The organism is Pandoraea sp. ISTKB (assembly GCF_001721285.1).
In the GTDB taxonomy this organism is placed as follows: Bacteria; Pseudomonadota; Gammaproteobacteria; order Burkholderiales; family Burkholderiaceae; genus Pandoraea; species Pandoraea capi.
Window position 1 is genome coordinate 1 of the sequence record NZ_MAOS01000029.1, and the last position, 113,749, is coordinate 113,749.

The 113,749-nt window shown below is 63.6% G+C and carries 106 protein-coding genes and 1 pseudogene; 57 read left to right on the forward strand and 50 right to left on the reverse strand.

Translation table 11 applies throughout. The features are described from left to right. The 4 genes and pseudogenes from A9762_RS28080 to A9762_RS10130 form a co-directional block, all read right to left on the reverse strand. Positions 1-164, reverse strand: a pseudogene (locus A9762_RS28080) (branched-chain amino acid ABC transporter permease); the annotation flags it as partial. A 212-nt stretch (positions 165-376) separates the two neighbouring features. Continuing rightward, positions 377-1,585, reverse strand: coding sequence for a branched-chain amino acid ABC transporter substrate-binding protein (locus tag A9762_RS10120; RefSeq protein ID WP_069341922.1), 1,209 nt, complete (start codon positions 1,583-1,585; stop codon positions 377-379). Positions 1,586-2,426: 841 nt separating this feature from the next. Further along, a complete protein-coding gene (ispH, locus tag A9762_RS10125; RefSeq protein ID WP_069341923.1) occupies positions 2,427-3,401 on the reverse strand; it encodes a 4-hydroxy-3-methylbut-2-enyl diphosphate reductase in 975 nt (324 codons plus the stop codon). Between the two features lie 8 nt (positions 3,402-3,409). Next, positions 3,410-3,865 carry a peptidylprolyl isomerase gene (locus tag A9762_RS10130; RefSeq protein ID WP_069341924.1) on the reverse strand — a complete coding sequence of 152 codons (456 nt, stop codon included), beginning with the start codon at positions 3,863-3,865 and terminating at the stop codon, positions 3,410-3,412. A 161-nt stretch (positions 3,866-4,026) separates the two neighbouring features. On the opposite strand from A9762_RS10130, the gene radC reads away from it, so the two are divergent. The 4 genes from radC to nadB all read left to right on the forward strand — a co-directional run bounded on the left by radC (position 4,027) and on the right by nadB (position 7,247). Then, a complete protein-coding gene (radC, locus tag A9762_RS10135) occupies positions 4,027-4,701 on the forward strand; it encodes a DNA repair protein RadC (protein WP_069341925.1) in 675 nt (224 codons plus the stop codon). A gap of 281 nt (positions 4,702-4,982) precedes the next feature. Further along, a complete protein-coding gene (gene rpmB / locus A9762_RS10140) occupies positions 4,983-5,216 on the forward strand; it encodes a 50S ribosomal protein L28 (RefSeq protein ID WP_039400832.1) in 234 nt (77 codons plus the stop codon). A gap of 15 nt (positions 5,217-5,231) precedes the next feature. After that, positions 5,232-5,399: a 50S ribosomal protein L33 gene (gene rpmG, locus A9762_RS10145; protein WP_010807102.1), complete on the forward strand. Its 168-nt coding sequence runs from the start codon at positions 5,232-5,234 to the stop codon at positions 5,397-5,399. A gap of 243 nt (positions 5,400-5,642) precedes the next feature. After that, the gene (gene nadB / locus A9762_RS10150) at positions 5,643-7,247 is read left to right on the forward strand and encodes an L-aspartate oxidase (RefSeq protein ID WP_069341926.1); all 1,605 of its coding nucleotides are present in this window, start codon (positions 5,643-5,645) and stop codon (positions 7,245-7,247) included. 99 nt (positions 7,248-7,346) lie between these two features. Here nadB and nadC read toward each other — a convergent pair whose 3' ends face one another. From nadC to purN, 6 genes are all read right to left on the reverse strand, one after another. Further along, entirely contained in the window at positions 7,347-8,249 is a 903-nt protein-coding gene (nadC, locus tag A9762_RS10155) for a carboxylating nicotinate-nucleotide diphosphorylase (RefSeq protein ID WP_069341927.1), read from the reverse strand. Beyond that, positions 8,249-9,382, reverse strand: a complete 1,134-nt coding sequence (nadA, locus tag A9762_RS10160) for a quinolinate synthase NadA (protein ID WP_069341928.1) — start codon at positions 9,380-9,382, stop codon at positions 8,249-8,251. Before nadA ends, nadC begins: the two co-directional genes overlap by 1 nt. A 95-nt stretch (positions 9,383-9,477) precedes the next feature. Beyond that, positions 9,478-10,674 (reverse strand): acyl-CoA desaturase, encoded by a 1,197-nt coding sequence (locus A9762_RS10165; protein ID WP_069341929.1) that lies wholly within the window; start codon positions 10,672-10,674, stop codon positions 9,478-9,480. Between the two features lie 329 nt (positions 10,675-11,003). Continuing rightward, positions 11,004-12,440: a mechanosensitive ion channel family protein gene (locus A9762_RS10170; RefSeq protein WP_170836221.1), complete on the reverse strand. Its 1,437-nt coding sequence runs from the start codon at positions 12,438-12,440 to the stop codon at positions 11,004-11,006. A 91-nt stretch (positions 12,441-12,531) separates the two neighbouring features. Beyond that, positions 12,532-13,812 carry an RsmB/NOP family class I SAM-dependent RNA methyltransferase gene (locus A9762_RS10175; RefSeq protein ID WP_069342015.1) on the reverse strand — a complete coding sequence of 427 codons (1,281 nt, stop codon included), beginning with the start codon at positions 13,810-13,812 and terminating at the stop codon, positions 12,532-12,534. 185 nt (positions 13,813-13,997) lie between these two features. Beyond that, positions 13,998-14,657 (reverse strand): phosphoribosylglycinamide formyltransferase, encoded by a 660-nt coding sequence (gene purN, locus A9762_RS10180; protein WP_069341931.1) that lies wholly within the window; start codon positions 14,655-14,657, stop codon positions 13,998-14,000. A 218-nt stretch (positions 14,658-14,875) separates the two neighbouring features. On the opposite strand from purN, the gene A9762_RS10185 reads away from it, so the two are divergent. The 7 genes from A9762_RS10185 to dut all read left to right on the forward strand — a co-directional run bounded on the left by A9762_RS10185 (position 14,876) and on the right by dut (position 23,915). Further along, the gene (locus A9762_RS10185) at positions 14,876-15,868 is read left to right on the forward strand and encodes a bifunctional riboflavin kinase/FAD synthetase (RefSeq protein ID WP_069341932.1); all 993 of its coding nucleotides are present in this window, start codon (positions 14,876-14,878) and stop codon (positions 15,866-15,868) included. A 159-nt stretch (positions 15,869-16,027) separates the two neighbouring features. Further along, complete coding sequence (gene ileS, locus A9762_RS10190; protein ID WP_069341933.1) at positions 16,028-18,865, forward strand: isoleucine--tRNA ligase; 2,838 nt, start codon at positions 16,028-16,030, stop codon at positions 18,863-18,865. Next, the gene (gene lspA / locus A9762_RS10195) at positions 18,865-19,416 is read left to right on the forward strand and encodes a signal peptidase II (RefSeq protein WP_069341934.1); all 552 of its coding nucleotides are present in this window, start codon (positions 18,865-18,867) and stop codon (positions 19,414-19,416) included. Before ileS ends, lspA begins: the two co-directional genes overlap by 1 nt. Positions 19,417-19,535: 119 nt before the next feature. Continuing rightward, positions 19,536-20,750: a bifunctional phosphopantothenoylcysteine decarboxylase/phosphopantothenate--cysteine ligase CoaBC gene (coaBC, locus tag A9762_RS10200; RefSeq protein ID WP_069341935.1), complete on the forward strand. Its 1,215-nt coding sequence runs from the start codon at positions 19,536-19,538 to the stop codon at positions 20,748-20,750. A 311-nt stretch (positions 20,751-21,061) separates the two neighbouring features. Continuing rightward, positions 21,062-22,282, forward strand: a complete 1,221-nt coding sequence (locus A9762_RS10205) for an MFS transporter (protein WP_083253816.1) — start codon at positions 21,062-21,064, stop codon at positions 22,280-22,282. A gap of 69 nt (positions 22,283-22,351) precedes the next feature. Then, entirely contained in the window at positions 22,352-23,407 is a 1,056-nt protein-coding gene (locus tag A9762_RS10210) for an LLM class flavin-dependent oxidoreductase (protein WP_069341937.1), read from the forward strand. A gap of 61 nt (positions 23,408-23,468) precedes the next feature. Beyond that, positions 23,469-23,915, forward strand: coding sequence for a dUTP diphosphatase (dut, locus tag A9762_RS10215; protein ID WP_069341938.1), 447 nt, complete (start codon positions 23,469-23,471; stop codon positions 23,913-23,915). Between the two features lie 85 nt (positions 23,916-24,000). Here the strand turns inward: dut and clpA are convergent, their stop codons facing one another. Then, a complete protein-coding gene (clpA, locus tag A9762_RS10220) occupies positions 24,001-26,298 on the reverse strand; it encodes an ATP-dependent Clp protease ATP-binding subunit ClpA (protein ID WP_069341939.1) in 2,298 nt (765 codons plus the stop codon). Next, entirely contained in the window at positions 26,295-26,609 is a 315-nt protein-coding gene (gene clpS, locus A9762_RS10225) for an ATP-dependent Clp protease adapter ClpS (RefSeq protein ID WP_010807118.1), read from the reverse strand. The genes clpA and clpS overlap by 4 nt, the downstream gene beginning before the upstream one ends. 441 nt (positions 26,610-27,050) lie before the next feature. Here clpS and A9762_RS10230 point away from each other — a divergent pair, with 441 nt between their 5' ends. Next, positions 27,051-27,257, forward strand: a complete 207-nt coding sequence (locus tag A9762_RS10230) for a cold-shock protein (protein WP_069341940.1) — start codon at positions 27,051-27,053, stop codon at positions 27,255-27,257. Positions 27,258-27,863: 606 nt separating this feature from the next. Here the strand turns inward: A9762_RS10230 and A9762_RS10235 are convergent. The 4 genes from A9762_RS10235 to A9762_RS10250 all read right to left on the reverse strand — a co-directional run bounded on the left by A9762_RS10235 (position 27,864) and on the right by A9762_RS10250 (position 31,162). Next, positions 27,864-28,178 (reverse strand): non-heme iron oxygenase ferredoxin subunit, encoded by a 315-nt coding sequence (locus A9762_RS10235; protein WP_069341941.1) that lies wholly within the window; start codon positions 28,176-28,178, stop codon positions 27,864-27,866. Positions 28,179-28,190: 12 nt separating this feature from the next. After that, complete coding sequence (locus A9762_RS10240; protein ID WP_069341942.1) at positions 28,191-28,673, reverse strand: aromatic-ring-hydroxylating dioxygenase subunit beta; 483 nt, start codon at positions 28,671-28,673, stop codon at positions 28,191-28,193. A gap of 32 nt (positions 28,674-28,705) precedes the next feature. After that, positions 28,706-29,902: an aromatic ring-hydroxylating dioxygenase subunit alpha gene (locus A9762_RS10245; RefSeq protein ID WP_139133163.1), complete on the reverse strand. Its 1,197-nt coding sequence runs from the start codon at positions 29,900-29,902 to the stop codon at positions 28,706-28,708. A 195-nt stretch (positions 29,903-30,097) separates the two neighbouring features. Further along, complete coding sequence (locus A9762_RS10250; RefSeq protein ID WP_069341944.1) at positions 30,098-31,162, reverse strand: FAD-binding oxidoreductase; 1,065 nt, start codon at positions 31,160-31,162, stop codon at positions 30,098-30,100. Positions 31,163-31,353: 191 nt separating this feature from the next. Between A9762_RS10250 and A9762_RS10255 the strand changes: the two genes are divergently transcribed. Then, complete coding sequence (locus tag A9762_RS10255) at positions 31,354-32,289, forward strand: LysR family transcriptional regulator (RefSeq protein ID WP_069341945.1); 936 nt, start codon at positions 31,354-31,356, stop codon at positions 32,287-32,289. 13 nt (positions 32,290-32,302) lie between these two features. Here the strand turns inward: A9762_RS10255 and A9762_RS10260 are convergent, their stop codons facing one another. Both A9762_RS10260 and A9762_RS10265 read right to left on the reverse strand, forming a co-directional pair. Further along, positions 32,303-33,418 carry a hypothetical protein gene (locus A9762_RS10260; RefSeq protein ID WP_069341946.1) on the reverse strand — a complete coding sequence of 372 codons (1,116 nt, stop codon included), beginning with the start codon at positions 33,416-33,418 and terminating at the stop codon, positions 32,303-32,305. Positions 33,419-33,760: 342 nt separating this feature from the next. After that, a complete protein-coding gene (locus A9762_RS10265) occupies positions 33,761-34,504 on the reverse strand; it encodes an SDR family oxidoreductase (protein WP_069341947.1) in 744 nt (247 codons plus the stop codon). A gap of 108 nt (positions 34,505-34,612) precedes the next feature. Between A9762_RS10265 and A9762_RS10270 the strand changes: the two genes are divergently transcribed. Then, entirely contained in the window at positions 34,613-35,557 is a 945-nt protein-coding gene (locus A9762_RS10270) for a LysR family transcriptional regulator (protein ID WP_069341948.1), read from the forward strand. A 70-nt stretch (positions 35,558-35,627) separates the two neighbouring features. On the opposite strand, the gene A9762_RS10275 is transcribed toward A9762_RS10270, so the two are convergent. After that, positions 35,628-35,987 (reverse strand): VOC family protein, encoded by a 360-nt coding sequence (locus A9762_RS10275; protein ID WP_069342016.1) that lies wholly within the window; start codon positions 35,985-35,987, stop codon positions 35,628-35,630. Between the two features lie 236 nt (positions 35,988-36,223). On the opposite strand from A9762_RS10275, the gene A9762_RS10280 reads away from it, so the two are divergent. Further along, positions 36,224-36,652 carry a hypothetical protein gene (locus A9762_RS10280; protein ID WP_069341949.1) on the forward strand — a complete coding sequence of 143 codons (429 nt, stop codon included), beginning with the start codon at positions 36,224-36,226 and terminating at the stop codon, positions 36,650-36,652. Positions 36,653-37,385: 733 nt separating this feature from the next. On the opposite strand, the gene icd is transcribed toward A9762_RS10280, so the two are convergent. After that, positions 37,386-38,639 (reverse strand): NADP-dependent isocitrate dehydrogenase, encoded by a 1,254-nt coding sequence (icd, locus tag A9762_RS10290; protein WP_069341951.1) that lies wholly within the window; start codon positions 38,637-38,639, stop codon positions 37,386-37,388. A gap of 168 nt (positions 38,640-38,807) precedes the next feature. On the opposite strand from icd, the gene A9762_RS10295 reads away from it, so the two are divergent. The 4 genes from A9762_RS10295 (at position 38,808) to A9762_RS10310 (ending at position 40,702) form a co-directional block, all read left to right on the forward strand. Next, the gene (locus tag A9762_RS10295) at positions 38,808-39,398 is read left to right on the forward strand and encodes a pseudouridine synthase (RefSeq protein WP_069341952.1); all 591 of its coding nucleotides are present in this window, start codon (positions 38,808-38,810) and stop codon (positions 39,396-39,398) included. A gap of 52 nt (positions 39,399-39,450) precedes the next feature. Further along, complete coding sequence (locus tag A9762_RS10300) at positions 39,451-39,699, forward strand: hypothetical protein (protein ID WP_069341953.1); 249 nt, start codon at positions 39,451-39,453, stop codon at positions 39,697-39,699. Positions 39,700-39,826: 127 nt separating this feature from the next. Beyond that, a complete protein-coding gene (locus tag A9762_RS10305) occupies positions 39,827-40,030 on the forward strand; it encodes a hypothetical protein (protein WP_069341954.1) in 204 nt (67 codons plus the stop codon). 192 nt (positions 40,031-40,222) lie between these two features. Continuing rightward, positions 40,223-40,702: a DUF192 domain-containing protein gene (locus tag A9762_RS10310; protein ID WP_371442733.1), complete on the forward strand. Its 480-nt coding sequence runs from the start codon at positions 40,223-40,225 to the stop codon at positions 40,700-40,702. A 40-nt stretch (positions 40,703-40,742) separates the two neighbouring features. Here the strand turns inward: A9762_RS10310 and A9762_RS10315 are convergent, their stop codons facing one another. From A9762_RS10315 to xseA, 3 genes are all read right to left on the reverse strand, one after another. Continuing rightward, positions 40,743-41,336 carry an HD-GYP domain-containing protein gene (locus A9762_RS10315; protein WP_069341955.1) on the reverse strand — a complete coding sequence of 198 codons (594 nt, stop codon included), beginning with the start codon at positions 41,334-41,336 and terminating at the stop codon, positions 40,743-40,745. 393 nt (positions 41,337-41,729) lie between these two features. Further along, positions 41,730-42,308, reverse strand: a complete 579-nt coding sequence (sodB, locus tag A9762_RS10320; RefSeq protein WP_069341956.1) for a superoxide dismutase [Fe] — start codon at positions 42,306-42,308, stop codon at positions 41,730-41,732. A gap of 201 nt (positions 42,309-42,509) precedes the next feature. Further along, complete coding sequence (xseA, locus tag A9762_RS10325; protein WP_069341957.1) at positions 42,510-43,883, reverse strand: exodeoxyribonuclease VII large subunit; 1,374 nt, start codon at positions 43,881-43,883, stop codon at positions 42,510-42,512. 447 nt (positions 43,884-44,330) lie between these two features. Here xseA and A9762_RS10330 point away from each other — a divergent pair, with 447 nt between their 5' ends. The 8 genes from A9762_RS10330 (at position 44,331) to A9762_RS10365 (ending at position 50,063) form a co-directional block, all read left to right on the forward strand. Then, the gene (locus tag A9762_RS10330; RefSeq protein ID WP_069341958.1) at positions 44,331-44,945 is read left to right on the forward strand and encodes a MotA/TolQ/ExbB proton channel family protein; all 615 of its coding nucleotides are present in this window, start codon (positions 44,331-44,333) and stop codon (positions 44,943-44,945) included. A gap of 15 nt (positions 44,946-44,960) precedes the next feature. Further along, positions 44,961-45,407, forward strand: a complete 447-nt coding sequence (locus tag A9762_RS10335; RefSeq protein ID WP_069341959.1) for a biopolymer transporter ExbD — start codon at positions 44,961-44,963, stop codon at positions 45,405-45,407. A gap of 50 nt (positions 45,408-45,457) precedes the next feature. Then, on the forward strand, positions 45,458-46,474 hold the full coding sequence (lpxK, locus tag A9762_RS10340) for a tetraacyldisaccharide 4'-kinase (RefSeq protein WP_069342018.1): 1,017 nt from the start codon (positions 45,458-45,460) through the stop codon (positions 46,472-46,474). Continuing rightward, positions 46,455-46,661, forward strand: coding sequence for a Trm112 family protein (locus A9762_RS10345; protein ID WP_069341960.1), 207 nt, complete (start codon positions 46,455-46,457; stop codon positions 46,659-46,661). Before lpxK ends, A9762_RS10345 begins: the two co-directional genes overlap by 20 nt. Next, entirely contained in the window at positions 46,658-47,449 is a 792-nt protein-coding gene (kdsB, locus tag A9762_RS10350; RefSeq protein ID WP_069341961.1) for a 3-deoxy-manno-octulosonate cytidylyltransferase, read from the forward strand. The genes A9762_RS10345 and kdsB overlap by 4 nt, the downstream gene beginning before the upstream one ends. 320 nt (positions 47,450-47,769) lie before the next feature. Further along, entirely contained in the window at positions 47,770-48,435 is a 666-nt protein-coding gene (adk, locus tag A9762_RS10355) for an adenylate kinase (protein WP_069341962.1), read from the forward strand. Positions 48,436-48,605: 170 nt separating this feature from the next. After that, the gene (locus A9762_RS10360) at positions 48,606-49,364 is read left to right on the forward strand and encodes an SDR family NAD(P)-dependent oxidoreductase (RefSeq protein WP_069341963.1); all 759 of its coding nucleotides are present in this window, start codon (positions 48,606-48,608) and stop codon (positions 49,362-49,364) included. Between the two features lie 204 nt (positions 49,365-49,568). Beyond that, complete coding sequence (locus A9762_RS10365; protein ID WP_069341964.1) at positions 49,569-50,063, forward strand: DUF962 domain-containing protein; 495 nt, start codon at positions 49,569-49,571, stop codon at positions 50,061-50,063. A 149-nt stretch (positions 50,064-50,212) separates the two neighbouring features. Here the strand turns inward: A9762_RS10365 and A9762_RS10370 are convergent, their stop codons facing one another. Both A9762_RS10370 and murJ read right to left on the reverse strand, forming a co-directional pair. Continuing rightward, the gene (locus A9762_RS10370; RefSeq protein ID WP_069341965.1) at positions 50,213-51,079 is read right to left on the reverse strand and encodes a SirB1 family protein; all 867 of its coding nucleotides are present in this window, start codon (positions 51,077-51,079) and stop codon (positions 50,213-50,215) included. Positions 51,080-51,132: 53 nt separating this feature from the next. After that, the gene (murJ, locus tag A9762_RS10375) at positions 51,133-52,686 is read right to left on the reverse strand and encodes a murein biosynthesis integral membrane protein MurJ (RefSeq protein ID WP_069341966.1); all 1,554 of its coding nucleotides are present in this window, start codon (positions 52,684-52,686) and stop codon (positions 51,133-51,135) included. Between the two features lie 179 nt (positions 52,687-52,865). On the opposite strand from murJ, the gene rpsT reads away from it, so the two are divergent. After that, positions 52,866-53,138, forward strand: a complete 273-nt coding sequence (gene rpsT, locus A9762_RS10380) for a 30S ribosomal protein S20 (protein ID WP_069341967.1) — start codon at positions 52,866-52,868, stop codon at positions 53,136-53,138. A gap of 276 nt (positions 53,139-53,414) precedes the next feature. Here the strand turns inward: rpsT and A9762_RS10385 are convergent, their stop codons facing one another. Continuing rightward, the gene (locus A9762_RS10385) at positions 53,415-53,729 is read right to left on the reverse strand and encodes a DUF3579 domain-containing protein (protein WP_069341968.1); all 315 of its coding nucleotides are present in this window, start codon (positions 53,727-53,729) and stop codon (positions 53,415-53,417) included. 373 nt (positions 53,730-54,102) lie between these two features. Between A9762_RS10385 and argF the strand changes: the two genes are divergently transcribed. The 3 genes from argF (at position 54,103) to A9762_RS10400 (ending at position 57,196) form a co-directional block, all read left to right on the forward strand. Then, positions 54,103-55,029 (forward strand): ornithine carbamoyltransferase, encoded by a 927-nt coding sequence (gene argF, locus A9762_RS10390; protein ID WP_069342019.1) that lies wholly within the window; start codon positions 54,103-54,105, stop codon positions 55,027-55,029. Between the two features lie 352 nt (positions 55,030-55,381). Further along, positions 55,382-55,705, forward strand: coding sequence for a pyrimidine/purine nucleoside phosphorylase (locus A9762_RS10395; RefSeq protein WP_069341969.1), 324 nt, complete (start codon positions 55,382-55,384; stop codon positions 55,703-55,705). A gap of 87 nt (positions 55,706-55,792) precedes the next feature. After that, positions 55,793-57,196 (forward strand): patatin-like phospholipase family protein, encoded by a 1,404-nt coding sequence (locus A9762_RS10400; protein WP_240493502.1) that lies wholly within the window; start codon positions 55,793-55,795, stop codon positions 57,194-57,196. Here A9762_RS10400 and murB read toward each other — a convergent pair whose 3' ends face one another. Then, on the reverse strand, positions 57,197-58,222 hold the full coding sequence (gene murB, locus A9762_RS10405; RefSeq protein ID WP_069341970.1) for a UDP-N-acetylmuramate dehydrogenase: 1,026 nt from the start codon (positions 58,220-58,222) through the stop codon (positions 57,197-57,199). A gap of 261 nt (positions 58,223-58,483) precedes the next feature. Between murB and A9762_RS10410 the strand changes: the two genes are divergently transcribed. Then, positions 58,484-58,969 (forward strand): YajQ family cyclic di-GMP-binding protein, encoded by a 486-nt coding sequence (locus A9762_RS10410; protein WP_069341971.1) that lies wholly within the window; start codon positions 58,484-58,486, stop codon positions 58,967-58,969. A 120-nt stretch (positions 58,970-59,089) separates the two neighbouring features. Here A9762_RS10410 and plsY read toward each other — a convergent pair whose 3' ends face one another. Beyond that, entirely contained in the window at positions 59,090-59,692 is a 603-nt protein-coding gene (gene plsY, locus A9762_RS10415) for a glycerol-3-phosphate 1-O-acyltransferase PlsY (RefSeq protein ID WP_069341972.1), read from the reverse strand. A gap of 287 nt (positions 59,693-59,979) precedes the next feature. Between plsY and A9762_RS10420 the strand changes: the two genes are divergently transcribed. Further along, positions 59,980-60,669 (forward strand): response regulator transcription factor, encoded by a 690-nt coding sequence (locus tag A9762_RS10420; RefSeq protein WP_069341973.1) that lies wholly within the window; start codon positions 59,980-59,982, stop codon positions 60,667-60,669. Here the strand turns inward: A9762_RS10420 and A9762_RS10425 are convergent. The 5 genes from A9762_RS10425 to A9762_RS10445 all read right to left on the reverse strand — a co-directional run bounded on the left by A9762_RS10425 (position 60,618) and on the right by A9762_RS10445 (position 66,923). Beyond that, positions 60,618-61,769: a CfaE/CblD family pilus tip adhesin gene (locus A9762_RS10425; protein ID WP_170836222.1), complete on the reverse strand. Its 1,152-nt coding sequence runs from the start codon at positions 61,767-61,769 to the stop codon at positions 60,618-60,620. The two genes, A9762_RS10420 and A9762_RS10425, sit on opposite strands and share 52 nt — an antisense overlap. Positions 61,770-61,831: 62 nt before the next feature. Beyond that, the gene (locus tag A9762_RS10430) at positions 61,832-64,657 is read right to left on the reverse strand and encodes a TcfC E-set like domain-containing protein (RefSeq protein WP_069341975.1); all 2,826 of its coding nucleotides are present in this window, start codon (positions 64,655-64,657) and stop codon (positions 61,832-61,834) included. A gap of 85 nt (positions 64,658-64,742) precedes the next feature. Continuing rightward, entirely contained in the window at positions 64,743-65,255 is a 513-nt protein-coding gene (locus A9762_RS10435) for a CS1 type fimbrial major subunit (RefSeq protein WP_069341976.1), read from the reverse strand. An 85-nt stretch (positions 65,256-65,340) separates the two neighbouring features. After that, positions 65,341-66,039 carry a fimbrial protein TcfA gene (locus A9762_RS10440; protein ID WP_170836223.1) on the reverse strand — a complete coding sequence of 233 codons (699 nt, stop codon included), beginning with the start codon at positions 66,037-66,039 and terminating at the stop codon, positions 65,341-65,343. A 395-nt stretch (positions 66,040-66,434) separates the two neighbouring features. Further along, a complete protein-coding gene (locus A9762_RS10445; RefSeq protein WP_139133158.1) occupies positions 66,435-66,923 on the reverse strand; it encodes an aminoacyl-tRNA deacylase in 489 nt (162 codons plus the stop codon). Between the two features lie 146 nt (positions 66,924-67,069). Here A9762_RS10445 and A9762_RS10450 point away from each other — a divergent pair, with 146 nt between their 5' ends. After that, complete coding sequence (locus tag A9762_RS10450; protein ID WP_069341978.1) at positions 67,070-68,644, forward strand: class I adenylate-forming enzyme family protein; 1,575 nt, start codon at positions 67,070-67,072, stop codon at positions 68,642-68,644. A 43-nt stretch (positions 68,645-68,687) separates the two neighbouring features. On the opposite strand, the gene xerD is transcribed toward A9762_RS10450, so the two are convergent. Both xerD and queG read right to left on the reverse strand, forming a co-directional pair. After that, complete coding sequence (gene xerD, locus A9762_RS10455; RefSeq protein WP_083253821.1) at positions 68,688-69,620, reverse strand: site-specific tyrosine recombinase XerD; 933 nt, start codon at positions 69,618-69,620, stop codon at positions 68,688-68,690. Further along, positions 69,587-70,786 carry a tRNA epoxyqueuosine(34) reductase QueG gene (gene queG, locus A9762_RS10460; protein WP_240493504.1) on the reverse strand — a complete coding sequence of 400 codons (1,200 nt, stop codon included), beginning with the start codon at positions 70,784-70,786 and terminating at the stop codon, positions 69,587-69,589. Before queG ends, xerD begins: the two co-directional genes overlap by 34 nt. Positions 70,787-70,905: 119 nt before the next feature. Between queG and tsaE the strand changes: the two genes are divergently transcribed. Then, positions 70,906-71,439 (forward strand): tRNA (adenosine(37)-N6)-threonylcarbamoyltransferase complex ATPase subunit type 1 TsaE, encoded by a 534-nt coding sequence (gene tsaE, locus A9762_RS10465; RefSeq protein WP_069341980.1) that lies wholly within the window; start codon positions 70,906-70,908, stop codon positions 71,437-71,439. Further along, positions 71,421-72,908: an N-acetylmuramoyl-L-alanine amidase gene (locus A9762_RS10470; RefSeq protein ID WP_139133159.1), complete on the forward strand. Its 1,488-nt coding sequence runs from the start codon at positions 71,421-71,423 to the stop codon at positions 72,906-72,908. The genes tsaE and A9762_RS10470 overlap by 19 nt, the downstream gene beginning before the upstream one ends. 134 nt (positions 72,909-73,042) lie before the next feature. Here A9762_RS10470 and A9762_RS10475 read toward each other — a convergent pair whose 3' ends face one another. Further along, on the reverse strand, positions 73,043-73,714 hold the full coding sequence (locus A9762_RS10475; protein ID WP_069341982.1) for a VTT domain-containing protein: 672 nt from the start codon (positions 73,712-73,714) through the stop codon (positions 73,043-73,045). A gap of 246 nt (positions 73,715-73,960) precedes the next feature. Between A9762_RS10475 and mutL the strand changes: the two genes are divergently transcribed. The 9 genes from mutL to A9762_RS10520 all read left to right on the forward strand — a co-directional run bounded on the left by mutL (position 73,961) and on the right by A9762_RS10520 (position 85,025). After that, positions 73,961-76,060 carry a DNA mismatch repair endonuclease MutL gene (gene mutL, locus A9762_RS10480; RefSeq protein WP_371442746.1) on the forward strand — a complete coding sequence of 700 codons (2,100 nt, stop codon included), beginning with the start codon at positions 73,961-73,963 and terminating at the stop codon, positions 76,058-76,060. Positions 76,061-76,067: 7 nt separating this feature from the next. After that, positions 76,068-77,015 (forward strand): tRNA (adenosine(37)-N6)-dimethylallyltransferase MiaA, encoded by a 948-nt coding sequence (gene miaA / locus A9762_RS10485; RefSeq protein ID WP_069341984.1) that lies wholly within the window; start codon positions 76,068-76,070, stop codon positions 77,013-77,015. Positions 77,016-77,330: 315 nt separating this feature from the next. Further along, positions 77,331-78,191, forward strand: coding sequence for an ABC transporter permease (locus A9762_RS10490; RefSeq protein WP_069342023.1), 861 nt, complete (start codon positions 77,331-77,333; stop codon positions 78,189-78,191). A gap of 1 nt (position 78,192) precedes the next feature. After that, a complete protein-coding gene (locus A9762_RS10495; protein WP_069341985.1) occupies positions 78,193-79,254 on the forward strand; it encodes an ABC transporter ATP-binding protein in 1,062 nt (353 codons plus the stop codon). 103 nt (positions 79,255-79,357) lie between these two features. Further along, positions 79,358-80,422, forward strand: a complete 1,065-nt coding sequence (locus A9762_RS10500; protein ID WP_069341986.1) for an extracellular solute-binding protein — start codon at positions 79,358-79,360, stop codon at positions 80,420-80,422. A gap of 35 nt (positions 80,423-80,457) precedes the next feature. Next, entirely contained in the window at positions 80,458-81,390 is a 933-nt protein-coding gene (locus A9762_RS10505) for an ABC transporter permease (protein ID WP_083253823.1), read from the forward strand. Between the two features lie 58 nt (positions 81,391-81,448). Then, positions 81,449-82,645 (forward strand): Xaa-Pro peptidase family protein, encoded by a 1,197-nt coding sequence (locus A9762_RS10510; protein WP_069341987.1) that lies wholly within the window; start codon positions 81,449-81,451, stop codon positions 82,643-82,645. A 57-nt stretch (positions 82,646-82,702) separates the two neighbouring features. Further along, positions 82,703-83,944 (forward strand): amidohydrolase family protein, encoded by a 1,242-nt coding sequence (locus A9762_RS10515; RefSeq protein ID WP_069341988.1) that lies wholly within the window; start codon positions 82,703-82,705, stop codon positions 83,942-83,944. Between the two features lie 166 nt (positions 83,945-84,110). Beyond that, positions 84,111-85,025 carry a LysR substrate-binding domain-containing protein gene (locus A9762_RS10520; protein WP_069341989.1) on the forward strand — a complete coding sequence of 305 codons (915 nt, stop codon included), beginning with the start codon at positions 84,111-84,113 and terminating at the stop codon, positions 85,023-85,025. Positions 85,026-85,081: 56 nt separating this feature from the next. Here the strand turns inward: A9762_RS10520 and A9762_RS10525 are convergent, their stop codons facing one another. Next, positions 85,082-85,963: a LysR family transcriptional regulator gene (locus A9762_RS10525; protein ID WP_069342025.1), complete on the reverse strand. Its 882-nt coding sequence runs from the start codon at positions 85,961-85,963 to the stop codon at positions 85,082-85,084. A 302-nt stretch (positions 85,964-86,265) separates the two neighbouring features. Between A9762_RS10525 and A9762_RS10530 the strand changes: the two genes are divergently transcribed. Further along, positions 86,266-87,837, forward strand: coding sequence for an MFS transporter (locus tag A9762_RS10530; RefSeq protein WP_069341990.1), 1,572 nt, complete (start codon positions 86,266-86,268; stop codon positions 87,835-87,837). Between the two features lie 90 nt (positions 87,838-87,927). Here the strand turns inward: A9762_RS10530 and A9762_RS10535 are convergent, their stop codons facing one another. Further along, positions 87,928-89,283, reverse strand: a complete 1,356-nt coding sequence (locus tag A9762_RS10535) for an MFS transporter (RefSeq protein ID WP_206093570.1) — start codon at positions 89,281-89,283, stop codon at positions 87,928-87,930. 112 nt (positions 89,284-89,395) lie between these two features. Between A9762_RS10535 and A9762_RS10540 the strand changes: the two genes are divergently transcribed. After that, positions 89,396-90,283 (forward strand): LysR family transcriptional regulator, encoded by an 888-nt coding sequence (locus A9762_RS10540; protein WP_069341992.1) that lies wholly within the window; start codon positions 89,396-89,398, stop codon positions 90,281-90,283. A gap of 119 nt (positions 90,284-90,402) precedes the next feature. On the opposite strand, the gene purM is transcribed toward A9762_RS10540, so the two are convergent. Next, the gene (purM, locus tag A9762_RS10545; RefSeq protein WP_069341993.1) at positions 90,403-91,449 is read right to left on the reverse strand and encodes a phosphoribosylformylglycinamidine cyclo-ligase; all 1,047 of its coding nucleotides are present in this window, start codon (positions 91,447-91,449) and stop codon (positions 90,403-90,405) included. Between the two features lie 146 nt (positions 91,450-91,595). Here purM and hda point away from each other — a divergent pair, with 146 nt between their 5' ends. From hda to panB, 6 genes are all read left to right on the forward strand, one after another. Continuing rightward, the gene (hda, locus tag A9762_RS10550) at positions 91,596-92,315 is read left to right on the forward strand and encodes a DnaA regulatory inactivator Hda (protein WP_069341994.1); all 720 of its coding nucleotides are present in this window, start codon (positions 91,596-91,598) and stop codon (positions 92,313-92,315) included. 105 nt (positions 92,316-92,420) lie between these two features. Next, positions 92,421-93,101, forward strand: a complete 681-nt coding sequence (locus A9762_RS10555) for an HAD family phosphatase (protein WP_069341995.1) — start codon at positions 92,421-92,423, stop codon at positions 93,099-93,101. After that, positions 93,098-94,645: a polynucleotide adenylyltransferase PcnB gene (pcnB, locus tag A9762_RS10560; RefSeq protein ID WP_069341996.1), complete on the forward strand. Its 1,548-nt coding sequence runs from the start codon at positions 93,098-93,100 to the stop codon at positions 94,643-94,645. Before A9762_RS10555 ends, pcnB begins: the two co-directional genes overlap by 4 nt. After that, complete coding sequence (folK, locus tag A9762_RS10565; protein ID WP_069341997.1) at positions 94,645-95,157, forward strand: 2-amino-4-hydroxy-6-hydroxymethyldihydropteridine diphosphokinase; 513 nt, start codon at positions 94,645-94,647, stop codon at positions 95,155-95,157. Before pcnB ends, folK begins: the two co-directional genes overlap by 1 nt. Next, on the forward strand, positions 95,154-95,810 hold the full coding sequence (locus A9762_RS10570) for a deoxynucleoside kinase (protein WP_069341998.1): 657 nt from the start codon (positions 95,154-95,156) through the stop codon (positions 95,808-95,810). The genes folK and A9762_RS10570 overlap by 4 nt, the downstream gene beginning before the upstream one ends. Before the next feature lie 120 nt (positions 95,811-95,930). Further along, positions 95,931-96,749 (forward strand): 3-methyl-2-oxobutanoate hydroxymethyltransferase, encoded by an 819-nt coding sequence (gene panB, locus A9762_RS10575; RefSeq protein WP_069341999.1) that lies wholly within the window; start codon positions 95,931-95,933, stop codon positions 96,747-96,749. An 88-nt stretch (positions 96,750-96,837) separates the two neighbouring features. Here the strand turns inward: panB and A9762_RS10580 are convergent, their stop codons facing one another. From A9762_RS10580 to A9762_RS10590, 3 genes are all read right to left on the reverse strand, one after another. Beyond that, positions 96,838-98,385, reverse strand: a complete 1,548-nt coding sequence (locus A9762_RS10580; protein ID WP_139133160.1) for a type III effector — start codon at positions 98,383-98,385, stop codon at positions 96,838-96,840. A gap of 153 nt (positions 98,386-98,538) precedes the next feature. After that, positions 98,539-99,912, reverse strand: coding sequence for a sensor histidine kinase (locus A9762_RS10585; protein ID WP_069342001.1), 1,374 nt, complete (start codon positions 99,910-99,912; stop codon positions 98,539-98,541). Continuing rightward, positions 99,909-100,571 carry a response regulator transcription factor gene (locus A9762_RS10590; protein WP_069342002.1) on the reverse strand — a complete coding sequence of 221 codons (663 nt, stop codon included), beginning with the start codon at positions 100,569-100,571 and terminating at the stop codon, positions 99,909-99,911. Before A9762_RS10590 ends, A9762_RS10585 begins: the two co-directional genes overlap by 4 nt. 277 nt (positions 100,572-100,848) lie before the next feature. Between A9762_RS10590 and A9762_RS10595 the strand changes: the two genes are divergently transcribed. The 3 genes from A9762_RS10595 (at position 100,849) to A9762_RS10605 (ending at position 103,747) form a co-directional block, all read left to right on the forward strand. Further along, positions 100,849-101,661 (forward strand): ABC transporter ATP-binding protein, encoded by an 813-nt coding sequence (locus A9762_RS10595; protein WP_069342003.1) that lies wholly within the window; start codon positions 100,849-100,851, stop codon positions 101,659-101,661. Between the two features lie 11 nt (positions 101,662-101,672). Continuing rightward, on the forward strand, positions 101,673-102,614 hold the full coding sequence (locus tag A9762_RS10600; protein WP_069342026.1) for an ABC transporter permease: 942 nt from the start codon (positions 101,673-101,675) through the stop codon (positions 102,612-102,614). A gap of 104 nt (positions 102,615-102,718) precedes the next feature. Continuing rightward, the gene (locus A9762_RS10605; RefSeq protein ID WP_069342004.1) at positions 102,719-103,747 is read left to right on the forward strand and encodes an ABC transporter substrate-binding protein; all 1,029 of its coding nucleotides are present in this window, start codon (positions 102,719-102,721) and stop codon (positions 103,745-103,747) included. Positions 103,748-103,863: 116 nt separating this feature from the next. Here A9762_RS10605 and A9762_RS10610 read toward each other — a convergent pair whose 3' ends face one another. From A9762_RS10610 to grpE, 5 genes are all read right to left on the reverse strand, one after another. Next, positions 103,864-105,852, reverse strand: a complete 1,989-nt coding sequence (locus A9762_RS10610; protein ID WP_069342005.1) for a chorismate-binding protein — start codon at positions 105,850-105,852, stop codon at positions 103,864-103,866. Positions 105,853-105,856: 4 nt separating this feature from the next. Then, positions 105,857-106,999 (reverse strand): molecular chaperone DnaJ, encoded by a 1,143-nt coding sequence (gene dnaJ / locus A9762_RS10615; protein ID WP_069342006.1) that lies wholly within the window; start codon positions 106,997-106,999, stop codon positions 105,857-105,859. 126 nt (positions 107,000-107,125) lie between these two features. Continuing rightward, a complete protein-coding gene (dnaK, locus tag A9762_RS10620; RefSeq protein ID WP_069342007.1) occupies positions 107,126-109,051 on the reverse strand; it encodes a molecular chaperone DnaK in 1,926 nt (641 codons plus the stop codon). Positions 109,052-109,147: 96 nt separating this feature from the next. Then, positions 109,148-109,576 carry a thioredoxin family protein gene (locus A9762_RS10625; protein WP_069342008.1) on the reverse strand — a complete coding sequence of 143 codons (429 nt, stop codon included), beginning with the start codon at positions 109,574-109,576 and terminating at the stop codon, positions 109,148-109,150. 203 nt (positions 109,577-109,779) lie between these two features. Further along, positions 109,780-110,325 (reverse strand): nucleotide exchange factor GrpE, encoded by a 546-nt coding sequence (gene grpE / locus A9762_RS10630; protein ID WP_069342009.1) that lies wholly within the window; start codon positions 110,323-110,325, stop codon positions 109,780-109,782. Positions 110,326-110,684: 359 nt separating this feature from the next. Between grpE and A9762_RS10635 the strand changes: the two genes are divergently transcribed. After that, positions 110,685-110,879, forward strand: coding sequence for a hypothetical protein (locus A9762_RS10635; RefSeq protein WP_343031960.1), 195 nt, complete (start codon positions 110,685-110,687; stop codon positions 110,877-110,879). A 227-nt stretch (positions 110,880-111,106) separates the two neighbouring features. Here the strand turns inward: A9762_RS10635 and A9762_RS10640 are convergent, their stop codons facing one another. From A9762_RS10640 to A9762_RS10650, 3 genes are all read right to left on the reverse strand, one after another. Continuing rightward, entirely contained in the window at positions 111,107-111,508 is a 402-nt protein-coding gene (locus A9762_RS10640) for an RNA-binding S4 domain-containing protein (protein WP_069342011.1), read from the reverse strand. Then, positions 111,505-112,698 (reverse strand): ferrochelatase, encoded by a 1,194-nt coding sequence (gene hemH / locus A9762_RS10645; protein ID WP_069342012.1) that lies wholly within the window; start codon positions 112,696-112,698, stop codon positions 111,505-111,507. Before hemH ends, A9762_RS10640 begins: the two co-directional genes overlap by 4 nt. A gap of 163 nt (positions 112,699-112,861) precedes the next feature. Then, positions 112,862-113,497 (reverse strand): hypothetical protein, encoded by a 636-nt coding sequence (locus A9762_RS10650; RefSeq protein WP_139133161.1) that lies wholly within the window; start codon positions 113,495-113,497, stop codon positions 112,862-112,864. Positions 113,498-113,749 lie beyond the last annotated feature (252 nt).

The window sequence follows — 113,749 nt, forward strand, 5'->3', positions numbered from 1 at the left end:
TTGATGGTGGACAGCGCGACCATCGCGCCGATCATCATCACGTCGGCGTGGGCAAAGTTGATGATGCCCAGAATGCCGTAAACCATCGTGTAACCCAGTGCAATGATCGCGTAGACGCTACCAAGCACGAGGCCGTTCAAGATTTGTTGGATAAAAATATCCATGAAGCTAACTCCTTGTCCCGGGAACGGGCTCCCGACACGCAAGCCGGATAGGGCATGCGAGGGGGTCGAGAGAACTGCGGGTTATGAGGCGTAATCCTGTGTCAGGAGGGGGGGCCGTGCCCGTCATGCAGGCACAGCGTCTTTCCGCAGATATCGATGCGGCACCGAATGGGTAGGCAACGGTGCCGCATCATGGCGCGAGAGCCTGGGAGTTACATCTTCACCACGTCGAGCACGCTCTTCTTCTTATCCTTGTAGTTGTAGAGCGTGATCACCGGCTCCTTCATGTCGCCCTTGCTGTCGAAGGCGATGTGACCGATAACACCCTTGTAATCCGTCGTCGGCATGGCCGCCAGGATCTTGGCCGGATCGGCCGAGTTGGCACGCTTCATGGCGTCGATGATCACGTTGACGGCGTCATACGTGAACGGGGCGTAGATCTGGATCGGCTGGTTGTAACGGGCTTCGTAACGCTTGGAGAAGTCGGCACCGTTTTCCATCTTCGACAGCGCCATACCCGCTTCCGAGCAGACGATGTTGTCGATGGCGTCGCCAGCGAGTTCGGCCACCTTGTCGGTACACACGCCGTCGCCGGCCAGCACCTTGGCACCGATACCCAGTTCCTTCGATTGCTTGGCGAACGGGCCACCGGTGGCATCCATACCGCCGTACATGATGATGTCCGGCTTCTCACCCTTGATCTTGGTCAGAATGGCGCGGAAGTCCGTGGCCTTGTCGTTGGTCGCGTCGTGCGAGAGCACCTTCAGGCCGTTGGCCTTGGCGGTCTTCTCGAATTCGTCGGCCAGACCCTTGCCGTACGCCGTGGCGTCGTCGACGATGGCCACCGACTTGGCGTTGAGTGCCTTCGTCGCGTAGTTGGCCAGTGCCGGACCTTGCTGAGCGTCGGTGGCGACCACACGATAGGTCGTCTTGAAGCCCTGCTGCGTGTACGCCGGGTTGGTTGCCGACGGCGAGATCTGCACGATGCCTGCATCGCTATAGATCTTCGATGCCGGAATCGTCGTGCCCGAGTTCAAGTGACCCACCACGGCAACGACCTTCTCGTCGACCAGCTTCTGGGCAACCTGCGTTGCGGTCTTCGGATCGGCGGCGTCATCTTCTGCCACCAGTTCCAGCTTGACCGGCTTGCCGTCGATGGTCAGGCCAGCCTTGTTGGCTTCCTCAACGGCGAGGCGTGCACCGTTTTCGTTATCTTTGCCCAAGTGAGCAATTTGGCCCGTCAATGGTGCAACGTGACCAATCTTAATGACAACCGCATCGCCGCCCCCGCTGGCGGCAGTCGTCGCGGCAGGTGCAGAAGCGGCACCCGAATCGGCCTGCTTTTCTTCCTTCTGACCGCACGCCGCCAACAGCGTCACTGCGGCGACTACGGGCAGTACCTTCGCGAACTTGAGTTGCATGTGATTATCTCCTGATTGTCGGCGATTTAATAACGCCAATAACGCCAAATCGATGTTTCGTATGCGAAACGCGCGCATTGTAACTCCATTCTTTGCGGCTGCGACGCCCGCAGCCACAGGGTTTTCCATAATGGAGGACTAAGGTTTTATACCGACTTGTGCAACCCTAATTTTTCAAAAGCGCAACCCCGGAATTGTGAAAGGTTTTACGCACCCGGGCGCAGCTTCCCGAGCGGCTTCATGGTGCAACCGGTGCACCATTCATGGGCCCGGATGCCATGGCAATCTAATAAGCAATTAGCATGCCTATTGGATTTGGAATGATCTTTCTAATTAAGCAGGCATATAAATAATTAAATTCCGGAAAACCGGACGACATTCCTTATTGTTAATTCCATATCCGTTGAATTAATGAGAACGTCATTCGGTTTTGGCTGCCGAGACGTTAAAAGCTACAAAATCGGATACGCGTGAATTCTGCGAAATCTCGTTCGCCAATGCGAAAGATCCGCAGAGGCGATCCAGGAAAAGTTGGGGGGAATTCGGCGGATGATCGACGTGGACGTCAGGGCGCCTGATGGCGAAAAGGGCGTGTCGATGCCGTGCCCGAGGGCAGTGTGCCATATGTCCAGGCGCTTCGGCCCGAGGCATGAGCGTAAAAAAACCGGGGTCGTCGATGACGACACCCGGCTTTCCGGCCGTGCGGCATTACCGCCGGCCGTGGACTTTCTGCGATGCTATGCGCGACGGCGTTGCACAGTCGCTGCGGCGGCGCGGTCAATCATATGGACCACCAGCGGCCGATGGGGCCAATTTTCGCCGAGCGGCTTCGCGATATGCCTTAGCCTGCGATCGCTTGCGTAAGGCCCTTGGGCAACGGGAACGCGATGTTCTCTTCCACACCGTCGAGCACCTTGACCTGATTGACGCCCAGTTCGCGCAGTCGCGAGACGATCGATTGCGCCAGCACTTCGGGCGCCGATGCGCCCGCCGTCACCCCGATACGACGCTTGCCGTCGAACCATTCCGGCTTGAGCTGATCCGGCGAATCCACCATGTAGGCGGGTACGCCCATCTTCTCGGCGACTTCGCGCAGACGGTTCGAATTGGAGCTGTTCGGGCTACCGACCACAACCACCACGTCGCACTGCGGCGCCATGAATTTCACGGCGTCCTGACGGTTCTGCGTGGCGTAGCAGATGTCCTGCTTCTTCGGCTCGGTGATTTCGGGGAAACGCTTCTTGAGCGCGTTGATGACTTCGGCGGCATCGTCGACGGACAACGTCGTTTGCGTCACGAAGGCGAGCTTGCTCTCATCTGCCACTTGCAGCGCGAGCACGTCTTCGATCGTCTCGACGAGGAACATGCCTTCGCCCGACTGGCCCATGGTGCCCTCGACTTCCGGGTGCCCCTTGTGGCCGATCATGATGATCTCGAGCCCCTGGCCGCGCATTTTCGCGACTTCGACGTGGACCTTCGTCACGAGCGGACAGGTCGCGTCGAAAATGCGCAGACCGCGCGATTCGGCTTCGGTACGTACGGCCTGCGACACGCCGTGCGCGCTGAAAATCAGCGTGTTGCCCGGCGGGACGTCCGACAGTTCCTCGATGAAAATCGCGCCCTTCTTGCGCAGATTCTCGACGACGTACACGTTGTGGACGATTTCGTGGCGCACGTAAATCGGTGCACCGTACATCGCCAGCGCGCGCTCGACGATTTCGATTGCACGGTCGACGCCCGCGCAAAAGCCGCGCGGCTGAGCCAGCAGGATTTCCGCATCCGACAGCGTCGGTGCTACGACTTGGGTGGCGCTCATTTCGATTCCTACAGAATGCCGATAATCTGGACTTCGAACACGATCGGCTGGCCCGCCAGCGGATGGTTGAAGTCGAACAATGCCCAGCCGTCGCCCAGTTCGCGCAGGATGCCCGCATAGCGGCCACCGCTCGGCGCGTTGAACTCGACCAGATCGCCAACGCTATATTCCTCGCCGAAGTTGCTGTTCTCCTGCAACGTCTTCATCGAGACGCGTTGCAGCAGTTCCGGATTGCGCGGGCCGAAAGCCTGCTCCGGCGCCAGTTCGATCCGGCGACGCTCCCCCACGGCCATCCCCAGCATCGCCTGCTCCAGCGTCGGCGCCATCTGGCCGCCGCCGAGTTGCAACGTTGCGGGGGTGCCTTCGAAAGTGTTGACAATGTCCGCGCCGTCGGGCGCGCCGATCCGGTAGTGGAGCGTCAGATAGGAATCGTCTTGAACCACGGGGGTTGCAACAGAACTCATGGGGGTCTCACAGCAAGGTCAAGCTATTATTGTAAGCGACGACGCGTTGCGCGTCCGGCTCCCCATCAAAGCAGCCCCGAATTTTTCCCTTCGGCGGTTGTGTTTCTTATTAGTGACACCCGCGATCATGCCTGCGACCGTGTCCGCCTTCCGGAGCCGTCATGTCCATCGCTCACTGGCCACCCGCCGAGCGCCCCCGCGAAAAAATGCTCGCCCATGGGCCTAACGCCCTGTCCGACGCCGAGTTGCTCGCCATCTTGCTGCGCACCGGCTCGCATGGCCGCAATGCCGTCGATCTCGGGCGCGAGCTGCTGGCCCGCAGCGGATCGCTCGGCAGATTGCTTGCCACACCGTTCGAGACATTGCGGCAGATCCCGGGCCTCGGCCAGGCCAAATCCCTTCAGTTTCAGGCCGCGCTGGAAGTGGCACGCCGCATGTTGCGCGAAGGCCTGCAATCCGGCTGCATGCTCGATTCTCCCGCCCGGGTTCGCGATTATCTGCGTCTCACATTGCAGGACACCTCGCGCGAGCGCTTCGTCTGCCTGTTTCTGGACGCCGCGCACCGGCTGATCGGCACGCGCATCATGTTCGAGGGAACGCTCACGCAGACCTGCGTCTACCCGAGAGAAATCGTACGCGCCGCACTGGACCTTCATGCGGCTGCCATCATCGTCGCGCACAATCATCCGTCCGGCGTCCCCACGCCCAGCGCCGCCGATCTTGCGCTGACACGTCAGTTGGGCGACGCGCTGGCGCTGCTGGAAATTCGTCTGCTCGATCATTTCATCGTGGCCGGCGATACCGTCTATTCGCTGGCCGAGGGCGGCGATATGTAAGTCGAAGGCAAGCCGCAGACGCGCTGGGGCACGAGGAAATTCGTGACGCAGTGTGACGCCGAACAACACCGTGCACATAAATTCGGCACGCCGTTCGCATTTGGGCGACGTTTACGCTATGATCCGTCCCTTCCCCGAATCTCCGACAGACGTTTCCCGCCAGGGACTCACGTCCTACATCGACTAAAGCGATTGATTTGTCTGGGATTTTTGTGGTATTATCGCGGTCTGTCTTTTCGACTCACCTTTTTTTACACAGAATTCTGGGTTAGGAGTGCTTCATGGCACGCGTATGTCAAGTGACCGGGAAAGCGCCGATGGTCGGCAATAACGTTTCCCACGCCAATAACAAAACCAAGCGCCGTTTCCTCCCGAACTTGCAAAATCGCCGGTTCTGGGTTGAGAGCGAAAACCGTTTTGTGCGCCTGCGCCTTTCGAACGCCGGCCTGCGCCTGATCGATAAGGTCGGTATCGATGCCGTTCTCGCGGACCTGCGTTCGCGTAACGCCATCTAAGTTTAGGAGCTCATCATGGCAAAAGGCGCTCGCGACAAGATCAAGCTGGAATCGACCGCAGGTACGGGTCATTTCTACACGACCACGAAGAACAAGCGTACCCATCCGGAAAAGATGGAAATCAGCAAGTTCGATCCGGTGGCTCGTAAGCACGTACCGTACAAAGAAACCAAGATCAAATAAGATCAACAGGTTTCATCGCAGTGGTTCGCTACTGCGTTCAATACCCCGCCACTGGCGGGGGATTTTCATTTCAGCGTCTCGAAAATTGCAGCGCTACGCTTTGCGTAGTCCGACGACACACAATATCTCCGATCTGCGCATAGGGGCATGTGTCACGGGTGTGTTGACTCGCTATACTGGCTCATCTCTCATCACGAGGATCGCGCCACCGAAAATGCGTCGATCCCAGACAGCGCGCGTACCATGAATTTCGATGTCGTCATCGTCGGCAGCGGGCTCGCCGGCCAGTCCGTCGCCTTGCATCTGGCCAACACCTGCCGCGTGGCGCTGGTCGCCAAGCGTCCCATGCCCGAAGGTGCGAGCGATTGGGCTCAGGGCGGCATCGCCGCAGTGCTGGACTCCACCGACAGCGTCGACGAACACGTTGCCGACACGCTCGTCGCCGGTGCCGGTTTGTGTGACGAGGCGGCAACGCGCTTCATCATCGAACACAGCCGCGAAGCCATCGAGTGGCTCATCGAGCAAGGCGTGCCCTTCACGCGCGACGCACAAGCCGAACTCGGCTTTCATCTGACACGCGAAGGCGGTCACAGCCATCGGCGCATCATTCACGCGGCCGATGCCACGGGGCATGCCGTTATTACGACGCTCACCGAGCGCGTGCGCCGGCACCCGAACATCACCCTTTTCGAGAATCACTTCGCCGTCGATCTGATTACGTCCGATCGCGCCGACGCGGCACCGACCGCCGGACGTCATTGCCAGGGCCTGTACATACAGGATCTCGGCACCGGCGAAGTCCACGCGGTGACCGCCCGACATACGGTGCTGGCGACCGGCGGGGCCGGCAAGGTTTATCTGTACACGACGAACCCCGACACCGCGACGGGCGATGGCATCGCCATGGCCTGGCGCGCGGGCTGCCGGATCGCGAACATGGAGTTCATCCAGTTCCATCCGACCTGTCTCTATCATCCTTACGCCAAGTCGTTCCTGATCTCGGAAGCCGTTCGGGGGGAAGGCGGACGTCTGGTGCTCCCTGACGGCACGCGCTTCATGCCCGCGCACGATTCTCGGGCCGAACTTGCGCCGCGCGATATCGTTGCGCGCGCCATCGACTTCGAGATGAAGAAACACGGGCTTGATTGCGTGTACCTCGACATCAGCCATCAAAGTCCGGAATTCCTGCGCGAACACTTCCCCACGATTCTCGCGCGCTGCGCTGAACTGGGAATCGACATCACGAAGCAACCGATTCCCGTCGTGCCGGCGGCGCATTACACGTGCGGCGGGATCGTCACGGATATGCACGGGCGCACGGATCTGCCCGGACTCTACGCGGTGGGGGAAGCGACGTACACCGGCCTGCACGGCGCGAACCGTCTTGCCAGCAATTCGCTGCTCGAATGTATCGTGCTCGGCAAGGCAGCGGCAGAAGACATTCAGCGCGGCGAAACCACCCAGATCGCCGCCACGGACGTTCCCGCTTGGGACGAAAGCCGTGTCTCGGATGCCGATGAAGAAGTGGTCGTCGCGCACAACTGGGATGAGCTGCGCCGCATGATGTGGAACTACGTCGGCATCGTGCGCACGACCAAGCGGCTGGAACGGGCACAGCATCGCATCGCCCTGCTGCGCGAGGAAATCGCCGAGTATTACGCCAACTTCCGCGTCAGTCGCGACCTCCTGGAATTGCGCAATCTGGTCGACGTCGCTTCGCTGATCGTCGATAGCGCACTGGCGCGTCGTGAGAGCCGTGGCCTGCATTTCTCGCGCGACTTCCCGGACACGTTACCGAAAGCCTTGCCGACGGTGCTTTCGCCGGCGCTACCGCGTCGCACGCGTTGATCGCACACGTAAAAACAACAAGGCCGCAGGGTAATGCCTGCGGCCTTGTTGTTTTTACGTGCCTGAAGCGTTGGAAGCCAAGCCGTCACATCGTGACGCTTATCCCACCGTCTCCAGAATGCGCATGGAGAAGTCCGCGGCGCGAACGTCCTTGGTGAGGCCGCCGACAGAAATACGGTCGACGCCCGTCTCCGCGATCGCTCGCAGCGTTTCCAGATTGATGCCGCCGGACGCCTCCAGCACTGCGCGTCCATCGGCCACACGCGCAGCCTCGCGCATCATTTCCAGCGTGAAATTGTCGAGCAGGATCGACGTCGCGCCACATTCCAGCGCGGTCTCGAGTTCTTCGAGCGACTCCACTTCGATCTGCACCGGCGCGCCGTCCGACAGACGATCTGCGTTTGCCAGCACCTGACGAATGCCGCCTGCCGCCGCGATGTGGTTCTCTTTGATGAGAATGCCGTCGTAGAGCGCGAGGCGCTGATTCGCCCCGCCACCTACGCGAACCGCGAACTTCTGCGCGAGACGTAGCCCCGGCAGCGTCTTGCGCGTATCCAGCACGCGCGCCTTCGTCCCTTCGACGATGTCCGCGTAACGACGCACGGCCGTCGCGACACCCGAGAGCAACTGAAGGAAGTTCATCGACGTACGCTCGCCGGTCAGCAGTGCGCGCGCCGGGCCGTAAATGTCACAGACCGGCGAATCGGGCGTCATGCGCTCGCCTTCGCGGTAGTGCCATTGCACGCGCACAGAGGCATCGACGCCCAGCATGCAGCGCTCGAACCAGCGCACGCCACACAGCACCGCCGACTCACGCACGATGATTCGCGCATGCGCCATTTCGTCCGACGGCACGAGCAAACCCGTGAGGTCACCGCTGCCGATGTCTTCTGCCAGTGCGTCCTGCACGTTGCGCGAAAGCGCCGCTTCGAGCGGCTCGCCGAACGTCGTGAATTCGGGAGACAGTGCTTCGGCAGTGTTCAACGTTTTCGATTGCGTCATTATGCGGGGCCCACGCCCGAGAACAGCGCGCCGTCGCGCGCAAAGTCACCGCTGGCGCGCACGTTCTGCTTGCGCGCTTCGGCGAACGTCAACATGCGATCGATACAGGTATGCGCGCGGCGGCCAATTTCCGGATCGACGTGAATTTCATTAGCCCCCGACTCCAGCACTTCCGCCAGATTCCGCAGGCTGTTCATCGCCATCCACGGGCAATGCGCACAGCTCTTGCAAGTGGCGCTGTTGCCCGCCGTCGGCGCTTCGATGAAATGCTTGCCCGGTGCTGCAGCGCGCATCTTGTGCAAAATGCCGTTGTCGGTGGCGACGATGAACTCGGTGGCATCCATGGTCTGCGCCGCCGCAATCATCTGCGACGTGGAACCGACGACATCCGCCAGCGCGACGACTGCGGCCGGCGACTCCGGGTGCACCAGCACCTTGGCGTTCGGATGCTCGCGACGCAGCAGCTCGAGTTCGGTGCCCTTGAACTCGTCGTGCACGAGGCATGCGCCCTGCCACAGCAACATGTCGGCGCCCGTCTGCTTCTGGACGTAGCTGCCCAGATGGCGGTCCGGCGCCCACAGAATCTTTTTGCCCTGTGCATGCAGATGCGCCACGATTTCCAGGCCGATGGACGACGTCACCATCCAGTCCGCCCGCGCCTTCACGGCTGCGCTGGTATTGGCATAGACGACGACGGTACGGTCGGGATGCGCATCGCAGAATGCGGCGAATTCGTCGGCGGGGCAACCCAGATCGAGCGAGCACGTAGCGTCGAGATCGGGCATCAAAATGCGTTTTTCGGGACTGAGAATCTTCGATGTCTCGCCCATGAAGCGCACACCGGCCACCACCAGCGTCTTGGCTGAATGATTCCGGCCGAAACGCGCCATTTCGAGCGAATCGGCCACGCAGCCGCCGGTCTCCTCGGCGAGGTCCTGCAAGTCGGCGTCGACATAGTAATGGGCCACAAGCACGGCATCCTGCTCGACGAGCAAGCGCTTGATTTTGGCCTTGAGCGCCGCGCGTTCCTCCTGCGACGGCGCATCCGGGACGCGTGCCCAGGCATGGGCAACGCACGTGGCGCCGCTCGGTGCGGGGCGCTCGAATTCTACGGATTTGAGTGAGGCATTCATTTTTGCGTGGCCCGTGGGATAGGCCGGGAATGACAAAACCCCGCCGTGGCGGGGTTTCGATTATGCGTCAAAAACAGATTTCTGGCTGCGCCTGTTCACGCGTAGCGGCGCAAACGCGTCGCGAATTCCTGCAATGCGTGAATGCCGCTCTGCTCGGCACGATGGCACCAGTTCTGCAACTGACCCAGCAACTGCTCACGCGAGGCATTCGAACGATCCCAGATACCGGCCAGTTCACTGCGCAGTTCGTAGTACGTCTTCACGGCATTGCTGTGCGCGAAGATCTCGCCGAGTTGCTGCTTTTGCGGCTCTTGCAGCGAGGCTTCGTCGTGATGCAGCCACTTGCGCGCGCCGCGGAACAACTGGTATTCGCCGTGCTGACGCTTGTCCTTGAAGCGCGCCAGTTCCTCGCCATAAGCACGCTTGAAGGTCTTGGCGTAACGCGCCATCACTTCGTAGCGGTTCGAGAGCACGGCTTGCAACGTATCGTCGTCGCAGGCCGCCTTGACCTTCGCGAGCTTCGGCGTCGGCGCGATCTTCTTCACCTTGGCCAGCCCCACGAACGACAGCGTACGGATGTACAGCCAGCCGATATCGAACTCGTACCACTTGTTCGACAGCTTGGCCGACGTCGCGTAGGTGTGGTGATTGTTGTGCAGTTCTTCACCGCCGATGATGATGCCCCACGGCAGCAGGTTCGTCGACGCGTCGGCGCAGTTGAAGTTGCGGTAGCCCCAGTAGTGGCCCAGACCGTTGACGACACCGGCCGCCCAGAACGGAATCCACACCATCTGCACGGCCCACACGGTCAGACCGATGGCACCGAACAGCGCGATGTCGATGATCATCATCATGCTGATGCCGAGGATCGGGAAACGCTTGTAGATGTTGTTCTCGATCCAGTCGTTCGGCGTGCCATGGCTGAACTTGCGCAGCGTTTCTTCGTTCTTCGCTTCGGCGCGATAGAGTTCGGCGCCTTCGGCCAGCACCTTCCACAGGCCACGCGTTTGCGGGCTATGCGGATCTTCCGGCGTTTCGCACTTGGCGTGGTGCTTGCGGTGGATGGCAGCCCACTCGCTGGTGATCATGCCCGTGGTCATCCACAGCCAGAGGCGGAAGAAGTGAGCGACGATCGGATGCACATCGAGGGCGCGGTGCGCCTGGCAACGATGCAGATAGATGGTGACCGCGGCAATCGTCACATGGGTGACGGCCAGCGTGAAGAAAAAGATCTCCCAGCCGCTCCAGTCGAGCAGGCCGGTCGAGAGAAATCCAAGGAGACTGTCCAGCAAAATATCACTCCAAACTAATCAATACGGTAGCCATCACGGCAAGGTCCAGCGAAGCCGTGTCTTGTCTTGTCGGGCCGAAGCGGCCGATGTGGACATAGGCCGTCGCGTCAGGTCTCGTTCTTGCGCTCGCTTGACGCTTGGATTCGCTGGAGGTCGGCAAGTTGCGGATGCCGTGGCGATATGGGCGGAAAACGTGCCAGTGAACGTCTGGTTTTTATGGTTTGGGACGCATTTTACCCGACGCGCCGACGCCCGTGTGTAGCCTGTCAGCCACGCATTTTGTCGCAGGTCAACCCGGCGTCCGGGAAAAACGTAGAGAAATCGGTCTATCAGGCCTTCTTTCCGGTGTCATCCGCCTGTGGTGACTCCAGTTGGGGCGGCACGGCGGGCGATGACGCAGACGCGGGCAAGGCGTCCACCGGCAAATCAGGGCGGTCGACCGAGGGATGGGGGACTTCCGCAGGAATGCCGTCCGCCCAGTCGTTCAGAATGCGTATTTCGCGCTGCGCATACGGAATTTCAATACCCTGCTCACGAAATGCGCGCCAAATCCGTAAATTAATCTCCGAACGGATGGCGCCACTGCCTTGCGCCGGATCCTGCACCCAAAAGCCCATTTCCAGATCCATCCCATCGGCAGCGAAATTCAGCAGCAATGCCGAGGGCGCCGGATCGGACAGCACGCGGGGAATGCCCTCCGCGGCCTTGAGCATCAGCGACATTGCCAGTTCGACATCGGCGCTGTAGGCCACCTGAACACTCACCTTCGCCCGGCCGCGCGTCTCGGTGAACGAGTGATTCTGGACGACGTTCGTCACGAGCTGTTCGTTCGGCACCAGCGCTTCAACGCCATCCAGCCCGCGTACCACCGAATACCGCGTGTTGATTTGCGACACGGTGCCGTGATACGTCGACACCGTAATCAGGTCGCCGATCCGCACGGAGCGATCCAGCAAGATGATGAATCCCGACACGAGGTTCGACGCGATCTTCTGCAAGCCGAAGCCCAACCCCACGCCAAGCGCCCCGCCGAACACACCGAGCACGGTGATATCGATGCCCACGAACGACAGCGTTGCGAGTACGGCAACGAGCGTCAGCAAACCTTTGATCAGCCGCGAGAGCACCACTTTGAGGTTGCCGTCGAGCGTGGTCGTGCGCATGATCCGGTCTTCGATCAGCGAGCCGACCCACATCGCCAGCACCAGCGTCACGCCGATCCAGAGCACGCCCGACAGTATCGAAAGCAGCGTCAGATGGCTCGTGCCGACGGCGAACTTCACGCTGGCGAGCCACTTGAGGATGTCGTCGTGCACGCCCAGCACGTAGGCAAGCATCGACAGCCACGCAAGTGTCGTGAACACGCGCTCGAACACCTTCAGCAAGCCCGAGGCATGCGGCGACGACGCGAACAGCCGACGTGCGAAGTAGAACGCGAGATAGATGAGCGCCGTGCCGAACAGCGGGACTTCCGCGAGCATCAGCAGCGAGACGTGCATGTACTCCTGGAGCACGACACGCGTGAGCGCCACGCACATCCAGCCAAACATCGGGAAGAAGGAGCGGCGCAGGCTCGACGATCCCGCGCGGCGGGCCGGCGCGACACGTTCGAAGTGACGGTCAAGACGACCGATCATCCAGCGACGCAGCACGAACGCGACGGCAAGCGCGCCAACGAGCGCCACGATCTGCCAGATGATCTGCGTATCGCCGAAGTCACGCACGACATCCCGCACCAACCTCGCGAAAGCCGGACTTTCCTGCATCGCCATATCCCTTCTATCTTTTCTTGTCGTTCGCCGGCGCTAACCGGCGCGGCGCATCCGGGCGCCACCCGGGCACCCGTCGAAACATACCTTACGCTTTCGTTGCCGCACGACGCTCGAACACGGCAGCAAAAAAGCCGTCGGTCGCGTTGCGGTTCGGCAGCAATTCGAGGTACTTACCCGTGTCGAGTCCGATTTTCTGCGCCGCGAGCAACTCGTTTGCGGGCAGCAGCACGAAGTCCGGATGGGCGGCGGCGAAGGCCTCGGCAATCGCGCTGTTCTCTTCCGTGAGCAGACTGCACGTCGCGTACACGAGACGGCCGCCCGGCTTCACCAGACGCGCGGCGCTCGCGAGAATCGACGTTTGCTTCTGCGTCAGTTCCTCGACGGACTGCGGCGACTGGCGCCACTTCAGGTCCGGATTCCGGCGCAGCGTGCCGAGCCCACTGCACGGCGCGTCGACCAGCACACGGTCGATCTTGCCGGCGAGACGCTTGATCTTGCTATCGTTCTCGCTGTCGATCATGACCGGATAGACGTTCGACAGACCACTGCGCGCCAGACGCGGCTTGAGCTTCGCCAGACGTTTTTCCGACACGTCGAACGCATACAGGCGCCCGGTCGAGCGCATCTGCGCACCAATCGCGAGCGTCTTGCCACCGGCACCGGCGCAGAAGTCGACGATCATCTCGCCACGACGCGGCGCGACCAACTGGCACAGCAATTGGCTACCCTCGTCCTGCACCTCGATCGCACCGGACATGAACAGCGGATGCTTTTGCAGCGCCGGCTTGCCCGACAATCGGATGCCATTGGGCGCGAGCGGCGTCGGCTCGGCCGAAAAGCTGTCCTCGCGCAGCTTGGCGAGCACATCTTCCCGGGTCGCCTTGATGAGGTTCACGCGGCAGTCGAGCGGCGCGGGCTGATTCAGCGACGCAGCGAGCGCTTCGAGTTCGGTGGCGTCGAAACGCTTGGCCAGACGGTCGTACAACCATTCCGGCAAGTTAGTACGCACTCGCGGCGCAAGGCTGGCCGGGTCGATCTGACCGACGTGTTCGAGCCAGGCTGCTTCGTCCGGCGTCGCCACCAGTTCCACCGACGCGATACCCCGCGTGAAGGCGAGACCGAGCAGCGCCAGACGACGTTCCTGCGACCCCGTGCCGCTCACGGCGTGCTGACCGAATTCGAGCTTGCGACGCAGAATGGCGAACACCGTCTCCGCCAGCACACCGCGTTCCCGATGTCCGAGCTTGTCGTTGGCACGGAAGTAAGTGCTGACGAGCGTATCGGCCGGGCCGGTGAACGTCAGAACGCTGCCGAGCAGTCGTTGCGTGTGTTCGAAGAGTGCCGGCGGCAGACGCTCGCCGCGCATGCCGGTCCCGCCGACGACGGGCGGCGCGTCCTGACGGCGATCGTTGCGCGAACGGTCGTAGCGATCCGGGCGGACATAGCCGCGATCATTGCCACCTTTGGAAGGATGACGGGCATCGGACGAACGGCCGCCGGAGCGGTGACTGGATTGATTGGCGCCATCGCGGCGCTGGGTCGGGCGGGTGCTCATGCGTCCTCACCAAAAAGCCATTGCGAATCTTGCGAATCGGAAGTGCCGTCGGCACGCGGGGCGAGCGTCACGCGGCCATCGGCCACGATCAGACGATCTTCCACGAACCAGCGCACGGCGCGCGGATAAATGATGTGTTCGAGCGGCAGAATGCGCTCTGCCAGTGTCTCTGGCGTGTCGCCGTCGCGCACGGGTACGGCCGTTTGCAGCACGTACGGGCCGTGATCGAGTTCAGCGGTCACGAAATGCACGGTGGCGCCGACGATCTTGCAGCCGGCTTCCAGTGCACGGGCGTGCGTTTGCAGGCCCGGGAAAGCGGGCAGCAGCGACGGATGAATGTTGATGAGCCGCCCGGCGTAGCGCTCGGTGAACGCCGGCGTGAGAATGCGCATGAACCCGGCGAGCACGACCAGATCGGGTTGATGGCGGTCGATCTCGGCGGCGAGTTCGGCGTCGAACGCCTCGCGGGTCTTGCCGCGACTTGGCACGATGGCCGTGGCGATGCCGTTTTCCTGCGCGAACTCCAGGCCGTCGGCCTCGGGACGATTGGCGATGATGGCGGCCACGCGGGCCGGCCAGCCTTCTGCGGTACAGGCCCGGACGATGGCCTGCATGTTGCTGCCTCGTCCGGAAATCAGGATGACAATGTTCTTCATCGCCGGATTTTATCATTGGCGCGGCGCACCAGACAGCGCGATGCGCGCCGCGATGGCCCCGAAGCGTTTATAATTCAACGTTCTGCGGCGCCGCAATGTCGGATCGGCCGTCCTGCGCGGTCCGGGCCCTGCCCCGCCGTCACAGGCCGCCGGGCCTTCCCAGCCACGCCGCGCGGTTCATCCCATACATCAACGTCCTGTACTGACGCTTCCTTATCGTGCGAGTCTTCCGGGGTCTACCCAACGCGCAAAGCAAAGCGCCCTGCGTGCTGACGATCGGCAATTTCGACGGCGTGCACCTGGGCCACCAGGCACTGCTCGCGCGCGTGCGCGCGGCGGCGGCTGCGCGCGGCTTGCCGGTGTGCGTGATGACGTTCGAGCCGCATCCTCGCGAATACTTCACCCCCGACCGTGCGCCCGCCCGTATCTCGAACCTGCGCGACAAGTTCGAAGCGCTGCGCGCACACGGCGTCGACCGTCTGGTGGTTGAGCACTTCAACGCGCACTTCGCCGGTCAGTCGCCCGAAGACTTCGTGCGCAACATCATCGTCGACGGCCTGCACACCCGCTGGCTGCTCGTCGGCGACGACTTCCGCTTCGGCGCCAAGCGCGCGGGCGATATCGAGTACCTGCGCGACGCTGGCCGCCGCTTCGACTTCGTCGTCGAACAGATGCCGACCATCGCGCACGACGGCGTGCGCATCTCCAGCTCGGAAGTGCGCGCCGCGCTCACCGACGGCAACTTCGAGCGCGCGCATGCGCTGCTCGGCCGTCCGTACGCGATCACCGGCCACGTCGTGCACGGCATGAAGCTGGGGCGCAAGCTCGGCTTCCCGACGCTCAATCTGCGCATCGCCCACAAGCATCCGGCCCTCACCGGCATTTTCGTCGTGCAGGTTCACGGCCTGGCGGACAAACCGCTGCCGGCCGTGGCGAGTCTCGGCCTGCGCCCGACCGTGGACGATTCCGGTCGCGTGCTGCTCGAAGTCCATCTGCTCGATTTCTCGGGCGATTGCTACGGCAAGCTGGTGCGCGTGGAATTCCTGCAGAAGCTGCGGGACGAAGCGAAATTCGACGGACTGGCCGAACTCGAAGCTGCGATCGCGCAGGACACGCGCGAGGCGCGCGCCTATTTCGCCCATGCGCTCGACGCCAACGGCCCGAGCGCACGACGCGACTTCGCCACCTCGGCCACCGACCGAATTAGTTGATCTTCGCCCGCGTGCGCCGGCGCCCAGCGCCACGCGCGCGGCCCGCCGCCGTCTCTGGCACCCGCCCGGACGTTGCACCGTCGGCCACGAAACAGGCCCGGCAACGTCACCGGCGCGAGCGCCCCACACCCGACATCCCAAATTCGAAGCGTTGCACCCATGAGCGAAAAGAAAGCCCCGAGCAAATATCCCGTCAACCTGCTGGACACGCCGTTCCCGATGCGTGGCGACCTGCCCAAGCGCGAGCCGCTGTGGGTCAAGCAATGGCAGGAAAAGAAGATCTACGACAAGATCCGCCGCGCCAGCAAAGGCCGTCCGAAGTTCATCCTGCACGACGGCCCGCCGTATGCGAACGGTGACATCCACATCGGTCACGCGGTCAACAAGATCCTCAAGGACATGATCGTCAAGGCGCGCAGCCTCGCGGGCTTCGACGCTGCCTACGTGCCGGGCTGGGACTGCCACGGCATGCCCATCGAAATCCAGATCGAAAAGCAGTTCGGCAAGCATCTGCCCGTGCGTGAAGTGCAGGAAAAGGCGCGCGCCTACGCCGCCGTGCAGATCGAGCGCCAGAAGGCGGACTTCGAGCGTCTGGGCGTGCTGGGCGACTGGGACAATCCGTACAAGACCATGAACTTCTCCAACGAAGCGGACGAGCTTCGTGCGCTGGCGAAGATTCTGGAGAACGGTTACGTGTATCGCGGTCTGAAGCCGGTGAACTGGTGCTTCGACTGCGGCTCGGCGCTGGCCGAAGCGGAAGTCGAGTACAAGGACAAGACCGATCTGGCCATCGACGTGGGCTTCGCCTTCGCGGAACCGGAGAAGGTCGCCAAGGCGTTCGGTCTGCCGAAGCTGCCGCGTGAAGACGGCTACATCGTCATCTGGACGACGACCCCCTGGACGATCCCGTCGAACCAGGCGCTCAACGTGCATCCGGAAGTCGAGTACGCCCTCGTCTCGACCGAACGCGGCCTGCTGATCCTCGCGACCGATCGCGTCGAAGACTGCCTGAAGACGTACGGCCTGCACGGCGAGATCGTCGCCCGCACGAAGGGCGAAGCGCTCTCGCTGATCCGTTTCCGTCACCCGCTCGCGAGCGCCGATGCCGGTTATGACCGCACGTCGCCCATCTACCTCGGCGACTATGTGACGACCGATACCGGTACCGGTATCGTGCACTCGGCGCCGGCCTACGGCGTGGAAGACTTCGTGTCGTGCAAGGCGCACGACATGCCGGACTCGGAAATCCGCATGCCGGTGCTCGGCGACGGCCGCTATCAGGACAGCCTGCCGCTGTTCGGCGGTCAGTCGATCTGGGACGCCAACCCGCAGATCGTCGAAGCGCTGCGCGACGCGGGCTCGCTGTTCCACTCGTTCAAGTACACGCACAGCTACATGCACTGCTGGCGTCACAAGTCCCCGATCATCTACCGCGCGACCAACCAGTGGTTCGCCGGTATGGACGTGAAGCCGGTCGACGGCGCGCCGGGCAACGGTCAGACGCTGCGCGAAATCGCGCTCGCCGCCATCGAAGCCACGGAGTTCTTCCCGTCGTGGGGCAAGCAGCGCCTGCACAACATGATCGCGCACCGCCCGGACTGGACGCTCTCGCGCCAGCGCCAATGGGGCGTGCCGATGGCGTTCTTCGTCCACAAGGAAACCGGTGCGCTGCACCCGCGCACGCCCGAGTTGATCGAAGCCGTGGCCAAGCGCGTGGAGCTTGAAGGCATCGAAGCCTGGCAGACGCTCGACCCGGTCGAACTGCTCGGCGACGAGGCCAAGGATTACGTAAAGAACCGCGACACGCTCGACGTGTGGTTCGACTCGGGCACCACGCACTGGCACGTGCTGCGCGGCTCGCACTCCCATGAGCTGGGCTTCCCGGCCGACCTGTATCTGGAAGGCTCGGACCAGCATCGCGGCTGGTTCCACTCGTCGCTGCTCACCGCTTCGATGCTCGACGGCCGTGCGCCCTACAAGGCGCTGCTCACGCACGGCTTCACCGTCGACGGTCAGGGCCGCAAGATGTCGAAGTCGGTCGGCAACACCATCGTGCCGCAGGAAGTCGCGGGCAAGCTGGGAGCCGAAATCATCCGTCTGTGGGTGGCATCGACCGACTACTCGGGCGAGCTGTCGATCTCAGACGAAATCCTCAAGCGCGTGGTCGAAAGCTACCGTCGTATCCGCAATACGCTGCGCTTCCTGCTCTCGAACCTGGCCGATTACGACCATTCGAAGCACGCGATGCCCGCGGACCAGTGGCTGGAAATCGACCGTTATGCGGTCGCGCTGGCGCAATCGCTGCAAACCGAAGTGCTCGGCCACTATGACCGTTACGAGTTCCACCCGGTCGTGTCCAAGCTCCAGACGTTCTGCTCGGAAGATCTCGGCGGCTTCTACCTCGACATCCTGAAGGATCGTCTGTACACGAGCGCACCCGATGCCCCCGCACGTCGTGCCGCCCAGAACGCGCTGTATCACATCACGCACGGCCTGCTGAAAGTCATGGCCCCGTTCCTGTCGTTCACGGCGGAAGAAGCGTGGCAAGTGTTCCAGCCGGGCAACGACACGATTTTCACGGAGACGTTCTACGCCTACCCGGAAGTGGCGGAAGGCACGCGTCTGCTCGAAAAGTGGCATCTGCTGCGCACGGTGCGCGGCGACGTCACGAAGGCGCTCGAAGAAGCCCGCGCCGCCGAGCAGATCGGTTCGTCGTTGCAGGCGGAAGTGGACGTGCGCGTCTCGGGCCGCAAGTACGACGTGCTGGCCAGCCTCGGCGACGATCTGCGCTTCGTGCTGATCACCTCGGCCGCCAAGGTCACGCAAGTCGCTTCGGAAGCGGAAGAAGGCGTGGTGGTGACGCCGTCGACGCATCAGAAGTGCGAGCGCTGCTGGCACTATCGTGAAGACGTGGGCGCGGACGCCGCTCACCCGACCCTTTGCGGACGTTGCGTGTCGAACCTCTTCGGCAGCGGCGAACACCGGAGCGCGGCATAATGGCAAGCAAAGCAGGTGCACGTACGAGTGCAAAGCGTAGCGGATCGGGATCGGGCGGCAGCGCCCGTAGCGGCGCCACCTTCGGGCTGGCGCCGTGGCTGGGGATCGCGGTCATTGCGATCCTGCTCGATCAGGTGACCAAGCTCACGATTCTGAAAACGTTCCAGTACGGCGAATTCCGCCCGCTGACCTCGTTCTTCAATCTCGTGCTGGTGTACAACAAGGGCGCGGCGTTCAACTTCCTCGCCTCGGCCGGTGGCTGGCAGCGCTGGTTCTTTACGCTGCTCGGCGTGGTGGCGGCAACGGTCATCATCCTGCTGCTCAAGCGTCACAACGGCCAGAAGATGTTCTGCCTGTCGCTGTCGCTGATTCTCGGCGGCGCGCTGGGCAACGTGATCGATCGCGTGATCTACGGGCATGTGATCGACTTTCTGGACTTTCACGTCGGCGGCTGGCACTGGCCGGCGTTCAACGTGGCCGACTCGGCCATTTGCGTGGGCGCGGTGCTGCTGGTAATCGACGAGTTGCGACGCGTGCGGCGCGGCAAATAGCGCCGGCAGGCGTGGCGCGAACGCTCGCACGGCGTTGTCCGTGCGGCGGATCGGCAAGCAGCAAATACCGTCGCGGCGCCCTGGAGGCGCCGCGCGGCACTTTGGAGGAGGCATTTGTTATGGAACGCGGTGAACTCGCTGGCAAGACCATCGTTCTTGGCCTGACAGGCGGTATTGCCTGCTACAAGTCTGCGGAACTCACGCGGCTGTTCATCAAGGCCGGGGCGACGGTGCAGGTCGTGATGACCGAAGCCGCCACGCAATTCATCACCCCGCTCACGATGCAGGCGCTCTCGGGGCGCCCCGTCTTCACCAGTCAGTGGGACAACCGCATCGACAACAACATGGCGCACATCGACCTCTCGCGCGAGGCCGACGCCATCCTCATCGCACCCGCCTCCACCGACTTCCTCGCCAAGCTCGCCCACGGCATGGCCGACGATCTGCTCTCCACGCTGTGCGTGGCGCGCGACTGTCCGCTGCTGGTCGCCCCGGCGATGAACCGTCAGATGTGGGCCAATCCGGCCACGCAACGCAACGCCGCCACCCTGCGTGGCGACGGCGTCACGATCCTCGGGCCGGGCAGCGGCGATCAGGCCTGCGGCGAGATCGGCGACGGTCGCATGCTCGAACCGGAAGACCTCTATGAAGCCATTGCCGGGTTCTTCCAGCCGAAGCGGCTGGCGGGACGCCGCGTGCTGATCACGGCCGGCCCGACCTTCGAGCCGATCGATCCGGTGCGAGGCCTGACCAACCTGTCGAGCGGAAAGATGGGCTTTGCGCTTGCGCGCGCCGCCGCGCAAGCCGGTGCCGACGTGCACCTCGTCGCGGGGCCGACGTCGCTCGCCACGCCTTACGGCGTGATCCGCAGCAACGTGCAGACCGCGCAACAAATGTACGACGCAGTGATGGCCAACGTCGCGCAAAACGACATCTTCATCGCGGTCGCCGCCGTTGCCGACTGGCGCGTGCGCGACGTGGCGCGCGACAAGATCAAGAAGACCGGCGACGCCGACGTACCGACGCTCGAATTCGTCCAGAATCCCGACATTCTTGCGGCAGTGGCACAGTTGCCGACACCGCCGTACTGCGTGGGTTTCGCCGCCGAATCGGGCGATCTCGAAAAGCACGGCGCGCAAAAACGTCAGCGCAAACAGGTGCCGCTGCTCGTGGGCAATCTCGGCCCGGCCACGTTCGGACAGGACGAAAACGAAGTCATTCTGTTCGACGAGACGGGACAGAAGCGCCTGCCGCGCGCCGACAAGCAGTCGCTCGCCCGCAGCCTGATCGTCGAAATCGCCGCCCGGCTACCGGCTCGTCAGCCGGCACGGTAGTTCGGCGGCAGGCTCGCTGGTCGTGCCGGGGTAGACGCGGCACCTGCGCGGTTTAGTGCCGTTTAGTGCCGCCTAGCCTCGCTTGGCCGGCGAACGTTAGTTAGGCAGGGTTGGCAGCAAGGCACACCGGGATGCGGTGCAGCGCGACCTGCGCCACCGCCAATACCCCTACCGTCAGTCCGTCTGTCATTGTCGTTGTCCGGCGACACTGACAGACTGGCGGGGGTCCGCAGCTAGGCACACCGGGTGCCAGCCCCACTGCGGCCATCGGCATTCCGGCCTTCGGGCCAACGCACACGATAACAATCAAGATGACACAACCTCCTTCCGCCGCGCGCCCAGACGTCAGTGTCTACGGCACACTGAGCATGCTCGCCGCGATCATGTTCTTCGGCTTCATGACCATCGGCATGCCGTTGCCCGTGCTGCCGGTGTACGTTCACGAAACGCTCGGCTTCGGCTCGTTCGTCGTGGGTGTCACGATCGGCATTCAGTCGGTCGTCACCCTGCTGCTGCGCTCCTACGCGGGACGCACCGTCGACACCCGTGGCCCGCGTCACGCGGTACTTACCGGCCTGTGCGGCTGCGCGGCCGCAGGCATCCTGTATCTCGTCGCGTCGATCATGCCGAGCCCCTCGCTCGCGCTCGGCGTGCTCCTCGCCGGACGCGTCGTACTCGGCTTCGGCGAAAGCCTGCTGCTCACGGGCGGCATGTCGTGGGGCATCGGCCTGCTCGGCGCAGCGCACGCCAGCAAGGCCATTTCCTGGCAAGGCGTGTCGATGTACACCGCGCTGGCCGTCGGCGCGCCGTTCGGCGCCTACCTGCTGCAAGCGGCGGGCTTCACCATCGTTTCACTCGTCAACATCGGCCTGCCCGCCATCGCGTTCGCCATTGCCCTGCGACTGCCTGCGGCGGTCCCCGTGGGCGGCACGCGGCTGTCGTTCTTCAAGGTGGTCGGTCTGGTCTGGCGCCCCGGCCTGGCGATGACGCTGGGCAGCATCGGCTACGCCGTGATCGCCGCCTTCATCACGCTGTTCTATGCCAGCCACGGCTGGTCGGGCGCCGCGTTTGCGCTCACGCTCTATAGCGGCACGTTCATCGCAATGCGCGTGTTGATGTCGCATGCGGTCGACCGCTTCGGCGGACGCCGCGTCGCGATGTGCTCACTCGTCTTCAGCGCCATCGGTCAGTTTCTGCTGTGGGGCGCCGTCAATCCGCACATGGCGTTGGCAGGAGCGGGCCTCACGGGTCTCGGCTTCGCACTGGTGTTCCCGGCGCTCGGCGTAGAAGCGCTGCGTCAGGTGCCGCCGCAGAATCGCGGTGCGGCGCTCGCCGCCTACTCCGCGTTCTTCGATCTGGCGCTCGGCCTGATCGGGCCGATGGCCGGACTGGTCGCAAATTTCTTCGGTTATGCCTCGATTTTCCTTTGCGGTGCCATCGGCGGCATCGTTGCGATTCTGATGATTGCGCGCCTGCCGCATGCAGGCCCCGGCACGCCACCGGCGGATACGTCTGCCCACAGCGGTCACTGACCCGTATGACAATGCGCGTCGATGACGCTGAACCGCTTGGTTCGGTCATCGGCGATGGAGCCTAAACCCATGGATCAACCGACAAACTCAACTGCCGATCACGCCCGCCAGCGCATCAAGCTGTCGGTGCTCGATCAGACACCCGTCATTCACGGCCATAGCGTGGCAGACGCCATTGCCGCCACGGTCGAACTGGCGCAGGCGGCCGACGATCTCGGCTACACGCGCTACTGGTGCGCCGAGCACCACGGGCTGCGCGGCGTCGCCAACCCTGCGCCGGAGGTGATGATCGCGCGGCTGGCGAGCGTGACGAAGCGTCTGCGCGTCGGCTCGGGCGGCGTGATGCTGCCGTACTACAGTCCGTTCAAGCTGGCCGAGCAATTTCTGATGCTCGAAGCACTGTTTCCGAATCGGATCGACCTCGGCGTCGGCCGCGCGCCCGGGGGCGACATGCGCACCGCGCGCGCCGTCGCGAAAGGCCCGTACGATGCCGGTGAGCACTTCCCTCAGCAGGTCGCCGAGCTGGCGGGCCTGTTCGGCGACACACTGGCCGACGACCATCCGTATCGCGGCGTGCTGCTGCAACCCGCAGTGCCGACGCGCCCCGAGTTGTGGGTGCTGGGATCCAGCGAATTCGGCGGACTGCTCGCGGCACAACTCGGTCTGCGGTATTGCTTCGCGCACTTCATCAATGCGCACTACGGGCACCGCGTCACGCAGGCCTATCGCGAACGTTTCACGCCGGGGCAGATGGACAAGCCGTACTGCGCCGTGGCGCTGTTCGTCATTTGTGCCGATACCGACGCCGAGGCCGAAGCGCTGGAAGCCGGCGTAGACTTGCGTCGCGTACAGATGGCGTATGGCATGAACGAACCGATTCCCAGCCTCGAACAAGGCGCGCAGGCCAAGCCGCAATATCGGGATCGGGAACTGTCCGTGATCGCGCGGGAGAAGCCGCGTAGTATCATCGGCACCCCGGAGCGCGTGACCGAACGCGTGCAGGAGTTGCAGGCGCAGTTCGAAGCCGACGAAATCATCGTGCTGACGGTCGCCGGCAGCTATCGCGCCCGTCTGCGGTCTCACGAGTTACTCGCGCAAGCATTTTCGCTGCGCGCCGAAGACTGATTGTCCTCGGCTCAGCCATACGCCCACCGGATCCTTTGCCCCAATTCAACGCCATCACGCCATGAAACTCGACGTCAAGATTCTCGACGAACGCCTGCGCTCGCAACTCCCCGCCTACGCCACGCCGGGTAGCGCCGGGCTCGACCTGCGCGCCTGCCTCGACGCGCCGATGACCATCGCCCCGGGCCAGACCGTGCTCGTGCCGACGGGTCTGGCCATCCATCTGGCCGATCCGGGCTACGCCGCGCTGATCCTGCCGCGCTCGGGCCTCGGCCACAAGCACGGCATCGTGCTGGGCAATCTCGTCGGCCTGATCGACTCGGACTATCAGGGCCAGTTGATGGTGTCGACGTGGAATCGCGGCAACGAGCCGTTCGTGCTGAACCCGTTCGAGCGTCTCGCACAGTTGGTGATCGTGCCGGTCGTACAAGCCGAGTTCAACCTCGTCGACGAATTCCCCGAAAGCGATCGTGGGGCCGGCGGCTTCGGCAGCACGGGCAAGCACTAAGCGCGTCGCTCACCGAAACGCCATAAAAAAAAGCGCCGCAATTGCGGCGCTTTTTTTGTCTGCCTGATGGCAAGCGAGCTGTCGATCACTCGACTTCGGCAGCTTCCGGCTGAGCCTTGGTGTTGCCGTCCTCAGGGAAGGACAGTTGCACCTGATCATGCTCGTCGAGATCCACGGTCACCCGCCCGCCGCTGGTCAGTCGCCCGAACAGCAGTTCGTCTGCCAGCGCACGACGGATCGTGTCCTGAATCAGACGCTGCATCGGACGCGCGCCCATGAGCGGATCGAAGCCCTTCTTCGACAGATACGCACGCAGCTTGTCGGTGAACACCACCTCGACCTTCTTCTCGTGCAGCTGATCTTCGAGCTGGATGAGGAACTTGTCGACCACGCGCAGGATGATCTGCTCGTCGAGCGGCTTGAAGCTGATGATCGCATCCAGACGGTTACGGAACTCCGGCGTGAACATGCGCTTGATGTCGGCCATTTCATCGCCGGCCTGACGCTCGTTCGTAAAGCCGATGCTCGCCCGGTTGATCGTCTCGGCACCCGCGTTCGTCGTCATGATGATGATGACGTTGCGGAAATCCGCCTTGCGACCGTTGTTGTCCGTCAGCGTGCCGTGGTCCATCACCTGAAGCAGCACGTTGAAGATATCCGGATGCGCCTTCTCGATTTCGTCGAGCAACAGCACGCAATGCGGCTTCTTCGTGATCGCCTCGGTGAGCAGACCACCTTGATCGAAGCCCACGTAGCCCGGCGGCGCGCCGATCAGACGGCTCACTGCGTGACGCTCCATGTACTCCGACATGTCGAAACGGATCAGCTCGATGCCCAGCGTGAAGGCAAGCTGCTTGGCGACTTCGGTCTTGCCGACACCGGTCGGGCCCGAGAAGAGGAACGCGCCAATCGGCTTGTCCGTCTTGCCCAACCCGGCACGCGACATCTTGATCGCGGCGGACAGCGCGTCGATGGCCGGATCCTGTCCGAACACCACGCTCTTGAGGTCGCGGTCGAGCGTCTGCAACTTGCCGCGGTCGTCTGCCGACACGCTTTGCGCCGGGATCCGGGCGATCTTCGAGACGATCTCTTCGATTTCGCCCTTGCCGATGGTCTTCTTCTGCTTCGACTTCGGCAGGATGCGCTGTGCGGCGCCGGCCTCATCGATCACGTCGATGGCCTTGTCCGGCAGGTGACGATCGGTAATGAACTTTGCCGACAGTTCGGCGGCAGCCGAGAGCGCGCTCGACGAATACTTCACGCCGTGGTGCTCTTCGAAACGGGACTTGAGGCCGCGCAGGATCTGCACGGTCTGCTCGACGGTTGGCTCGTTCACGTCGATCTTCTGGAAACGACGCGACAGCGCTGCGTCCTTCTCGAAGATGCCGCGATACTCGGTAAAGGTCGTGGCGCCAATGCACTTGAGCTGCCCCGACGACAATGCCGGCTTGAGCAGGTTCGAGGCATCAAGCGTACCGCCCGACGCGGCACCCGCACCGATCAGCGTGTGAATCTCGTCGATGAACAGGATCGCGTTGTTGCGCTCCTTGAGTTCCTTGAGCACCGCCTTCAGGCGTTGCTCGAAGTCGCCGCGATACTTCGTACCGGCGAGCAGCGCGCCCATGTCCAGCGAGTAGACGGTGGCGTCCTGCAGAATCTCGGGGACTTCGCCGCGCGTGACGCGCCAGGCGAGGCCTTCGGCAATCGCCGTCTTGCCCACACCGGCTTCGCCGACGAGCAGCGGATTGTTCTTGCGACGGCGACACAGCACCTGCACCACGCGCTCGACTTCCGATTCGCGTCCGATGAGCGGATCGATCTTGCCGTCGCGCGCCATCTGGTTGAGGTTCTGGGTGTACTGCGCCAGCGGGCTTTCCTTGGCGTTCGCCCCTTCTTCCCCTTCCGCGCCACCTTCGCCGGCCTTGGCCGACTCGCCGGACGCGCCGGTCTTGGTGATGCCGTGGGAGATGAAGTTGACGACGTCCAGACGCGTCACGCCCTGCTGTTGCAGGTAGTAGACGGCGTGGGAGTCCTTCTCGCCGAAGATGGCGACCAGCACGTTCGCGCCCGTCACTTCCTTCTTACCGTTGGAAGTGGACTGCACGTGCATGATGGCGCGTTGAATCACGCGCTGGAAACCGAGCGTGGGCTGAGTGTCGACCTCGTCGCTGCCCGGCACCGTCGGCGTATTGTCGGCGATGAAGTTGCGCAGATTCTGGCGCAAATCGTCCAGATTCGCCGCGCAGGCGCGCAACACTTCGGCTGCGGTCGGGTTATCCAACAGGGCGAGCAACAGGTGCTCGACCGTGATGAATTCGTGTCGTGCCTGGCGCGCTTCCATAAACGCCATGTGCAGGCTGACTTCCAATTCCTGGGCAATCATGCTTCCTCCATCACGCACTGCAGCGGGTGCCCGGACTGCCTTGCATGGCTAACTACTTGCTCAACTTTGGTCGCCGCGACGTCGCGCGTAAAGACCCCACAAACTCCCCTGCCCTCGCGATGAACCTTGAGCATGATCTGCGTGGCAGATTCCCGGTCCTTATTGAAATATTCCTGAATGACCATCACCACGAACTCCATCGGGGTGAAATCGTCGTTCAACAGTACCACCTTGTACATGGACGGCGGCTTGAGCTGTTGCTCCTGCCGCTCCTGTACGGTGTCGTCATGCGTTGTCGGTAAGGTTGCCATACGTGGATTCTAAACAACTCCCGGGTGCAGGAAGCAATCGGAGCTCCTATTGCCGCCTGCCGTCCGGTTGTCCACCGGAGTGCCAACACTCGTCGATCAGCGCGTGCGTTGTCCAGCAAGGCGCTGCAACCCCGACCACCGGGGGTGCCACACCCATATGAGTCAGCTTAACCCAAATTTCAAGGCCGTGTCTCCGCACGTCTTATACCCTCCGAGATATAAGGGTAAAACCTGATCGAACGTAAGTTCTATCGTTCAAAAAGGGCTTGACACTATTGGTAGTTAGCGAAAACAATCGACGTGGCGCTTTTCCTCTATAAGTGATTTAAAAGAAAAGATGCCTGGGTGAGCCTAGGAAGCCGCCGCCAGCCGGCGGGTTTTTCAGATGTGCTCGTTGTTGCGGTGATATGTAGTAGTCGTAATTGTTTAGGGGAAGTTTGTATGGCAACCGGTACGGTCAAATGGTTTAACGATGCCAAGGGTTTTGGTTTCATCACGCCGGATGAGGGTGGCGAAGACCTGTTCGCGCACTTCTCGGCGATCCAGATGAACGGTTTCAAGACCCTGAAGGAAGGTCAGAAGGTGACGTTCGACGTCGTCCAAGGCCCGAAGGGCAAGCAGGCGTCGAACATCCAGAATCCGAGCTGATTCTGCGCAGTTCGTAGCTTTATGAACCCGGCCTCGGCCGGGTTTTTTGTTGCGTCGCAACAATGCATGTGAAAAGACGTATTATTTTTGGATCCGTTTTTGCATGCAAAAAGCAGCGCAACTTTCCACTCAGGCCGCGAATCTTTTCAGTATTAAACTGCGCTTAATACCTTATAAAACTATATTCATCGCAACATTCCACTCAGTTATTAAAATACCTCTTACCAGTCTCTGGTTGCGGAAATCAATTACGCAATTACCTGAATTGGCTAAGTAATCCTACGCAGCCAGCCGGTCGGCCAATACCATAAATACAACGCGATAAGCCACCGAAAGGAATAATCCTTTAACGATTTCGAAAGCCGTGCACGTCGCTTAAGTGCCGTTCATCCGGCGCATCACCTGTTTCATCGTTGAATTTATCGAATCGAACGGTTCATTTCCTTCCCGACGGTTCGCCTGCCGCACCACCGGGCGCGCCCGCCCCTGCCGCACAGACGCGACGGGCCGCCAAATGACGCATCATTTGGCGGCCCGTTTAGAAAAAATCCCCTAAAGTGCTGCGCCCCATCGATCGCAATGCGATTTCTGCGGCGCGCCAGCCGATCAGCCCAAATCGACGTACACCTTTTCCGCCTCGATACGGATCGGGTAGGTCCTCACCGCCTCGGTCAGCGGCGCACACATGGCCGCACCGGTCCGCACGTCGAATTTGCCCTGATGCAGCGGGCACTCGATTTCGTGGCCTTCCAGGAACCCGTCGCACAGGCGGGCGTTGCCGTGCGTGCAGACGTTGTCGGTCGCGAAGACCTCGCCGTCCACGCCATAGAGGGCGATATCCCGCCCACCGACGATCACGCCGATGACGTCGTCTTCGGGAATGGCATCGCGCGACGCCGCCTCAATCCAGTTACCGCTCATGATGTCCTCGTCTCAGATCGGGTAGATGAGCGAGTTGGGAATCATCTCGCTATCGAAAATGCATTGACGCGACGCGAACTTCCAGCCGTCGTCCGTTCGTTTGACGATGTCCAGATACCGGCCGACGGACAGGATGTCGGTCAGCTGGTCCGGCTTCGTCCGGAATACCGCGTAGTTCGCCTCGACATGCAGCGTGTTCGCATCGTCGGCATCGAGCGCCCGTATCGACGGCAACCCGATCACGTGACGCTGGTAGTACGGATCGTGAAACAGCGTGTCGCGAATCCCATAGATCCGGTCGCGCAGCATGCCTTTGCTCTCGAACGACAGCGTCGCCAACGGGAGCCCCATTTCGAAGTTCTCGCGCGGCTGAATGCGGTAGACGCAAGCGTCCAGGAAAAACTCGGGCCAGGCGTCCCAATCCTGCGTGTCGAGCGCCGCCGCGTAGGCGGCATTGAGTTCGACCACGGCCTGAAATGTTGCGAAATCCACCATCGAATCGTCTCCTCGAACGTGACTCGGCATCGTCAGACACCCATCACGCGGCGCCAGTAGGCGTACATGCCGCGAATCAGCGTTTCCGTCACCATGTGCTCGGTGTTCTCCACCCCCGTGCCGCCCAGTTCGGCCAGCACCCGGTGCCACGGCTTTTGGGCAAAGCCCTCCTGCGAGCATTCGATGGCCTCGCCGTCGTCGGCCGACACGAAGCCCGCCGGCCCGAACAGGTTGGCCTGACGCAGACGGCGCTGGGTCATTTCCTCGGTGTCGTCCTCGAAGCCGAAGTGCGTCCAGACGAAGTCGAAGGCGTTGTGACCGCGCGGCTGGATGTGACGCGTCGACACCGAGTTGACCTGCTGCTGGAGGATGACGCTGGGAAAAAGCGTCATGAGCACCGCCGTCGGCCCCTTCCACCAGTCTTCCTGCACGATGTCGAGAAAGCGCATGTCGTTGAGCGACATCGATTCCTTGAAGCTCGACACTCCCGACGTCACCTCTCCGCCACCGCCCTGCCCGCGCGTGGACACCATGGCCGCGTGGCGCCCGTGAGCGTCCATCACCAGCCGCGACTTGTTGTCCGCCCGCCAGAGCCCGAACGTGACGAACCACGTATGCAGCAGCCCCGGGTGATACGGGTCCTTGATGTTTTCCTGCATCAGCTTCCAGTTGCCCGGGATTCGCTGCTTGTTGTAGCCGAGCAGCTTGAGCTTGCGGCCATCGAAAAGACGGTCGAAATAGGTGCAGATGTCCGGTCCGAGAAACGCTTCGAGCGACTCGACATCATGGTCGAACGACGCAAAGATCACCCCGCCGCGCGTGGCGACCTTCAGTTGGGTCAGGCCATGGTCTTCGGGCTTGAAATCCTTCGGCATGCCGCCGTTGACCTTACCGTCCTGCTTCACACCACGCCGGAACGGCACGCCCTGCAGGTTGCCTTTGAGGTCGTAGTTCCACTGGTGATACGGGCAATGGAAGTCCGTGCGATTGCCGCGCTTCTCGCGGCAGAACTTCATGCCGCGATGCGCGCACACGTTCTCGACCACGTTGATCTCGCCCCCCGCATCGCGCGTCACGATGACGGAACGCTCGCCGATCACCGTGCGCTTGAAGTCGCCCGGGTTCGGGACTTCAGCCTCCAGCCCGACGTAGTTCCAGTGGTTGCGGTAGAAGCACTGCTCCAGCTCGCGCCGGTGCAGTTGCTCGTCCGTATAGACACGAAACGGAATGCGGCTCGACCCTTCGGTCGGCCAGAGGTCCGACGGCTCGAAGCCTGCGGACGGCGCCGGATCGAGTCCGGTCTGCGGTGTTGTCGTCACGATCGTCTCCTGATGGGGAATCGGAATGGCAGTGAATGCAGGGGATGGCGCGGAAGAAGACGTGAGTGCCGGGCATGAACGTTCACGCCGACCGCCCCGCTGGCGTTATGCGGCTTTGGCGTAGAACGCGTCGGCGTAGATGTGCGCGCCGTCGACACCGCGCTCGCGCAATAGCCGCGTGGCCGCATCGACCATCGGCGGTGCACCGCACAGGTAAGCGCGCCAGCCGGTCAACGCATCAGGGGCGGCGTAGTCGGCGGCAAGCGCCTCGGTGACATGACCGGTACGCACGGTACGCAGGTCCTGTCCGAGCGCGTCGAAGGTGTGGGGCGCATCGAGCGTCGTCACGACATGCAGACGAATCCCGTCGTGACGCGACGCAAGGTCACGCAACCACGTCAGGCCATAGACATCCGCCGGGGAGCGTGCACCGACGTATATCTCGATGGGATTGGGCATCCTCCGCGCCAGTGCGCCGCGCACGATCGACAGCACCGGCGCCAGCCCTGTGCCACCGGCCACGCAAAGCATCGGCCCCTCATGGCGCGTGCGCAGATACGAGGTGCCGAGCGGCCCCGACACGCGTACGGCATCGCCGACTTTGAGTTGCTCGTCGACGTACCCCGTGACCGCGCCGCCCGGCACGCGACGAATATGGAATTCGAGCGTGTCGTCGGCATCGAGGCCAGCCATCGAATACGGACGGATGTGGGCAGGGGTGAATTGCAGCGTAGCGTATTGCCCCGGCGAATAGCTGAGCGGCTTGGCCGGTTTGAGTATCAAGCGCTTGATGTCGTGCGTCAGCGGTTCGATGGCCAGCACCGTCGCCTTGAGAATCTTCGCGGGATGCACCACGACTTCGTCCACTTCGGGCAACTCGATTTCGCAATCGCTGTGGATCGTCGACTGGCATGCGAGCACGAAGCGCGTACCGTCGACGCCCTGGGCATCGATGCCGCCAATGCCACCATTCGCTTCGTCGTGATGACGGTATTCCACGCCCGACGCCTCGCGCACATCCCCGGAGACGACACGGCACCGGCACGTCCCGCAGCGTCCGGACAGGCAACTGTAGGACACCGGTACCTGGCGGTCGGTGAGCACTTTGAGCAGATTGTCGCCAGGGGCGACGTCAAGGCGCTCGCCGAGCGGCTGCACGTGAACTTGCATGGGGATCGTCTCCGTGATGTCTTCTTTGTGTCGGTGCCGTTCGGACACCGCATATGGCTTCTGACGCCGTTTGCAGGAAGCATCGCGCAACGATCGATATAAACCAATAGAATCTCGTTTATATGACCTATAAATTCCAGTGATGTCACTCGTGCGAGCCACCGTGACGGAAGGAAGACGAAGGACGTTCCATGGACCTGCACGCTGTCGATCTGAATCTGCTGGTGGTCTTCCAGCATCTCTACAACGCAAGACGCGTCTCTCGCGTCGCGGAGGCGCTCGGCGTTACGCAACCCGCCGTCAGCAACTCGCTGGCTCGCCTGCGTAAGCTATTCAACGACGAGCTGTTTATCCGAACCTCACGGGGCATGTTGCCGACGCCGATGGCGACCGAACTGGCTGAACCCGTGGCGGCTGCGCTCGACGCGTTACACGGCGTCTTCAATCGTCAGTTGGCATTCGATCCGGCCACGAGCCGACGGGCGTTTCAAATCGCCATGACGGACATCGGAGAAGTGCACTTCCTGCCGAAGTTGACGCATGCGCTGGGCGAGCGCGCGCCGGGCATCACGATCAGCACCGTACGCAACACGGCCGTGAATCTGCGTGAGGAGATGGCGGCGGGCCAGGTGGATCTCGCCGTGGGGCATCTGCCAGACCTGACAGCCGAATTTTTTCAGCGGCGTCTGTTCCGGCAGAAGTACGTGTGCATGTTCCGCCCGGGACATCCGCTCGATCGTGTCGCCAAATCCAGCCGGTCGAAAGCCGTCGCGAAATCAATGACGCGCGAGGATTTCGAGCGGTCGGAGCAGGTGATGGTGGTGGCCGCGGGCACCGGCCACGGGCAGGTGGACGAGTTCATGGCGCGCGTGCACGTGCAGCGCAACATCCGCCTGCGCGTGCCGCATTTCGTCGCCCTCGCCGACATCCTCCACACGACCGACCTCATCGCGACCGTGACGGAGAAGTTCGCGCAACGCAGCGCCCAGCACTTCGGCTTGCGCTACGTCGATCATCCCATCGATATTCCGGACGTCCAGATCAATCTGTTCTGGCACGCGCGCTATCACCGCGAACCCGCGAGTCAGTGGATGCGAACGCTGCTGTTCGAGCTGTTCTCGGAGTGACGATGTACGCCGTCTAACGACCGTGCCAGGTTTCCCAAAGGCCACGCCAGAACGCGTTGGCATTGCGACGCGCGCGCCATCGCAGGTTCGGCAGTGAGACGGCCAGCCACTGCGTCGCGTCGTCGATGCGCCGCTCGCCGAAGCGCTCGGGCGCATTGAAGAGATCGAGATACGCCTGCCGGTAGTGCTGCACCATGGCGGCGTCGTGATAGTACGTCTCCATCCATCGACGCGATGCTGCACCGATTTCCGCACGCAGCGAGGCGTTCGTGAGCAACTCGACGAGCGGCCCTTCGGCGGCTTCCAGCGGTACGTCGACCCACGGCAGCTCACACGCGCCGGTGAGACGCCGCAACTGCGACTGCACCCGGTTGTCGAGATGGCCGAGCGTCGGCTTGCCCTGCGACAGCGCTTCGAGTCCGGAGAGGTGATAGTTGCCCGTCACGCATTCGTCGAGCGCGACGGCCGCACGCTGCTTCAGACGCAGACACTCGTCATGCGGCGTGCCGGTGATCAATCGCACTTCGCATAGTCCCCGGCGTTCGAGCTTGCGCAACAGACGCAAGGTCTGCGGCGCGCCTTTCGTCTCCCAACGTTTTCGCCATCCCGACGATCGTCCGCTGGGCGAGAAAACCACGACCGGAAGGCCCGTCTCACCGACGCATTCCGGATGGGGACGATAGCGTGCGTCGTCGAGCGGCACGATGTTCGGCACGACACGTGCGAACGGATAAAAGCGCTCCGGCCCCTGGGCGATCACGAGTTGCGGTAGCGGATCGGTCACGATGCGTTCGCGCATCGCGGCATCGTCGCGAGACCAAAGCTCCGGGGCGGAATGGAACTGACGGATCAGCTTCTTGTTGCCGAAACGCTTGGGGAAGTCCGCGCCGAACGTGGTTTCCATCGGAAAAATCTGATGGATGTGAATGACGTCTGCTGCGGCAACGACATCGAGCGCTTCTTCTCGCTGGTGTTGCCAGTCGAGATCGACGGCAAACGTGCGCGACGCGTAAGCCGTCGCGTTGAAGACGATGTGCCGTGCCGCAATGTCGGTATGCCGGTTCAGCGCGGTGACGATGTTGCCCGGACTGCCCGCGACCGGCGTATGGGAGAGGTGAACGACCTTCATGCGCGCAGTCTATGCCGCCACTACCCGCGCGAGTTTACGGTCGCCGGTGCGTATGCTTACGCGCCGTTACGCCGGTAACACGTTCTCCGGGCGCTGCCACGTTGGCATGGTTCCACCGTCCCGCCGTTCCCATCCAGCAACGACGCGGCGCATCGCGCGATTTTTCCGCGTCGACCAGGATGACGACGCCTCGCCGTACCCCGGTCGCGGGGCGTCCCGATGTTGCATTTCTTACGCTTACGGTGACACGTCGAGCGCGCCGAAAATCCGACGCCTCCCAACGTGCTCCCACGCAGACCCTCGCTGTCGCGAGATCGGCGTAGGGTTCGCGCAGGGTCGCGATCAGGCGTTGAAACCGCCATCGATGGTCAGGCTCGCGCCCGTCACGAAAGCCGCTTCCTCGCTGGCGACGTACGCCACCATCGCGGCAATTTCTTCGGGACGCGCATGACGCTTGAGCGCCATCAAGTCGTGCAACGAAGCGGCGAAGTCGCTCTGCGCCGGGTTCATGTCCGTATTCGTCGGCCCCGGCTGCACGTTGTTCACGGTGATGCCGCGCGGTCCGAGATCACGGGCCATGCCCTTGACGAGACCGACCAGCGCCGACTTGCTCATGGCGTAGGCCGAACCGCCCGGAAACGGCATGCGCTCCGCGTTGCACGAGCCGATGTTGATGATGCGACCGCCTTCGCCCATATGGGCAAGCGCCGCCTGCGAGGCCACGAACACCGAACGGACGTTGACGCTCAGCAGGCGGTCGAAGTCTTCCAGCGGGAGATCCGCCACCGACGCTAGCGCCAGCACCCCTGCGTTGTTCACGAGAATGTCGATCTTGCCGAGCTGACGGGCGGCGTCGTTCACCGCGCGGGTCAGTGCGGCGGCATCTGCGGCGTCGGCTTGCAGCGCAATCGCGCGCCCCCCGGCCGACTGAATACGCGCGGCCAGCTCCTGCGCTGCGGCCTTCGAGCCGTGATACGTGAAAGCGACTGCCGCGCCGCCGTCAGCCAGTCGCTGCACGACAGCCGCGCCGATACCGCGCGAGCCGCCCGTCACGAATGCCACCTTGCCTTGAAAGTTCGTTGCCATGATGTTGCTCCACTGGGTTAGGAAGTGAGTGCAGTATCGGCGCTCGATTACGTCGCAACTAGACCATAATGTCGATCATCACTTTCAACCCACTGGAACAGATGAGCTATGGACGCCTTGCATCTGATCGAATCGTTCGTCCTGAGCGCGCGCGCCGGCAGCTTCTCGGCGGCCGCCCGGCGGCTGGGCATGACGCCCGCGGCGGTGAGCAAGAACGTCGCGCGTCTCGAAACGCAACTCGGCTTGCGGTTGTTTCACCGAAGCACGCGCAGCCTTACGCTGACGGCGGGCGGTGAGCGCTTCCTTCTCGACGTGGATGGCCCGTTCGCGGCGTTGACGGATGCGTTTTCGCGGGCGTCGGAGCGCGAAAGTGCGCCGTCGGGGACACTCAAGGTGAGCGTCGCGCACTCGTTCGGGCGTGAGTACCTCATACCGATGCTCGGCGAGTTTCTCGTGCGTTACCCGGACATCGTGCCCGACTGGCGGTTCGACAACCGCAGCGTGGACGTCGTGGGCGAAGGGTTCGACGCAGCCATCGGCGGTGGCATCGAACTCACGCAAGGGGTGATCGCGCGACGGCTCGCGCCGACCTACGCCGTGATGTGCGCCTCATCGGCCTATATGGCGGGACGCAAGATGCCTGAGCACCCCTCGGCGCTGGCGGCATTGGACGCCATCATGCGTCGCTCGGGCATGTCCGGGCGCCTGCGCGCGTGGGATCTGCGCAATGTCGAAGGCGAGCGGGTGAATGTCGAGGCGCGCACCCGCATGATCTTCGACGATCCCGAGGCGATGGCGCATGCCGTCGCGTTAGGCTACGGCGTTGCGCTGCTGCCGATGCCGCATGCCGCGCCGATGCTCGCGACAGGCCGCATTTTGCGACTGCTGCCCGATTGGTTCGACGAGTACGGCGGCGTGTCCATCTACTACTCGAACAAGAAGCAACTGCCACTGCGTACGCGCGTGTTCGTCGATCATGTGGCGCAGTCATTCGAACAGCAGCGACTCGCCGCACGCTTCGACTGGCGATGGGACGGCGCCGACGGCAAGTGACGTGACGCGATCTTGGGTATCAAGGGTACCAAGGACATCCCGGACTTCAACGTCGCCGCATGATGGGACGTTAGCGATGCGCGAGGATGTTGAGCAGACGTCCGAGCGGGTCACGCACATAGAAGCGCCGTACGCCCCACGGTTCGTCGGCGGGACCGTATTCGATGGCGATGCCGGCGTCTCGCATGCGGGTGAGCGCCTCGTCGACGTCGTCGACCTCGATGGACAGATCAGGCACCGGCGTGCCGCTGCCGCCCTCAGTCGCGACGCTCATCTGCACCGCCATCTTCGACGCATTGCCATACGTGGTGATCCAGCCGTGATCCATCAGCAAGTCGAGCCCGAGCAGTTCGCCGTAAAAGCGCTGCGCCGCTTGCATCGCTTGCGGCGACGGCGCGGCAATATTGGCAACGATGCGGTTGACCTTCATCTTCATCCTTACGCGAGTGACGGCTAAGGTGACGGATTCATAGGCCCATCCGACCGGCTGGACGGACGCACGAAAGAACCGCGGTGAGGAACGCTGGAAGCGTAGCATGCGAACGTGCGTACTCTGCTCCTTGCGTTGTGCCGATGTGTGCACTGTAATGAAAGCGTCTTGCTGACGCCGCGTGTGGGGAAGAGAACGCCCTGGCGCCGGTTGTACAGGGGGGTGGGAGATCCGTCATGGACACCACCGGAAACGCGTTGCGCGCGGCGGCATTTGCCGTCGGCGTACTTGGCGTGGGCGCGCTATACGCGGCACCCACGTTCCCGCCGCCGACCATTGAGGTCGAAGCGGCCGTCAACCAGCGAATCGCAATCTGGGAGCAGACCAATCACAGCGTGCTCTGCCGCGACCTCGGCACCCCGACGTTCGAACTCGATTCGAAGCCGTCGTTGGGAGAAGTGATACCGGAATGGATCACCTACACCGTGCCGGTCGGTCAGCGCTGCGAGGAGATGAAGTTCTCCGGCATGATCGTCTGGTATCAGGCCGGGCCGACGCCGGGCACCGACGTGGTGATCTGGACAGTCGGCTTCCCCCGCGAATTCGGCAGTCATACGCCGAACACCGGTGAGCATCGCGTCACGACGAAGATCCTGATCCGCTAGCGCCCTCCTACTCCCGGGATTTTTCGGATTTGCGAGTCGACACGCGGCAAATCGCTTGCGTCCGACGTATTGGGGCGAAATACAATTTCTCTCACGCCCCCCGCTACGTCCAATGAGTATTTCGACTTCCAATGATCCGCCTGACACCTGATACCCGTGAAAAAATTCGACACGTTGCAAACTTTGCCCTCATTGGCGCCACCCTGACTGGGGTCGTAGTCGGCCGCACGGGGCTGCCATACGACCCTCGGGACATCGTCGGTGTCATCACGGCAGTCGTTGCCGCGATATGGATTTTTCGACGACGGTGACACGGCATGTGGCCAGACCTTCAATTCGATGCCAACTGGGTGGATTGCGGCGCAGTGATCAGCGGCTTTGGTTACGCAGCCTGGCGAACGTGGCAAGCGCGCAGAGACAAGACGCGCAGCCCACTCGCGATGTCCCATGAGTTCGCGTTCGGGGTGGCCTTTTTTCCTCAATGGCTTTTGCTGCTGTGCGTGACGTCGTCGACCATCGTCGACGGGCTAGCGAATGCGAGCCGCATCAGCCTTTGTGTCGCTGGCAGTTATGCACTCGGCGCAATGTTGGAAGCACAACGCTCCGGTCGCGTGCATGGCCGGCGCAAGCGGTCCTAGCTAAGCGCGTTGTCCACATGAAAAACCCCGGCAAGCATCGCTGTACCGGGGTTTGAAGAACGCTCGAATGTCTCGTACGTCGGGCCTATGCAGCGTTACATGTTTTCGATCATCACGTCGCCGAAGCCGGAGCACGACACTTGCGTTGCGCCTTCCATCAGGCGCGCAAAGTCGTACGTCACCTTCTTCGAGAGAATCGATTTCTCCATCGACGCGATGATCAGATCCGCCGCCTCCTTCCATCCCAGATGACGCAACATCATCTCTGCCGACAGAATCTCCGAGCCCGGGTTCACGTAATCCTTGCCGGCATACTTCGGCGCCGTGCCGTGTGTCGCCTCGAACATTGCTACGGAGTCCGACAAGTTAGCACCTGGTGCAATCCCAATGCCACCGACCTGCGCCGCCAGCGCATCCGAAACATAGTCGCCATTGAGGTTCAGCGTCGCAATCACGTCGTACTCGGCCGGGCGCAACAGAATCTGCTGCAAGAAGGCATCGGCGATCGAATCCTTGATGATGATGTCCTTGCCCGTCTTCGGATGCTTCACCTTGCACCACGGACCACCGTCGATCTCCGCAGCGGCAAATTCCTTCTTCGCGAGTTCGTATCCCCAGTCGCGGAATGCGCCCTCGGTGAACTTCATGATGTTGCCCTTGTGCACGAGCGTCACCGAGTCGCGGTTGTTGTCGATCGCGTATTGGATCGCCTTGCGCACCAGACGCTCGGTCCCTTCGCGCGACACCGGCTTCACACCGATGCCCGACGTTTCGGGGAAACGAATCTTGCTCACGCCCATTTCGTTTTGCAGGAACGCGATCAACTTCTTCGCCCCCGCCGATTCGGCTTCCCACTCGATCCCGGCGTAAATGTCCTCGGAGTTCTCGCGGAAGATCACCATGTCGATCTTCTCCGGCTGACGCACCGGCGACGGCACGCCCTTGAAGTACTGCACCGGACGCAGACACACATACAGATCGAGCTGCTGACGCAACGCCACATTAAGCGAACGAATGCCGCCACCGACCGGCGTCGTCAACGGCCCTTTGATCGACACCACATAATCCTTCACGACCTGAAGCGTTTCGTCGGGCAGCCACACGTCCGGACCGTAGATACGCGTCGACTTCTCGCCGGCGTAAATCTCCATCCAGTGGATCTTGCGCTGACCGCCATAGGCCTTTTCCACGGCCGCATCGACGACCTTGAGCATCACCGGCGTAATGTCCACGCCCGTGCCGTCACCTTCGATGTACGGGATGATCGGATTGTCCGGCACGTTCAGGGAGAAATCCTTGTTGACGGTAATCTTCTCGCCTGCCGGGACCTTGATGTGCTGATACGACATGATGGGGCTCCAATGGGTGAATCAGATGGCGCTGCGCACGGTGTCGCCTATTGTAGTCACAGCATCCGGCTATGGATATGACACAACGCAAGTCTTATATAAGACACAAGACTGATGTTTTCGATTATGCATTAACATGTCGACGCTGAATAGTTTCCCTCACCCCGTATGACACTGCTCGCCCTGAACAAACCCTTCGGTACGATCTGCCAGTTCTCGCCGCATCCGACACGCCCGACGCTCGCAGAATGCATCGACCTGCCGGACGTCTATCCGGCCGGACGACTCGACGCCGACAGCGAAGGACTGTTGCTGCTCACCGATGACGGACGCCTTCAGGCACGCATCGCCGAACCGGAGCGCAAATTGCCCAAGACCTATTGGGCGCAGGTCGAAGGCGAATACGACGAAGCGGCACTCGCGCGTCTGCGTGGCGGGCTGGATCTCGGCGACTTTGTCACGCTGCCCTGCGAAGCCCGATGCATCCCTGAACCGGAGCATCTCTGGCCTCGCCATCCGCCGATCCGCTATCGCGCGAGCATCCCGACGCACTGGCTCGAAATCAAACTCGTCGAAGGCAAAAATCGTCAGGTCAGACGCATGACGGCAGCCGTCGGCAAACCGACACTTCGCCTTGTGCGCGTGGCCATCGGTCCGGTCGACGTCTTTTCGTTGAACCTCGCGCCCGGGCAGTGGGGCGAACTACCGCAACAAATACTTACACTTTCCGGTCAACGCACTCGTCGCTCACCTCGTTGAGGGAACAGGTGCGCAATATATGCACCGCTAACTGAAACGAGGAAACCAAGTCATGAACAAACTGCTGCTCGCACTGACCGCCGGCCTGATCGTGTCCGGTGCCGCGATGGCCCAACAATCGGCGCCGGCAACGGCGCCTGTCGCACCGGCAGCGCCTGCAGCAGCAGCGCCTGCTATGGCGGCACCGGCGGCTGACCATGCCGCACCGGCGAAGAAGACGGCCACCAAGCATAAGAAGCATCACCACAAGAAGACCGGCAAGAAGACCATGAGCCAGCCGCCGGCCGGTAACAAGCCGTAATACTTGCGGTCGCAAAATTCCGCGAGTGGGTTGTCAACCGATGTCCTGAATGGACGTTAAAGGAGATGACTCACTTCGCGGGTCAACGAGTACACCACCCAAACATCGAGCTTCAACGAGGAATCTCATGAAAAAACTGATCGCTGCCCTGGTCGCTGGCCTGTTCGCAACGGGCGTGTTCGCCCAAGCTTCGGCTCCGGCCGCTGACGCTGCTGCTCCGGCCGCTGCAAGCAAGCCGGCTGCAAAGAAGAAGTCGACCCACAAGAAGTCGTCGCACAAGAAGGCCAAGAAGGCCGCTGCTGCTGAAGCTCCGGCTGCTGCAAGCAAGTAAGTACCGCGTCGCGCAGCATGGCTGCGCAACGGACGGTAACAGGCAGGTTGCGCATGCAACCTGCTTTTTTTTCGTCCGGCAGCTACAATGACCCGCGACTCGCGGGACTGCCCTCCTCATGGTGTTGAGCACATTTCGGCGTCATTTCGACCGCATTCCTGACGTTCCCCCGATCTTCTCCAGGAGTCATTCGTGATCCGGATTTCACGTCAACTGGCCGCGCTTGCTGCCAGCGTCACGTTCACCAGCATTGCCGCCGTCATGGCGATCGCCCCGGTCAGCGCTACGGCACAAATCAAACAGCCGGGAGAATTCCCGACCGTCCAGCTTTCCGCCGGCATGTACCTCATCAAGGCCGAAGTCGCTGCTAATGAGCCCGACCGCGAACAAGGGCTGATGTATCGCACGAGCATGCCCGCCAACGCCGGCATGCTCTTCGTGTTCGAGCAAAGCGCCGGGCACTGCTTCTGGATGAAAAACACCAATCTGCCGTTGTCCATCGCGTTTCTCGCCGATGACGGCACGATCGTGAACATCGAAGACATGGCGCCGCAAACGGAAGACAATCACTGCCCCCGTGCCGCAGTGCGATACGCACTTGAGATGAATCTCGGCTGGTTCAAGAGCAAGAACCTGAAGCCCGGCTCGAAGATCTCAGGTCTGCCGCGCTAAGCGCAACCTCTCTCACACAGAGGCACTGCTACGAGTGGCGCTAGCGAGCGCCACTCGATATCTCCAGCGCGGCCCCCAGCGCACGCTCGAGAAATCGATCCAGCAGCCACGGGTCGAAATGACGCCCGCGCTCGGCCAGCATGGCGCCGACGATCTGCGCGGAACTCAACGCGGCACGATACGGGCGGTGACTCGCCAGCGCGTCGAAGACGTCGACCAGTGCGACGATGCGTCCGGCCAGCGGAATGCGATTGCCGGACAGCCCATAAGGATATCCGCCGCCGTCATAACGTTCGTGATGCGTGCGCGCGACCGTCGCAGCCAGTTCACATGCCGCGCCACCGATGGCGCTCAACATATCGGCACCCAGATGCGGATGCATTCGCATCATCTGCATTTCGTCCGGCGTGAGCTTTCCGGGCTTCTCCAGTATCGAATTCGGAATACACAGCTTACCGGTGTCGTGAAGCGCAGCGGCGAGCCCCAGGGCCTGCGACTCGATGGCGGGCATGCTCAACGCTTGCGCGAATCGCCAGGCGAGCGCGCCGACCCGCCACATGTGTGTTGCCGTGCCACCGCGTTTATATTCGGCGAGTCGGAACAGCGTCCAGGCGGCGGGCGGCAGGCTTCGCATGAGCCCCGGGTCGGCAAGCCAGTTTCGATGCGTTGCGCGAGGGTCTTGTGGGGCGTGGACCTCTCGCGTGACCGGTGTATGGAAGGCAAAGAGAGGTGACGGAGATGGCGCGGTGCACGTTGGCGCAGGGTCTGGCATGGGCTGTCCGGAAAGTGTGAAGCGGCTTGAGACGGTTTGAAGCGTCCACTCTAACCATGCACACTTGCGCAAACGTTGACGCGGATCAAGCAGGCCGAAGATCCTGATGACTCTGCGAGCGCTGAAAAACAAAAAGCCCACTGCACGCAGTGGGCTTTCGTTTTGCCGGTGCCGTCAGACACTCGGGTCGGGCAACTGACGTTGGGCTTCGACGGCGACGCGTCGAAGCCGACCGGCAAATTCCGGGAGTCTCGATTACGCGAAGTTCTTCGCGGCGAATTCCCAATTGACCAGATTCCAGAATGCCTCGACGAACTTCGGACGGGCATTGCGGTAGTCGATGTAGTAAGCGTGTTCCCACACGTCGATCGTGATCAGCGGCTTGTCGGCGCCGGTCAGCGGCGTGGCAGCGTTGCTGGTGTTCACGATGTCGACCGAACCGTCGGCCTTCTTCACGAGCCACGTCCAGCCCGAACCGAAGTTACCCACGGCCGACTTCGAGAACGTTTCCTTGAAAGCGTCGAACGAGCCGAACTTGGCGTCGATGGCCTTGGCCAGATCGCCGCTCGGAGCACCGCCGCCGTTCGGCGACAGGGTGTTCCAGAAGAAGGTGTGGTTCCACACCTGTGCTGCGTTGTTGAACACGCCGCCCGACGACTTCTTGATGATGTCTTCGAGGCTGGCGTTTTCGAATTCGGTGCCCTTGATCAGGTTGTTCAAGTTCGTCACATAGGCTTGGTGATGCTTGCCGTAGTGATACTCCATCGTTTCCTTGGAGATGGTCGGTGCCAGTGCATCGATGGCGTACGGCAGTTCAGGGAGCTTGTGTTCCATGGCAATTGTCCTTTGTGCTCTGAGGGGAACCCGATTTTGCGTTATCCGGAGCCATCGATTCTAGGGCAGATGCGATAACCCCGCAAACCCAACGGGTACTTGGTTTACGCAATCTGCCCGACGAATGTGACGATTGTTTGCCGATCCCGACTAATCGATGCACGATGCCTGCGATTCGCCAGCTTTGCCCAACAGGGTCGACTAAAAAGTATCGTCTAGCCTGACCTGGACATCACCAATACCGACGTCCGCCGCCCCGTCGGCCAGGTGCATCGTCACCTGCTGACCGCGCTGCAACTTCCTCGGGTCGCGTAACGGTTGGCCTTTCGCGTCGAGCACGGCGGCATAACCGCGTTGCAGCGTGCGCCGCGGGTTGAGCAACTCGAGCTGAGCGTTCGCGTCGAGCAGGCGTTGGGTCGAACGCTCCGCGCGACGCGACATCGCCGTGCGCAAGCGTTGCGAGAGCAATGCCAGCCGCTCATGCTGCGACGCCACATCGGGCACGGCACGGGCCAGTCTCAGGCGCAACATCTCGAACCGGCTGCGGCGCTGGGCCAGCGGGCGCTCCAGCGCATGGCGCATACGGTCGGCCAGATGCGCCAGTTCGCCGCGCTGACGGGCCAGGCGCTCACGCGGCGATACCAGCCCGCGCGACAGGCTGTCGAGTTGCTGGGCGCGCTGCTCCAGCGTGCGGCGCATCGCGCGGCTCAGGCGCTGGCGCTCGCGGTCCACGTCGCGCAGACACTCGTCGCGCGCAGCCGTAATCAGCTCGGCCGCCGCCGTGGGCGTGGGGGCGCGCACGTCCGCCACGAAGTCAGCAATGGTGAAATCGGTTTCGTGTCCCACGCCGGAGACCACGGGCAGCTTGCTGCGGGCAATGGCGTGCGCGAGCACTTCCTCGTTGAACGCCCACAGATCTTCGATGGAACCGCCGCCCCGACACAGGAGAATCGTGTCGACCTCGTTGCGAGTGTTGGCGGTATCGAGTGCGGCCGCCAGCCGCGACGCAGCGTCGGCACCTTGCACCGGCGCCGGGTAGACCACGATGGAGATGTGTGGGGCGCGACGCGCCAACGTCGTCAGCACGTCGCGCAAAGCCGCGGCTTGCAACGACGTGACGACTCCCACCCGGCGTGCATAACGGGGCAAGGGGCGTTTGCGTTCGGCGTCGAACAGACCGGCGGCGGCGAGTTTTTCCTTTAGCCGCAGAAACGCTTCGTACAGGTTGCCCTGCCCCGCCCGGCGAATCGCCTCGACGTTGAGCTGCACCTCGCCGCGCGGCACATACATGGAGAGCAAGGCCCGGACTTCGACCCGGTCGCCCTCTTTCGGCGAGAAGTCCGCGTGCTGCGCGCGCCCACGGAACATCACGCAGCGCATCTGCGCCTGCGCGTCCTTGATCGAGAAATACCAATGGCCGCTGGCCGCGCGCGTGAAGTTGGATATCTCACCGCTGACCCAGGCCAGAGGAAAACTCCGCTCCAGCACGCCGGCAACGGCCTTGTTCAAATCCGAAACACTTAGCACGCGATCTGCACCACCGTTGGGCCGTGCGTCGTCGAAAGATAGGTTCATGCGTATGCGCTGACGAAAAACTGTCCACAGGCCCGCTAATTTAAGGGTTTTCTCGTCCGGGCGCCCCATATTTCCTGCACCGAGACAACAAACCCTTGATTTATCAGGGTTTGCGGGGGACATCTGCTGTCTCCCGCGTCACGAATCAGGCGACGGCACCAAGATATATCTTCGCTGGACGACATGTGCACATAGTTATCCACAGGCTGATGGAAAAGTCCTGGGATTTGTGAGCTTGCGGTGGTGTTCATTTCTGAAACCGCTCATTGCCTATTTTTTCATCACGAACTAAAAAGAGCCGTCGCGTCAAAGAGTTGTCGAACGTATCCCAAGGTTGTCCACATCCTTGTGCTCGTGAGGTGTGGAAAACGGTGCTTGCCCATCCCCCCCCTGCACGCTACAGTTCGGACTCGTTTGCCCATCCCCGCAACAAGCAAGAGGTCGTCTTTGTTCGCCGTCATCCAGGCCGCCGGCTGGCCCATCTGGCCACTTCTCATCGCATCCGTCATCGCCCTCGCTCTGATCGTGGAGCGCGCACTGTCGTTGCGCCGCACTCGCGTGCTGCCGACGGGCGTGCTCGAAAACGCGATCACGCTCGCCCGCCGTGGCGCCGCCAAGCAGGACGCCACCGAAGCGCTGGCCCGCGGCTCGATGCTCGGCCGGGTGCTGGCGACCGGCGTCCGGTACGTCGCCCATAATCCGCAAGGCCCGCGCGAAGGCGCCAAGGAAGCGCTGGAGGAAACGGGGCGTGCCGTCGCTCACGAACTGGAACGCTTTCTGCCCGCCCTGGGCACCATCGCCTCGGTCGCCCCGCTGATGGGGCTGTTCGGCACGGTGATCGGCATGATCGAGATTTTCGGTTCGCAGGATGCAACAGGCACCGACCCGGCCCAACTGGCGCACGGCATTTCCGTTGCGCTCTACAACACCGGCTTCGGGCTGATGATCGCGATTCCCGCGATGATCTTCTATCGCTATTACCGCACGCGTGTCGACGCCTTCCTCGTCGAGCTCGAGACGCAGGCCGTTCATTTTCTCGATGCCACGCTGCCGCGGCATTGATTCGAGAGACACGCGATGAATTTCCGTCGAGGTCTCTCCACGCGCGACGAGCCGGAAATCAATCTGATTCCGCTCATCGACGTGCTGCTCGTCATCCTGATCTTCCTGATGGTCACCACGACCTACACGCGCTACACGGCGCTCAAGGTCAATCTGCCGACGGCGGATGCCGAAAAGGCCGTGGTGCCGCCGCGTCAGATCGTCGTCTCGGTCGGCGCGGATGGCAGTTACGCCATCGATCGGCACTCGCTCGCACAACGCGATGTGGCGAGCCTGACGGCGGCACTGCGTCAGGCAGCCGGCCCGGCGAACACGGGTGCCGAGCCGCCCGTCATCATCATCAATGCCGACGCCAAGAGCGCTCATCAATCGGTCATCAATGTGATGGAAGCGGCGCGTGAAGCCGGCCTGTCGCGTCTGACGTTCGCCGCGCGCTCGACGACGGCGCAACCGGCCCGATGACCCACGCCACTCGTCCGGACAACGCGAACGGGGCGCGCGCACGCGCGCTCGTGCCCCGTCTGTCCGGATCGCTGGTGCATTGGGTGACCGCGCAGTGGCAACGTCGCGGGATCGTGGCGTGGCTGTTGTGGCCCCTGTCGTGGATCTTTGGCGCCATCGCGGCGTGGCGGCGCATGCGTTTTCGTCGTGGCGGGAAGCCATCAACGCGCCTGCCGGTGCCGGTCGTCATCGTCGGCAACCTCACCGTGGGCGGAACCGGCAAGACACCGACCGTCATCGCCCTCGTCGAAGCCTTGCGCGCTCACGGCTATACGCCCGGCGTGCTCTCGCGTGGATACGGCGCCAGACTTTCCCGTCCGACCGAGGTCAGTGTCACTGCGCGCCCCGAAGCGACCGGCGACGAACCGTTGCTGATCGCCAAACGCACGGGCGCGCCTGTGTGGGTCTGGCCGTCGCGCGTCGAAGGCGGCCAGGCGTTGCTCGCAGCACATCCGGAATGCGATGTCATCGTGTGCGACGACGGGCTTCAACATTACGCGCTGGCACGCGATGTCGAGATTGCCGTCTTCGATCACCGCCTTGGCGGCAACGGCTTTCTCTTGCCTGCCGGACCGTTGCGTGAGCCGTTGTCGCGTCGTCGGGACATCAATCTGATCAACGATCCTTACGGCAGGACGCTGCCCGAGTGGCCCAACACGTGGCGCCTGACGCTCACGCTCGGTGACGCGTGGTGCGTGAGCCAACCCTCGCTCACCCGGGCGCTGTCGCACTTCGCAGGTAAACGCGTGCTGGCCGCCGCCGGCATCGGGGCGCCGGAGCGATTCTTCGCGGCATTGCGTGCGGCAGGCTTGCAAATCGAGACGCTGGCGCTGCCCGATCATTACGACTTTGCGGCGAATCCGTTCGACGGCGTTGCCGCCGACGCCATCCTGATCACCGAAAAGGATGCAGTAAAATGCGTCACCTGGTCCGACCCGCGTGTGTGGGCCGTACCTGCCGAGGCAGCGCTCGATGCGCGTCTCGTATCACTGGTAGTGGAGAAATTGCGTGGACAACCGACTGTTTGAGATTCTCGTCTGCCCGTTGTGCAAGGGCCCGCTGGAGCTGGATAAGAAAGCCCAGGAGCTTATTTGCCACGCAGACAAGCTCGCGTACCCGATTCGCGACGGGATTCCCGTCATGCTGGCCGATGAAGCGCGTCAGTCCGTCGAAGGTACGCCCGTCCCGCTGAACGACGATAAGTCCGCATCGTGAGCGATACGAAAGCCACCCTCGATTTTGTCGCCGTGGTGCCCGCGCGTCTCGCGTCGACACGCCTGCCCAACAAGCCGCTGGCCGACATCGGCGGCAAACCGATGGTCGTGCGTGTCGCTGAGCGCGCGCGCGAGTCAGGGGCGCGTCAGGTGGTCGTGGCCACGGACGCGCAAAGTGTGGTGGACGCCGTCTCGGCCCATGGCTTCGATGTCGTGCTCACGCGTGCCGATCACCCGACCGGTACCGACCGTCTTGCCGAAGTCGCCGTCCAGCAAGGCTGGTCGGACGACACCATCGTCGTCAACGTGCAGGGCGACGAACCCCTGATCGACCCGCGGCTGGTGCATGCCGTCGCCGGGCATCTGGCCGAACATCCTGAATGTGCGCTGTCAACGGCAGCGCATCCGATCACCGACAACGCCGAGATCTTCTCGCCGAACGTCGTCAAGGTCGTGCTCGACGCGCACAGCCGTGCGTTGTATTTTTCCCGCGCGCCCATTCCCTGGTCGCGCGACGCGTGGGCTGCGGGCCTGGCCCATACAGCCACGCTGCCGGCCGCGACGACACCGATCTTTCGTCATATCGGGCTGTACGCCTATCGCGCCAAATTCCTTCGCAGCTATCCCAGCTTGCCGCAGGCGCCGGTCGAGACGGCCGAGTCGCTTGAACAGTTGCGGGCGCTCTGGCATGGCGAACGTATCGCCGTGCTGGTTACCGACGATGCCCCGCTACCGGGCGTGGACACCGCCGAAGATCTCGAACGCGTGCGCGCATTGCTGAAAAACTGACGCGTTATCCCGTTCGCGGCTCGGCGCAAATCCGAGGTTCGGCATGCCCCTGCTGAGGCAACGGGCGTGTCCCGGAAATCGCATCGACATCGCGTTGGCAAGTCTGCAAAACGCCGCCGGGCGGGCATGACGTGGCATAATCGCTCTGATTCTCGCGAGCAGACCTCGGTCCCGCGCGCGTCGCGCTATGCCGAGCGCGACGTCTGCGCGCCGCGCGGTTGGCCGGTCACCGGACCCGCAACCGCCGCAAGACCCCCGGGGGACGCACCCGCCTGCCGCACGCACAGCATTTACAAATCACAAACTTTCAGGAGTCATCGATGCGTCTGATTTTGTTGGGGGCACCCGGGGCCGGTAAGGGCACCCAAGCAACTTTCATCAAAGAAAAATTCGGCATCCCGCAAATCTCGACCGGCGACATGCTGCGCGCCGCGATCAAGGAAGGCACCCAACTCGGCCTCGAAGCCAAGCGCTTCATGGACGCCGGCGATCTGGTGCCGGACGCCGTGATCATCGGCATGGTGAAGCAACGCCTCACCGCCGACGACTGCAAGAACGGCTATCTGTTCGACGGTTTCCCGCGCACCATCGCCCAGGCGGAAGCCATGAAGGAAGCGGGCGTCGCCATCGACTTCGTGCTCGAAATCGACGTGCCGTTCGACGAAATCATCACCCGCATGAGCGGCCGTCGTACACACCCGGCATCGGGCCGCACGTACCACGTCAAGTTCAATCCGCCGAAGGTCGAAGGCGTTGACGACGTGACCGGCGAACCGCTCGTGCAGCGTGACGACGACAAGGAAGAGACCGTCAAGAAGCGTCTCGCCGTGTACGAATCGCAAACCAAGCCGCTGGTGGCCTATTATTCGGATTGGGCCAAGCACGGTAGCCCGGGCGCGATCGTCGAAGCCCCGCAGTACCGCAAGATTTCGGGTCAGGGCAGCGTGGAAGAAATCCGCACCCGTGCATTCGACGCACTGAAGTAATTCAGTCGCCGTCGCCGCGTGATCGGGGGTGACCCCTCACCGGTTACGCCGAAGCCGATGTCGGTTCGAGGTGTATTCGACACGCGTGACGCGAGCACTGCATAAGTAACGCCTCAGAAAAGGCGGCCAGTTTCCACTGCGCCGCCTTTTTTGCCAAAGGAGGATGACGCATGGAAATTCAGGGCAATGTGTTTCTGATCACCGGTGGCGCCTCGGGGCTCGGCGCAGCGGCCGCGCGCTGGCTGGCCGGACTTGGTGCGAAAGTCACGCTCGCCGACGTCAACGTCGATGAAGGCGAAGCGCTTGCCGAGAAGCTCGGCGGCAAATTCGTCAAATGCGACGTCACACGTGAAGATGACGGCAAGGCGGCCGTGGCGGCGGCCCAATCGCTGGGCACGCTTCGCGGTCTCGTCAATTGCGCGGGCATCGCCATCGGCAGCAAGACCGTGGGCCGCGACGGGCCGCATCCGCTCGACGCCTTCGCGCGCGTCATTCAGATCAATCTGATCGGCACGTTCAACATGATTCGCCTGGCGGCGACCGCCATGAGTCAGGGGGAACCCAATGGCGAGGGCGAACGCGGTGTGATCGTCAATACAGCCTCCGTGGCCGCGTTCGACGGGCAAATGGGGCAAGCCGCCTACGCGGCGTCGAAAGGCGGTGTCGCGAGCCTCACGCTCCCGGTCGCCCGCGACCTGTCGCGCAGCGGGATTCGCGTGATGACCATCGCCCCCGGGATTTTCGAAACGCCGATGATGCTCGGCATGCCGGCCGAAGTGCAGGCATCGCTCGGTCAGATGGTCCCCTTCCCGCCACGGCTGGGCAGGCCCGCTGAGTACGCAATGCTCGTGGAACAGATCGTGCGCAATCCGATGCTCAACGGCGAAGTCATTCGCCTGGACGGCGCCATCCGGATGCAGCCGAAGTAACGCCAAAATCAGATGGGTACCGCCGGGCGGCAAGTCCAAAGCGCCTCCCCGGACACGTTGTCGCACCGCAGCAAAATGTCGTAGCGACTATGACTACAATGGAATGCCGACCGCAACTTGCGGACGGCACCAGACACCGGTATTCATGCTCCCCGACCGGTGCCCGAGCATTCTTCCCGTCGTCCCCCGAGGCAGGAGGCTGGCATGAAATCACTGGCGCAACAGATGTCGTTCTATCAGCGCTATCACCGCAGTCCCAAGAATCGCCTGACCCATTTCTTCGGCGTTCCCATGATCATCCTCGCCGTCATGCAGGCCTTCTCATGGGTGCCGCTCGGCCCCAGCGGCCTGAATGCGACGCATGTGATCGTGCTGGTACTGCTGATGTACTACTTCCTGCTCGACGTGCCGCTCACGCTCGCCATGACGGTGTTCTTCGCGGTCATGCTCGCCGTCACGCAACATCTTGCCCGGCTACCGTGGCCCTGGGCGCTGACCGTTTTCGCCGTGCTCTTCGTCGGTGGCTGGATCGTGCAACTCATCGGCCATCACTTCGAAGGCCGCAAGCCGGCGCTGCTCGACAATCTCTTTCAGATATTCATCGCCCCGATGTTCCTGATGGCCGAAGTGTTTTTCCATTTCGGCTACAAGCCCGGTTTGCAACGGGAAGTGCAGGAACTGTCGATGCAGTCGGTATAGCCCGCAGTCGATCGGTCGACGCCAGACACCAGACCACGGGAGACGCAAAACAAAACGCCAGCCGGTAACTCAGGCTGGCGTTTTTCATCGGTAGAGCGTTGGGGAGAGCGACATCGGGCCCCGTTAGTCCCCATTAGGCCTCGCCAGGACTACCCGTGACTCCCCGGGCGACGGCTCAGGTCGTCGAGCACCTGACGGATCGCGTCAGCATCGTCGGCGTCGGGGCGCTTGCTCAGATAGAGCTCCAGATCGTCCTGCGCCGGTCGCACGAGCCCCAGACGCGCATAGGCCAGCCCCCGGTCGCGCTTCTCGATCGGCTGATCGGGCAGCACGAGCACCATACGCTCCTGTACCGCCAGCAAACGCTCCCATCGTTCATTCTGCGTATAGATCGCGCGCAGATTACGGAGCATGCGCGCCAGGATCTCGCGCGGCGACGCCGGCTCCAGGAACGGATGCAGCAACGCCCACAACGCAAGCTCCTGGATCGGTTCCGCGCTCTCGTCGCGATAGTGCTTCAGGTAAGGCTCCACCATTTCGAGCAGGCGCTGCGGCGAGAGCGAGTTACCCGAGATCGGATCGATGACGACATCACCGGCCGGCACGGCAAGCCGAAGCAGAAAGTGACCGGGGAACGAGAGGCCGCGCAACGGCAACCCGATCTGGTGACCGATCTCCATGCACAACACGGCCAGAGAAATGGGAATGCCACGACGCCGGTCCAGCACCACATGCAAATGGCTGTTGTCCGGGTCGTAGTAGTCGTTCTGATTGACCGTGAAACCCAGTTCACGGAAGAAGAAGTGGTCGAGCAGTTGCAGTTTCTGCAACGGTCCGGCGTCGGGCGGCAGACGTTTGGCCAGACGAGCGGCAAGCGCGTCGATCTGCGTCAGCGTGTCCTGCACGTCGAGGTCGGGATAGACGTCCTGCGCGATGGCGATGGCGGCCTCGGTCAACGGCAGACCGTCGTCGGACGCCACCAGCGCGGCAAAGTACTCGAGAATTCGATTCGCCATGCGGTATCCGTGATTTCTTCCGTGTCACTTGCCCGTTCCGCAATCCCGGCGGATCAGGAGAGGGTTCGGCGGCGGAAGAACGAGAAGTTGAAACCCATGAGGAATAATGCCCCGAAATACACCACGGCGCATAGCACCAGACTCGCGCCGAGCAACGCAATTCGCGCCAGCGGACGCGCACCAAGCGCCACCCAGTCGAAGCTCTGCGTGAACCACAACAGCAGACCGGCCAGAATCAGGCACGCGGCGAGCAGTTGCACGAAGAATAAGCGCCACCCCGGCGCGGGACGGTAAATGCCGCGCTTGTAGAGGCCGACGAAAAGCAGCGCCGCGTTCATGCAGGCGCCCACGCCGATCGACAACGACAGTCCGGCATGCGCGAACCAGCGCACGAAAAGCAGGTTCGACAGCTGCGTGGCGATCAATACCACGATGGCAATCTTCACCGGCGTCTTGATGTCCTGCTTGGCGTAGAAGCCCGGCGCGAGAATCTTGATGAGAATCAGGCCGACGAGGCCCACGCCATACGCCGTCAGCGCATGCGCGGTCATCGCGACGTCGGTCGCATCGAAGCGACCATATTGATAGAGCGTTGCGGTCAGCGGTTCTGCGTAGACGAATAGGCCCACGGCACTGGGCATCGCCAGCAGGAACGTCAGACGCAGCCCCCAATCCAGCAGCGCCGAATACTCGGCGGCATCGCCGTCGGCGTTTGCCCGCGACAGGCTCGGCAGCAGGATGGTGCCGAGCGCCACACCCAGCAACGCCGTCGGAAATTCCATCAGACGGTCGGCATAGGCCAGCCACGAGACGCTGCCCTGCGCCAGTCGCGAGGCAATGTTCGTGTTGATGATGAGGCTCACCTGCGCAACCGACACCGCGAGCGTCGCGGGGACCATCTTGGCAAGCACACGCTTCACGCCGGCATTGCGCAGGGCCGCGAGAACGTTGAACGTGATGCGCGGCAACATGCCGATGCGTGCGAGCGCCGGCAACTGGATGACGAGTTGCAGCACCCCGCCGACGATCACGGCATAAGCCAGCGCATAGACCGGCGTCTCAAGATGCGGGGCCACCCACAGCGACGCCACGATCGAGCTGACGTTGAGCAGCACCGGGGCGAACGCCGGCATCGAGAACTGGCGCCACGTATTGAGCACCCCGGCGGCCAGCGTCGTGATCGAAATCAGGGTGATATAGGGGAACATCACGCGCGTCATGAAGACGGCGGCGTCGAACGTGCCGTTCTCGCGCGACAGGCCCGTCGCCACGGCGTACACGACCCCGGACGCACCGAGCACGCCCGCAATCGTGATGGAAAGCAGCCCCCAGAACAGCACCGTCGTGACCGAGTCGACCAGCGTTTTGGTCTCGGCTTCGCTACGTTGCGTCTTGAATTCGGCCAGAATTGGGACGAATGCTTGCGAAAACGCCCCTTCAGCGGACAGGCGGCGCAGCAAATTGGGGATACGGAACGCCACGTTATAGGCGTCGGTCATGGGACCGGCGCCGAACATGCGGGCGATTAGAATTTCACGAATCAGGCCGGTGATGCGCGAGAGCATCGTAAAACCGCTGACCGTAGCGAGAGCTTTTAGCAAATTCATGTTGCGCGTATTATACGCACAGCAGTGCAGCAAAGAAGTTGCAATTTCCGTTTCGCTTCGGCTATAATCGACGGTTTCGAAGTCAATGGATTGCTTCCTGGCCACCGTGTCTCCCAGGGAGCCGAGCCAAACTGCATAGAAGCCGCATCAGGCGGAGCAATTCAAGGAATTCACAGAACATGGCAAATACCGCACAAGCACGCAAGCGCGCGCGTCAAACCGTTAAGATCAACGCCCACAACTCGGCACTGCGTTCGCGTCTGCGCACGGCTGTGAAGGCTGTTCGCAAGGCCATCGCCACCGGCGACCAGGCTGCTGCCAAGGAAGTGCTGCGCGCTTCGGCAAAGACGATCGACATCATCGCTGACAAGAAGATCGTCCACAAGAACACCGCTGCTCGTCAAAAGAGCCGCCTGTCGGCCGCCATCAAGGCGATGTCGGCTGCTGCCTAAGACAGCGCTAGCTGCAAAGCACAACAAGTTGCTTGCCGGTTCCGACTACGGTCGGGACACTAAAAAGCCCGCTTTATGCGGGCTTTTTTCTTTGGTGCGCGGTATGAAACGTGTCCGTCAAACGGACATGGCGCGTCCCAATGAACGTTCCACGCAACAATACACAAAGAGGAAGGCAGTGCAGACGTGCCGGGGCGGCAGCGATGTGGCAGTTCGACGGTGAGTCAGGGCCAAAGGCCCGGCACTCACGTCTGGCCGAAAACGGCCGAAGGGGAATTATTTGACGTCGGGAACGAAGCAGGCTTCCGTCATCTGCAAACCGTTGTCACGGGCAAAACTCATCACGAAATCGAACATTCGCGGCTCGATCTCGCGCAGTCGCTCGTCGACAACGACGCACTTGACGTCGCCCACCATCGTCGGACGCACGTAGGGGGAGTACTGCATGTATGCGTTCGGGCCAGAATTGCTTCGGCCGCAGAACGACACGGCGCCGCACAGACGCTCCGCCCAGTCACTCGGACGAAACTTCTTGCCATCCAGCGTCAGGCCCTGGATGAAATACTCACGCGCGGGAACCTGGTCGGTCATATCGCTCAATCACCTCAAAAAACACCTGGCCAGCCATACGCGGGTAGCGTTGCTGACAGAGCCAGTATTATATCTTATATAAGACTGGAACCTGTCCCCCACCATAGCTGCGGATGTTTTTTTCGGTCTTGCCAGCCGATTTTGGCTGTGCAGCAGCGGGCTCGATAATACGCTTTTCGTGTGACGACAAAACGATTTGGTAGACTAGGGGCCGTTCCCCTGTAGCCAGCAACCGGTAGAACACCTTCACGAGCCTGACCGGGGGACAGGCCTCAAGGCTTGTTCGTCGTGCCGAACGCGTCCGAGTTCCCAGCGAATGCTTAGCTTCCTTGCGGAGAATTCACGCGATATCGGCCTCCAGCAGAACATCCAAATGACCACCGCCAAACCCATCAAGCATTACCTTCAGTTTTCGGATCTGACACTCGACGAGTATGACTACGTGCTCGAGCGCACCCGCATCCTCAAGAAGAAATTCAAGAACTACGAGACCTACCACCCGCTGCACGACCGCACGCTGGCGATGATCTTCGAGAAGAGCTCGACCCGCACGCGCCTGTCGTTCGAAGCCGGTATCCACCAGTTGGGCGGTCACGCCGTGTTCCTGAACACGCGAGACACCCAGCTCGGCCGCGGCGAGCCGATCGAAGACGCCGCGCAGGTGATTTCGCGCATGACCGACATCATCATGATCCGTACGTTCGGTCAGGAGATCCTCGAGCGTTTCGCGCAGCACTCGCGCGTGCCCGTGATCAACGGCCTCACGAACGAATACCACCCGTGTCAGGTGCTGGCGGACATCTTCACGTATTACGAGCATCGCGGCCCGATCAAGGGCAAGACCGTAACGTGGATCGGCGACGCGAACAACATGTCGTACACGTGGATCCAGGCCGCCGAGATCTTCGGCTTCCAGTTCAACATCTCCACGCCGCCGGGCTACCGCCTCGATCAGGCGATGGTCGTGGAATCGAGCCGCCCGTTCGTGCGTGAGTTCGACGATCCGCGCGAGGCCTGTGAAGGCGCCGATCTCGTGTCAACGGACGTCTGGACGAGCATGGGTTTCGAAGCGGAGAACGAGGCACGCAAGGCCGCGTTCGCGCAATGGTGCGTGAATGCCGATCTCATGCAACGCGCCAAGCCCGACGCCCTGTTCATGCACTGCCTGCCCGCGCACCGCGGTGAGGAAGTGTCGGCAGACGTCATCGACGGCGCACAGAGCGTCGTGTGGGACGAAGCCGAAAACCGTCTGCACGTGCAGAAGGCACTCATGGAGTTTCTGATGCTGGGCCGCGTGTAAGACGCAGGCACTGCTCACGATCAACGCCCGGACCGCGTCAGCATGGTCCGGGCGTTTTTCATCCAACCTACGCGTTTAGCGTTCCGCTATCATCGCTGACGCGCCACCGTCGCCTGCATTGCGTGACGGTAGGCGTTTCATAGCAGCATCGCGCAGTGCGCCGCGCTCATCAGAACATTTCGGAATTTGCACCGTCTCGCACCAGCATGGGGCAATTCCGTTGTGCATTGCACAAAATGCAGACGGGTGGACGCTCGAAACGTGCTAGCATGAATTCAACCGTCTGGCCGGAAAGGCCGGGCATATCGACTCTCCAACGCGACTTTCTTCGCATTCGACACAGCATTCGGTCATGACGCAAAACGCTACGCAGTTCGACAACGTTTCCGTAATCAAGCGCGCCAACACCTATTTCGACGGCAAGTGCGTTTCGCACACCGTTCTGTTCCCGGACGGTACGCGCAAGACGCTGGGTGTGATTTTCCCGGCCACGCTCCAGTTCGGCACCGATGCTCCCGAAATCATGGAAGTCACGGGCGGCCGTTGCCGCATCCGTCTGGCAGGACAGACCGAATGGCAGGAATACGCCGCCGGTCAGGAATTCTCCGTGCCGGGCAACAGCAAGTTCGATATCGAGGTCGTGGAGACGCTCGATTACGTTTGCCACTACGGCTAACCGTACGGCCAGCATCGCGACGGCGCGGGACGTTCCGCGTCATCGCCCTCTCGGCCGGTTCAGCGCGGCCCGGCGCCGCTTCCCACTATGTCGCGACTGCCTCCCGGTTCCTTCGATCACCGCATCGATGCTCCCATCGATAGCGCTACCGACAACGCCAACGACAGCGCCGCCAGCGTCTCTGCCAGTCCGGCGCCAGACACGCCACAAGCCGCCCCCGATGCCTCCGTGACGCCCCCTGCGGCGCCAACCGAGCCCTCCTCGCCCACCGCACGCATTCCTTCGGACCCGCCCGACAGTCCCGAGCCTTCGGACACGAATCCCGACCTCGAACCGACGGACGTCCCGCTGCTACCCCCTAAGGGCACCCGCAATGGTGCGAAAGCCAGATCGTCACGCGCCCGTGCAGGCACCGGTGGCGACGCGAAGCGCAAAGGCATCGATCTGGGCCTGCAAGGCGGCGGCGCCCACGGTGCGTACACATGGGGCGTGCTCGACAAGCTGCTGGAAGACGGACGGCTGGAATTCGAAGGTATCAGCGGCGCCTCGGCAGGCACCATGAACGCCGTGGTGCTGGCGCACGGTCTGCTCGAGCGTCCCGGCGTCGATCCGCGTGAGAAGGCGCGTGAAGCGCTGCACAGCTTCTGGCTAGGTGTCTCTCAGGCAGGTTCATCCGCCACGGCGTGGGCGCAGACCGTCTTCAGCTGGCTCAACGGGCGTCCGACCGAGTACCCGGTCTGGCACGACTGGATGCAGAGCATGCAGCAATGGATGATGCCGTTCTCGCAGCCCCCGGCCGAGATCAATCCGCTGCGCACCGTGCTCGAAGCGCAGGTCGACTTCGAGCGACTTCGCGAAAGCACGGCGACGCATCTCTTCGTCTCGGCGACCAACATCCGCACCGGCAACATCCGCATCTTTCGCACGCACGAAATTACGCTGGACGTGGCAATGGCGTCAGCCTGCCTGCCGTGGCTATTCAAGCCGGTGAAGATCGACGAAGACTTTTACTGGGACGGCGGCTATCTCGGCAATCCCGCGCTGTATCCGTTCTATTACGAGACGGTCACGAGCGACATTCTGATCGTGCACATCAACCCGATCGAGCGCAAAGAAAAGCCCGTGCTGCCGGGGCAGATCATGAATCGCGTGAACGAGATCACGTTCAATGCCTCGCTGCAACGTGAATTCCGCGCGATTTCCTTCGTCCACAAGCTAATCGACGAGGGATGGCTCAAGCCAGAGTTTCGCGAGCGGCTGAAGTACCCGTTGATTCACTCGATTCGCGCCGACAAAGAGCTTTACGATCTGTCGTCGTCGACGAAATTCGTGACCGACTGGCATTTCCTCACGACGCTGCGCGACCGTGGACGCGACGCTGCCGCCCGCTGGCTGGAAACGTATTACGACGACGTGGGCGTGCGCTCCACGGTCGACCTGAAGCGCGACTACTTGCAGCGTCTGCCCGACGCCACCGCGATCAAGGCGTGATCAAAGCGTGAGGGGTTCGGGGTCGAGCGAGATGCCGAAGCGTTCCTTCACGCTGGCCTGCACTGCGCGGGCCAGCGCTACGATGTCTGCACCGCTCGCGCCGCCGCGATTGACCAGCACCAGTGCCTGACGCTCGTGCACGCCCGCGTGGCCGAGCGACTTGCCGCGCCAGCCACACTGATCGATCAGCCAGCCTGCGGCGACCTTCCACGTGCCGTCCGGCTGCGCGTAGCCGACCGCATCGGGGAAACGCGCGCGCAGCGCGTTGAAGGTTTGGGCATCCACCACGGGATTCTTGAAGAAGCTCCCCGCGTTGCCGAGCACCGCCGGATCGGGCAGCTTGCGACGTCGAATCCCGACCACGGCGTCGAAAATCTGCCGCGCATCGGGATGCTCGACACCCGCCTCACCCAGCGTGCGCGATACGTCCGCATACCCCGTCACGGCCTGCCAGGGCTGCGGCAGCCGCAAGGTGACGGCCACGATGATGTAACGCCCCGGCTCGCGCTTGAATAACGAATCGCGATAGCCGAACGCGCAGACATCGCGGGACAACGTGACGAATTCGCCCGTCGTGGTGTCGAGCGCGCGCACCTCGGCGAAACGCTCGGCCAGTTCCAGCCCGTAAGCGCCGATGTTCTGAATCGGCGCCGCGCCCAGCGTGCCGGGAATCAATGCCAGGTTCTCGAGCCCGGGGCAATCCTGCGAGAGCGTCCAGTCGACGAAATCGTGCCAGACCTCGCCCGCGCCGCCACGGACATAGCGCGCGTGCGGATCGGCGGGATCATCCGGGAGACGGTCACGGCCGCGAATGGCCATGCGCAGCACCACCCCGTCGAAGTCCCGCGTGAGCACGACGTTGCTGCCGCCGCCCAGCACGAGGCGCGGCAGCCCCGCCAGTTCGGGCATGGCGAGGGCGTCCGTCAGCGCCGCTTCGCTGTCGATCGTCACGACATAGCGGGCCTTGGCGGACAGTCCGAAGGTGTTGAATTCGCGCAGACTGACGTCGCGTTGCAGCTCAGGCATGAAATGTAGGCGGGTCCGGGGGTGCCGCCGACGTCCCGAAGGGACGCGGGACCGACGGCTGAATTACAATGTCGGGCGAAAGAATGATGCGCGCCATTATACCGGCCATGCAGGTGCTTTCCTCCCCCGGGCCGCCCCGGCCACGCCCGTCGTGTCGCAGGAAACCGGACCGGATGGCGTGCACGGGCAGACGACTGCCCCCCAACGTCACGGCACGCCCCGCGTGCCTTTCACGAACCCTCAGTAATTCAGGAGAACCAGATGCCATCGTTTGACGTGGTTAGCGAAGCCAACATGGTCGAGGTCAAGAACGCCATCGAGCAGGCCAACAAGGAAATCTCGACGCGCTTCGACTTCAAGGGGTCGGACTCGCGCGTCGAGCACAAGGAGCAGGAACTCACGCTGTTCGCCGACGACAACTTCAAGCTCGATCAGGTCACGCAGGTGCTCATCGCCAAGATGGCCAAGCGCAACGTCGACGTGCGTTTTCTCGACTACGGCAAGGTCGAGAAGATCAGCGGCGACAAGGTCAAGCAGGTCGTGAAGGTGAAGAAGGGCGTCGAGGGCGACCTCGCGAAGAAGATCGTGCGCATCATCAAGGACAGCAAGATGAAGGTGCAGGCGAGCATTCAGGGCGACAGCGTGCGCGTGGCCGGCGCCAAGCGCGACGACCTGCAAAGCGCGATGGCACTGCTGCGCAAGGACGTGACCGACACGCCGCTCGACTTCAACAACTTCCGCGACTGAGCCCCCCGCTCACATCGCCGCCGCGCCCGCCTGCCTCGCCGCACTTTCCTGCAAGGCGGGCGGACAGAAAAAAACCCGCAGACTCGCTGCGGGTTTTTTATTGGCCGATCCGGAGATCGCTTACTTCTTCTGGCCGATGCGGCTTTCCTTGCCGGCGATGAGCTTGCCGATGTTCGCGCGATGGCGATAGATCAGCAACATCGCCATGACGATCACCGCCGGCGAGTACGGCCCGAAGCCGAACATGAAGACGTAGTACAGCGGCGCGAACACCGCTGCAACCAGCGCCGCCAGCGACGAGTAGCGGAAGAAGATCGCGATGATGAGCCACGTGGCCATCACGGCAAGCCCGAGGATCGGGCTGATGGCGAACAGCACGCCGGCGGCTGTGGCCACGCCCTTGCCACCCGCGAAGCGCAGGAAGATCGGGTACAGATGGCCGAGGAAAACCGCCAGCGCCACCGCTGCCAGACCGAAGTCGCCCACGCCCCAGGCGTTGGCGAAGCGTTCCGCGAGATAAACCGCCAGCCAGCCCTTGAGGGCATCGCCGAGCAGCGTCAGCACGGCGGCCTTCTTGCTGCCGGAGCGCAGCACGTTCGTCGCCCCCGGGTTGCCTGAGCCATAGCTGCGCGGATCCGCGAGCCCCATCGCGCGACTGACGATCACCGCAAACGGCACCGACCCGATCAGATACGCAAGAACGATAAACAGCAGTGTGGCCATGAACTTCGAGCGAGTGGAGAATTTGTAATGGCCGCCATTCTACTTGAGACGCCGCGCCGCCCCATTCTGGCAAACACGGGGTTGCACGCCGGACCGGCCCACGACTTGCCCGAACGTGCTCCCGATTGGCTCGACTTCTCATCCACGACGCCCGATCGACGTTGGGAAATGGCTCCAAGTCGGCCGCAACAACGCAGATTGCGGAACCGCGTCGAAGGCATGGGGTCTTTGCCCCAAGCGCGCAACGTCCATCACAAACGCGCGCACTCGGGAGGAGCCCCTGGATCATGAAGAAAATCCGCGTCGCCATCGCCGACCCGCATCCTGTCGTCGTCGCCGGACTGACCCACGAATTGGGCAACCGGACATCGCTCGCGGTCATCGGCACCGCACGCACCGCCACGCAGATCGTCGACCTGTTGCGCCACACACGGTGTGACGTGCTGGTGACCGGCTGCACCGTGCCCGGCGGAATCTATGGCGACGGCCTCTCACTGCTCGCCCGGCTCCGCCGCCTGTTTCCCGATGTCCGGATACTGGTGCTCACTGCCACACCGAATCCCGCCATTGCCCGGCAAATTACCGAGCTTGGCGTGGCATCCACGTTGTGTAAATCCAGCGACATCGACGATGTCGTCACCGCCATCCACGCGTTGCACAACGACCGGGTCCATCCGCAACGCCTTGCGACAGCGACGGAAAGTGCGAGCGAAATCGGTTCGACGTTATTGAGTCAGCGCGAGGTCATGGTGCTGCACCTGTACGTGTCGGGCATGTCGATCAGCGCCATCGCGGCAAAAATCCATCGAACGAAGCAAACTGTCAGCGCACAACGACGCAACGCCATGCGCAAACTGGGCATCGGCTCCGACGCTGAACTGCACCGCTTCGCCCTGCAAACCGGCCTGTCCGACGCCTTGCAACGTCAAAACAGTGCCGCGTCGACAAACATCTCGATCCTTAACCGACCTTCGTAACCTCCCGCGAATTTCGACGACTGAAGAAACGGCGACACCTCGAACGTGAGCAGCGCCGGCGAGCACGCGACGGCCACGGGCATGCCGGGTAGCCGGACGACACGAATCGCCGACTGCGCGACCGGCGTGAAACTTTCGGGCGGTCCCCCGACCGTCAGCCAGCGATGCGCACCGGCGTAGGTGTATCCCACCCGATAATCGATCCGTTGCGACGGCAGGAGGCTGTTGGTGTTACGCAGCACCAGTGACGCCTGCCCGGGCGGTCTGCCCGGAACATTGCCGCGCACATCGGCAACACGCACTCTCAGCGCGCCGGCGGAATTCGAACCGAAGCCATCGTAAAAGCACACGTCCACCGCCCTTCCCCCGTAGACCACGGGTTGAAAACCCGGACCGGGCCGCGTTCTTAGATCGAACGCGACGCGCGGCGCCGTATTGGAGAGCGTCGGGAAGTAGATCTGCGCGTTTTGACGGTCCGTGACATTGAGTTCAATGTCGTAGCTATGCACGGCGCTCGGCGCCTGACTCTGATATTCCCGGACATCGAATTCGAACCGCCCCCGCCAGATGCCGCCAATGGGAATCCTCTGCAATTCAGTACGCTCGATGGTCAGCATGTATCGGGCAACGTCGTATGGCCGCCCCGTGCAGTGACCGAAGTCTCTCGTGGAGTTAAGCGCGACAAGCCGGTGAATACAGGTGCTGCTGGCTACGGTGACCACCTTGGTTGCGCGGACGTGCAGATCGACGGCGAGACTGGATCGGTTTTCGGTAAAGCGCAACGCGACGTTCGTCGATGACGGGTTGTTCGCGTTGGACGGCGTTCTCGAGCAAGCCCCCAGCGCTGTGTCGGTGGTCGAGCGGCAGGCGAACCAGGTTCGCGAACCCTCGATACGGCCCGGCGTGTAATGCGCGGCAATCTGTCGGCGAAACTCCCAGCCTTGTGGCACCGACGCCCGGTCGAACGTCAACGACACGCTCTCGTGCCGGTCCGATGGCACCGACTGTGCGCCGACGGAGACCGGCAGGCACAGCGCGCCGAGGCTCAGGCAGAGGCGCACCGTGCGCACGCCGCACATGCCGCACACGGACCGAAGCATCGCAGTCATACCTCGGGCAACACTTACGCATTCGCCTGCCATATTCCGTCTGGCCTCCTCTCTCATTTCATTGGATCCTCCATCGCCAATCCCGCGCGACGATCCGACGACGTCTGTGCTTCGCTGAGTAACCGCTGAACCCGCGTCTGGGATCGCAGCGATGCCGGCAGTGTGTGCTGGGCCACGATCTCGCATTGCATGGTGCCGGTCAGACGAATCACATCGCGCCGTTCGACGCTGCGAATCTCGCACCGCACCGGCTGTCCGCGATCCAGCAGATAGAGCGCAGAGAGCGGCTGCGGCGACTCGATCATGAATTCCCCGCGTGCGTCGAGCGGCGCGGCGGCCACGCTCAGCACCCGCGCGTTGTCGAGCGAGAGACCATCGACGCCGACAGCCCTTCCTACGTAGGTGTAGCTGCGTTTGGCCGTCACGCGGTGGACCTTCATACGGCCCGGCGTCAGGAAATATTCCTGCACACCGGCACCGCGCAGCAGCCCGATGCTGTAGTCGCCAAGCCCTTGCCAGGCCTCGGCCACCTCGCCCTGCTGAACGCGATACCCGCCGATGGGCACCATGGCCGCTGCGCCGAAATTGACGGTCACGGAACGTCCCCCGACCTGCAAGGTCGCCGCAGCGCCACCCGACGCGCCCGCACTTTCGTCGTATGCCTCACCGTCCGCGACGCGATCCGCCTGCGCATCGCCCACCACGAGTGCGACACCCGCAGGCGGTTCCCCGGCGAGCATGGCCGGACCGATCACGACCCGGTCGCGCATCACGGCGAAACTCGATGCATAGCTGCCGGCGAACGCGCCATTCGCACGGCCGTCGCCCAGGTGACCGAAGCTCCGCGAGTAGATCGCCTGAGCGTCACCGTATCGGCCGTCTACGGCCCCCCGCACATTCGCAGTGCCGCCGCCAGACTCGGTGCCTGTCACGGCGAGCGCAATCTCGCGACGCGACGTGTCGTCCCACGTCCACGTGTGCGACGCGTGATAATCCGCCCGCACGCCACGCTCGCCCTCGCGATCGTTGCCGAGACCACCACGCACTTCAACGCCCGCGCTCGAGAACGTCGATAGAGACGTGCCCGGCAACGCGGGTCGATGCCGCGTCAGCGACACGTTGACGAACATTCCCCGGTCGGGTCGGCCCGTGTCGACGTGATGCCGATGAAATCCCCCCACGCGTGCATTGACGGCATACCGTTGCCAACGGAACGACCGGCTCAGCGCCAACTGCAACGTCCGCGATACGCCGTCGCGCGGTTCGCTGCCCGGCCAGAACTCGTCCTGCAACGGGTCAACGGACGACGCGCGTCGGCCATGGGTACGGCTTTCGCTGTAGCCGGCAGACGCCTGCCATTTGCCCAGTGGCAGCGCCACGCTGGCATTGAGCGAGTCATAGCAGCCGAGCTGGAAGGCGTTGACGTCTGACGCGAATGCGCCGCCACGGCAGTTCGCCTGACGCATCTGATATCGGTAGAGACTGACGCCCAGCCCGTTGGAAAACGAAATCACCTGCGTGTTGCCGCGTGCGCCGCCAGTCCCGGTGAGCAACGCAGCGGTCGTCGTGAGACGTCCGAAAGCGAACGTGTGCTGCCAGCCGATCTGCGTCTCGTTGAACCATTGCGCGGGTAACCACACCCACCCCGAGGTCAGCGTCACGCCCGGTCCGAGCGCGGTGCGCACGCCCGTCTGCACGGTGAATCGCTCGCGCTGGCGGACGTCGTCGAATCGACGCCGGCTCACCGTACGTCCCGCCTGAGCAAACCACTGCGTGCCCCGTCCGTGGGTGCCGCCACCGACTTTGGTGAACGGCTCGATCTCCGACCGGATCAGCGCATCGCCTTCGAAGACTCTCAGCGTGACGAGATAACTCCCTTCGGGGAAGTAACGCGTGTCGAACTGCTGGACACCTGCGGACAGATAGGCGCTGCCCAGCAACTCACTGCCCCGGTAGGCGTCGACGCGCGCATCCCGGGTCAACAGGACCGTCAGGGGCGATCCCTGCGCGGCGCTCGCTTCGTTGCGATACGCCTGAGACGTGCCGATGCGTGCGCCGTCGAAGCGTTCCACAGGCAGCAGCGAGAAACCGAAACTCCCGCCCTGCGCGCTGGAGAGATTGCGCTGATCCATGCGTCCGGCCTGAACGTAGTGCGTCGCGCCGAGATCGTGCCGGTAATAGAGACTGTCGATGTTGGCGCGCGTACCGCCCGATCGGGCAGAGGCATCGTGAACGTCCTCGCGCTGGCTCGCGTGCACGAGCGACCACGTGAACCCGGCGTAGCTCGCGGGCGAAACGCCTAGCGCCCCTTGCCCCAACACCGTGAGATTGCGATCCCGGTCGCGCGCGGAGGCGTTCACGATCTGCGAATGCACCAGCGCATTTTCGCTGCCCGCGACGTTCACGTGATAAGTCGGACCTGCCGGGTCTCGCGCGGGTAACCAGTCCTTGGCGAGAAAGAGGTCGAGGACACCCTGCCCCTCGTCGAAGATCACATCCGCCGACCCGGTTTCGAGATATCGGCAGCCGGAGGACTGCGCGCCGCCCGCGCATGCGAGATGCCCATTGCGTGGCATGGGTCTGGCGAGGGCTTCGACCAGCCGCATGGCCTGACGGTCCCCCGGCGCCACATCCACCAGCGCCTCGATGGCCCGTGCCACCGATTCGGGTGTCTCAAGACGCACGACCTGCGGATCGACGAATACCGGGAACAGGCCGAGCGACTGCCCGAGCAGCCTGACTTCCAGGTGCTCCACCTGACCGAGCGCTATGTCTTCGAATCCCGGCGGCACCTGGGTCGTGGCACTGGCCTCCTCCCAATGCCCCCAGACCGGTAGCGAGCACAGGCAGACGAGATAGGTACGACGGATCTTTGACATGGCGCGAGTGCGATCGACGAAGGCGCACCGCAGGGCCCCCCTTCGCCGCTCACAGACGTCTAGCTGTCGAGAACGTTGCCAGGACTTAGTTGTTGGAGGCCGAAGCCACGATCAGCAATTCGAGGCGTCCGGCATACCGGCCGGCAGTGGGCAACCCCGTGCCCGACGCCCGGCCCGACACGACCAGCGGCAACGTCTTCGACTCACCGGTCTGCACGCCGGTCCAGATATCCGCCGCGTTGAATGTGGTGTCCGTTGCCACGATGTTCACGCCATCGAGTTGAACGGTAAGCGCAATCGGGGGCGTCGCGCTGTTCGTCGTATGGATCAGCGACGGGACCGAGCCAAGACGGACGCCCACGTTTTGCGTGATGTCGTTGGTGTACAACCGCGTCTGGAGCGTCGGCGCGACCACGTCGCGCGTCGCCGCGTTGTAGGCCAGTTCGAGGCTCTGCGGCATCGGGCTGCCGTTCGCCTGAAGGACCGACAGCGTGGGATCGATGTTCGCGCTCAGATCGATCACGACTTCCGCGGCATTGGCCGCTGCCATGGGGAATGCCAGTGCGGCAACTGCGGCCAATTGTTTGAACGTCTTCATATCGTTGGTTTCCTTATCTGGTTGGGAGGGAAATGACTCCGGGACAGCGGAGGCACGTGAGACTCTCAGGTCTCATCGGATCTGGCTAAGGCACGACAGGCAGATTCAGGACCTGCGCCTGCGTTGTGCCGTCGACCAGATATCGGATGCGCACCGTTGCGTCACGCAGGGTGCCGGGAAGCGCTTGTGTCTGACCGGGATACACGCTGCGGCCGATGTCCTCCCAGGTGCAGGTCGTATCGGCCTCGCCGGTGCATCGGCCCACGGCGCTCACGTGCGCCCGGACGTTGCCCGTGTTTTCGATGAGGCCGTTATCCCGGCTTCGCGCGAGCCGCGGTGAAGGTCTTTGCGGGGCGACCCGGACGAGCGCGCCCCAGACGAAACTCACCTGCACGTCGGGATCGAAGTCGGTCGGTCCTGAGGCGTCCTGCGCAGGGTCCGGCGTTGCGGCTGGCCGGAAATAAACGCGATAGGCGGTTTCGATGTCAGGCCGCCCGAGCGGGACGACACGTATCTGACGGGTCGCACCGCCCGCGAGTACGAATTTCGCCGGAGAGACGACAAGACCGTCGCCCTCGGAAAGACTCACCGGCACTTCGTGCTCGCCCTCCGTTGCGGGGGCGACGATTCGCTTGACGGTGACCTCGACATACTGTGTCTGCGGCGACTGCGACGTGACACGAATGACACCCGAGGTCGACCGCTCGCCGGCAATCACGCTCGCAATCGGCGAGATGGTGACGTTGGCCATGGCCGGCGCCGACATCGATGCCAGCGCTGCCACGAACATCGCCGTCGTCAACCGCCACCGGCGATGCCTGTCGAGATCGCATCCGCTTGCTGCGTGAAGTCTCCTCGCGCCTCCTCTACGGCGTCCCCGGTTTTGCCCGCGGTCGTGTCTTCCCAACCGTTCGTTCAGGCTGTCTCCTCTCGTCTCCTGCATCTCCACACCTCCCGTTGTGCTTGCCGGCCAACACGGCGAGTCCGTTTGCATGGATCACCGGTGCCTGAATCCTTGGGAACATCGTAGAGACGACGACAGACGAGCGAAATCTGACAAGTCAGATTTCGCTCAACAGTGTGGCAATGGGTATTTTCTTGAAGACGTCCGCGAGACGGCATGGTGAGTCGCGGATGCCACCCCGGAGGGGTAACGTTTGAGGACGGTGAGCGCGGCGCTCAGTCGACGAGTGCGACGTTGACGAGCGTGGGTTTGAGCACGCGCACGATTTCGGAGGGCGCCATCGACACGAGGTAACCGCGACGTCCACCGTTGATGTAGATCTCCGGGAGTTCGAGAATCGACGCTTCCATGTAGATCGGCATGCGCTTGCGTGTGCCAAACGGGCTCGTGCCACCGACGAGAAAGCCGGAGTGACGGTTGGCGACGTCGGGCTTGCACGTCTCGATGCGCTTGCGTCCGGCCTGACGCGCCAGCGACTTGGTCGACACCTGACAGTCGCCGTGCATGAGCACGATCAGCGGATTGGCGTCTTCGTCTTCCATCACCAGCGTCTTGATCACGCTGTGTTCCGGCACCTGCAACGCCTCGGACGACACACGTGTGCCGCCGTGCTCCTGGTAGTCGTAGAAGTGGTTCTGGAACGCAACCTTGGCTTCGCGGAGTTGTTTGGTCGCGGGTGTTTCGGCAGTGGCCTTGGATTTCATATCGTCAGAATGCAGTGGAGGCGGCGACGGCAGGCGGCGGGCCCGGCGCTCACCGGGGTTTCGCAACGGCTCGGCTGTGGCTCAGCTATAGATTCCGTAAAATACGGATTGTAAGCAATCGCTTCATCGCGCATTACAATGCCGCCATGTCTGCCTCAAACTCTGACTTACCTTCGTTGTCGACCGACGCCGGCGTAGCGAGCTTCCTCGCTGGCCTGCCGGCACGCATCGACACGTTGCCGGCGCGCATTGCCGCCGTCACACCGCACCGCGTGGCGCTCATCGACGACTTCGGTCGGCTGACCTACGGCGAACTGACGAATGCCGTGGCGGCCAGTGCCGAGCGTCTGCGTGCGCATGGCGTGCGAGGCGGCGACCGCGTCATGATCGTCGGTGAGAATGGCATCGCTTACGTGGTGCTGCTGCTCGCCGTCGCATCGCTCGACGCCTGGCCCCTGCTCTGCAACGCCCGTCTGTCGCCGACCGAGTTGCACGTGATCCGCGAACACGCGAATCCGCGCTGCGCGATCTATACGATCGATGCGTCGCCCGATGCGGCAGCGCACGCCCGCACGGACGCCGCCAGGATCGTCTGGACGGAGCTCGCGCTCGGCGCGATCGCCGCCTCCGACGTAGCTGCCGACAGCGCGGTCGAGCCGGTCACGGGCGACCCGGCGACGCAGTGCGCAGCGCTGATCTATACGACGGGTACGACCGGCGCGCCCAAGGGGGTGCGTCTCTCGCATCGCAACCTGATGTTCATCGCGGCCGTGTCGAGCACACTGCGGCGTGTGGGCGCCGATGATGTCGCGTACGGCGTGCTGCCGATTTCGCACGTCTACGGGCTGACGTCGGTCTGTCTGGGCACCCTATACGCGGGTGGCACGCTGCGACTGGCGGCACGCTTCACACCCGACGCCGTGCTGGACTCGCTCGCCCACGACGGCCTGACCATTCTGCAAGGCGTTCCGGCAATGCACGCGCGCCTGATGGCATATGTGGCAACGCAAGGCACATCGCTTGCCGCACCGCGTCTGCGCTTCGTCTATTCCGGTGGTTCCCCGCTCGACGCCGCATTGAAGGCGCGCGTCGAAGCGTTCTACGGCATGCCGATCCACAACGGCTACGGACTGACCGAGAGCAGCCCGACCGTCTCCCAGACCCTGCTCGACGCGCCCCGCGACGATTGCTCCGTCGGCCCGACAATTCCGGGCGTGGCGGTCCGAATCGTGGGAAGCGACGGCAACGACGTGCCCGAGGGCGACGTGGGCGAACTCTGCGTGCGCGGCCCGAACGTGATGCTCGGCTACTACCGGGCGCCGGACCTGACGGCCGCCACGATCACGGCAGACGGCTGGCTACGCACCGGCGACCTGGCGCGGCGTGCGGCAGACGGGGCGCTGTTCCTCTCCGGGCGCGCCAAAGAACTGATCATTCACTCCGGATTCAACGTCTATCCGATCGAAGTCGAACAGGCACTCACCAGCCATCCCGATGTGCTTCAGGCGGCCGTGCTCGGACGCCCCTTTGACGGCAACGAGCAAGTGATCGCCTTCGTGGAAGCGCGTCCCGGACATGCGATCGATGTCGAAGCGCTGGCCGCGTGGGCGGCCGGGCGTCTGGCGCCGTACAAGCGTCCCGGGGAGATTCGTGTGATGGATGCCCTGCCCGCCGCATCGACGGGCAAGGTGCTCAAGCACAAGCTCAAGGCGTTGCTCTGAGTCTCGCGGCGCGACCCGTACACGCGCGGGCGGTCTGAACAGGCTATCCGCGCGGGTGATGCTGCGCGTGCAGCGACTTGAGACGCTCGCGCGCGACGTGCGTGTAGATCTGGGTGGTCGAGATGTCGGCATGCCCGAGCAGCAACTGCACCACCCGCAGATCGGCGCCGTGATTGATCAGATGGGTGGCAAACGCGTGGCGCAGCGTGTGCGGCGAGAGCGGTGCACGAATGTCGGCCAGCAATGCGTAGCGCTTGATCAGATACCAGAACGCCTGGCGCGTCATGCCCTCGCCGCGCTGCGTGACGAAGAGCGTGTCGCACGCGCGGCCGTTGAGCAGCACGCGACGGCTCTCGTCGAGATAGCGCGCGAGCCAGCCGTTGGCTTCCTCACCGAACGGCACGAGCCGTTCCTTCGCCCCCTTGCCGAAAATCCGCAGCACCCCCTCGTTCAGGCCCACCTCGATGGTCTTGAGCGCGACCAGCTCCGACACGCGCAGGCCGCTCGCGTACATCAGTTCGAGCATGGCCCGGTCGCGCAATCCGAGCGGCTGCGTCAGGTCCGGGGCCGCGAGCAGCGCCTCGACCTGACCTTCCGACAAGGTCGACGGCAGACGTTGTGCGCGCTTCGCCGAGGCGATGCGCAGGCAGGGGTCCTGCTGCACGATGTGTTCGCGCAAGGCCCACTGGTAGAAGCGTTTGAAGACGGACAACCGTCGGTTCACGCTGCTTGCCAGACTCTCGCGACGCCATGCCAGATACTCGGAGAGCGCCGCTTCGTCGACGGCATCGAGCGCCATCTCATGCTTGTCCGTCAGCCATTCGGCGAACAGACGCAGGTCACGACGATAGGCGTCGAGCGTGTTGCGTGAGAGACCGTCTTCGAGCCAGATCGTGTCGCAGAACTGGTCGATGAGCGCGGTACTGCGATCGGCGGAACGGCTCAAACCTTCACTCCTTCCTGGGCGAGCGCCCATTCGACATGTTCGCGCACGAGCGCAGAGGGATGATCGCGACGCGCGAGCAAGGCGTCGCGCAGCGGCGTGCGCGCCTCGGCCTGCGTCGTTTCGCGTAGCGCATTGCCCAGGCCTACGGCCAGATTGCGCAGCCAGCGCTCATGGCCGATCCGGCGAATCGGGCTGCCCTCGAGCCGCGTCATGAAATCCGTTTCGCTCCATGCAAAGAGTTCGACGAGCGACGCGCTGTCGAGCCGGTTGCGCGGAGCGAAATCCGTCAACGGCGACGGTTGCGCGAACTTGTTCCACGGGCAGTAGAGCTGGCAATCGTCGCAACCGTAGATGCGGTTGCCCATCTTCGCGCGCAGCGTTTCGGGAATTGCGCCTTTGTGTTCGATGGTCAGATACGACACGCACAGCCGCGCGTCGACACGAAACGGCTCGGTGATCGCACCGGTCGGGCAGACGTCGAGGCATCGACGGCACTGGCCGCAGTGCTCGCCCCGGTCCATGAGCGGGCTGCCTTGCGCGTTGCGCTGATCGTCATCGGGCGTGCCTGACGGCGCGATGCTGCCCGAACGCGCCGCATTTTCGCTGTCCGTCGGCAGTGGCACGTCGACGAAAATCTCGCCGAGGAAAAAAAGCGACCCCGCCTCTCGCGAGAGCAACAGCGTGTGCTTGCCTCGCCAGCCGAGGCCTGCCTTCTGGGCGAGTTCGACTTCGAGCACCGGCGCCGAATCGGTGAATACGCGATAGCCGAACGGGCCAATGGCCTGCGTGATGCGATCGGACAATTGCTGCAAGCGGTTGCGCATGACCTTGTGATAGTCGCGTCCGCGCGCGTAGACCGATACCACGGCCTCGGACGGCATGGCAGAGCGCGCCATTTCGCGCTCGCGCCAACGCGCCGGATCGACATCGCTGGGGAGATAGTTCATGCGCGCGCTGATCACGCGCACCGTGCCCGGCACCAGTTCGGCGGGCCGTGCGCGCTTCATGCCGTGGGCCGCCATGTAGTCCATGTCGCCATGACAGCCATCGTCGAGCCACTTCTGCAAGCCCGCTTCGGCATGCGAGAGATCGGTGTCCGTGATGCCGACGTCGCCAAAGCCGAGTTCGCTGGCCCACGCGCGGATCTGCACCGCGAGCGCCGCCAGTCCCGCCGGATCGAGGCCGGAAGACGTCATGCCGGACGCATTGTCGCGCGAGGACGACACTTCCGAAGCGTTCGGAGGCGTCGATGGCTCGACTTGTGCGGCGGTAGCGGGGAAAATCACGGAAGCTTTCATCGACTCCATTTTACGCAATGCCCGTCACGCCCGATCCATCGGCGCCGCCCCTGTTGGGCGAACGCATCTTCGCGCTACCTGACGAAGCCGCCACCGAGGCCTTCGCTGCGGCGTTCGCACGCGTCATCGTCGAGCGCATGGCACATACCGACGCCGCACACGCGGGGCTGCACGTGCAGCTCTCGGGCGACCTCGGCGCGGGCAAAACCACCTTCGTGCGGGCGTTGCTGCGCGCGCTGGGCCACACGGGACGCGTCAAAAGCCCCACGTACGCGCTGTGTGAACCATACAACATCGACACACCACAAGGCGTGTTGCCGGTCTATCATTTCGATCTGTACCGCTTTGCCGATCCGGCCGAATGGCACGACACGGGCTTTCGCGAGCATTTTGCCGGCGATGCCCTCTGCCTGGTCGAGTGGCCGGAAAAAGCCGAAGGACTGCTGGGCACCCCCGATTTACGCCTTTGGCTGGAACCTGTCGGCGATAGCCGCCGTCTCACGACGAGTGCCTACACGCCGGCCGGTCTTGCTTGCCTGAACTCATGCTGATCAAACGCTTCGCCCGTACCGACGACGCCTCATCGCTCAATGCCGGCCGCCGCCGCGCCTTGCGCGCCGGCGCATCGACACTGATCCTCGCCCTCACGGGCCCGCGTCTCGCCTTTGCCAACGCCATCGTCGCGGTGCGTGTCTGGCCGGCCAGGGACTACACACGTGTCACGCTCGAGACCGACAACCCGGTCAAATTCCAGCAGCAACTGATGGAAAGTCCGAACCGCTTCGTCATCGATCTCGACGAAGTGGATCTGAATCCTGCGCTGCGCGATCTCGTTGCCAAGATCCAGCCGAACGATCCGCAGATCGCCCAGGTGCGCGTGGGGCAGTTCAAGCCCGGCGTCGTGCGCATGGTGTTCGACCTGAAGGCGGGCGTGAAGCCGCAGTCGTTCACGTTGCCGCCGGTCGCGGGCTACAAGTACCGCACGGTGTTCGATCTGTACCCGGCCGTCGAGCCCGATCCGCTCATGGAGCTGCTCGCGCAAACGGCAAACAAGGCGCAGGCCCTGGCGCAGAACTCGCAACCGCCACATACCTCGCCACCTTCGTCGGGCGCCGGCACACCGAGCACCGAGGAAAGCGAAGCGTTCTTCCAGCGCTATGCGCAGCGTGAATCGGGGCAACGTCCGTCGCGACCGTCACCGGCCACGCCGCCTAGCCCCGCAACACCTGATAAGACACCGCCGCTTGCCCAGCGCAAGGACGACGATGACGACACCTATGTGTCGCCCCCGCGCGGCCCGAAGACGGCACGCCTGCTGACCATCGCACTCGATCCCGGCCACGGCGGGGAAGATCCGGGGGCGATCGGTGGCGCCGGCACGTATGAGAAAGTCGTGGTGTTGCAGATTGCCAAGCGCCTGCGTCAGAAGATCGAAAACGAGCCGAACATGCGCGTGATGATGACGCGCGACGCCGACTTCTTCGTCCCGCTCGGGGTTCGCGTGCAGAAGGCGCGTCGCGTGGAAGCCGACCTGTTCATGTCGATCCATGCCGACGCCTTCACCTCGCCCTCGGCAAACGGTGCATCGGTATTCGCGTTGTCCGAACGCGGCGCTACGAGTGCAACGGCACGTCTGCTGGAAAAGACGCAGAACGCGTCCGACCTGATCGGTGGCGTCAACATCAAGACCAACGACCGAACGGTCGCCCACGCGCTGCTCGACATGTCCACCACGGCGCAGATTCGCGACAGCAAGGTGTTCGGCTCCGCGCTCCTCGCGCAGATCGGCACGGTCGCACCGCGTCTGCATAGTCCGAACGTCGAGCAGGCCTCGTTCGCCGTACTCAAGGCGCCGGACATTCCGTCGGTGCTCGTCGAGACCGCCTTCATCAGCAACGCGAAGGAAGAGCGTAATCTCATCGATCCCGCGTATCAGGACCGGCTGGCCGAGGCGCTGCTCAAGGGTATCAAGGCCTACTTCGCCAAGAATCCGCCCATCGCGAAGAACCGCACGGCCTGATGGCGACGGTCCCGCCGGGACCCATCGCCGTCACAAACGAAAGTCACCAACGAAAAATGGCGCGCCCGAACCCGGACGCGCCATTTTTTCGTCGGCAGACGGGGCGGCACAGGCCGCCACATCGCCTTGTTTCGTTACTTGCCCTGTCCTTGCGGCTCGCCACGACGACGACCGCGCGAGAAGAGCTTCCACAGCGCGCCGAGCGCGATGGGCACCACAGCGGCCGAAATCCCGACCAGCACGATGACGTTCAGGTACTGCTTCACCAGCGGCAGGTTGCCGAACAGGTAGCCGCCACCCACGAGCAGCACCACCCAGATCAGCGCGCCCAGCACGTTATAGAGCTGGAAGCGCGCCCACGGCATGGCGGACACGCCGGCCACGAACGGGGCGAACGTGCGCACGACCGGCACGAAACGCGCCATCACGATGGTCTTGCCGCCGTGGTGCTCGTAGAAGTCGTGGGTCTTGCGCAGCGCGTCGCGATCGAGGAAACGCCAGTTCTTCTCGTACACGCGCGGCCCGATCTGCGAGCCGATCCAGTAGTTCAGCGTGTTGCCCGTCACCGCCGCGATAAACAGCAGTACGCCCAGCAGCCACGGATCCATGGCGCCGGTGGCCGCAAATGCGCCGCCGATGAACAGCAGGGAATCGCCCGGAAGGAACGGGAACAGCACCAGTCCTGTTTCGACGAATACGATCATGAACAGGAACAGATACACCCAGTTTCCATACTGATCGATAAACACCCCCAGATGTTTATCGATGTGGAGCACCATCTCCAGCAATTGCACCAAAGTATCCAAGTCGATTCCTCAAGATAAAGGACGCCGGCCCGTCCCTGCGGGCGCGCGACGTGTCGCATCATACCAGTGCAGCCGTCGTGCGTCGTTAAGTCTGCGTGACATCCCGGTACGGTCTCATACCGGAATTAGTTGCCAATTAAAGGCGATAAATGACGATAAATGGCAGCCGGATCGAATTAAACGGGTATTGAACACCGAAACCGCGCTGAACCTATGTCTTTGAGGGCAACCTTTATAATGGTTCCCATGTCTGCCACCCCGACCCCCGCTTCCGAAGCGCAAGACCCGGCCCTCATGTCCGGCGATGCGCCGTCCGACGCCGCCGAGCGCCGCCCCGGCCCAATGCCGGCGGGCCTCGCGCCCGCGCGCGCCATCCGAGTCCTTCCCGATCAGTTGATCAGCCAGATCGCCGCCGGCGAGGTGGTCGAGCGTCCTGCCTCCGTGGTCAAGGAACTGCTCGAAAATGCGCTCGACGCGGGCGCCCGGGCGCTCCAGATCAAGCTCGAAGAAGGTGGCGTGCGGCGCATCGCGATCACCGACGACGGGGGCGGCATGTCCGCCGACCAGTTGCCGCTGGCACTCACCCGCCACGCCACGAGCAAGATCCGCACACTGGACGAGCTCGAATCGGTGCTGACGCTCGGTTTCCGGGGGGAAGCGCTGGCTTCCATCGCCTCGGTGGCCCAGCTCACGCTTTCGAGCCGCCAGATCGACGCGCCACATGCCACCGCGATCGACGGCAATACCGGCGCCCTCACCCCGGCGGCCGGCCCGGTCGGCACGACGGTCGACGTGCGCGATCTGTACTTCAACACGCCCGCGCGCCGCAAATTCCTGAAGACCGAGCAGACCGAGTTCGGTCATTGCATGGACGTCATTCGTCGCAGCGCGCTCGCCCGCCCGGATGTGGGCTTCTCGATCCTGCACAACAACCGCGCGGTGGAGCACTGGAATGCCTCCGACGCCGCAACGCGGGTCTCGCGCGTGCTGGGCAACGACTTTGCCGACGCCCATCTGGCGCTCGACGAAGGCGCGGCCGAATTGCGCCTGTCGGGCTTCGTCGGCCTGCCGACGGCCAGTCGCGGCCGTGCAGACCAGCAATTCTTCTTCGTGAACGGCCGTTTCGTGCGCGACAAGTTGCTCACGCACGCCGTACGCGCCGCCTATGAAGACGTGCTCCACGGCGACCGCTATCCAGCGTACGTGCTGTATTTCGAGCTGCCGCCGCAACTGGTCGACGTCAACGTGCACCCGTCGAAGATCGAAGTCCGCTTCCGCGATGCCCGCAGCGTCCACCAGTTCGTGTTCCACGCGGTGCAGCGTGCCCTCGCACGTGCCGCAGGCAGCGGCGGTGCGACACACGCCGCCCATCTGACGGAGGGCGGCGGCCTCGCTGCCGGACCGGGGGCAGCGGGTGGGGCGCTCGGCGGCTTGGGTGGCTTCGGTGGATCAGGCGGCGGGTTTTCCGGCGCACGCCCGTCCGGCGGCTTCGGCACACCGGGCGGCAGTAGCTGGAACGCGCGCGCGCAGCAGGGCGCATTGCCGGTGGCGCAGCCGTTGTCCGTGTACGACAACCTGTTCGGACGCACGGCCCCGCCGGCCGCACGCCCCTACGGCCAGCCGGGCGTGACGGATGCGCCCTCGCCCACCTATGGCAACGCTGGCACCGCACAGGACGGCGCGACGTTCGCCGGCGGCCTCGCCGAGGCCTTCGGCGCGAATGGTGTCGGTGGCGCCAGTGGCACCGACGCCATGCAGTTGGAACAACCGCTGGGCTTCGCGCTCGGCCAGTTGCACGGCATCTACATCCTCGCGCAGAACGCCTATGGTCTCGTGCTCGTCGACATGCACGCCGCGCACGAACGCATTCTCTACGAACGCTTCAAACAGGCCCTCGTGGAGCGCAGCGTCCCCGTCCAGCCGTTGCTCATTCCGGTGACGTTCTTCGCCGATCCGGTGGAAATCGGCACGACGGAGGAGCATCAGGAGACGCTCACGGCGCTCGGCTTCGATCTCGCCGCCATGTCCCCGACCACGCTCGCCGTGCGCGCCATTCCGGCGTTGCTCGACGGTGCCGACGCCCAGGCGCTCGCCCGTGCCGTGCTCGCCGACCTGCGTCAGTACGGTGGCTCGCGCGTGCTCACCGAACGTCAGCACGAATTGCTCGGCACGCTCGCCTGCCATACGGCGGTGCGCGCGAACCGACGTCTCACGCACGAAGAGATGAACGCGCTGCTGCGTCAGATGGAAGCGACAGAGCGCGCCGACCAGTGCAATCACGGACGTCCGACCTGGTACCAGCTCACGCTCGGCGACCTCGACAAATTGTTCATGCGCGGACGTTGAGCGGTTCATGAAGGCTAATTCCCCGATCGTCTGTCTGCTGGGCCCGACGGCTTCCGGCAAGACCGCCGCCGCCCTCGCGCTGGCGCAGGACACGCCCATCGAGATCATCAGCGTCGACTCCGCGCTCGTCTATCGCGAGATGGATATCGGCACCGCGAAACCCAGCGCTGCCGAGCTGGCGGCCGTGCCGCACCATCTGATCGACATCATCGATCCGCGCGACGCTTACTCTGCCGCACAGTTTCGCGAAGACACGCTGCGACTCGTCGACGACATCGCCGCACGCGGACGTCGCCCGTTGCTCGTCGGCGGCACGATGCTCTACTACAAGGCGCTCACGCAAGGCCTCTCGCCGCTGCCGTCGGCCGATGCCGAGGTGCGTGCGCGGCTCGACGAAGACGCCGCACGCGACGGCTGGCCCGCGATGCATGCACGGCTGGCGAGTGTCGATCCCGTGACGGCCGCGCGCCTCGCACCGAACGATTCGCAGCGCATTCAACGCGCACTGGAAATCTACGAACTGTCCGGCAAGCCGATGTCCCAATGGCTCGCCGAACAGGCGCAGACGCCACCGACGTCGTCACCGCACACGTTCGTGCCCGTCGCCCTCGAACCGTCCGACCGTTCTGTGTTGCACGCGCGCATTGCCGAGCGGTTTCGCCTGATGCTTGCCGCCGGTTTCATCGACGAAGTCGAGCGCCTGCGCGCACGCGGCGATCTCGATCCCGGTCTGCCGTCGATGCGCTGTGTGGGCTACCGTCAGGTGTGGGAATACCTCGACGGCGAAACCGACTACGACACGATGCGCGACAAGGGCATCTTCGCCACTCGCCAGTTGTGCAAACGTCAACTCACCTGGTTGCGCTCCATGCCCGAGCGTCACATCGTCGACTGCACGGCCCCCGACGCGCCGCAGCGCGCGCTCGCCACCGTCCGCGCACTCTGGCAAGACTGATCGTCGGCAAGATCACCTGATGTCGCACGCTTCACCGCCCGGGCGGTGAAGCCTCCCACTCCTTTACAGCGCCTTCCCGCCCGCCTCCGAGCGCCGCAACACGCGAACCTCCATCACGGCTGCGCGGACCGCCGCACGCGTCGAAACCTCATCGTCAGCCCGCGCCGAGGTGCGTGCGCGCATCCGTTGAAACCCTGACAGCTTTCCGGTTTGCATGTCGATTTTGATATGCTAATTTGCATATCAACGTTTCGATCAATGCAAAATTGCATCGAATCCACGATACCGGGAAGGGTGCCGATGATGCAGACTTCGATGGAGCCGAGTGGGGTGGCGAGTGATGTGCCGAGGTTGCCGACAGGCGGCCCCCGGCGCGTGCCGCTTGCGAAATGGGCCGTGCGTGCGGGGATCGCGCTGATCTATCTGTTCATGCTCAGCCCGCTGATCTTCGTCGTCTGGCTGAGCTTCTTCAAAGACGCGATCATCACGTTCCCGCCGAGCGGCTACACGCTGTCGTGGTACGTCAACGCATGGCGCAATGCCGCGTTCGCCAACGGCTTCCTGCTCTCGCTGCAACTCGCCGCGTGTGCGGCCATCGGCGGTGTGATCCTCGGCGTTGCCGCGTCGCTCGCCCTCGCCCGTTACCGTTTCCCGGGGCGCCGCACGCTCGGCAACGTATTGCTGCTGCCGCTCGTCGTGCCCGGCATCGTGGCGGGCATCGCCACCTATCTGTTCTATCTGCGCGCCGAGAACGCGCTCGACATGGACATCGTGGGCACGTTCGGCGGCCTCGTGATCGCGCACATCTGCCTGACCATTCCCTGGACGATGCGGCTTGTCGGCGCCAGCCTCGCGCAGATCGACGGCACCATCGAAGAAGCCGCGCGCAACCTCGGCGCGGGTCCGTGGCGCACGCTGTGGCGCGTGACACTGCCGATGCTGCGTCCGGCCATCGTCGCGGCCGTGTTGTTCAGTTTCATCGTGTCGTTCGAAAACCTCGAACTCACCCTGCCGCTCGTGGGCCCGGGCAAGACGACGCTGCCCATCGCGATCATGCAGTACCTCGAATTCAATCTCGACCCGACGATTGCGGCCGTATCCGCCGCGCAGATCGTGTTGCTCGGCATCGTCATGCTGATCACCGATCGCTTCGTCAAACTCAGCCAGGTGATCTGACATGGCCAACGTCTCGCTTCGCTCCCTGCGCAAGCAATACGGCAACGCCGCCGCCGTGGCGGACTTCTCGCTGGAGATCGACGAAGGCGAACTCGTCGCGTTCCTCGGCCCCAGCGGCTGCGGCAAGACCACCACGCTGCGCATGGTCGCGGGTTTCGTCGAACCGACGGCCGGCGAAATCTGGATCGGCGGCAAAGAGGTTTCGCGCCTGCCACCGCATCGTCGCAACACCGGCATGGTGTTCCAGCGTTACGCGCTGTTTCCGCACATGACCGTAGCGGAAAACGTCGCCTTCGGGCTGGAGATGCGACGCGTGTCCAGTGCCGATCGCGCCACGCGCATTCGCGAGGCGCTCGACATGGTGCGACTCAGCGCACTGGCCGATCGCTATCCGCGCCAGCTCTCCGGCGGTCAGCAGCAGCGCGTGGCCATCGCCCGCGCGCTCGCGATTCGTCCCGACGTGTTTCTGCTCGACGAGCCGCTCTCCAATCTCGATGCGAAGCTGCGCACCGAAGTCCGTGAAGAAATCCGCGCGCTGCAACGACGTCTGGGCCTCACGACGATCTTCGTCACGCACGATCAGGAAGAAGCGCTCGCGATTGCCGACCGTCTGGCCGTCATGCACGACGGCTGCGTGCAGCAGATCGGCACCGCCGACGCCCTCTACGAACGCCCCGCCAATCCGTTCGTCGCCAACTTCCTCGGCAAGATGAATTTCCTCGCCGGGCAGATGCAGGACGGGCATTTCGTGACCGCGAAGGGCGAACGTCTGGCGCTGGCGGGCACCACGGCGGACGGTGCAATGCCGACGTCGCTGGGCATTCGGCCCGAACGTCTGCGGCTCACCGATGCGCCTGCGCCCACGGACACCGCCCTGCCCGTCACCGTCGACCAGACGATCTATCTCGGCTCGACGCTGGAGCTTCGGCTCAAGAGCGCGCAAGGCGAAACGCTCGTCGCTCACGTACAGAACACCGCGCGCGACGACGCCCGACGCTACGCCCCCGGCAGCGCACTCAAGGCCTGCTTCGCGAGCAGCGACTGCCTGTTTTTCAACGCCTGACGACGCCGGTACCGCATTCGCCGCATTCACGCTTCAAACCCGCTGCATTCACGCTTCGACCCATGCCTTGGCCCCGACGGCCAACGTTTAGAAGGATGACGACATGACGCACGCCCTGAACCGCCGCACGTTCCTCAAGACCGCCTCCGGTCTGGTGATCGCCCCCACGCTCGGGCTGGACGCCCTCTCGGCCTACGCGGCCGACGCGTGTCCGAACGTGGTCGTCGGCACCTGGGGCGGCGACTATCTGAACCTGCTTGAACAGAACATCGGCAAGCCGATCATCGAAGCCGCCGGCGGCAAGGTCACGTACGACTCGGCCGATCAGGTCGGGCGCATGACGAAGCTGCGCGCGGAGAAGGCGTCGCGTCGCGGCTCGCTCGACGTCGCCTGTCTGGCCGACCTCGACATGTACGACATCAACCGCTCGGGCATTCTGGAGACGGTCGACGCCAAGCTCGTGCCGAATCTGGCGAACACGCTCGAAGCCCTGCGCCGCCCGTACTCGATCCCGCACATCTTCAGTGCGATGGTGATCGTCTACAACCCGGAGAAGCTCGGCACGAAGCCCGACTCGTTCACGGCAGCGCTCGATCCGAAGCTCAAGGGCAAAGTCGGCTTCTCCGACATCCTCTACAACTTCAACGTGGTGAGCAGCTCGCTCGCGGCAGGTCACAAAGACGGCGACATGGCCGGCGGCGTGCAATTCCTGCGCGAGTTGCGCAAGACGCAGCAGCCCAAGGTCTATCCGTCGAACGAAGCCGTGGCATCGGCGCTCAAGAGCGGCGACATCTGGTTCACGTGCATGTGGAAAGCGCGCGCATTGCAATGGAAGAAGGCGGGCGTGCCCATCGATTACGTGGTGCCGAAGGAAGGCGCGGTGCCGGTGACGTTCGAGGCCGCCGTGCCGAAGAACTCCCAGTCCAAACCGTGCGGCTTCAACTATCTGAACGCCATGCTCGATCCGCGCGCGCAGATCGGTTTCGCGGAGACGATGGGTTACGCCCCGACGGTGAAGAACGCGAATCTGCCGCCGGCGCTGGCGCAGACGGTGGGCTTCACGAACGCGGAACTCGACCGCATGGTGAAGCTCGATTACGCACGCTTCACCGCCGACAAGCCCGCGTTGCTCGACTTCTGGAACAAGGAATTCAAGGTGGGGCTGTGAGCGTTGCCGACTCCCCATCGTCACCGGAACCCGCGATGACTTCGCGTCTCAACGAAGCCGCCTCCACCTCATCCGCCGATAGCGCCGACACCGCGCGTGCACGACGCGCTCTCCGGGGCGCGTTCACCGGCGGCTCGCTCGCCGCGCCCGCCACGCTCGTCGTGCTGCTGGTGATCGTGTTGCCGGGATTGCAACTGGTGCGCTACAGCTTCAACCGGTTCGATCCCGTCGACATGATGCAGGCCGCACTCACCGGCGCGAACTACGTCAAGTTCTTCACCGACCCGTACTACCTGTCGGTGCTGTGGACGACGATCAAGGTCGCCTCGCTGTGCACCGTGCTCGCGCTCGTGTTCGGCTTTCCGGTGGCGTACGTGCTCGCGCGCACGCAGAGCCGCTTCAAGAGTCTGCTCGTCATGCTGCTGGTGTTCCCGCTGCTCGTGGGCAACGTGGTGCGGGCGGCGGGCTGGATGGTCATGCTCGGCAATGCGGGCTTCGTCAATTCGCTGCTCGTGTCGCTGGGCATCGTGTCGCAGCCGGTACGTCTGCTGTACACGCCGTTCGCGGTCGTCATCGGCACCACGGCCGTGGTGTTGCCGTACATGATCCTCACGCTGCAAAGCGTGCTCGAAGGCATGGACTTCTCGGTCGAGGAAGCCGCGCGCAATCTCGGGGCGACCTTCCGCCAGACGCTCACCCGCGTGATCCTGCCGATGGCCGCGCCGGGCATCGCGGCGGGCACCATGCTCGTGTTCATTCTGTGCATGAATGCCTATGCCACACCCGTGCTGCTCGGCGGCACCGGCATCACGATGATGACGCCCTCGATCTACGACCAGATCGCCAAGGCCAACAACTGGCCGTTCGGCGCGGTGCTCTCCATCGTGTCGATGGTCGTGACGTTCGCCCTGGCCATCGCCTCGCACTGGGTCATCCAACGCCGTTATGCGAAGACGATGATGACCTGACGCTACGCACACCGCCCCGTTTGTCCCCATTCGACATCAAGGAATCAAGGACTTCGCCATGCCGACTCTCTCCGATGCTACACGTCAGTATCGTCGCGCGCTGATGAACGATCTGATGGACCGCACGCGCGTCGATGCGCTCGTGTTCACCGCAGCCGACTTCTTCCAATGGGCCACCAACTTTCACGTCGACGTGCAGACGTGGGAGCGCCCCATCGCAGTTTGCGTGCCGCGTAACGGCGAGCCGTTCGCCGTGATGAACGAACTCTCCACGCATCACCTGATGATGGCGCGCGAGCGTCACCACCTGTGGCTCGATCAGGATCGCGTCACGCTGTACGCCGAGCATCCGCGTGTGACGCAACGTCAGCCGCTGCTGGCCGAAGTCCCCGCACTGATTGCCGACACGTTGCGTGCGGCGGGTCTCGGCGGATCGCGCATCGGTGTCGACGCCGCCGGCGGCCCACTCGCCCGCGCAGGCGCGATGCTGCCCGACGCGAAGCTCGTGCCGATGCTCGCCGACATGCGCGGCCTGCGCTGGGTCAAGCACGCGGAGGAGATCGCCATCATGCGCGCTGCCGCCGAGCTGGCCGACTGGGTGCAGGACCGGTATCGCGAAAACATCCGCCCCGGGCGCCTCGTGCAGGAACTCGATTACTCGATGGCCGCGCTGATGGTCACCGAAGGGGCGAAGCGCTTTCCCGGCGAGAACCTCGAAGTCATGCGTTGCTGGACACTCTCCGGCCCGGCATCCGCATCGCCCCATGGCGATGGCGCATCGTGTGGTGCGCGGATCAGCGAGGGCGACGGCATGGTCAACATCGTGATTCCGCGCCTGAACGGCCTCGTCATCGAAAACGAACGCACGTGGTTCTGCGGCAAGCCGTCGAGCGATCAGGCGCACTTCTTCGAAGTCGCGCGGGCTGCCAACGACGCTGCGGTCAACGCCGCCGTGACCGGCAAACCGGTGTCGGGCATCGACGCCGCCGCACAGGCCGTCATCGAAAAGGCGGGTTGCGGCGAGTACATCCGCCATCGCACGGGCCACGGCATGGGCATCATCGGTCACGAGTATCCCGACGACATGGCGTTCAACCATCGTCCGCTGCTGGCGAACGAAGTCTATTCGGCGGAGCCGGGCATCTACGTGTACGGCCTCGGTGGCTTCCGTCTCGACGATTCGGTCGTTACAGGCGATACGCCGGTGATGCTCACGAACACACCGCGCACGCTGGCGCACGCCACCATTGCCTAAGTCGTACTGCCGAACCCACAAGAACTAGCGAGACCCTACGGTCCCGGAGGAGAGGTCATGGAGTCGATTCTGCTGTCGAACTGTGCGTTGCTGGACCCGGTCAAGGGCGAGCTTCGCGAAGACCATGCGGTGCTGATCGAAGACGGCCGCATCAAGGAAGTGTCCGACAAACCGATCCGGGCGACGTCTGCCCGCGAGATCGATGCCCACGGGCGTACCGTCATGCCGGGTCTCATCGATCTGCACGTGCATGTGCATGCCACACAACTGAATCTGTCGGCACAGGCGCATCTGCCGAACGTGCTCGTCACGCTCAAGTCCGTGCCGATTCTGCAAGGCATGCTGCGGCGCGGCTTCACCACCGTGCGAGATGCCGGCGGTGCCGGTCACGCCATCAAGCACGCGGTGGAGAGCGGTCTGGCGGAGGGGCCGCGACTGTTCGTGTCGGGGCGCGCCATCAGCCAGACCGGCGGGCACGGCGACGGACGCCCGCGCACCGACTACATCGGCACCGATGGACCGTGTCCGTGTTGCGTGCGCGTCGGCGCGCTGTCGCGGGTGGCGGACGGCGTGGACGAAGTGCGCCGCGCCGTGCGCGAAGAACTGCAAATGGGCGCGGACCAGATCAAGATCATGGCGTCGGGCGGTGTGGCGTCGCCGACCGATCCCGTAGGTGCCTGGGGCTATTCAGAGGACGAGATTCGCGCCATCGTCGCCGAAGCGCGCGCACGCGGCACTTACGTACTCGCCCATGCCTACACGGCGCAGGCCATCGAGCGCGCGGTGCGGTGCGGCGTTCGCACCATCGAACACGGCAATCTCGTCGATGCCCCCACGGCACGTTACATGGCCGAACAAGGCGCGTATGTGGTGCCGACACTCGTGACCTACGACGCGCTCGCGAACGAAGGCAAGTCGCTCGGCCTGCCGGACGACAGCGTCGCGAAGATCGCCGACGTGCACGCCGCCGGCCTGCGCTCGCTGGAGATTTTCCGTGAGGCGGGCGTGAAGATGGGTTACGGCTCGGACCTGCTCGGCGAGTCGCAGCGTCTGCAAAGCGACGAGTTCCGTCTGCGCGCCGAGGTGCTCTCGCCGGCGGAGATTCTGCGCAGTGCGACGGTGGTCGGCGCCGAGGTGCTCGGCCAGTCGGGACAATTGGGCGAGATCGTGCCCGGCGCGCACGCCGATGTGCTGATCGTCGACGGCAATCCCCTCGCCTCGCTCGACTGCCTGCTCGGACAAGGCGAGCGGATTCCGATGGTGATGAAGGGCGGTAAAATCCACGCTTTCGCGCTGTAAGGCGCGTGCTGCAACGGCGTCCGGACATGCTGGACACCCGGACGTCAGGACGACGGGCAAGACGATGCACAGGCCACGGCGCGCAGCAGTTGGGCGCGCCGATGCGACGGCACCGGTACGCCCTTCCCGGCACGCACTCTCACGCCAACCCTTCCGTGGAGAATCGATGGATTTCCGGCACATCGACGCCTTTCGTGCGCTGATGCTCACGCGCACGACCACCAAAGCGGCACAGGTGCTCGGCACGTCGCAGTCTGCGGTGAGCCGTCTCGTCGCCGATCTCGAACGCTCGACGCGCCTCACGTTGTTCGATCGCGCCCGTGGCCGCCTCGAACCCACGGTGGAGGCGTTGGCGTTGTTCGAGGAAGTCGAGCGGCGCTACGCCGGGCTGGAGAACATCCGCGAATTTGCGCTGAATCTGCGCAATCCCGACAAGGCGCTCATTCGCGTGGGTTCAGTGGTGTCGTTCGGGCTGGGGTATTTCGCGCGTGTCATGGCTGGTTATCGCGCGGTGCATCCGAGCGTGCAACTCGCGCTCATTACCGGCGCGTCGGATCTGATTCGCGACCAGGTCGTCACGCGTCAGCTCGCGCTCGGCCTGCTGACCGATACACGCGACGTGGCCGCTACCGATGCCGTGTCGTTCGCGAAACTCGATGCGATCTGCGCGTTGCCCGCCGGACATCCGCTCGCGCGCAAGAAGGTCGTGCGTCTGGCCGATCTGAAGGGTCAGCCGATTCTCTCGTACGAGCCCACGGATATGGTGCGCTGGGGCATGGATCAGTTGTTCATCGACGGACAACTGCATGAGCAGGTCGTCGCCACCGCGCGCTATTCGGTGAACATCGCGACGATGGTCAAGGAGAATGTCGGCATCGGCCTGCTGCATCCCGTCGCCGCTTACGACTTCCTCGACTCCGATCTCGTGCTGCGCCGCTTCGAGCCGTCGATGCCGTTTCACACCTTGCGCATCACCCCGCGTGGTGCGGCGCCCACCGCACAGATCGATGACCTCGTGCGCGTGATGGAAACCACGCTCGACGACGTGATGCATGCAGTGGAAGCGCGCATGAAGCGCTGATGCATGGATGTGCGAACGTGCGCCAAGGCACCGCACGACACGCCAAGGCACGACGCTTACAGCATGCGGTTGCACATGAAGTCCACGAACACCCGCAGCTTCGGCGACAGATGACGGCTCGACGGCCAGAGCATCCAGAACTGACCGGGATTCACGAGATAGTCGCCGAGGAACGTTTGCAGTTGCCCGTCGGCCAGCGCATCGCGCGCGAGGAAGTCCGGCATGTAGGCAATGCCCAGGCCGTGCGTGGTCGCACTCAGCAGCGCCTCCATGTTGTTGCAAGTCAGGCTCGTGGACAGCTTCGGCTCGTGAGCGACATCGGGCACGAACGCCCACGGCTGCAACTTGCCCGACGTCGGAAAGCGAAAGCGGATGCACCGATGCGCTTCGAGGGCTTGCGGCGTCTGCGGCGTGCCGTGCGTTGCGAGATAGCCCGGCGACGCGCACAACACGAAGCGAAACGGCCCCGCGCGCCGCGACATGAGCGTGGAGTCGGGCAAATCGCCGCTGCGAATGACCACGTCCAGCCCGTTGTCGATGAGATCGACGATGCGGTCGTCGAAGTCCAGATCGAGTTCGATGTCCGGATATTGCTGCGCAAAGGCCGGCAGCAGCGGCATCAGGAACCGATAGGCGGTCACCGGTAATCCGACGCGCAGCTTGCCGCGTGGCGTTTGCGACACCTGCGAGAGCATCGCGCGGGCATCCGCGAGTTCATCAAGCACGCGACGGCAACGCTCGTAGTACATCTGACCGGCTTCGGTGAGATTGACGCGTCGCGTGCTGCGCTGAAAGAGGCGCACGCCGAGTGTCGTCTCGAGCCGGGCGATCTGCTTGCCGACGGCCGATGCCGACACGCCCGTCGCCCGCCCCGCCGCCACGAAACTCAACGTCTCGGCAGCCCTTACGAAGGCCGTGATTTCCGCCAGATTGTCCATCGTCATCAAATCCTGAAGTGCGGTCGATGCGCTTTCGCTCACGCTGTGTGGGCGTGCCTACCGGCCACCTGCTACCGGCTACCCGTTCGCCCGTCGACCTGTTCGCTTGCTCGCCCCGGTCATCGGAAGCAGCGGCTCGAACATCTGCTGGCCGATTGCGGAATTTATTTCCTTAATCTGCGAACTCTACGCCTGTTTATCGTCAATTGACGATTTTTTAGCATGTATGGCGTGACGTCGACCGACGTTCCGCTCGTCGTTTCCAGCGCGCCCTGCGCGCGCCTTCCCTCAGGAATTTCTCCATGTCGATCATGACTTCCCGGCCCGCACCGCGAGCGCACGCGTCGTTGCGCCGCCGGTTGCTGGGCTTGTTCTCCGTGTGCATCGCGGCGTTGCTACTGCCGATGAGCTTCTCCGGCGGCGCGGTCGCCACGCCCGCCATCGGTGCGGCGCTGCACGGCACGGCGCTCGAAATGCGCTGGATCACGAGCGCGTTCATGCTCGCGTTCGGCGGCTGTCTGATGGCGGCGGGCGCTTGTGCCGACGTCTTCGGGCGCAAGCGCGTTTTTCTACTCGGCGTGGGGGCGTTGTTGCTGACGTCGCTGGCGCTCGCGCTGTCACGTTCGACACTGGTCGTCGATGGGTTGCGCGCACTGCAAGGGGTCGCCGCTGCTGCAACGCTCGCGGGCGGCGGCGCGTCGCTTGCGCAGGACTTCGACGGTCACGCGCGCGCCCGGGCGTACGGCCTGCTCGGCACGACGTTCGGCGTCGGGCTCGCGTTCGGTCCGTTGCTGGCCGGCGTACTGATCGCCCGCTTCGGGTGGCAGGGTGTGTTCGGCGCAACGGCCGTCGTCGCCGCGCTGGCGCTGATCGTCGGCGCGCGCTGCATGCGCGAGTCACGTGATCCTGCGGCGACAGGCCTCGACTGGCCCGGCACGCTCACGTTCACGGGCGCGCTGTCGTGCTTCACCTACGGCGTGATTCAGGCCCCGGCGCTCGGCACGTGGGCACCGGAAGTCGTCGGCGCACTCGCGCTCGCGTTAGTGCTGGCAGTCGCGTTCGTCGTCGTCGAGCGACGTGTGGCACATCCGATGCTGGACCTGACGCTGTTTCGCTACGTGCGCTTTATCGGCGTGCAGATGCTGCCGATCGCCACGTGCCTTTGCTACATCGTGCTGCTCGTGTTGCTGCCGCTGCGTTTCATCGGCGTGCACGGCGACAGCGAAGTCGTTGCGGGCCTCAAGATGATGGCCTTGTCGCTGCCGATGCTCGTGGTGCCGTTCGTCGCCACGCAACTGGCGCGACGCATTTCCGCCGGGGTGTTATGCAGCGCGGGGCTGGTCATCGCGGCGGCCGGGCTGGTGTGGCTCGCCCGCACGTTGAACGCCCCGGACACCGGCATGCTGGGGGCATCGCTCTGGCCGATGCTCGTGATCGGCACAGGGAGTGCGATGCCCTGGGGCCTGATGGATGGCCTGTCAGTGAGCGTGGTGCCCACGGAGCGTGCAGGCATGGCGATGGGCATCTTCAACACGACACGCGTGGCGAGTGAAGGACTGGCGCTCGCGCTCGTAGGCGGTGTGCTGATTGCGCTGATCGGCACGCATCTGCCGGATGTGCACGGGGCGGTGCCCGCCAACGTCGCGCGCGACGCCGTGAACCGGCTGGTGGCGGGCGACCTGCATGGCGCGGTGGCGAGTGTGCCGGCATGGGGCGAAGCGGCGCTGCGAGCGGCTTACGAACAGGCGTTCGCCACGTTGCTCGACCGCCTCGCCGGGGTGACGCTGCTGTGCGCCGCAGTCGTGCTCTTCTGCCTCGGAAAGCCGCCCCGTACGTCGCATGTCGCCCCGGATGAACCGTTCGTCGCGATCTGACGTCTTTCGCTTTCTGCCGTACTGCCGTCGCATGCCCGCTGCGGCGATCCTGGCGCAGTGGTCGCAACGTTCAATGTGCTTTACCGGGCATTACCAAGCATTACCGAGCGGTGCGGACGGCGCGAACCCGTGACGTCGCGCGGCGCTCACCACGACGAGCGTCGCCACGAGCAGCACGATGAGCGCGGGGGAGAACGCCGCAACGCCGAAGCGATCGAGCAGAACACCGCCAATGATGCCGCCGCCCGCAATGGCCACGTTCCACGCGGTGACGAGCATCGACTGCGCGACGTCGGCGGCTTCGCCTGCGGTCTTCGCGATGGCGGTCTGGAACAGCGTTCCCGCGCCGCCGTACGCGAAACCCCAGACGCTCATCGCGCCATACACGACCGCCGGCGAATCGCTCGCCGCGCCCAGCGCGAGCGCCGAAAGTCCGAACATTGCCACACTCGCGATCGTCAGCCAGCGCAAGTGACGGTCGATCAGCACGCCGACCACCCAGATACCGACGATGGAGGAAAGACCGAACACCAGCAGCACACGGTCGGTCTGCGCCGAAAGCCCCGCTCTTGCGAGAAACGGCGCGATGTACGTGTAGAGAATGTTGTGCGCCAGTACGTACGCGAGCACCACAAACAACACCGGCTTCACGCCCGCATGCGTGAGCACGCTGGCAAGCGAACGGCGTTTGCCCGACGTCTGTCCCGCGAAGTCAGGCACCTGAATGCGCACCCAGACCATGAGCGCGAGCGCGAGCAGACTCATGATGCCGAAGCAGATGCGCCAGTCGAGCCAGTTACCGAGGAACGTGCCCGCCGGGACGCCCAGCGACAGCGCGAGCGGCGCACCGACCATGGCGATGGCAATGGCGCGTCCCTTCTGATGGTCCGGCACCATGCGCGCGGCGTAACCCGCGAGCAGCGCCCACAGCAAACCGGCGGAGATGCCCGCCAGCAAACGCGCCACCATCGTCAACACATAACTGCCGGAGATCGCGGTCACCGTGTTGGCGACGACGAAGCCGCCAATGGCCGCAAGCAGCAACGGACGGCGACGCACCCCCTGCGTGGCGGCGGTGAGTGGAATCGCAGCGACCAACGAGCCGATGGCGTAGAGCGTCACCAGTTGTCCCGCCAGAGACTCCGACACCCCGAGACCCGCGCTGATCTGCGGCAGTAGCCCGGCGGGCAACGCCTCGGTGAGGATCGTCACGAAGCCGGCCAGCGCGAGGGCCAGCAAGGCGGCAATCGGAAAGCGACCGGTGTCTACAGTCTTTGCCGTCTCCGGCGTCGTCACGGCGCGGGGCGATGGCGAAGGCGAAGGCGAAGGCACAATCGTATGCGGCGTTTGCGTTGCCGGTGTCGCGTGACTCGCACGAGGGGTGGACGTGCCGGATGCCTCGGCGGTGCCATGGCATGTCGGTGCGGTTGTCGAGGAGGTCGTCATGAAATCTCGTCTGAAGAAATCGGTGGCCCCCATCGTGCGACGGATTGCCTATACAGGACAATCAGGCTAATGTTCGCAACATATCGGACAAATACTCTCAAATAGAGACGACATGGACTCGCTGAGCGGCATCGCCTTCTTCGTACAGGCCGCCGAGACACGCAGCTTTTCCGAGGCGGGACGTGTGCTCGGCGTGTCGTCCTCGGCCGTGGGCAAGAGCGTGGCGCGGCTGGAGGCGCGCCTGGGCGTGCGGCTGCTCCACCGCAGCACACGCAGCATCACGCTGACAGCGGAAGGCGCACAGTTTCTGGAACGCTGCCGACGCATTCTCTGCGAAGCCGAGGCGGCGGAGCTGGAGTTATCGGAGACGCGTCGCGCCCCGCAAGGGCGCCTGCGCGTGAGCCTGCCCGTAGCGGGCATGCTGGTCACACCGGCGCTGGCGGCCTTCATGCGCAAGTATCCGGACATCGAGCTCGAAGTCGATTTCACCGATCGGCTGGTGGACGTCATCGACGAAGGTTTCGACGTGGTGATCCGGGCGGGCGAACTGGCAGATTCGCGTCTCATGTCGCGTCCGATCGGCACCTTCCGGCTGCAACTGGTCGCGTCCCCCGGCTATCTCGCGGCGCGCGGTACGCCCGCGACGCCCGCCGACCTCGCGCATCACGCCTGCCTGCAACATCGCTTTCCGACCAACGGGAAGTTCGAGCCGTGGCCGCTGCGACGCAAAGAAGGCGAGCCGGAAGCGGTGCTCTCGACGCGTATGGTGTGCAGCACCTCCGCCGCGCTGCTGGATGTGGCGCTCGAAGGACTCGGCATTGCGTGCCTGCCGGACTTCATGGTGCGAGAGGCCATCGCGCGCGGCGATCTCTCCCCGGTTCTCGATGCCGACATCGAACATCAGGGCACGTTCCGGCTACTCTGGCCGTCGAGCAAACATCTCGCGCCGAAGCTGCGGGTGTTCATCGACTTCATGGCGGAGACGTTGTTCAAACGTTAGACGTCATGGGTTGGACGCCATGGGTTAGACGCCATCGGCGGCCATGAAAAAAGCCCGCCGGCCATGCCGAACGGGCTTTCTTTTCGCTTGCGTTGAAGCGATGGTCCGACGTCAGCGTCTTACGAGACGATCGTCTGTGCTTCGCCTTCCTTGCGCTCGCGGATCGTGCCCAGACGGTAGACCGTCTCGCCCGACGCTTCGAGGTGCTTCACGGCGGCGTCGGCATCCGCTGCCGAGACGATCACGGCCATGCCGATACCGCAGTTGAAGACGCGGTGCATTTCGGCGTCGGCCACCTTGCCGTGTTCCTGCAACCACTGGAACAGCGGGGGCAGCGTCCAGGCGTCCTGCTTGATGTCGGCCGTCAGATGGTCTTGCAGCACGCGCGGAATGTTTTCCACGATGCCACCACCGGTGATGTGCGCCATGCCCTTGACGGTCAGCGTCTGCATCAGCGCGAGCAGCGGCTTGACGTAGATGCGCGTGGGTGCCATCAGCACGTCGCGCAGCGGCTTGCCGTGGAAGTCGGCATCCAGATCCGGCTTCGCGACTTCGATGATCTTGCGCACCAGCGAGTAGCCGTTCGAATGCGCGCCCGACGAGGCCAGACCCAGCACCACGTCGCCCGGCACGATCGACTTGCCGTCGATGATCTTGCTCTTTTCGACGGCACCGACTGCGAAACCGGCCAGATCGTACTCGCCGTCCGGGTACATGCTCGGCATTTCGGCCGTCTCACCGCCGATCAGCGCGCAACCGGACAGCTCGCAACCTTCGGCAATCCCCTTGACGACGGTCGCCGCCGTGGCCACGTCCAGCTTGCCGCAGGCAAAGTAGTCGAGGAAGAACAGCGGCTCGGCGCCTTGCACCAGAATGTCGTTCACGCTCATGGCGACCAGATCCTGGCCCACCGTGTCGTGCTTGTTCAGCGTGAAGGCCAGCTTGAGCTTGGTGCCCACGCCGTCGGTCCCCGAAACGAGCACCGGCTCCTTGTAGCGCTTGGGCACTTCGAACAGTGCGCCGAAGCCGCCGATGCCGCCCAGCACGCCGTCGCGCAGGGTTTTCTTGGCAAACGGCTTGATCGCTTCGACCAGTGCGTCGCCCGCTTCGATGTCGACGCCAGCGTCGCGATAGGAAAGGCCGGAAGTTTCGTTAGGGTGTGACATGACGGGAATGCATCAAGGTTCGGTAAAATGCGATTTTACCCGATGCGCGTGTCCTTTCGGAACGCAATCCGGATATCGGACGCCGACAATGGTCGGCGTGCCCTGTAAACCGTACTCCGCCGGCCTTCCGCCGGCTTTCTTCGTTCGTGATTCAGCAACTGTATCTCGACCTCGGCACGCCGCCGCCCGCCACGTTCGACAATTTCATTGTCGGGCCCAACCGCGAGGCGGCGCAGACGCTTGCCGACCTGCCGGCCGAACTCTCAGCGGGCACGGCGCGCGATCGCGGCATCTACCTCTGGGGAGCTGCCGGGTCCGGCCGTACCCACCTGATGGAGGCGCTGTGCCACGCCACCGGGCCGAGCGCCCGGTATTTGCGTCCGAACAGCCCGCTGGCCGCCTTCACGTTCGACGACGCGAGCACTGTCTATTGCGTGGACGACTGCGACAATCTTTCGCCCACCCAGCAAATCGCCGCCTTCAATCTGTTCAACGAGACCCGCGCCCGCCCGCACTGCGCCTTCGTGGCCGCCGGCTCGCAGCCGCCGGTCGACATGCCGCTACGCGAAGACCTGCGCACCCGCCTCGGCTGGGGCCTCGTATTTCACATCGTGGGATTGGACGACGACGGCAAGAAACAGGCGCTGCAAAGCGCGGCGCGTGAGCGCGGCCTGCAACTGGCCGCGGACGTGCCTGCGTATCTGCTCACCCATTTCGAGCGCGACATGTCGAGTCTGATGGCGTTGCTCGACCGGCTGGACCGGTTCTCGATGGAGCAGAAACGCGCGGTGACGCTGCCGTTGCTGCGTCAGATGCTCATTCATGCCGATCTGGCCGACCCGGCCGCACCGGACGGGAAGCCATGACCGGAGACCGATCGACCCGCGCTACGCGAGTCGACCGGCGCCTCCGATGCCCCTAAATCACCGAACCCCATAAGACGGCCCCTCGCTTCAGGTAAAATTCGCGCAATGACCAATTTAGCTCTCTTCGATCTCGACCACACTCTGCTGCCGACCGACAGCGACAAGGAGTGGGGCCGTTTCCTCGTGCGCCAGGGCGCGGTCGAGCGTGACTCGTACGCGCAGGCCAACGAGGCCTTCTATCAGGACTACCGTGCAGGCCGGCTCGACATGCCGGCCTATCTGCGTTTCTGCCTCGCGCCGCTCGCCCGCTATCCGCGCGATCAGCTCGACGCCTGGCACGCGCAGTACATGGAGGAGTCGATCCTGCCGCACGTGCGTCCCGAAGCGCTGGAACTGCTCGACATGCACCGCAAGGCCGGTGACCTGTGCGCCATCGTGACGGCGACCAACACGTTCGTCACGCGCCCGATCGCCCGCGCATTCGGTATCGATCACCTGATCGGCACCGAACCGGCCACGGCGGGCGACGACCCGAATGCACGATTCACCGGCGAATACGTCGGTACGCCGAGCTTCCGCGAAGGCAAGATCACCCGCACCGAAGCGTGGCTCGCCAGCCTGGGCAAGACCTGGGGCGACTTCAACCACGCTTTCTTCTATAGCGATTCCGCCAACGACGTCCCCCTGATGGAGAAGGTGAACCATCCGGTGGCAACGAACCCCGATGAGGCGCTGCGCGAAATCGCACTCGCGCGTCGCTGGCCCATTCTCGAGTTGTTCCAGTGATCCGCAAACTCATCAAGAAGCTGCTCGGCAAAGATGCCCAGTCCGAAGGCGGCGCCAACAGTCCGCCGCCCGGCACACCGGTCGTCATTCCTGTGTCCGTTCACGGCATCGATCCGAGCCTGCTCTCGAAGAACGCCGTACGCGTGACCGATACGTTGCAGCAAGCCGGCTTCAAGGCGTTCATCGTCGGCGGCGCCGTGCGCGACCTGCTGCTCGGCATCGCCCCCAAGGACTTCGACGTCGCGACCAGCGCCACGCCCGAACAGGTCCAGCGCCTGTTCCGCCGCGCGCGCATCATCGGTCGCCGCTTCCAGATCGTTCACGTGCAGTTCGGCCAGGAGATCATCGAGACCTCTACGTTCCGCGCGTTGGTCGATGCCGTCGATAGCGAGCAGATCGGCGCGCGCCGTCCGAAAAAGGGCGAACTCGACCGCAAGACGCACGTGACCGATGAATCGGGCCGCGTGTTGCGCGACAACGTCTGGGGCGAGCAGGATGAAGACGCCGCGCGACGCGACTTCACCGTCAACGCGATGTATTACGACCCCGCGACGCAGACGGTGCACGACTACCATCGCGGCTGGGAAGACATCCAGAAGCGCGTGCTGCGCATGATCGGCGACCCGGCGACGCGTTACCGCGAAGACCCGGTGCGCATGCTTCGCGTGGTGCGATTCGCCGCGAAGCTCGGTTTCAAGATCGACGAAGCGACCGCCGCGCCGATTCCGCAACTCGCGCCGCTCATCGACAACGTGCCTGCCGCACGTCTGTTCGACGAGATGCTCAAGCTGCTGCTCTCCGGTCATGCCTGGGCGTGCGTGCAGCAATTGCGCTCGCAGGGTCTGCATCACGGATTGCTGCCGTTGCTCGACGTCGTGCTGGAGCAACCGCTGGGCGAGAAATTCGTCACGCTCGCGCTCGCCAACACCGACGCCCGTATTCGCGCAGGCAAGCCGGTATCGCCGGGCTTCCTGTTCGCGGCGCTGCTCTGGCATCTCGTGCTGGAAAAGTGGCAGGCCTATCAGAGCGCCGGCGAGTATCCGATTCCGGCGCTGCATCTGGCCATGGACGACGTGCTCGACGCCCAGACCGGCAAGCTGGCGATCCAGCGTCGCTTTGTCGCCGACATGAAGGAAATCTGGGGCTTGCAGGTGCGCCTGGACAAGCGCGTCGGCCGCACGCCGCTGCGTTTGCTGGAGCATCCGCGTCTGCGCGCCGGTTACGACTTCCTGCTGCTGCGTTGCGAGTCGGGCGAAGTGCCGGCCGACGTGGGGCAATGGTGGACGGACTTCCTCGAAGGCGACTCGGTCAGGCGTGATGAATTGCTCTCGCAAGGCAGCGGTTCGTCGGGTTCGACGCCCGCCGCGAAGCGCCGCCGTCGCCGTCGCAAACCGTCCGGCGGACGCGGTGGTGAGGGTGGTGAAGGCGGTGGTGGCAGCGGCGAAAGCACCGGTGGCGAGGGTGGCGGCGGTCGTGAGAACGCTACCAGCGAGAATCATGGCAAGCGGGTATCATCGCGACAGCATGGTTCCGAAGGTGCTTAATGACTGTTGCCTATATCGGGCTCGGCGCGAATCTCGGCGACGCCCGCCAAGCGATTAAGGACGCCATCGTCTGTCTGGCGCAGCAAATCGGCGTCACCATCACGGCCAAGTCCGACCTGTATCGCACCGCTCCCATCGAGTCGAGCGGTGACGACTATCTCAACTGCGCAGTGGCCGTCGAGACGAGCCTGACTGCCCGCCAGTTACTCACGCTGTGCCTGAAGATCGAGCTGCATTTCGGACGTGAGCGGCCGTACAAGAACGCGCCGCGCACGCTCGATCTCGACCTCCTGCTGTACGGCGACGAGTGCATTGCCGAACCCGATCTGATCGTGCCGCATCCGCGTATGGCCCTGCGCGCGTTCGTGCTGCACCCGCTCGCAGACATTGCCCCCGACCTCGACATTCCCGGCGTGGGACGCGTGAGCGCCCTGCTGCCCGGCGTTGCCGATCAGCGCATCGAGCGCCTCGCGCACGGCTGCTGCATGACCAAGCGGGTCTGCACATCATGAGATCGTCCGTGCTCGGGCGATTCCGTTATGTCGCCGTCGAAGGCCCCATCGGGGTCGGCAAGACCACGCTCACGCAGCGGCTGGCCGACGCAGCCGGCGCCGACGTGATGCTGGAGCAGCCCGCACTCAATCCCTTTCTCGAACGTTTCTATCGCGATAGCGCGCGTTACGCGTTGCCCGCGCAGTTGTCGTTCTGTCTGCAACGGGTGGACGAGGCGACGGAGATCGCGCGGCGTGAAATCGACGGCAAGCCGATCTTTACCGACTTCCTGCCGGAGAAAGACGGCCTGTTCGCGCGCCTGACGCTGTCTGCCGACGAATTGACGCTATACCGTCGGCTCGTCGCGCACATCGAGCGTGCGCATCGCGCGCCGGACCTCGTGATTCATCTGCAAGCGAGTCCCGAGACGCTGTTCTCGCGCATCCAGAAACGCGCCATTCCGATGGAACAGCAGATTCCCGACACCTATCTGCGCGCGCTGTGCGACATCTATGGCGAATTCTTCTATCATTACGCGGCTGCGCCGGTGTTGACAGTCGACACAGAACAATTCGATCCGGCGCACAACGACAGCGACTTCGCCCTGCTGGTCGAACGCATCGACCAGATGCGCGGGCGCAAGGAAGTCTTCGTCAAGGGCGCTCGCCTCTGACCGCCGACACGCTTCTGCCCGCCTGCACCGACATCGATGTGCCGATTTGTCGAGTGATCCATGCGAGGCAATGCGCGGCGTGAGTGCCCTGCCGGCAACCCCTCCTGAACCGAGGCTGACATGAGTTATCTGCAAGAATCCAACCGCAAGGCCGTGACCGTTCCCGGTCTTGCCCAGATGCGCGAGCGCGGCGAGAAGATCGCCATGCTCACCGCTTACGACGCGAGTTTCGCTGCACTGCTCGATCGTGTGGGCGTCGACGCCATTCTGATCGGCGACTCGCTCGGCAACGTGATTCAAGGCCAGCGTACGACGTTGCCCGTCACGCTGCGCGACATCTGCTATCACACGGAATGTGTGGCACGCAGCGTGGAGAAAGCGCTGGTGCTGGCCGATCTGCCGTTTGGCACCTATGGCACGAAGGAACAGGCGTATCAAAGCGCCGTTGCCGTCATGCAGGCCGGTGCACAGATGGTGAAGATCGAAGGTGGCGCATGGCTGGCGGAAACGGTGCGTTTCCTCGTCGAGCGCAGCATTCCGGTGTGCTCGCACGTAGGTCTTACGCCTCAGTCCGTGCATGCCTTCGGCGGCTTCAAGGTGCAGGCGCGTGAAGATGCCGCACAGGCGCAGTTGCTCGACGATTGCCGTGCGCTGCAAGCGGCCGGTGCGCAACTGGTCGTGCTCGAAGCAATTCCCGCAGCCCTCGCCGCGCGCGTGACGCCGGAAGTCCCGACGATGCCGACCATCGGCATTGGCGCCGGTGTCGATTGCGACGGTCAGGTGCTCGTGCTGCAAGACATGCTCGGCGTGTTCCCCGGCAAATCGCCGAAGTTCTCGAAGAACTTCATGGACGGCCAGCCGAGCATCGCTGCGGCCATCGAAGCCTATGTGCAGGCTGTGAAGCACGGCACGTTCCCGACGCTGGAGCATAGCTTCTGAGGCAGCGGGATACGTCGCACACAGCGGCAAGGCAAGACGAAAGCGGCGCATCGATGCGCCGCTTTTCTGTTAACGCCTTCCCGAGCCCTTACCGCTTACGGGCCGCGTCGAGCACCCGGCCATCGGGCGTGACTTGCGCGAGACTGCCGCCTGCAAAATCGTACCGGAAGCTCTCGTAGTGAGAGGTCACGGGAGGACGTGCTGCCACGGTCCGCACGACTTCCGCGCTCGAGATCGTAAAGTCGTCGGTCTCGATCGGCGCTTCGAAGGCCTCAAGGTACAGGGCGTCACCCCATTGCACGGGAAGGCCGTGATTTGCCGCGCCCAGATTGACCTCGATCATGGAGTGATGGTTGTCATCGACCAGATAGCCAACTGCCATCCAGCGAACCAATTCCTTCATCTCCCGCTCTTCGCGTGCCATGCCTTCCACCGGCGCTTCCCCGGCCCTTTCCTGATGCAGACGCAACTCGCCGATCAGCCCCGGCTTAAGGAGTCTTGCCGCCGTCATGAAGCGGTCGGTGGTACCGGACGGACCCGCCACAGTCGGCTTGTTCTGCAATTGCGCATCCTTGAAAAAGCCGCTTTCTTCCTTGACCCGCCATACAAAGACGCCATTGCCGCGCATGACGAACGTCTCGTCGTCCTGGCGCGCCTGAAAGCCTTTGACCGCGCCGTCTCCACTATCCACACGATTTCTGGGATTCAGTTTCGCAAACGCAATCTCGCGCGCCGTGATGCGCTGTTCGTTGCGCAAGTCGGACGCGACCGCCCAGATGTTGTCCGCATATTCGGTCTTCTCGCGAAATTCGTTCTGTGCCCGCGTCAGACTTCCGCCGGCTCTGGCGGGATTCGTCACGACGCTCTGCCCCGCCACATGATCGACCTTCTCGTAAAGATCGACATTCTCCGAGGCATCGTGAGCGTTCTCGTTGTCGTACGTGTAAAGCGCAAGTTGATCGGGCAACGACGGTTCGTTGCGAGCGCCACGGGCAGGCGCAAACTGCCGGGTTTCGAGATACGCGATATCGACAATTGCGCTGGCCCGGTTCTTCAGTGTCGGTGACCGGTAGATCTGCTCCATCGTTTCACGGAAGTACGCGGAATTGGTCAGATTGTAAAAAGCGGTGACCTTCTCTCTGAGCGCCACTGGCTCCTGCGTATCGCGAGACGCCAGCCCCGCGTCTCCCCGTGCCTGCGACATGATTCGGCTAAAACCGCCGGCCCCCAGTTGTCCAACGACACCGAAGCTGGGCGTATCGCGCGTGTAGCTCAAGAGCATTCGTGAGGACGCGCGAAGCTCGTTATCTTCAATCAGGAGAAACAGTCGGTTCAACGTTGCCAACAGAGCGTCGGCCGTCCTGTGCGCCGCGAGACTTTCACTTGCGAAGCGCGAGATATCGGCTTCGATTTGTTGATTGCGTTCGATGTCCCCGATGCGCAAATCCACGACTTCGGGGGCGGCATGAGGTACCGCATCGGGCGGCGGTGAACGCTCATGTTGCGACGTCACGCCCACTTCATCACCGACAGTAAGGATGTGTCGGGGCAAATCAAAATTCACAACAGTCATCAGGTACTCAACTCCCAGAACGAAAATCCATCGACACCGTGGTGTGGCATTGATTTCGCTCATGAGACTCAGTACAAATTCTGTTGTTCGACTGACGTTCCGAACGTTACCTCTAATAACGTTTTCAATAATCGCCCAACGATCGCAACGGACGTCCGGCGCGCGGCAACTGTCTTGTCGATAGCAACGCCAGGTGCGTTGCCGATGGCGGCACGCTCAGCTTTGGACGGTCGCCGGTAGCGTCAGCACGACAGCGAAACCCTCGCCGGCGATATGTTCGAACGTCATCTGTCCGCCGTGCGCGTGGATCACTTCGGCGACCATTGCCAGACCGAGGCTGGCACCTTCGCGTCCATCGGCGCGCGACGAGAACGGGGTTCGCACGCGCTGCCATTCGGATTCCGGAATGCCCGAACCGTCGTCGAAGAAGCGCAAACGCCACTGGTCGTCTACACGCATCACGTCCACGTGCAGTCGATGCGGTGCACCGTACGCCAGCGCATTCATCAACACGTTCTTGATCGCTTCGCGCAGGCTCAGCGCGTCGCCGACGATCATGCACGGTTCGTCGGGGGCATTGAGCGCCACATCGATATCGCGAGTGGCGTACGAAAGCGTCTCGCGCATCGCCGTTTGCAACAGCTCGTTCAGATCGACCGGCACCGGCGCGACACTCTCGGCCCGATGCTGAACCATCGCGTGATTGATCAACTGGTGGATGAGACCGCCCAACCCGCGTGCCTGCTTCTGAATGCGTGAGATGTGCGTCTGGCGCGCGGCTTCGTCCTGCGTCTGGCTCAGCAGTTCGGCCTGCGCCGTGAGCGCCGTCACGGGCGTACGCAATTGATGCGCGGCATCGCCGATGACGCGACGCATCAACGCGCGCGACGTTGCCAGCCGGCGCATGAAGTCGTTGATCGCGCTCACGAGGGCAAGCGTCTCCGCCGGCACGGTTACGGCAAGCGGTACGAGATCGTTGGAATCGCGCTCGCGGATAGCCGCTTCAATCTGCTTGAGCGGTGCGAGCGCCTGACGCAGCGTCCACAACGCGGCGAGCATCGTCAGCACCCCGGTCGCGATGGTGATGAGCAACGTGTTGTCGGCCAGCCCACGTGTGAAACGCACGCGCGCGTTCTGCGTGTGCGCGAGTGCGACGACCGCCCACGGGTGCGCAGCGGCCACCGGCATGCGACGCCCCACGATGGCGATGCGAATCGGCATCTCCTGATAGGTGCCGTCGACCACGATCGGGCCGTCGGCGAGCTTGTCCCACGGAATCGGCGGACGGAACTCCGAATCTCCGGCCACCGAGCGGCCATTCGGATCGAGCACGGTGTAGAAGATCTGATCGCCGGGCGCGAGCGCGGAGAACGCGGCGAGCGGCACGTCGACATTCACTTCGCCGTTCTGGTACCACGTGTTTTCCGCGACCTGCAACGCGCTGCCGAGCAGCCAGCGATCGTAAGCACGGTCGACGGCCGAGCGCGTGGAGAACCAGATCCCCAGCAGCACCGCGACCACGGCAAAGGCCAGCACCGCGCCCATGCGGATGACCAGACGCAGATAGAGGGAACGGCCCGGAACGATCATGACAGCACGAGTTGGTAACCCAGACCGCGCAGCGTGCGAATCTGGAATTGCGCCGTCGCCAGCTTCTTGCGAAGCCGAGCGACGTATTGCTCGATGGCGTTGGCGTTCGGCGCAGGTTCATCGCCATACAGACGGTCCATCAGTTCGTCCTTGCCGAAGATGCGGCCCGGACGCCCCGCAAGAATTTCCAGCAGTGTCACTTCACGACGCGTCAGCTCGATCGGCTGGCCGTCGACTTCGACACCGCGACTCTTGCGATCGAGCGTGAGATTGGCACAGGTCAGACGGTTGGTGGCGTCCTGTCCCGTGCGACGCATGAGCGCCCGCACGCGCGCTTCCAGCTCGCGAAAATCGAAGGGCTTGGTGAGGTAATCGTCTGCGCCGAGGTCGAGCGCCCGCACACGTTCCTCGATCTCCGCACACGCGGTGAGCATCAGCACGCGCGTGGACAAGCCGCGCTCGCGCACGCGCTTGAGCAGTTCGAAGCCGTCGACGTGCGGCAGCATGACGTCGAGAATCAGCAAATCGTAATCGTCGCCGATGCGCTTGGCGGCTACCGCGCCATCCGTCTCGCAATCGAGGGCATGGCCAAGCTTGCGCAATTGGGTAGCAATGGCTTCGGCGACATCGGCGGTGTCTTCCACCAGCATGATGCGCATGGGGTATCTGTCTCCTTCCTTCGGCGCGGCTTGTGTGCCGCTTTCGCCCTTTCTCGTCGCGCATGCGTTGCGCCATCCGACGTCCTGAGCAGACCTGACGGTCGCATCGACGACATGCGTCCCACGGCGGCGTCCCCGGCATTCTCTAGCAATTCGCCTGCGTCTTCCTCAGTGTTTCCCCTGAATTCGGGCGTTCCGCACGCGCGATGTCAGGTTGGCTACAGGTTCGGTACTTAGTATCGAGCCGATTATAAAAGCACCTTTCAGGAGACACGCAATGCCTCATGCACATGATGCAGCCCCCCGCGCGGGCGCTGCCGGGACGACGTCGTCCGCCGTGCCGCCATTGCTCGAAATCGACGGCGTCACGCTGCAATACAAGACCGACGACTATCTCGTTACCGCCGCCCAGCAGGTGAGCTTCAACGTCTATCCGGGCGACCGGTTCGTGCTGCTCGGCCCGTCGGGCTGCGGCAAGTCGACGTTGCTCAAGGCGATCGGCGGGTACCTGCCGCCGGTTCACGGCGAGATCCGGTTGAAGGGCCGCGCGATCAGCGAACCCGGCCCGGACCGCATGATGGTCTTTCAGGAATTCGACCAGTTGCTGCCGTGGAAAACGGTACGTCAGAACGTGGAATTCGCGCTCATCGCCAGCGGTCGTCTGAAGGGACGCGAAGCCGCCGAGCGCGCCGCGCACTACATCGAGAAAGTCGGCCTCGCGAAGTTCATCGACAGCTATCCGCACACCCTTTCAGGCGGCATGAAGCAGCGCGTGTCCATCGCGCGTGGCATGGCGATGGAGCCGGACGTCCTGCTCATGGACGAACCGTTCGCCGCACTCGACGCCCTCACCCGCCGCAAGATGCAGGACGAACTGCTGCGCCTGTGGGACGACACGCGCTTCACGGTGCTGTTCGTCACGCATGGTATCGACGAAGCGATTCGCATCGGCACGCGCATTTTGCTGCTCTCGCCGCACCCCGGACAGGTCAAGGCCGAGCTCAACAGCATCGCCCCCGAACACCTCGGCACGGCGCAGCAAAGCGAGCTTGAAGCGCGCATCGACCAACTCCTGTTCGCCACTCACTGAGGATGACGACCATGAACGCTATTCCTTCGCATCCTTCGCAACACGCGTCGTCGTCCAACACCGCCGGTGCCGCCACGGCGTCGAACGCCCCCATCGAGCCGGTCTACCGCCCGGAGTTCGTGCTGGAGCCGGTGCAGGCCGAACTGTCGTCGATTCAACGCCCGCTCTCCACGTTCGAGACGCTCTACCGTCTGAGCTGGCTGCGCAAGACGGTCATTCTCTGCGTGCTCGCCATCATCTGGGAAATCTACGGCCGCTGGCTCGATAACGCCCTGCTCTTCCCGAGCTTCACCGACACCGTGGCCGCCTTCGCGAGCGGGCTGACGAGCGGGGTGCTGCTGCTGCGCGCGGCGGTCTCGCTCAAGACATTGCTCATCGGGTATGGGATCGGGATTGCGCTCGCTGCGGTGCTCACGACGGTGGCTATCAGCTCGAAGATCGGCAACGACCTGCTGGAAACCCTCACCGCGATGTTCAACCCGTTGCCCGCGATTGCGCTGCTGCCGCTCGCGCTCATCTGGTTCGGCCTCGGCAACGGCAGCGTGATCTTCGTGCTGGTGCACTCGGTGCTGTGGGCAGTCGCGCTCAACACGCACAGCGGCTTCCGTGGCGTCTCGAAGACGTTACGCATGGTCGGGCAGAACTACGGACTCAAGCGCTTTGCGCTCGTGCAGCACGTGCTGATCCCGGCCGCGTTTCCGAGCATTCTCACCGGTCTGAAAGTGGGCTGGGCCTTCGCGTGGCGCACGCTCATCGCCGCCGAACTCGTGTTCGGCGTGTCGTCGGGCTCCGGCGGTCTGGGCTGGTACATCTTCGAGAACCGTAACTCGCTGGAGACGGCCAACGTCTTCGCCGGACTGTTCTTCGTGATTCTGATCGGACTTGCGGTCGAGAACCTGCTGTTCGCGCGCATCGAAAAACGCACGTTGCACCGCTGGGGGATGCAGCACTGACACCCGGATGAGGCCGATTTTTCGGCATCGTCCGATTGACGTCCCCTTAGCCGCTTGATGAATAATTCCAACCTGAGTCAAAGAAGACCGGAGACAACCTCACCATGAATCGACGCAACTTCGCCCGTTGGGCCAGTGCCCTCACGCTCGCTGCCACGACGGCGCTCTCCACGCTCGGCAACGTCGCGCATGCCGAAGCCAGCACGGTGCGCCTGTCGCACGGTTACGGCATCCTCTATCTGCCGTTGATGGTCATGCGCGACCAGCATCTCGTCGAGAAACACGCCAAGGCGCTGGGGCTGGGCGACGTGAAGACTACCTGGACGATTCTCGACGGCGGCAATGTCATCAACGATGCGATGCTCGCCGGCAACCTCGATGTCGCAGGCACCGGCGCGCCGGGCTTCGTCACGCTGTGGTCGAAGGCGCACGGCATTCCGCGCTCGGAAGTGATCGGCCTGTCGGCCCTGTCGACCGGCCCCCTCTGGCTCAACACGAACAATCCGAACATCAAGTCGCTCAAGGACTTCACGCCGAAGGACAAGATCGCGATTCCGGGCATCAAGACGTCGCTCTCCGCCGTGCTGCTGCAAATGGCCGTGGCGAAGACCTTCGGCATCGAGAACTACGCGAAGCTCGATCCGCAGACGGTCAGCCTGAGTCATCCGGAAGCGGTAAGCGCACTGCTCTCGGGCAAGACGGAGATCACCGCGCACTTCACCTCGCCGCCGTTCTCGTATCAGGAAGTGAAGGATCCGCGCATCAAGCGTGTGCTGAATTCGACGGACGTGCTCGGCAACATCACGATCGACGTCGTGTTCGCGCCGAAGCAGTTCACGGTGCAGAATCCGAAGCTGGTGCAGGCGATTCTGGCCGCACAGGAGGAAGCTGCGGCTTACATCGCGAAGGATCACGTGGGCGCTGCGCAAACATTCCTGCGCGTGTCGAAGATGAACCTGCCGCAAGCCGAGATCGAGCAGATGCTGGCCGACCCGGGACTGCAATTCACGACCACGCCGAACGGCCTGATGCAGTACGTGGAGTTCATGGGACGCGCGGGCACGATCAAGACGCGCCCGACGAAATGGAGCGACCTGTTCGTGCCGCAAATGGCGGCGCGTCAGGGGAGCTGAGGCGGCGTCTGAGACTGACCGAGGCCGGCTAAGAATGACTGCGGCTGGCTAAGACTGACTGAGGCGGGTAAGCGGCCTCCCGAGGGGCTCGGGACGCCGCTACCACCCCTACGTCGTTAAGCCACAACCGTCCCCGAGAGGGTGGCGGGCAAGACACCGCGCAGGGCATTGCAGACGACAATGGCCTGCGCCGAGAGCAGGTCCTCGCGCGTGATCACGGCTTCCACTGCGGCCCACGCCGGATCGTGCAGCATGACGCTGCGCATCACGCCGGGCAGCACACCCGACGACAGCGGTGGCGTCGTCCAGATGCCCTGACGCTTGACGAAGACGGAGCTTCGCCCGCCTTCGGTCAACTCGCCCCGGTCGTTGAAGAACAGCACGTCGAACGCGCCTTGTGCTTCGGCCGCTTTCCATGCGGCGTCGTACCGTGCGCGCACCGTGGTCTTGTGGCGCAGAAACAGATCGTCCGCCCGTGTGGGGCTCGCGGCATCGGCCAGCAACACGGTGACGCCGTTGCCCGGAAGCGGTTTGAGCACACCGCGCGTGATCGACGCCGTGCCGTCGTGGGACAACGCGAGACGCACCCGATGCATCTCGTCCTCGTTCAACGTCGCGACGACGGCGTCGAGTTGCGCGCGCAGCGCGGCTTCGTCGAACCGGAAGCCGAAATAGTGTGCCGACGCCTGCAAACGTGCCAGATGCCGCGCGAGATGCGCCACACCGGACGCACGCATCGCCTGCATCGTCTCGAAGATCTCGAAGCCCGGATCGAGCGCGCTCAGGAAGCGCGCCTTGAGTTTGCACTCCTCGCGCTCTTCCGCAGCCTGGCTGTCGAGCACGATGCCTGCGCCCACGCCGAGCCTGCCGCGACGCATGCCGCGCACATCGGGTGCGTCGAGTTCGAGTGTGCGAATGGCCACCGACAGACAGAAGTCGCCCAGCGCCTGCGGGTCGTCGGTGCGAGCGTCGAGCCAGCCGATCGCGCCCGTGTAGAGACCGCGCGGCGAGGCTTCGAGCTGGCCGATCAACTGCATCGTGCGATGCTTCGGGGCACCGGTAATCGAACCGCAGGGGAAGAGTGCGCGCAGCACGTCGGCGAAGGTTGTGGTGTTCGGCAGCGATGCCGTGACCGTCGACGTCATTTGCAGAACGCTTGCGAAGCGCGTCACTTCGAACAGCTTCGGCACCTTGACCGAACCTGAGACGGCGAGACGGCCGAGATCGTTGCGCAGCAGGTCGACGATCATCAGATTCTCGGCGCGGTTCTTGTCGTCCGCCGCGAGATCGGCACTACGTTGCGCGTCGATGGCCGCGTCGCCACATGCCGGCGCCGTCCCCTTCATCGGACGCGCTTCGACCTGCCCGCGCGAATGGCGGAGGAACAACTCGGGCGACAGCGAGAGAATTGCTCGTCCCGACAAACCCCGTGCGCCGGGCAACATCACCAGCGCGCCATACGGCACCGGCTGACGCGCACGCAGACGGCGGTACAACGCGATGGGTGAGCCGAACGTGTCGAAGTTCAGGCGATAGGTGTAGTTGATCTGATAGCACTCGCCTTGCGAGAGCCATTCGTGGATGCGCGAGATGGCGTCGTCGAACGCCGCGTCGCTGACGTCCGCCTGCAAAGCGCCAATCCCGGCGACACCGGGGGATGCGAGCGCCGACGTGTTCTGCGTGTTCGACGCGAGCGTTGGATTCGCCGTGTTCATCGTTCCCGACGTACCGGCCACTGACGGCGATACCCCACTGCCATCGTCGCCCGCAGGCATCGCTTCCTGACGCGCCAGCCACGCCTGCGGCTGCATCGCGTCGAGCCGCTGCAAATCTGCGAACAGCAGCGCGCGCAACTGCCCCGGCGCACGACGCGTCGCCACCGTGTGCACGCCGTTCGCGCGCACACCGAATTCGTAATCGATCAGCAGCACGGCATGCAAGCCGTGACGTGTGGCGTCTTCCACTTCGCGAAGCGCGTCGGAAAGCACACCGGGCTCGTCGCAAGTCACCTCGCGTACGAGCCCGGTATACAGACGCGCCCCACCGGCCGGGTCCGCGCTGTCGTCCAACAGCGCGAACGCGGCCATAGGCGCTTCGGTTTGCATGGAATTACTCGAAGAACTGCTTCACGCGGTCGAACCAGCCCTTCGACTGCGGGCTGTGACGCGCACCGCCTTCCTTCAGGGATGCATCGAAGTCACGCAGCATTTGCTTCTGGGCATCGTTGAGCTTGACCGGCGTTTCCACCTGCACGTGAACGTACAGATCGCCCGGGTAGCTCGCGCGCAGCCCCTTGATACCCTTGCCGCGCAGTCGGAACGTCTTGCCCGTCTGCGTGCCTTCCGGTACTTCGAAGGTGGCCTTGCCGTGCAGCGTCGGTGCGTCGATATCGCCGCCCAGCGCCGCCGTGGCGAACGAAATCGGCATCTGGCAGTGCAGATCGTCGCCGTCGCGCTCGAACACGTTGTGCGCCTTGATGTGGATTTCCACATACAGGTCGCCCGCCGGACCGCCATTCACACCCGGTTCGCCGTTGCCGGACGAACGGATACGCATGCCGTCTTCGATACCCGCCGGGATCTTGATCTCCAGCGTCTTGGTCTTCTTGATCTTGCCCGAGCCGTGGCAGTTCGTGCAGGGCTCAGGAATGTACGAGCCGGTGCCGTGGCACTTCGGGCAGGTCTGCTGAACGCTGAAGAAGCCCTGCGACATGCGCACGGAACCCGCACCGTTACAGGTCGGGCAGGTCTCGGGCTTGGTGCCCGGCTTCGCGCCGTTGCCGTGACAGACTTCGCACTCTTCCCAGCTCGGCACGCGAATCTGCGTGTCGAAGCCGTTCGCCGCCTGCTCGAGCGTGATCTCCATGTTGTAGCGCAGATCCGCACCGCGATACACCTGAGGGCCACCACGGCCGCCACGGCCACCGGGGCCGCCCTGACCGAAGATGTCGCCGAAGATGTCGCCGAACGCATCGGCGAAGCCGCCGAAGCCCTGACCGCCGGCACCGCCGAAGCCGCCCATGCTCGGGTCCACGCCCGCATGACCGTACTGGTCGTACGCAGCACGCTTCTCCGGCTCGGAGAGCATCTCGTAGGCCTCTTTGACCTCTTTGAACTTGTCTTCGGCGTCTTTGCTGTCCGGATTGCGGTCCGGGTGATACTTCATCGCCAGCTTGCGATACGCCTTCTTGATCTCGTCGTCCGAGGCGTTCTTGGCGACGCCAAGGACTTCGTAGTAATCACGTTTGGCCATAACTCTTTCCAATGTTGGCGCATGTCGCCATCAGGCAAAAAGCCGGGTCGACATTCCCCTTGCGGAGAACCTCGATACCCGGCCCACACGCGAAGCCCCGGCGGGGCCCCGCGCGCCATGCACGCTTTACTTCTTGTCGTTGACTTCCTTCACTTCGGCGTCGACGACGTTATCGTCATGCGGCTTGCCTTGCTCGGCACCTGCGGCACCCGCAGCACCGGCTTGCGCCTGCATGTCGGCATACATCTTCTCGCCGAGCTTCTGGCTGGCGGTACCCAGCGCTTCGACCTTGGCATCGATGTCCGCCTTGTCCGAACCACGCAGGGCGTCTTCCAGTGCCGTGATGGCCGATTCGATGGCTTCCTTCTCCGAAGCTTCGATCTTGTCGCCGTACTCGGTCAGCGCCTTGCGGGTGCTGTGCACCAGCGCGTCGCCCTGGTTGCGGGAATCCGCCAGCTCGCGCGCCTTCTTGTCTTCTTCGGCGTTCAGCTCGGCGTCCTTCACCATTTGCTCGATTTCAGCGTCCGACAGGCCCGAGTTCGCCTTGATGACGATCTTGTTTTCCTTGCCGGTTGCCTTGTCCTTCGCGCCAACGTGCAGAATGCCGTTCGCGTCGATGTCGAAGGTCACTTCGATCTGCGGCGTGCCACGTGCGGCGGGCGGAATGCCCTCGAGGTTGAACTCGCCCAGCGACTTGTTGCCGGCGGCCATCTCGCGCTCACCCTGATACACCTTGATCGTCACGGCCGGCTGGTTGTCGTCCGCCGTCGAGAACACTTGCGAGTGCTTCGTCGGGATCGTGGTGTTCTTCGTGATCATCTTCGTCATCACGCCGCCCAGCGTCTCGATACCGAGCGAAAGCGGGGTCACGTCGAGCAGCAGCACATCCTTACGGTCGCCCGAGAGGACCGAGCCCTGAATCGAGGCACCTGCGGCCACGGCTTCATCCGGGTTCACGTCCTTGCGCGGATCCTTGCCGAAGAACTCCTTCACCTTCTCCTGCACCTTCGGCATACGGGTCATACCGCCGACCAGAATCACGTCGTCGATGTCGCTGACCTTCACGCCGGCATCCTTGATGGCGGTGCGGCACGGTTCGATCGTGCGCGAGATCAGATCTTCGACCAGCGCTTCGAGCTTGGCGCGCGTGATCTTCAGGTTCAAGTGCTTCGGACCCGAGGCGTCCGCCGTGATGTACGGCAGGTTGATTTCGGTCTGCTGGCTCGACGACAGTTCGATCTTGGCCTTTTCGGCAGCTTCCTTCAGGCGTTGCAGCGCCAGCACGTCCTTCGACAGATCGACGCCTTGTTCCTTCTTGAACTCGCCGATGATGTAGTCGATGATGCGCTGGTCGAAGTCTTCACCGCCCAGGAACGTGTCGCCGTTGGTCGACAGCACTTCGAACTGGTGTTCGCCGTCCACATCCGCGATTTCGATGATCGAGATGTCGAACGTGCCGCCACCCAGGTCATACACCGCGATCTTGCGGTCGCCGCCTTCCTTCTTGTCCAGACCGAATGCCAGTGCGGCAGCCGTCGGCTCGTTGATGATGCGCTTGACTTCCAGACCGGCGATACGGCCGGCGTCCTTCGTGGCCTGACGCTGGCTGTCGTTGAAGTAGGCCGGCACCGTGATCACGGCTTCCGTGACCGGCTCGCCCAGGTAGTCCTCGGCGGTCTTCTTCATCTTGCGCAGCACTTCAGCGGAAATCTGCGGCGGGGCCAGCTTCTGGTCGCGCGCTTCCACCCAGGCGTCGCCGTTGTCGGCCTTGACGATCTTGTAGGGCATCAGCGAGATGTCCTTCTGCACTTCCTTTTCTTCGAAGCGGCGGCCGATCAGGCGCTTGACTGCGTACAGCGTGTTCTTCGGATTGGTCACGGCCTGACGTTTGGCCGGTGCACCGACGAGGATTTCACCGTCGTCCATGTAGGCGATGATCGACGGCGTGGTGCGAGCACCTTCCGCGTTTTCGATGATCTTGACCTGATTGCCTTCCATGACGGCCACGCACGAGTTCGTGGTGCCCAAGTCGATACCGATGATTTTGCCCATATTAATTTCTCCTAGCGTCCTTTGCGTCTTTCCGTTGGGCGTGTTGCCCATTCAATTCATTGATCTGCACGAGATATGGGTGCAGCCAGGAACATTTCAAGACCCTTCTTGCAGCCCGGTTTTGCCCCCCGCTGCCGCGATCTTGTCGCGCGCCGCGGCCACCGCCAGCCGGAACTGGGGCAGGCCCTGCCAGCCGGTCGCCCGGCCCAGCTTCTTCCCTGCGTGGAAGAAGAAAAACGTGGGCACCCCATGCAGGGCGAAGCGGCGTCCGAGGGCCATGTCGGCGTACACGTTGGCGTGAAACCAACGCAGCCCCAGCGCTTCGATGGCTTCGCGTTGCGCCAGCATGGCCTTCTTGGCGACCTCGCAGTTGAAACAGTCGACGCCCCAGAAAAACACGACGGCGAGGTCATCCCCCGCCTCGCGTAGCCCGTCGTCGAACGTCCCGGCGGTCAGCTCGCGCATCGAAAACGCCTCGAATGCCGCGCCGTCCACACCTTTCATGCCCGGAAGATCGCCTGCCATGATGGTAAGTCTCGAATGTCCGTCTGCCCGTCTGCTCCGGCCGCCGCGTCGGTGTTGACCCCGGCCGCCCGTGCCTGCCGTCCCGCCTTGTTCCGGCCCACCCCGGCCATTACCGGGAGTCCGAAGCTTGCCATGATGTCATGACATGAAACCCCGAAGTCCGATGCCGATTGGCCGGACCGGACGGCCGGACAGCGTCGTGCTTACTTGCCTGCCGCGACGGTCACGAGTGCCGGACGCAGTACGCGGTCGGCAATCAGATAACCCTTTTGCAGCACGGCCACCACGGTATTCGGCTCCTGATCGGCCGGCACCATCGAGATGGCCTGATGTTGATGCGGATCGAACTTCGCGCCGGCCGGGTCGATGACCGAGACCTTGCTGCGCTCCAGCGCCGAGACCAGTTGGCGCAGGGTCAGGGCGACGCCCTCCTGCAGCTTGGCCACGTCGCCGCTCTTGTCGGCGGCAGCGGCTTCCAGGCTGTCGATGACCGGCAGGAGGTTCTCGGCAAAGCTCTCGACCGCGAATTTACGGGCCTTGGACACTTCCTCTTCCGCACGGCGGCGGATGTTTTCCATCTCGGCGCGGGCGCGCAGCGCTTCGTCGCGCAGTCCCGCCGCTTCAGCCTGAGCCGCCTGGAGCTGCGCCTCGACCGAGGGCAGCGCGTCGTTCGCGCCCGCAGCGTCGGTCGGGGCCGCTTCGGCCTGGGACGGAATCGGCTGATCGGGGGTGTTTTGCTGTTCAGTCATGAGCTTGAGTCGTCAAAAGGTTCTTGCAGCGCACCACGACGATGCGCCACCGGTTCAAATCCCTTTGGATAGTAGGGGCGTTCACACCGATTTCAAGAGCTGGCGGGCATTCTGTGCGCCATGTCGGTGCGCGCGGCGTGCCGGTAAATATCCGGTTACACGCGTTACGAGTCCTCTATTGTATCGGCCGTTGCTGCGACCTAACATGAATAACGGTCCGGTTGATGGAAGTGCCTTGGTTGGATTTGTCGCTTGCCCTGGTCGATGACATCGTCGATGCCATTGACTCACTCGATCTCCGGGCCCGGCCGCTCACCGGGCAACCTCGCGTCCGGTGAAGTGTTCTTAAGGAGCGCATCATGAAGCTGCCACTGGCTGTTGTCTTCATCCTTGCGTTGGTGACGACGGTAACGATCACGATCTGCTTGTCCGGCGCAGTGACCCGGCGCGACACCGAGTACGGTGGCGTGCGGGCCGTGCTGCATCACTTTGTGGAAATGCCGGGCATGCCGGGACATTCGTCGAGTTCGAATTCCGGAATCCCATCGCGTTGATCGCCTCCGGGGTGCATGACCCTTGCGGTCGTGCGCGGTGCCGTTCCCCGGGCGGTTCCGTCCATCGCGGAACCACTGATTTTCGCTCCCTCCCCCCGCCCGCCGCTGCGCGTTTCGCCAGCGGCGGCGTTCATTCAGGCGCCCGTTCCAGCGATCATTGCGGCGTTCATCCCCCCGTTGAGGGCGATGACAAGCGACTTGAAACCGACGCGAGACCGGGCTTCGGCCTACTCGCCCACGCCGCCGAGACGCCGCCGGTCCCGCTTCGTCGGACGTCCATGCATCTGCGCGGCGGGCTCCTGATACAGACGCCGGCGCTCATGCTCGTCGGCACGCGCCTGAACACTCGCTTCCGTCTCTTCGTACAGCGACTGCGCCACCGGCGCCGAGCCGCGAACCTCCGCGATGGCCTTTACCCGGACTTCCCAGCGCGTGCTGCCGTTGTCCACGGACACCACGTCGCCCGGACGCACGTCACGCGCCGGTTTGACCCGCGCTTCGTTGCACAGCACACGGCCCCGGTCGACGGCCTGCGTAGCTAGCGAACGCGTCTTGAAGAAGCGCGCCGCCCACAACCATTTGTCGATCCGCGTGGCTGCGTGCGGAGAATCGTCGACCTTGACCGTCACGTGCGTGCTCCTTGCTCACCCTGACTTTGCATCTGTTCCTGTGCCGCGGCCGCGGCGGCCGCACTGGCTTCCTCGAACGCCGCCACGGCGGCGACCTGACGCTGACGGGTCGATGCCACCGCTGCGGCCGACGCCTCGGCCTCACCCTGCGGCGAAAGCACCGGCCAGCCTTGCAGATGGCGTGCCGCGATCTCGCCCAACGCCGTGATCCATGCGCTCGCGCCGTTCAGACACGGGATGAAGTGGAACGACTTGCCGCCCGCCGTCAGATATGCATGGCGGCCTTCCATGTTGATTTCTTCGAGCGTCTCGAGGCAGTCGGACGTGAAGCCCGGGCAGAAAACGTCCACACGCGGCGTACCGCCACGACCGAGTTCTTCGAGCGTCGGCGCGGTGTAAGGCTGAAGCCATTCGGCCTTGCCAAAGCGTGACTGGAACGTGAGGCGGCAGGTCGTCTCGTCCAGACCGAGCGCCGCCGCGAGCAGACGCGCCGTCTTCACGCACTGATCGTGATACGGATCGCCGAGGTCGAGCGTGCGGCGCGGCACGCCGTGGAAGCTCAGCAGCAGACGCTCACCCGCCGCGAAATCCGGCCGTCCGTGTTGCTGCCAGTAGCCTTCGACCTGCTGACGCAGCGCCTCGATGTACGCCGGGTGATCGTGATAGTCCCGCACGGTGCGCACGTCCGGCTGGTTACGCAAACGTCCGAGCACGCGGAACACGGCGTCGCTGGCGGTCGCCGTCGTGCTGCTCGAATACTGCGGGTAGAGCGGCAGGACGAGAATTCGCTCGACGCCGTTCTGGCGCAGGGCTCGAATGCGCTCGGGAATCGACGGATTGCCGTAGCGCATGGCGTAATCGACCACGACGTCGTAGTCGTTCGCATGCAGCAGCGCGCGCAGGGCGTTCGTCTGATGTTCGGTGTTGACTTTGAGGGGCGAGCCGTCGCGGGTCCAGACCGTGGCGTACTTCTGGGCAGACGAACGCGAACGGAACGGCAGAATCACCAGCCGCAGCAGCGGTTGCCATACCCACGGCGGGATTTCTACGACACGCGGGTCCGAGAGGAACTCGCGCAAGTATCGGCGCACGGCCGCAGGACGCGGCTCGTCGGGCGTGCCGAGGTTGATCAGCAGTACGGCGGTCTTGCCGGACTGGCCATGCGAAATGGGTTCGGGATCGAAGCGCATGGAGCGTACTTTACCGCAAACGCGGCGCAAATCCGGTGGGTGAGATGCGCGAAATGACCGCCAGGATGGGCCAGGGGACGGCCAACAACCAGCCCTTGGCCCATATGACGGATATCAGGCAGATGTCGGCGGATCGCCGCGAATCACCGCGATTCGCGATTCATCAGCCGTGCCGCGGCGCGTCGTCACGGGAGGGACGATGTTCCGCGCTGGGGTGTTCGTCATGATGAACCGCCCCGTGCGAGCCCTCCGGCCGGTTCTCCCGGGGCGCCTGTTGCGGGTGCTCCTGCGGTTGCGGATGCGGCTGAGCCTGCGGACGCTCCGGTTGCGCCTGAGGCCTCGGCGCCGGTGCCGCCCGCTCGACCTGCGGCTCGGGGCGCGGCTGGGCACGTTCCTGCGGCGGCGCGCGTTGCGGCTCGGGACGCGGCTGCACGCGCTCGACCGGTGGTTGGGGTTGCGGTTGCGCACGCGGCTGAAGCTGCTGCGGTTCCGGGCGCGGTTGCGTCTGCCATTGCTGAGGACGGCGCGCCGGCTCGGCGGCTTCAGGCTGCACGCGCTGCTGCGGCGGCGGCGCAGGCTGAGCGCCACGCCCTTCGGGTTGCGCCACGGCCGGTGGCGGCGACTGGCGGCGGGTCTGCATGTCGCGCTGCGCGGCCTCGTGCCCCGGCTGGGGAACGGCCTGCGGTGCCTCGACACGTGCCCCCGGCTGACCTTGGCCGCTCACGCCCGGCGGATGAGGTACGCCGGATGGCGCCGCCTGCTCTGTCCGTCCATTGCGGTCATTCGGTTGGGCCTGCACCGCCGGCTGTCCCGGATGATTCTGATAATTACCGTGCCCCGGATAGGCGGGATAGCCCGGCTCATTAGGTGCCCCCGGAACTCCCGGAACTCCCGGCACACCGGGCTGCCCCGGAACCCCGGCGTGACCGGGCGCGCCCGGCACCCCTGGCTGGCCGGGGACACCCGGCGCGCCATGCATCGGCGGGACGGCCCCCGTCGCCGGAAGTCCGCCGTGCGCGGGCGTCGCCCCCAACGCGCCGGTCGGCCCCAA

What these genes read in the sequence shown, in the direction of transcription:
- A9762_RS10120 (WP_069341922.1), bottom strand. Translation starts at nt 1,585, where the DNA reads ATGCAACTCAAGTTCGCGAAGGTACTGCCCGTAGTCGCCGCAGTGACG.
- ispH (WP_069341923.1), bottom strand. Translation starts at nt 3,401, where the DNA reads ATGAGCGCCACCCAAGTCGTAGCACCGACGCTGTCGGATGCGGAAATC.
- A9762_RS10130 (WP_069341924.1), bottom strand. Translation starts at nt 3,865, where the DNA reads ATGAGTTCTGTTGCAACCCCCGTGGTTCAAGACGATTCCTATCTGACG.
- radC (WP_069341925.1), top strand. Translation starts at nt 4,027, where the DNA reads ATGTCCATCGCTCACTGGCCACCCGCCGAGCGCCCCCGCGAAAAAATG.
- rpmB (WP_039400832.1), top strand. Translation starts at nt 4,983, where the DNA reads ATGGCACGCGTATGTCAAGTGACCGGGAAAGCGCCGATGGTCGGCAAT.
- rpmG (WP_010807102.1), top strand. Translation starts at nt 5,232, where the DNA reads ATGGCAAAAGGCGCTCGCGACAAGATCAAGCTGGAATCGACCGCAGGT.
- nadB (WP_069341926.1), top strand. Translation starts at nt 5,643, where the DNA reads ATGAATTTCGATGTCGTCATCGTCGGCAGCGGGCTCGCCGGCCAGTCC.
- nadC (WP_069341927.1), bottom strand. Translation starts at nt 8,249, where the DNA reads ATGACGCAATCGAAAACGTTGAACACTGCCGAAGCACTGTCTCCCGAA.
- nadA (WP_069341928.1), bottom strand. Translation starts at nt 9,382, where the DNA reads ATGAATGCCTCACTCAAATCCGTAGAATTCGAGCGCCCCGCACCGAGC.
- A9762_RS10170 (WP_170836221.1), bottom strand. Translation starts at nt 12,440, where the DNA reads ATGCAGGAAAGTCCGGCTTTCGCGAGGTTGGTGCGGGATGTCGTGCGT.
- A9762_RS10175 (WP_069342015.1), bottom strand. Translation starts at nt 13,812, where the DNA reads ATGCGCGGCGAGCGTCTGCCGCCGGCACTCTTCGAACACACGCAACGA.
- purN (WP_069341931.1), bottom strand. Translation starts at nt 14,657, where the DNA reads ATGAAGAACATTGTCATCCTGATTTCCGGACGAGGCAGCAACATGCAG.
- ileS (WP_069341933.1), top strand. Translation starts at nt 16,028, where the DNA reads ATGAGCGAAAAGAAAGCCCCGAGCAAATATCCCGTCAACCTGCTGGAC.
- lspA (WP_069341934.1), top strand. Translation starts at nt 18,865, where the DNA reads ATGGCAAGCAAAGCAGGTGCACGTACGAGTGCAAAGCGTAGCGGATCG.
- coaBC (WP_069341935.1), top strand. Translation starts at nt 19,536, where the DNA reads ATGGAACGCGGTGAACTCGCTGGCAAGACCATCGTTCTTGGCCTGACA.
- A9762_RS10205 (WP_083253816.1), top strand. Translation starts at nt 21,062, where the DNA reads ATGACACAACCTCCTTCCGCCGCGCGCCCAGACGTCAGTGTCTACGGC.
- A9762_RS10210 (WP_069341937.1), top strand. Translation starts at nt 22,352, where the DNA reads ATGGATCAACCGACAAACTCAACTGCCGATCACGCCCGCCAGCGCATC.
- dut (WP_069341938.1), top strand. Translation starts at nt 23,469, where the DNA reads ATGAAACTCGACGTCAAGATTCTCGACGAACGCCTGCGCTCGCAACTC.
- clpA (WP_069341939.1), bottom strand. Translation starts at nt 26,298, where the DNA reads ATGATTGCCCAGGAATTGGAAGTCAGCCTGCACATGGCGTTTATGGAA.
- clpS (WP_010807118.1), bottom strand. Translation starts at nt 26,609, where the DNA reads ATGGCAACCTTACCGACAACGCATGACGACACCGTACAGGAGCGGCAG.
- A9762_RS10230 (WP_069341940.1), top strand. Translation starts at nt 27,051, where the DNA reads ATGGCAACCGGTACGGTCAAATGGTTTAACGATGCCAAGGGTTTTGGT.
- A9762_RS10235 (WP_069341941.1), bottom strand. Translation starts at nt 28,178, where the DNA reads ATGAGCGGTAACTGGATTGAGGCGGCGTCGCGCGATGCCATTCCCGAA.
- A9762_RS10240 (WP_069341942.1), bottom strand. Translation starts at nt 28,673, where the DNA reads ATGGTGGATTTCGCAACATTTCAGGCCGTGGTCGAACTCAATGCCGCC.
- A9762_RS10250 (WP_069341944.1), bottom strand. Translation starts at nt 31,162, where the DNA reads ATGCAAGTTCACGTGCAGCCGCTCGGCGAGCGCCTTGACGTCGCCCCT.
- A9762_RS10255 (WP_069341945.1), top strand. Translation starts at nt 31,354, where the DNA reads ATGGACCTGCACGCTGTCGATCTGAATCTGCTGGTGGTCTTCCAGCAT.
- A9762_RS10260 (WP_069341946.1), bottom strand. Translation starts at nt 33,418, where the DNA reads ATGAAGGTCGTTCACCTCTCCCATACGCCGGTCGCGGGCAGTCCGGGC.
- A9762_RS10265 (WP_069341947.1), bottom strand. Translation starts at nt 34,504, where the DNA reads ATGGCAACGAACTTTCAAGGCAAGGTGGCATTCGTGACGGGCGGCTCG.
- A9762_RS10270 (WP_069341948.1), top strand. Translation starts at nt 34,613, where the DNA reads ATGGACGCCTTGCATCTGATCGAATCGTTCGTCCTGAGCGCGCGCGCC.
- A9762_RS10275 (WP_069342016.1), bottom strand. Translation starts at nt 35,987, where the DNA reads ATGAAGGTCAACCGCATCGTTGCCAATATTGCCGCGCCGTCGCCGCAA.
- A9762_RS10280 (WP_069341949.1), top strand. Translation starts at nt 36,224, where the DNA reads ATGGACACCACCGGAAACGCGTTGCGCGCGGCGGCATTTGCCGTCGGC.
- icd (WP_069341951.1), bottom strand. Translation starts at nt 38,639, where the DNA reads ATGTCGTATCAGCACATCAAGGTCCCGGCAGGCGAGAAGATTACCGTC.
- A9762_RS10295 (WP_069341952.1), top strand. Translation starts at nt 38,808, where the DNA reads ATGACACTGCTCGCCCTGAACAAACCCTTCGGTACGATCTGCCAGTTC.
- A9762_RS10300 (WP_069341953.1), top strand. Translation starts at nt 39,451, where the DNA reads ATGAACAAACTGCTGCTCGCACTGACCGCCGGCCTGATCGTGTCCGGT.
- A9762_RS10305 (WP_069341954.1), top strand. Translation starts at nt 39,827, where the DNA reads ATGAAAAAACTGATCGCTGCCCTGGTCGCTGGCCTGTTCGCAACGGGC.
- A9762_RS10315 (WP_069341955.1), bottom strand. Translation starts at nt 41,336, where the DNA reads ATGCGAAGCCTGCCGCCCGCCGCCTGGACGCTGTTCCGACTCGCCGAA.
- sodB (WP_069341956.1), bottom strand. Translation starts at nt 42,308, where the DNA reads ATGGAACACAAGCTCCCTGAACTGCCGTACGCCATCGATGCACTGGCA.
- xseA (WP_069341957.1), bottom strand. Translation starts at nt 43,883, where the DNA reads ATGAACCTATCTTTCGACGACGCACGGCCCAACGGTGGTGCAGATCGC.
- A9762_RS10335 (WP_069341959.1), top strand. Translation starts at nt 44,961, where the DNA reads ATGAATTTCCGTCGAGGTCTCTCCACGCGCGACGAGCCGGAAATCAAT.
- adk (WP_069341962.1), top strand. Translation starts at nt 47,770, where the DNA reads ATGCGTCTGATTTTGTTGGGGGCACCCGGGGCCGGTAAGGGCACCCAA.
- A9762_RS10360 (WP_069341963.1), top strand. Translation starts at nt 48,606, where the DNA reads ATGGAAATTCAGGGCAATGTGTTTCTGATCACCGGTGGCGCCTCGGGG.
- A9762_RS10365 (WP_069341964.1), top strand. Translation starts at nt 49,569, where the DNA reads ATGAAATCACTGGCGCAACAGATGTCGTTCTATCAGCGCTATCACCGC.
- A9762_RS10370 (WP_069341965.1), bottom strand. Translation starts at nt 51,079, where the DNA reads ATGGCGAATCGAATTCTCGAGTACTTTGCCGCGCTGGTGGCGTCCGAC.
- murJ (WP_069341966.1), bottom strand. Translation starts at nt 52,686, where the DNA reads ATGAATTTGCTAAAAGCTCTCGCTACGGTCAGCGGTTTTACGATGCTC.
- rpsT (WP_069341967.1), top strand. Translation starts at nt 52,866, where the DNA reads ATGGCAAATACCGCACAAGCACGCAAGCGCGCGCGTCAAACCGTTAAG.
- A9762_RS10385 (WP_069341968.1), bottom strand. Translation starts at nt 53,729, where the DNA reads ATGACCGACCAGGTTCCCGCGCGTGAGTATTTCATCCAGGGCCTGACG.
- argF (WP_069342019.1), top strand. Translation starts at nt 54,103, where the DNA reads ATGACCACCGCCAAACCCATCAAGCATTACCTTCAGTTTTCGGATCTG.
- A9762_RS10395 (WP_069341969.1), top strand. Translation starts at nt 55,382, where the DNA reads ATGACGCAAAACGCTACGCAGTTCGACAACGTTTCCGTAATCAAGCGC.
- A9762_RS10400 (WP_240493502.1), top strand. Translation starts at nt 55,793, where the DNA reads ATGTCGCGACTGCCTCCCGGTTCCTTCGATCACCGCATCGATGCTCCC.
- murB (WP_069341970.1), bottom strand. Translation starts at nt 58,222, where the DNA reads ATGCCTGAGCTGCAACGCGACGTCAGTCTGCGCGAATTCAACACCTTC.
- A9762_RS10410 (WP_069341971.1), top strand. Translation starts at nt 58,484, where the DNA reads ATGCCATCGTTTGACGTGGTTAGCGAAGCCAACATGGTCGAGGTCAAG.
- plsY (WP_069341972.1), bottom strand. Translation starts at nt 59,692, where the DNA reads ATGGCCACACTGCTGTTTATCGTTCTTGCGTATCTGATCGGGTCGGTG.
- A9762_RS10420 (WP_069341973.1), top strand. Translation starts at nt 59,980, where the DNA reads ATGAAGAAAATCCGCGTCGCCATCGCCGACCCGCATCCTGTCGTCGTC.
- A9762_RS10425 (WP_170836222.1), bottom strand. Translation starts at nt 61,769, where the DNA reads ATGCTTCGGTCCGTGTGCGGCATGTGCGGCGTGCGCACGGTGCGCCTC.
- A9762_RS10430 (WP_069341975.1), bottom strand. Translation starts at nt 64,657, where the DNA reads ATGTCAAAGATCCGTCGTACCTATCTCGTCTGCCTGTGCTCGCTACCG.
- A9762_RS10435 (WP_069341976.1), bottom strand. Translation starts at nt 65,255, where the DNA reads ATGAAGACGTTCAAACAATTGGCCGCAGTTGCCGCACTGGCATTCCCC.
- A9762_RS10445 (WP_139133158.1), bottom strand. Translation starts at nt 66,923, where the DNA reads ATGAAATCCAAGGCCACTGCCGAAACACCCGCGACCAAACAACTCCGC.
- A9762_RS10450 (WP_069341978.1), top strand. Translation starts at nt 67,070, where the DNA reads ATGTCTGCCTCAAACTCTGACTTACCTTCGTTGTCGACCGACGCCGGC.
- xerD (WP_083253821.1), bottom strand. Translation starts at nt 69,620, where the DNA reads ATGGGCGCTCGCCCAGGAAGGAGTGAAGGTTTGAGCCGTTCCGCCGAT.
- queG (WP_240493504.1), bottom strand. Translation starts at nt 70,786, where the DNA reads ATGACGTCTTCCGGCCTCGATCCGGCGGGACTGGCGGCGCTCGCGGTG.
- tsaE (WP_069341980.1), top strand. Translation starts at nt 70,906, where the DNA reads ATGCCCGTCACGCCCGATCCATCGGCGCCGCCCCTGTTGGGCGAACGC.
- mutL (WP_371442746.1), top strand. Translation starts at nt 73,961, where the DNA reads ATGTCTGCCACCCCGACCCCCGCTTCCGAAGCGCAAGACCCGGCCCTC.
- miaA (WP_069341984.1), top strand. Translation starts at nt 76,068, where the DNA reads ATGAAGGCTAATTCCCCGATCGTCTGTCTGCTGGGCCCGACGGCTTCC.
- A9762_RS10490 (WP_069342023.1), top strand. Translation starts at nt 77,331, where the DNA reads ATGGAGCCGAGTGGGGTGGCGAGTGATGTGCCGAGGTTGCCGACAGGC.
- A9762_RS10495 (WP_069341985.1), top strand. Translation starts at nt 78,193, where the DNA reads ATGGCCAACGTCTCGCTTCGCTCCCTGCGCAAGCAATACGGCAACGCC.
- A9762_RS10500 (WP_069341986.1), top strand. Translation starts at nt 79,358, where the DNA reads ATGACGCACGCCCTGAACCGCCGCACGTTCCTCAAGACCGCCTCCGGT.
- A9762_RS10505 (WP_083253823.1), top strand. Translation starts at nt 80,458, where the DNA reads ATGACTTCGCGTCTCAACGAAGCCGCCTCCACCTCATCCGCCGATAGC.
- A9762_RS10510 (WP_069341987.1), top strand. Translation starts at nt 81,449, where the DNA reads ATGCCGACTCTCTCCGATGCTACACGTCAGTATCGTCGCGCGCTGATG.
- A9762_RS10515 (WP_069341988.1), top strand. Translation starts at nt 82,703, where the DNA reads ATGGAGTCGATTCTGCTGTCGAACTGTGCGTTGCTGGACCCGGTCAAG.
- A9762_RS10520 (WP_069341989.1), top strand. Translation starts at nt 84,111, where the DNA reads ATGGATTTCCGGCACATCGACGCCTTTCGTGCGCTGATGCTCACGCGC.
- A9762_RS10525 (WP_069342025.1), bottom strand. Translation starts at nt 85,963, where the DNA reads ATGGACAATCTGGCGGAAATCACGGCCTTCGTAAGGGCTGCCGAGACG.
- A9762_RS10530 (WP_069341990.1), top strand. Translation starts at nt 86,266, where the DNA reads ATGTCGATCATGACTTCCCGGCCCGCACCGCGAGCGCACGCGTCGTTG.
- A9762_RS10535 (WP_206093570.1), bottom strand. Translation starts at nt 89,283, where the DNA reads ATGACGACCTCCTCGACAACCGCACCGACATGCCATGGCACCGCCGAG.
- A9762_RS10540 (WP_069341992.1), top strand. Translation starts at nt 89,396, where the DNA reads ATGGACTCGCTGAGCGGCATCGCCTTCTTCGTACAGGCCGCCGAGACA.
- purM (WP_069341993.1), bottom strand. Translation starts at nt 91,449, where the DNA reads ATGTCACACCCTAACGAAACTTCCGGCCTTTCCTATCGCGACGCTGGC.
- A9762_RS10555 (WP_069341995.1), top strand. Translation starts at nt 92,421, where the DNA reads ATGACCAATTTAGCTCTCTTCGATCTCGACCACACTCTGCTGCCGACC.
- folK (WP_069341997.1), top strand. Translation starts at nt 94,645, where the DNA reads ATGACTGTTGCCTATATCGGGCTCGGCGCGAATCTCGGCGACGCCCGC.
- A9762_RS10570 (WP_069341998.1), top strand. Translation starts at nt 95,154, where the DNA reads ATGAGATCGTCCGTGCTCGGGCGATTCCGTTATGTCGCCGTCGAAGGC.
- panB (WP_069341999.1), top strand. Translation starts at nt 95,931, where the DNA reads ATGAGTTATCTGCAAGAATCCAACCGCAAGGCCGTGACCGTTCCCGGT.
- A9762_RS10580 (WP_139133160.1), bottom strand. Translation starts at nt 98,385, where the DNA reads ATGAGCGAAATCAATGCCACACCACGGTGTCGATGGATTTTCGTTCTG.
- A9762_RS10585 (WP_069342001.1), bottom strand. Translation starts at nt 99,912, where the DNA reads ATGATCGTTCCGGGCCGTTCCCTCTATCTGCGTCTGGTCATCCGCATG.
- A9762_RS10590 (WP_069342002.1), bottom strand. Translation starts at nt 100,571, where the DNA reads ATGCGCATCATGCTGGTGGAAGACACCGCCGATGTCGCCGAAGCCATT.
- A9762_RS10595 (WP_069342003.1), top strand. Translation starts at nt 100,849, where the DNA reads ATGCCTCATGCACATGATGCAGCCCCCCGCGCGGGCGCTGCCGGGACG.
- A9762_RS10600 (WP_069342026.1), top strand. Translation starts at nt 101,673, where the DNA reads ATGAACGCTATTCCTTCGCATCCTTCGCAACACGCGTCGTCGTCCAAC.
- A9762_RS10605 (WP_069342004.1), top strand. Translation starts at nt 102,719, where the DNA reads ATGAATCGACGCAACTTCGCCCGTTGGGCCAGTGCCCTCACGCTCGCT.
- A9762_RS10610 (WP_069342005.1), bottom strand. Translation starts at nt 105,852, where the DNA reads ATGCAAACCGAAGCGCCTATGGCCGCGTTCGCGCTGTTGGACGACAGC.
- dnaJ (WP_069342006.1), bottom strand. Translation starts at nt 106,999, where the DNA reads ATGGCCAAACGTGATTACTACGAAGTCCTTGGCGTCGCCAAGAACGCC.
- dnaK (WP_069342007.1), bottom strand. Translation starts at nt 109,051, where the DNA reads ATGGGCAAAATCATCGGTATCGACTTGGGCACCACGAACTCGTGCGTG.
- A9762_RS10625 (WP_069342008.1), bottom strand. Translation starts at nt 109,576, where the DNA reads ATGGCAGGCGATCTTCCGGGCATGAAAGGTGTGGACGGCGCGGCATTC.
- grpE (WP_069342009.1), bottom strand. Translation starts at nt 110,325, where the DNA reads ATGACTGAACAGCAAAACACCCCCGATCAGCCGATTCCGTCCCAGGCC.
- A9762_RS10635 (WP_343031960.1), top strand. Translation starts at nt 110,685, where the DNA reads ATGAAGCTGCCACTGGCTGTTGTCTTCATCCTTGCGTTGGTGACGACG.
- hemH (WP_069342012.1), bottom strand. Translation starts at nt 112,698, where the DNA reads ATGCGCTTCGATCCCGAACCCATTTCGCATGGCCAGTCCGGCAAGACC.